The organism is Mesorhizobium sp. B2-6-4, assembly GCF_006441495.1.
Taxonomy (GTDB): Bacteria; Pseudomonadota; Alphaproteobacteria; order Rhizobiales; family Rhizobiaceae; genus Mesorhizobium.
This window is the reverse complement of record NZ_VFUE01000013.1, coordinates 1-105749: the sequence shown is the minus strand read 5'-3', so window position 1 is coordinate 105749 and position 105749 is coordinate 1. Positions and strand designations below refer to the sequence as shown.

General features: G+C 62.8%; 134 protein-coding genes, 1 tRNA gene, 1 other RNA gene and 1 pseudogene (1 of these 137 running past the window's edge). 58 read left to right on the top strand and 79 right to left on the bottom strand.

From position 1 onward, the window contains the following. The 3 genes from FJ426_RS19375 to FJ426_RS19365 all read left to right on the top strand — a co-directional run. Positions 1-2238, top strand: partial view of an FAD-dependent oxidoreductase gene (locus tag FJ426_RS19375; protein WP_140559535.1) — the 3' portion only. It extends 174 nt beyond the left edge of the window; 2238 of the gene's 2412 nt are visible here — the last part of the coding sequence; its start codon lies beyond the left edge, outside the window; the stop codon is at positions 2236-2238. A gap of 12 nt (positions 2239-2250) precedes the next feature. Continuing rightward, positions 2251-3804, top strand: coding sequence for a trimethylamine methyltransferase family protein (locus tag FJ426_RS19370; RefSeq protein ID WP_140516561.1), 1554 nt, complete (start codon positions 2251-2253; stop codon positions 3802-3804). A gap of 123 nt (positions 3805-3927) precedes the next feature. After that, positions 3928-4242 (top strand): hypothetical protein, encoded by a 315-nt coding sequence (locus FJ426_RS19365; protein ID WP_140495272.1) that lies wholly within the window; start codon positions 3928-3930, stop codon positions 4240-4242. 185 nt (positions 4243-4427) lie between these two features. On the opposite strand, the gene FJ426_RS19360 is transcribed toward FJ426_RS19365, so the two are convergent. Further along, positions 4428-7112 carry a UvrD-helicase domain-containing protein gene (locus FJ426_RS19360; protein WP_140559536.1) on the bottom strand — a complete coding sequence of 895 codons (2685 nt, stop codon included), beginning with the start codon at positions 7110-7112 and terminating at the stop codon, positions 4428-4430. Positions 7113-7294: 182 nt separating this feature from the next. Between FJ426_RS19360 and FJ426_RS19355 the strand changes: the two genes are divergently transcribed. Further along, positions 7295-9610: a glucose/quinate/shikimate family membrane-bound PQQ-dependent dehydrogenase gene (locus FJ426_RS19355; protein WP_140559537.1), complete on the top strand. Its 2316-nt coding sequence runs from the start codon at positions 7295-7297 to the stop codon at positions 9608-9610. Positions 9611-9639: 29 nt separating this feature from the next. Here FJ426_RS19355 and FJ426_RS19350 read toward each other — a convergent pair whose 3' ends face one another. Together FJ426_RS19350 and FJ426_RS31445 are read right to left on the bottom strand one after the other, a co-directional pair. After that, on the bottom strand, positions 9640-10074 hold the full coding sequence (locus FJ426_RS19350; protein ID WP_140559538.1) for a hypothetical protein: 435 nt from the start codon (positions 10072-10074) through the stop codon (positions 9640-9642). A gap of 9 nt (positions 10075-10083) precedes the next feature. Further along, positions 10084-10233, bottom strand: coding sequence for a hypothetical protein (locus FJ426_RS31445; protein WP_181172725.1), 150 nt, complete (start codon positions 10231-10233; stop codon positions 10084-10086). A gap of 243 nt (positions 10234-10476) precedes the next feature. On the opposite strand from FJ426_RS31445, the gene FJ426_RS19345 reads away from it, so the two are divergent. Next, positions 10477-11373, top strand: coding sequence for a dienelactone hydrolase family protein (locus FJ426_RS19345; RefSeq protein ID WP_140559539.1), 897 nt, complete (start codon positions 10477-10479; stop codon positions 11371-11373). A gap of 8 nt (positions 11374-11381) precedes the next feature. On the opposite strand, the gene FJ426_RS19340 is transcribed toward FJ426_RS19345, so the two are convergent. After that, complete coding sequence (locus tag FJ426_RS19340) at positions 11382-12284, bottom strand: EamA family transporter (protein ID WP_140559540.1); 903 nt, start codon at positions 12282-12284, stop codon at positions 11382-11384. 89 nt (positions 12285-12373) lie between these two features. On the opposite strand from FJ426_RS19340, the gene FJ426_RS19335 reads away from it, so the two are divergent. Next, positions 12374-12853 (top strand): Lrp/AsnC family transcriptional regulator, encoded by a 480-nt coding sequence (locus FJ426_RS19335; protein WP_140559541.1) that lies wholly within the window; start codon positions 12374-12376, stop codon positions 12851-12853. A gap of 51 nt (positions 12854-12904) precedes the next feature. Here FJ426_RS19335 and FJ426_RS19330 read toward each other — a convergent pair whose 3' ends face one another. Both FJ426_RS19330 and FJ426_RS19325 read right to left on the bottom strand, forming a co-directional pair. Next, positions 12905-13102, bottom strand: a complete 198-nt coding sequence (locus FJ426_RS19330; RefSeq protein ID WP_140495286.1) for a hypothetical protein — start codon at positions 13100-13102, stop codon at positions 12905-12907. A 147-nt stretch (positions 13103-13249) separates the two neighbouring features. Beyond that, on the bottom strand, positions 13250-13735 hold the full coding sequence (locus FJ426_RS19325) for a thioesterase family protein (protein WP_140559542.1): 486 nt from the start codon (positions 13733-13735) through the stop codon (positions 13250-13252). Between the two features lie 215 nt (positions 13736-13950). Here FJ426_RS19325 and FJ426_RS19320 point away from each other — a divergent pair, with 215 nt between their 5' ends. Together FJ426_RS19320 and FJ426_RS19315 are read left to right on the top strand one after the other, a co-directional pair. Continuing rightward, on the top strand, positions 13951-15378 hold the full coding sequence (locus FJ426_RS19320; RefSeq protein ID WP_140559543.1) for an FAD-linked oxidase C-terminal domain-containing protein: 1428 nt from the start codon (positions 13951-13953) through the stop codon (positions 15376-15378). Between the two features lie 87 nt (positions 15379-15465). Further along, positions 15466-15987 (top strand): hypothetical protein, encoded by a 522-nt coding sequence (locus FJ426_RS19315; protein WP_140559544.1) that lies wholly within the window; start codon positions 15466-15468, stop codon positions 15985-15987. A gap of 68 nt (positions 15988-16055) precedes the next feature. Here FJ426_RS19315 and FJ426_RS19310 read toward each other — a convergent pair whose 3' ends face one another. After that, complete coding sequence (locus tag FJ426_RS19310; protein ID WP_140557568.1) at positions 16056-17039, bottom strand: Dyp-type peroxidase; 984 nt, start codon at positions 17037-17039, stop codon at positions 16056-16058. A 224-nt stretch (positions 17040-17263) separates the two neighbouring features. On the opposite strand from FJ426_RS19310, the gene FJ426_RS19305 reads away from it, so the two are divergent. Beyond that, entirely contained in the window at positions 17264-21133 is a 3870-nt protein-coding gene (locus FJ426_RS19305) for an AsmA family protein (protein WP_140559545.1), read from the top strand. Positions 21134-21208: 75 nt separating this feature from the next. Here FJ426_RS19305 and FJ426_RS19300 read toward each other — a convergent pair whose 3' ends face one another. From FJ426_RS19300 to FJ426_RS19285, 4 genes are all read right to left on the bottom strand, one after another. Beyond that, positions 21209-22096: a sigma-70 family RNA polymerase sigma factor gene (locus FJ426_RS19300; RefSeq protein ID WP_140557572.1), complete on the bottom strand. Its 888-nt coding sequence runs from the start codon at positions 22094-22096 to the stop codon at positions 21209-21211. Positions 22097-22129: 33 nt separating this feature from the next. Beyond that, positions 22130-22435, bottom strand: coding sequence for a hypothetical protein (locus FJ426_RS19295; protein WP_140495300.1), 306 nt, complete (start codon positions 22433-22435; stop codon positions 22130-22132). 267 nt (positions 22436-22702) lie between these two features. After that, positions 22703-22948, bottom strand: a complete 246-nt coding sequence (locus FJ426_RS19290) for a DUF982 domain-containing protein (RefSeq protein ID WP_140495302.1) — start codon at positions 22946-22948, stop codon at positions 22703-22705. Positions 22949-22962: 14 nt separating this feature from the next. Continuing rightward, entirely contained in the window at positions 22963-23433 is a 471-nt protein-coding gene (locus FJ426_RS19285) for a MarR family winged helix-turn-helix transcriptional regulator (RefSeq protein WP_140516535.1), read from the bottom strand. Positions 23434-23581: 148 nt separating this feature from the next. On the opposite strand from FJ426_RS19285, the gene FJ426_RS19280 reads away from it, so the two are divergent. Beyond that, positions 23582-25375, top strand: coding sequence for a chloride channel protein (locus tag FJ426_RS19280; RefSeq protein ID WP_140557573.1), 1794 nt, complete (start codon positions 23582-23584; stop codon positions 25373-25375). Between the two features lie 12 nt (positions 25376-25387). On the opposite strand, the gene FJ426_RS19275 is transcribed toward FJ426_RS19280, so the two are convergent. The 4 genes from FJ426_RS19275 to FJ426_RS19260 form a co-directional block, all read right to left on the bottom strand. Then, positions 25388-25609: a ribbon-helix-helix domain-containing protein gene (locus tag FJ426_RS19275; RefSeq protein ID WP_140495308.1), complete on the bottom strand. Its 222-nt coding sequence runs from the start codon at positions 25607-25609 to the stop codon at positions 25388-25390. A 7-nt stretch (positions 25610-25616) separates the two neighbouring features. Continuing rightward, entirely contained in the window at positions 25617-25814 is a 198-nt protein-coding gene (locus FJ426_RS19270) for a DUF4169 family protein (protein ID WP_140495310.1), read from the bottom strand. 18 nt (positions 25815-25832) lie between these two features. Next, positions 25833-26366, bottom strand: coding sequence for an SspB family protein (locus FJ426_RS19265; RefSeq protein ID WP_140495312.1), 534 nt, complete (start codon positions 26364-26366; stop codon positions 25833-25835). 145 nt (positions 26367-26511) lie between these two features. Beyond that, complete coding sequence (locus FJ426_RS19260) at positions 26512-27201, bottom strand: TetR/AcrR family transcriptional regulator (RefSeq protein ID WP_140521179.1); 690 nt, start codon at positions 27199-27201, stop codon at positions 26512-26514. A gap of 186 nt (positions 27202-27387) precedes the next feature. On the opposite strand from FJ426_RS19260, the gene FJ426_RS19255 reads away from it, so the two are divergent. Next, a complete protein-coding gene (locus tag FJ426_RS19255; protein ID WP_140516527.1) occupies positions 27388-28593 on the top strand; it encodes a multidrug effflux MFS transporter in 1206 nt (401 codons plus the stop codon). A 46-nt stretch (positions 28594-28639) separates the two neighbouring features. Here FJ426_RS19255 and FJ426_RS19250 read toward each other — a convergent pair whose 3' ends face one another. Continuing rightward, a complete protein-coding gene (locus FJ426_RS19250) occupies positions 28640-29191 on the bottom strand; it encodes an AAA family ATPase (RefSeq protein ID WP_140495318.1) in 552 nt (183 codons plus the stop codon). A 117-nt stretch (positions 29192-29308) separates the two neighbouring features. Beyond that, positions 29309-29669: a transfer-messenger RNA gene (gene ssrA / locus FJ426_RS19245) on the bottom strand. Positions 29670-29837: 168 nt separating this feature from the next. Here ssrA and FJ426_RS19240 point away from each other — a divergent pair. The 6 genes from FJ426_RS19240 (at position 29838) to FJ426_RS19215 (ending at position 35034) form a co-directional block, all read left to right on the top strand. Then, entirely contained in the window at positions 29838-30149 is a 312-nt protein-coding gene (locus FJ426_RS19240) for a DUF2853 family protein (RefSeq protein ID WP_140559546.1), read from the top strand. 303 nt (positions 30150-30452) lie between these two features. Then, entirely contained in the window at positions 30453-31247 is a 795-nt protein-coding gene (locus FJ426_RS19235) for a thymidylate synthase (RefSeq protein ID WP_140557590.1), read from the top strand. Positions 31248-31976: 729 nt separating this feature from the next. Beyond that, positions 31977-32771: a molybdate ABC transporter substrate-binding protein gene (modA, locus tag FJ426_RS19230; protein WP_140559667.1), complete on the top strand. Its 795-nt coding sequence runs from the start codon at positions 31977-31979 to the stop codon at positions 32769-32771. A 15-nt stretch (positions 32772-32786) separates the two neighbouring features. Continuing rightward, positions 32787-33491, top strand: coding sequence for a molybdate ABC transporter permease subunit (modB, locus tag FJ426_RS19225; RefSeq protein WP_140495324.1), 705 nt, complete (start codon positions 32787-32789; stop codon positions 33489-33491). Then, complete coding sequence (gene modC, locus FJ426_RS19220) at positions 33488-34600, top strand: molybdenum ABC transporter ATP-binding protein (protein ID WP_140559547.1); 1113 nt, start codon at positions 33488-33490, stop codon at positions 34598-34600. Before modB ends, modC begins: the two co-directional genes overlap by 4 nt. 92 nt (positions 34601-34692) lie before the next feature. Then, a complete protein-coding gene (locus FJ426_RS19215; protein ID WP_140559548.1) occupies positions 34693-35034 on the top strand; it encodes a winged helix-turn-helix domain-containing protein in 342 nt (113 codons plus the stop codon). Between the two features lie 135 nt (positions 35035-35169). Here the strand turns inward: FJ426_RS19215 and cobF are convergent, their stop codons facing one another. Next, positions 35170-35934, bottom strand: coding sequence for a precorrin-6A synthase (deacetylating) (gene cobF / locus FJ426_RS19210; RefSeq protein ID WP_140559549.1), 765 nt, complete (start codon positions 35932-35934; stop codon positions 35170-35172). Positions 35935-36058: 124 nt separating this feature from the next. Here cobF and FJ426_RS19205 point away from each other — a divergent pair, with 124 nt between their 5' ends. The 9 genes from FJ426_RS19205 (at position 36059) to FJ426_RS19170 (ending at position 42426) form a co-directional block, all read left to right on the top strand. After that, entirely contained in the window at positions 36059-37069 is a 1011-nt protein-coding gene (locus FJ426_RS19205; RefSeq protein ID WP_140559550.1) for a DUF4424 domain-containing protein, read from the top strand. Then, positions 37069-37587: a dihydrofolate reductase gene (locus FJ426_RS19200; protein WP_140559551.1), complete on the top strand. Its 519-nt coding sequence runs from the start codon at positions 37069-37071 to the stop codon at positions 37585-37587. Before FJ426_RS19205 ends, FJ426_RS19200 begins: the two co-directional genes overlap by 1 nt. A gap of 166 nt (positions 37588-37753) precedes the next feature. Next, positions 37754-38875: an FtsH protease activity modulator HflK gene (gene hflK, locus FJ426_RS19195; protein WP_140495337.1), complete on the top strand. Its 1122-nt coding sequence runs from the start codon at positions 37754-37756 to the stop codon at positions 38873-38875. Continuing rightward, positions 38875-39843 carry a protease modulator HflC gene (locus tag FJ426_RS19190; RefSeq protein WP_140521174.1) on the top strand — a complete coding sequence of 323 codons (969 nt, stop codon included), beginning with the start codon at positions 38875-38877 and terminating at the stop codon, positions 39841-39843. The genes hflK and FJ426_RS19190 overlap by 1 nt, the downstream gene beginning before the upstream one ends. Positions 39844-39849: 6 nt before the next feature. Further along, positions 39850-40038, top strand: coding sequence for a DUF2065 domain-containing protein (locus FJ426_RS19185; protein ID WP_140825498.1), 189 nt, complete (start codon positions 39850-39852; stop codon positions 40036-40038). A gap of 137 nt (positions 40039-40175) precedes the next feature. Next, a complete protein-coding gene (locus FJ426_RS19180) occupies positions 40176-41690 on the top strand; it encodes a DegQ family serine endoprotease (RefSeq protein WP_140664672.1) in 1515 nt (504 codons plus the stop codon). Between the two features lie 54 nt (positions 41691-41744). After that, entirely contained in the window at positions 41745-42014 is a 270-nt protein-coding gene (locus FJ426_RS32060; protein WP_281405496.1) for a PIN domain-containing protein, read from the top strand. After that, positions 41948-42169: a PIN domain-containing protein gene (locus FJ426_RS32055; protein ID WP_281405495.1), complete on the top strand. Its 222-nt coding sequence runs from the start codon at positions 41948-41950 to the stop codon at positions 42167-42169. The genes FJ426_RS32060 and FJ426_RS32055 overlap by 67 nt, the downstream gene beginning before the upstream one ends. After that, positions 42166-42426 (top strand): toxin-antitoxin system HicB family antitoxin, encoded by a 261-nt coding sequence (locus FJ426_RS19170; protein ID WP_140495345.1) that lies wholly within the window; start codon positions 42166-42168, stop codon positions 42424-42426. The genes FJ426_RS32055 and FJ426_RS19170 overlap by 4 nt, the downstream gene beginning before the upstream one ends. Here the strand turns inward: FJ426_RS19170 and FJ426_RS19165 are convergent, their stop codons facing one another. Both FJ426_RS19165 and serB read right to left on the bottom strand, forming a co-directional pair. Continuing rightward, the gene (locus FJ426_RS19165; protein ID WP_140825497.1) at positions 42427-42990 is read right to left on the bottom strand and encodes a GNAT family N-acetyltransferase; all 564 of its coding nucleotides are present in this window, start codon (positions 42988-42990) and stop codon (positions 42427-42429) included. After that, entirely contained in the window at positions 42987-43874 is an 888-nt protein-coding gene (gene serB, locus FJ426_RS19160; RefSeq protein ID WP_140825496.1) for a phosphoserine phosphatase SerB, read from the bottom strand. The genes FJ426_RS19165 and serB overlap by 4 nt, the downstream gene beginning before the upstream one ends. Here serB and miaA point away from each other — a divergent pair. Together miaA and FJ426_RS19150 are read left to right on the top strand one after the other, a co-directional pair. Continuing rightward, positions 43864-44829, top strand: coding sequence for a tRNA (adenosine(37)-N6)-dimethylallyltransferase MiaA (miaA, locus tag FJ426_RS19155; RefSeq protein ID WP_140825510.1), 966 nt, complete (start codon positions 43864-43866; stop codon positions 44827-44829). The two genes, serB and miaA, sit on opposite strands and share 11 nt — an antisense overlap. 106 nt (positions 44830-44935) lie before the next feature. Continuing rightward, positions 44936-45727 (top strand): GGDEF domain-containing protein, encoded by a 792-nt coding sequence (locus FJ426_RS19150; RefSeq protein ID WP_140495351.1) that lies wholly within the window; start codon positions 44936-44938, stop codon positions 45725-45727. 217 nt (positions 45728-45944) lie between these two features. On the opposite strand, the gene FJ426_RS19145 is transcribed toward FJ426_RS19150, so the two are convergent. Continuing rightward, positions 45945-47777, bottom strand: a complete 1833-nt coding sequence (locus FJ426_RS19145; protein WP_140553686.1) for an ATP-binding protein — start codon at positions 47775-47777, stop codon at positions 45945-45947. Positions 47778-47931: 154 nt separating this feature from the next. Between FJ426_RS19145 and FJ426_RS19140 the strand changes: the two genes are divergently transcribed. Genes FJ426_RS19140 through FJ426_RS19130 form a run of 3 tightly spaced genes read left to right on the top strand, consistent with a single transcriptional unit; the run spans position 47932 to position 49379 of the window. Then, positions 47932-48495, top strand: coding sequence for an XRE family transcriptional regulator (locus FJ426_RS19140; RefSeq protein ID WP_140564207.1), 564 nt, complete (start codon positions 47932-47934; stop codon positions 48493-48495). 4 nt (positions 48496-48499) lie between these two features. Continuing rightward, a complete protein-coding gene (locus FJ426_RS19135; protein ID WP_140516495.1) occupies positions 48500-48808 on the top strand; it encodes a hypothetical protein in 309 nt (102 codons plus the stop codon). 49 nt (positions 48809-48857) lie between these two features. After that, positions 48858-49379: a GNAT family N-acetyltransferase gene (locus tag FJ426_RS19130; RefSeq protein ID WP_140825495.1), complete on the top strand. Its 522-nt coding sequence runs from the start codon at positions 48858-48860 to the stop codon at positions 49377-49379. 3 nt (positions 49380-49382) lie between these two features. On the opposite strand, the gene FJ426_RS19125 is transcribed toward FJ426_RS19130, so the two are convergent. Beyond that, on the bottom strand, positions 49383-50270 hold the full coding sequence (locus FJ426_RS19125; protein WP_140825494.1) for a LysR family transcriptional regulator: 888 nt from the start codon (positions 50268-50270) through the stop codon (positions 49383-49385). A 118-nt stretch (positions 50271-50388) separates the two neighbouring features. Here FJ426_RS19125 and FJ426_RS19120 point away from each other — a divergent pair, with 118 nt between their 5' ends. After that, positions 50389-51540, top strand: a complete 1152-nt coding sequence (locus FJ426_RS19120; protein ID WP_140825493.1) for a gamma-butyrobetaine dioxygenase — start codon at positions 50389-50391, stop codon at positions 51538-51540. After that, a complete protein-coding gene (locus FJ426_RS19115; RefSeq protein ID WP_140825492.1) occupies positions 51537-52127 on the top strand; it encodes an HD domain-containing protein in 591 nt (196 codons plus the stop codon). Before FJ426_RS19120 ends, FJ426_RS19115 begins: the two co-directional genes overlap by 4 nt. Before the next feature lie 73 nt (positions 52128-52200). Here the strand turns inward: FJ426_RS19115 and FJ426_RS19110 are convergent, their stop codons facing one another. Further along, entirely contained in the window at positions 52201-54003 is a 1803-nt protein-coding gene (locus FJ426_RS19110; RefSeq protein WP_140495364.1) for an NAD(P)/FAD-dependent oxidoreductase, read from the bottom strand. Positions 54004-54448: 445 nt separating this feature from the next. Between FJ426_RS19110 and FJ426_RS19105 the strand changes: the two genes are divergently transcribed. From FJ426_RS19105 to FJ426_RS19065, 9 genes are all read left to right on the top strand, one after another. After that, positions 54449-56230, top strand: a complete 1782-nt coding sequence (locus tag FJ426_RS19105; protein WP_140516486.1) for an acetolactate synthase 3 large subunit — start codon at positions 54449-54451, stop codon at positions 56228-56230. Positions 56231-56312: 82 nt separating this feature from the next. After that, the gene (gene ilvN / locus FJ426_RS19100; protein ID WP_023676680.1) at positions 56313-56885 is read left to right on the top strand and encodes an acetolactate synthase small subunit; all 573 of its coding nucleotides are present in this window, start codon (positions 56313-56315) and stop codon (positions 56883-56885) included. Positions 56886-56994: 109 nt separating this feature from the next. Then, positions 56995-57591: a LysE family translocator gene (locus FJ426_RS19095; RefSeq protein WP_140516483.1), complete on the top strand. Its 597-nt coding sequence runs from the start codon at positions 56995-56997 to the stop codon at positions 57589-57591. Positions 57592-57806: 215 nt separating this feature from the next. After that, positions 57807-59093: an efflux RND transporter periplasmic adaptor subunit gene (locus FJ426_RS19090; RefSeq protein WP_140521169.1), complete on the top strand. Its 1287-nt coding sequence runs from the start codon at positions 57807-57809 to the stop codon at positions 59091-59093. Then, complete coding sequence (locus tag FJ426_RS19085; protein WP_140559563.1) at positions 59090-62251, top strand: efflux RND transporter permease subunit; 3162 nt, start codon at positions 59090-59092, stop codon at positions 62249-62251. The genes FJ426_RS19090 and FJ426_RS19085 overlap by 4 nt, the downstream gene beginning before the upstream one ends. A 73-nt stretch (positions 62252-62324) precedes the next feature. Then, positions 62325-62948, top strand: coding sequence for a nitrile hydratase subunit alpha (nthA, locus tag FJ426_RS19080; protein WP_140559564.1), 624 nt, complete (start codon positions 62325-62327; stop codon positions 62946-62948). Continuing rightward, positions 62945-63604, top strand: a complete 660-nt coding sequence (gene nthB / locus FJ426_RS19075) for a nitrile hydratase subunit beta (protein ID WP_140559565.1) — start codon at positions 62945-62947, stop codon at positions 63602-63604. The genes nthA and nthB overlap by 4 nt, the downstream gene beginning before the upstream one ends. Next, positions 63591-63953 carry a nitrile hydratase accessory protein gene (locus tag FJ426_RS19070; protein ID WP_181167329.1) on the top strand — a complete coding sequence of 121 codons (363 nt, stop codon included), beginning with the start codon at positions 63591-63593 and terminating at the stop codon, positions 63951-63953. Before nthB ends, FJ426_RS19070 begins: the two co-directional genes overlap by 14 nt. Before the next feature lie 139 nt (positions 63954-64092). After that, positions 64093-65220: an ATP-dependent RecD-like DNA helicase gene (locus FJ426_RS19065; protein ID WP_140516474.1), complete on the top strand. Its 1128-nt coding sequence runs from the start codon at positions 64093-64095 to the stop codon at positions 65218-65220. Here the strand turns inward: FJ426_RS19065 and FJ426_RS19060 are convergent. After that, the gene (locus FJ426_RS19060) at positions 65213-65614 is read right to left on the bottom strand and encodes an STAS/SEC14 domain-containing protein (RefSeq protein ID WP_140521265.1); all 402 of its coding nucleotides are present in this window, start codon (positions 65612-65614) and stop codon (positions 65213-65215) included. The genes FJ426_RS19065 and FJ426_RS19060 overlap by 8 nt on opposite strands. Positions 65615-65726: 112 nt before the next feature. Here FJ426_RS19060 and FJ426_RS19055 point away from each other — a divergent pair, with 112 nt between their 5' ends. From FJ426_RS19055 to FJ426_RS19045, 3 genes are all read left to right on the top strand, one after another. Next, positions 65727-66467: a pyridoxine 5'-phosphate synthase gene (locus FJ426_RS19055; protein WP_140825491.1), complete on the top strand. Its 741-nt coding sequence runs from the start codon at positions 65727-65729 to the stop codon at positions 66465-66467. Positions 66468-66570: 103 nt separating this feature from the next. Further along, on the top strand, positions 66571-68490 hold the full coding sequence (locus tag FJ426_RS19050) for a potassium transporter Kup (protein WP_140495382.1): 1920 nt from the start codon (positions 66571-66573) through the stop codon (positions 68488-68490). A gap of 40 nt (positions 68491-68530) precedes the next feature. Continuing rightward, positions 68531-69571, top strand: coding sequence for an aldehyde reductase (locus FJ426_RS19045; RefSeq protein ID WP_140559566.1), 1041 nt, complete (start codon positions 68531-68533; stop codon positions 69569-69571). 38 nt (positions 69572-69609) lie between these two features. Here the strand turns inward: FJ426_RS19045 and FJ426_RS19040 are convergent, their stop codons facing one another. Continuing rightward, positions 69610-70503, bottom strand: a complete 894-nt coding sequence (locus FJ426_RS19040; RefSeq protein WP_140559567.1) for an SDR family oxidoreductase — start codon at positions 70501-70503, stop codon at positions 69610-69612. Positions 70504-70637: 134 nt separating this feature from the next. Here FJ426_RS19040 and FJ426_RS19035 point away from each other — a divergent pair, with 134 nt between their 5' ends. Beyond that, positions 70638-71048 (top strand): helix-turn-helix domain-containing protein, encoded by a 411-nt coding sequence (locus FJ426_RS19035; RefSeq protein ID WP_140495388.1) that lies wholly within the window; start codon positions 70638-70640, stop codon positions 71046-71048. 79 nt (positions 71049-71127) lie between these two features. On the opposite strand, the gene FJ426_RS19030 is transcribed toward FJ426_RS19035, so the two are convergent. After that, positions 71128-71865, bottom strand: coding sequence for a glutathione S-transferase family protein (locus FJ426_RS19030; RefSeq protein WP_140559568.1), 738 nt, complete (start codon positions 71863-71865; stop codon positions 71128-71130). A 100-nt stretch (positions 71866-71965) separates the two neighbouring features. Here FJ426_RS19030 and FJ426_RS19025 point away from each other — a divergent pair, with 100 nt between their 5' ends. The 3 genes from FJ426_RS19025 to ilvC all read left to right on the top strand — a co-directional run bounded on the left by FJ426_RS19025 (position 71966) and on the right by ilvC (position 74273). After that, positions 71966-72424: a MarR family winged helix-turn-helix transcriptional regulator gene (locus FJ426_RS19025; RefSeq protein WP_140516702.1), complete on the top strand. Its 459-nt coding sequence runs from the start codon at positions 71966-71968 to the stop codon at positions 72422-72424. Positions 72425-72574: 150 nt separating this feature from the next. Further along, positions 72575-73228 carry a TetR/AcrR family transcriptional regulator gene (locus FJ426_RS19020; RefSeq protein WP_140516455.1) on the top strand — a complete coding sequence of 218 codons (654 nt, stop codon included), beginning with the start codon at positions 72575-72577 and terminating at the stop codon, positions 73226-73228. Between the two features lie 25 nt (positions 73229-73253). After that, the gene (gene ilvC, locus FJ426_RS19015) at positions 73254-74273 is read left to right on the top strand and encodes a ketol-acid reductoisomerase (protein WP_140495398.1); all 1020 of its coding nucleotides are present in this window, start codon (positions 73254-73256) and stop codon (positions 74271-74273) included. Between the two features lie 69 nt (positions 74274-74342). Here the strand turns inward: ilvC and FJ426_RS19010 are convergent, their stop codons facing one another. Next, on the bottom strand, positions 74343-74912 hold the full coding sequence (locus FJ426_RS19010) for a BA14K family protein (RefSeq protein ID WP_140825490.1): 570 nt from the start codon (positions 74910-74912) through the stop codon (positions 74343-74345). Positions 74913-75100: 188 nt separating this feature from the next. Here FJ426_RS19010 and FJ426_RS19005 point away from each other — a divergent pair, with 188 nt between their 5' ends. From FJ426_RS19005 to FJ426_RS18995, 3 genes and pseudogenes are all read left to right on the top strand, one after another. Beyond that, complete coding sequence (locus FJ426_RS19005; RefSeq protein WP_140559569.1) at positions 75101-76213, top strand: endonuclease/exonuclease/phosphatase family protein; 1113 nt, start codon at positions 75101-75103, stop codon at positions 76211-76213. 3 nt (positions 76214-76216) lie between these two features. Next, positions 76217-76933 (top strand): hypothetical protein, encoded by a 717-nt coding sequence (locus FJ426_RS19000; protein WP_140495404.1) that lies wholly within the window; start codon positions 76217-76219, stop codon positions 76931-76933. An 85-nt stretch (positions 76934-77018) separates the two neighbouring features. Further along, positions 77019-77267: pseudogene (locus FJ426_RS18995) on the top strand (PIN domain-containing protein); the annotation flags it as partial. A gap of 24 nt (positions 77268-77291) precedes the next feature. Here the strand turns inward: FJ426_RS18995 and FJ426_RS18990 are convergent. The 3 genes from FJ426_RS18990 to FJ426_RS18980 are packed head-to-tail and all read right to left on the bottom strand — an operon-like array spanning position 77292 to position 80516. Then, positions 77292-78509: an ABC transporter permease gene (locus FJ426_RS18990; protein WP_140521160.1), complete on the bottom strand. Its 1218-nt coding sequence runs from the start codon at positions 78507-78509 to the stop codon at positions 77292-77294. 2 nt (positions 78510-78511) lie between these two features. Then, on the bottom strand, positions 78512-79219 hold the full coding sequence (locus tag FJ426_RS18985; RefSeq protein WP_140516445.1) for an ABC transporter ATP-binding protein: 708 nt from the start codon (positions 79217-79219) through the stop codon (positions 78512-78514). A 4-nt stretch (positions 79220-79223) separates the two neighbouring features. After that, positions 79224-80516, bottom strand: coding sequence for an efflux RND transporter periplasmic adaptor subunit (locus FJ426_RS18980; RefSeq protein WP_140495412.1), 1293 nt, complete (start codon positions 80514-80516; stop codon positions 79224-79226). 130 nt (positions 80517-80646) lie between these two features. Between FJ426_RS18980 and FJ426_RS18975 the strand changes: the two genes are divergently transcribed. Then, positions 80647-81579 carry a PhzF family phenazine biosynthesis protein gene (locus FJ426_RS18975; RefSeq protein WP_140495414.1) on the top strand — a complete coding sequence of 311 codons (933 nt, stop codon included), beginning with the start codon at positions 80647-80649 and terminating at the stop codon, positions 81577-81579. A gap of 107 nt (positions 81580-81686) precedes the next feature. Next, positions 81687-81762: transfer RNA gene (locus FJ426_RS18970), tRNA-Lys, on the top strand. A 62-nt stretch (positions 81763-81824) separates the two neighbouring features. Here the strand turns inward: FJ426_RS18970 and FJ426_RS18965 are convergent. The 8 genes from FJ426_RS18965 to FJ426_RS18925 all read right to left on the bottom strand — a co-directional run bounded on the left by FJ426_RS18965 (position 81825) and on the right by FJ426_RS18925 (position 88102). Next, a complete protein-coding gene (locus FJ426_RS18965) occupies positions 81825-82850 on the bottom strand; it encodes a site-specific integrase (protein WP_140579971.1) in 1026 nt (341 codons plus the stop codon). Positions 82851-83337: 487 nt separating this feature from the next. Next, a complete protein-coding gene (locus FJ426_RS18955; RefSeq protein WP_181176976.1) occupies positions 83338-84033 on the bottom strand; it encodes a hypothetical protein in 696 nt (231 codons plus the stop codon). Between the two features lie 121 nt (positions 84034-84154). Beyond that, on the bottom strand, positions 84155-85006 hold the full coding sequence (locus tag FJ426_RS18950; protein WP_140579968.1) for a hypothetical protein: 852 nt from the start codon (positions 85004-85006) through the stop codon (positions 84155-84157). 6 nt (positions 85007-85012) lie between these two features. Beyond that, the gene (locus tag FJ426_RS18945; protein ID WP_140579967.1) at positions 85013-87001 is read right to left on the bottom strand and encodes a hypothetical protein; all 1989 of its coding nucleotides are present in this window, start codon (positions 86999-87001) and stop codon (positions 85013-85015) included. Between the two features lie 74 nt (positions 87002-87075). Further along, entirely contained in the window at positions 87076-87267 is a 192-nt protein-coding gene (locus FJ426_RS18940) for a hypothetical protein (RefSeq protein WP_140579966.1), read from the bottom strand. Next, positions 87248-87553, bottom strand: coding sequence for a hypothetical protein (locus tag FJ426_RS18935; protein WP_140579965.1), 306 nt, complete (start codon positions 87551-87553; stop codon positions 87248-87250). The genes FJ426_RS18940 and FJ426_RS18935 overlap by 20 nt, the downstream gene beginning before the upstream one ends. Further along, positions 87550-87930 carry a hypothetical protein gene (locus FJ426_RS18930; RefSeq protein ID WP_140579964.1) on the bottom strand — a complete coding sequence of 127 codons (381 nt, stop codon included), beginning with the start codon at positions 87928-87930 and terminating at the stop codon, positions 87550-87552. The genes FJ426_RS18935 and FJ426_RS18930 overlap by 4 nt, the downstream gene beginning before the upstream one ends. Beyond that, positions 87914-88102, bottom strand: a complete 189-nt coding sequence (locus FJ426_RS18925; protein WP_140579963.1) for a hypothetical protein — start codon at positions 88100-88102, stop codon at positions 87914-87916. Before FJ426_RS18925 ends, FJ426_RS18930 begins: the two co-directional genes overlap by 17 nt. A 49-nt stretch (positions 88103-88151) precedes the next feature. Here FJ426_RS18925 and FJ426_RS18920 point away from each other — a divergent pair, with 49 nt between their 5' ends. Continuing rightward, positions 88152-88340, top strand: coding sequence for a hypothetical protein (locus tag FJ426_RS18920; RefSeq protein ID WP_140579962.1), 189 nt, complete (start codon positions 88152-88154; stop codon positions 88338-88340). Here FJ426_RS18920 and FJ426_RS18915 read toward each other — a convergent pair. From FJ426_RS18915 to FJ426_RS18880, 8 genes are read right to left on the bottom strand one after another with little or no spacing between them, the layout of a single operon-like run. Further along, the gene (locus tag FJ426_RS18915) at positions 88303-88671 is read right to left on the bottom strand and encodes a hypothetical protein (RefSeq protein WP_140579961.1); all 369 of its coding nucleotides are present in this window, start codon (positions 88669-88671) and stop codon (positions 88303-88305) included. The two genes, FJ426_RS18920 and FJ426_RS18915, sit on opposite strands and share 38 nt — an antisense overlap. Next, the gene (locus tag FJ426_RS18910) at positions 88668-88886 is read right to left on the bottom strand and encodes a hypothetical protein (protein ID WP_140579960.1); all 219 of its coding nucleotides are present in this window, start codon (positions 88884-88886) and stop codon (positions 88668-88670) included. Before FJ426_RS18910 ends, FJ426_RS18915 begins: the two co-directional genes overlap by 4 nt. Beyond that, positions 88883-89374 carry a hypothetical protein gene (locus FJ426_RS18905; protein WP_140825489.1) on the bottom strand — a complete coding sequence of 164 codons (492 nt, stop codon included), beginning with the start codon at positions 89372-89374 and terminating at the stop codon, positions 88883-88885. Before FJ426_RS18905 ends, FJ426_RS18910 begins: the two co-directional genes overlap by 4 nt. Next, entirely contained in the window at positions 89359-89583 is a 225-nt protein-coding gene (locus tag FJ426_RS18900; protein WP_140579958.1) for a hypothetical protein, read from the bottom strand. The genes FJ426_RS18905 and FJ426_RS18900 overlap by 16 nt, the downstream gene beginning before the upstream one ends. After that, entirely contained in the window at positions 89580-90236 is a 657-nt protein-coding gene (locus FJ426_RS18895; protein WP_140579957.1) for a hypothetical protein, read from the bottom strand. Before FJ426_RS18895 ends, FJ426_RS18900 begins: the two co-directional genes overlap by 4 nt. Beyond that, positions 90233-91630, bottom strand: coding sequence for an RtcB family protein (locus FJ426_RS18890; RefSeq protein WP_140579956.1), 1398 nt, complete (start codon positions 91628-91630; stop codon positions 90233-90235). The genes FJ426_RS18895 and FJ426_RS18890 overlap by 4 nt, the downstream gene beginning before the upstream one ends. Before the next feature lie 42 nt (positions 91631-91672). After that, positions 91673-91957, bottom strand: coding sequence for a hypothetical protein (locus FJ426_RS18885; protein ID WP_140579955.1), 285 nt, complete (start codon positions 91955-91957; stop codon positions 91673-91675). Then, positions 91954-92352: a hypothetical protein gene (locus FJ426_RS18880; protein WP_140579954.1), complete on the bottom strand. Its 399-nt coding sequence runs from the start codon at positions 92350-92352 to the stop codon at positions 91954-91956. The genes FJ426_RS18885 and FJ426_RS18880 overlap by 4 nt, the downstream gene beginning before the upstream one ends. A gap of 141 nt (positions 92353-92493) precedes the next feature. On the opposite strand from FJ426_RS18880, the gene FJ426_RS31440 reads away from it, so the two are divergent. After that, positions 92494-92640: a YlcI/YnfO family protein gene (locus FJ426_RS31440; RefSeq protein WP_281405497.1), complete on the top strand. Its 147-nt coding sequence runs from the start codon at positions 92494-92496 to the stop codon at positions 92638-92640. Here the strand turns inward: FJ426_RS31440 and FJ426_RS18875 are convergent. From FJ426_RS18875 to FJ426_RS18840, 8 genes are read right to left on the bottom strand one after another with little or no spacing between them, the layout of a single operon-like run. Continuing rightward, positions 92637-92897: a hypothetical protein gene (locus FJ426_RS18875; protein ID WP_140579953.1), complete on the bottom strand. Its 261-nt coding sequence runs from the start codon at positions 92895-92897 to the stop codon at positions 92637-92639. The genes FJ426_RS31440 and FJ426_RS18875 overlap by 4 nt on opposite strands. Next, complete coding sequence (locus FJ426_RS18870) at positions 92879-93301, bottom strand: hypothetical protein (protein WP_140579952.1); 423 nt, start codon at positions 93299-93301, stop codon at positions 92879-92881. Before FJ426_RS18870 ends, FJ426_RS18875 begins: the two co-directional genes overlap by 19 nt. After that, entirely contained in the window at positions 93298-93582 is a 285-nt protein-coding gene (locus tag FJ426_RS18865; protein ID WP_140579951.1) for a hypothetical protein, read from the bottom strand. Before FJ426_RS18865 ends, FJ426_RS18870 begins: the two co-directional genes overlap by 4 nt. Beyond that, a complete protein-coding gene (locus FJ426_RS18860) occupies positions 93579-93887 on the bottom strand; it encodes a hypothetical protein (protein ID WP_140579950.1) in 309 nt (102 codons plus the stop codon). The genes FJ426_RS18865 and FJ426_RS18860 overlap by 4 nt, the downstream gene beginning before the upstream one ends. Continuing rightward, entirely contained in the window at positions 93866-94072 is a 207-nt protein-coding gene (locus FJ426_RS18855) for a hypothetical protein (RefSeq protein ID WP_140579949.1), read from the bottom strand. Before FJ426_RS18855 ends, FJ426_RS18860 begins: the two co-directional genes overlap by 22 nt. Continuing rightward, positions 94069-94350, bottom strand: a complete 282-nt coding sequence (locus tag FJ426_RS18850; protein ID WP_140579948.1) for a hypothetical protein — start codon at positions 94348-94350, stop codon at positions 94069-94071. Before FJ426_RS18850 ends, FJ426_RS18855 begins: the two co-directional genes overlap by 4 nt. Continuing rightward, entirely contained in the window at positions 94347-94541 is a 195-nt protein-coding gene (locus tag FJ426_RS18845) for a hypothetical protein (protein ID WP_140579947.1), read from the bottom strand. Before FJ426_RS18845 ends, FJ426_RS18850 begins: the two co-directional genes overlap by 4 nt. 21 nt (positions 94542-94562) lie before the next feature. Further along, the gene (locus FJ426_RS18840; RefSeq protein ID WP_140579946.1) at positions 94563-94745 is read right to left on the bottom strand and encodes a hypothetical protein; all 183 of its coding nucleotides are present in this window, start codon (positions 94743-94745) and stop codon (positions 94563-94565) included. 77 nt (positions 94746-94822) lie between these two features. On the opposite strand from FJ426_RS18840, the gene FJ426_RS18835 reads away from it, so the two are divergent. Beyond that, positions 94823-95695, top strand: coding sequence for an RNA ligase family protein (locus FJ426_RS18835; protein ID WP_246675575.1), 873 nt, complete (start codon positions 94823-94825; stop codon positions 95693-95695). Here the strand turns inward: FJ426_RS18835 and FJ426_RS18830 are convergent. From FJ426_RS18830 to FJ426_RS18815, 5 genes are read right to left on the bottom strand one after another with little or no spacing between them, the layout of a single operon-like run. Further along, positions 95662-95871 (bottom strand): hypothetical protein, encoded by a 210-nt coding sequence (locus FJ426_RS18830; protein WP_140579945.1) that lies wholly within the window; start codon positions 95869-95871, stop codon positions 95662-95664. The genes FJ426_RS18835 and FJ426_RS18830 overlap by 34 nt on opposite strands. Then, positions 95868-96014 carry a hypothetical protein gene (locus tag FJ426_RS31435; protein WP_181176975.1) on the bottom strand — a complete coding sequence of 49 codons (147 nt, stop codon included), beginning with the start codon at positions 96012-96014 and terminating at the stop codon, positions 95868-95870. Before FJ426_RS31435 ends, FJ426_RS18830 begins: the two co-directional genes overlap by 4 nt. Beyond that, positions 96011-96226: a hypothetical protein gene (locus FJ426_RS18825; protein ID WP_140579944.1), complete on the bottom strand. Its 216-nt coding sequence runs from the start codon at positions 96224-96226 to the stop codon at positions 96011-96013. The genes FJ426_RS31435 and FJ426_RS18825 overlap by 4 nt, the downstream gene beginning before the upstream one ends. Continuing rightward, a complete protein-coding gene (locus FJ426_RS18820) occupies positions 96223-96570 on the bottom strand; it encodes a hypothetical protein (protein ID WP_140579943.1) in 348 nt (115 codons plus the stop codon). The genes FJ426_RS18825 and FJ426_RS18820 overlap by 4 nt, the downstream gene beginning before the upstream one ends. Then, positions 96567-96800 (bottom strand): hypothetical protein, encoded by a 234-nt coding sequence (locus FJ426_RS18815; protein ID WP_140579942.1) that lies wholly within the window; start codon positions 96798-96800, stop codon positions 96567-96569. Before FJ426_RS18815 ends, FJ426_RS18820 begins: the two co-directional genes overlap by 4 nt. Before the next feature lie 37 nt (positions 96801-96837). Here FJ426_RS18815 and FJ426_RS18810 point away from each other — a divergent pair, with 37 nt between their 5' ends. After that, positions 96838-97050 carry a hypothetical protein gene (locus FJ426_RS18810; RefSeq protein ID WP_140579941.1) on the top strand — a complete coding sequence of 71 codons (213 nt, stop codon included), beginning with the start codon at positions 96838-96840 and terminating at the stop codon, positions 97048-97050. Here FJ426_RS18810 and FJ426_RS18805 read toward each other — a convergent pair. From FJ426_RS18805 to FJ426_RS18725, 20 genes are all read right to left on the bottom strand, one after another. Beyond that, positions 97028-98590: a PEP-utilizing enzyme gene (locus FJ426_RS18805; protein ID WP_210242336.1), complete on the bottom strand. Its 1563-nt coding sequence runs from the start codon at positions 98588-98590 to the stop codon at positions 97028-97030. The two genes, FJ426_RS18810 and FJ426_RS18805, sit on opposite strands and share 23 nt — an antisense overlap. 5 nt (positions 98591-98595) lie before the next feature. Continuing rightward, a complete protein-coding gene (locus FJ426_RS18800; RefSeq protein WP_210241461.1) occupies positions 98596-98922 on the bottom strand; it encodes a hypothetical protein in 327 nt (108 codons plus the stop codon). Beyond that, complete coding sequence (locus FJ426_RS18795) at positions 98907-99236, bottom strand: hypothetical protein (RefSeq protein ID WP_140579939.1); 330 nt, start codon at positions 99234-99236, stop codon at positions 98907-98909. The genes FJ426_RS18800 and FJ426_RS18795 overlap by 16 nt, the downstream gene beginning before the upstream one ends. 2 nt (positions 99237-99238) lie before the next feature. After that, on the bottom strand, positions 99239-99409 hold the full coding sequence (locus FJ426_RS31430) for a hypothetical protein (protein WP_181176974.1): 171 nt from the start codon (positions 99407-99409) through the stop codon (positions 99239-99241). Beyond that, positions 99406-99678, bottom strand: coding sequence for a hypothetical protein (locus tag FJ426_RS18790; protein ID WP_140579938.1), 273 nt, complete (start codon positions 99676-99678; stop codon positions 99406-99408). Before FJ426_RS18790 ends, FJ426_RS31430 begins: the two co-directional genes overlap by 4 nt. Before the next feature lie 136 nt (positions 99679-99814). Beyond that, complete coding sequence (locus tag FJ426_RS18785) at positions 99815-100051, bottom strand: hypothetical protein (protein WP_140579937.1); 237 nt, start codon at positions 100049-100051, stop codon at positions 99815-99817. Continuing rightward, positions 100048-100263: a hypothetical protein gene (locus FJ426_RS18780; RefSeq protein ID WP_140579936.1), complete on the bottom strand. Its 216-nt coding sequence runs from the start codon at positions 100261-100263 to the stop codon at positions 100048-100050. The genes FJ426_RS18785 and FJ426_RS18780 overlap by 4 nt, the downstream gene beginning before the upstream one ends. Then, positions 100260-100535, bottom strand: coding sequence for a hypothetical protein (locus FJ426_RS18775; RefSeq protein WP_140579935.1), 276 nt, complete (start codon positions 100533-100535; stop codon positions 100260-100262). Before FJ426_RS18775 ends, FJ426_RS18780 begins: the two co-directional genes overlap by 4 nt. After that, the gene (locus FJ426_RS31425; protein WP_181176973.1) at positions 100528-100698 is read right to left on the bottom strand and encodes a hypothetical protein; all 171 of its coding nucleotides are present in this window, start codon (positions 100696-100698) and stop codon (positions 100528-100530) included. The genes FJ426_RS18775 and FJ426_RS31425 overlap by 8 nt, the downstream gene beginning before the upstream one ends. After that, a complete protein-coding gene (locus FJ426_RS18770; RefSeq protein ID WP_140579934.1) occupies positions 100695-101051 on the bottom strand; it encodes a hypothetical protein in 357 nt (118 codons plus the stop codon). Before FJ426_RS18770 ends, FJ426_RS31425 begins: the two co-directional genes overlap by 4 nt. Then, complete coding sequence (locus tag FJ426_RS18765; RefSeq protein ID WP_140579933.1) at positions 101048-101590, bottom strand: hypothetical protein; 543 nt, start codon at positions 101588-101590, stop codon at positions 101048-101050. Before FJ426_RS18765 ends, FJ426_RS18770 begins: the two co-directional genes overlap by 4 nt. A 1-nt stretch (position 101591) precedes the next feature. Then, positions 101592-102086, bottom strand: a complete 495-nt coding sequence (locus FJ426_RS18760) for a hypothetical protein (RefSeq protein WP_140579932.1) — start codon at positions 102084-102086, stop codon at positions 101592-101594. 502 nt (positions 102087-102588) lie between these two features. Next, positions 102589-102903: a DUF1419 domain-containing protein gene (locus tag FJ426_RS18755; RefSeq protein WP_181176972.1), complete on the bottom strand. Its 315-nt coding sequence runs from the start codon at positions 102901-102903 to the stop codon at positions 102589-102591. Continuing rightward, positions 102887-103099 (bottom strand): hypothetical protein, encoded by a 213-nt coding sequence (locus FJ426_RS18750; RefSeq protein WP_140579930.1) that lies wholly within the window; start codon positions 103097-103099, stop codon positions 102887-102889. The genes FJ426_RS18755 and FJ426_RS18750 overlap by 17 nt, the downstream gene beginning before the upstream one ends. Next, positions 103096-103509, bottom strand: a complete 414-nt coding sequence (locus FJ426_RS18745) for a hypothetical protein (RefSeq protein WP_140579929.1) — start codon at positions 103507-103509, stop codon at positions 103096-103098. Before FJ426_RS18745 ends, FJ426_RS18750 begins: the two co-directional genes overlap by 4 nt. Next, the gene (locus tag FJ426_RS18740) at positions 103509-103697 is read right to left on the bottom strand and encodes a hypothetical protein (protein WP_140579928.1); all 189 of its coding nucleotides are present in this window, start codon (positions 103695-103697) and stop codon (positions 103509-103511) included. Before FJ426_RS18740 ends, FJ426_RS18745 begins: the two co-directional genes overlap by 1 nt. Before the next feature lie 164 nt (positions 103698-103861). After that, positions 103862-104296, bottom strand: a complete 435-nt coding sequence (locus FJ426_RS18735) for a hypothetical protein (protein ID WP_140579927.1) — start codon at positions 104294-104296, stop codon at positions 103862-103864. 228 nt (positions 104297-104524) lie between these two features. Further along, positions 104525-104677 carry a hypothetical protein gene (locus FJ426_RS31420; protein WP_181176971.1) on the bottom strand — a complete coding sequence of 51 codons (153 nt, stop codon included), beginning with the start codon at positions 104675-104677 and terminating at the stop codon, positions 104525-104527. Positions 104678-105006: 329 nt separating this feature from the next. Continuing rightward, on the bottom strand, positions 105007-105216 hold the full coding sequence (locus tag FJ426_RS18730) for a hypothetical protein (protein ID WP_140579926.1): 210 nt from the start codon (positions 105214-105216) through the stop codon (positions 105007-105009). Next, complete coding sequence (locus tag FJ426_RS18725; protein ID WP_140579925.1) at positions 105213-105644, bottom strand: hypothetical protein; 432 nt, start codon at positions 105642-105644, stop codon at positions 105213-105215. The genes FJ426_RS18730 and FJ426_RS18725 overlap by 4 nt, the downstream gene beginning before the upstream one ends. Positions 105645-105749: the final 105 nt, after the last annotated feature.

Here is a 105749-nt window from a genome sequence, read left to right as displayed (position 1 = left end):
AATGTCGCCGCGCTGCAGGATTACACCATCAACCTTTACCGCGAGATCGAGGCCGAATCCGGCCAGGACGTCGGCCTGCACATGACCGGCGGCGTCAACATCGCCAGCGATCCGGCGCGCTGGGAGTGGCTGAAATCGGCCTGGGCGGTATTCCAGTCGGTCGGCATCGAGACCGCCCGGCTGGTGACGCCTGACGAGATCAAGGCGATCTGCCCGATCGTCGACGTCACCGGCGTGCTTGGCGGCCTCTACGATTCCAACGAGGGCCATCTCGACCCTTACGGCACGACGCATGCGTATGTCGGTGCCGCCAAGAAGCGCGGCGCCGACGTGATCCTGCGCAACCGCGTGGTCGAGCTGAAGGCGCGCGCCGACGGCCATTGGGACGTGGTCACAGAGCAACGCACCATCACCGCCGAGCATGTCGTGAATGCCGGCGGGTTGTGGGCCAAGCAACTCGGCCGCATGGCTGGGGTTGAACTGCCGGTGACGCCGATGGAGCACCATTATTTCGTCACCGAGGACATTCCGGAAGTCGCTGCCCTCGACAAGGAGATCGGCCTGGCCGTCGATCTCGACGGCTTTTCCTATCTGCGGCAGGAGCGCAAGGGCGTGCTGCTCGGCGTCTACGAGCAGAACCCGAAGCACTGGAACATGGACGGCGCGCCGTGGGATTACGGCATCGAGCTCATCCCCGAAGACATCGACCGCATCGGCCCGGAACTTGCCAAGGCGCATGAGCGCTTCCCTTGCCTGGCGACGGCAGGCATCCGCAAATGGGTCAACGGCGCCTTCACCTTCACCCCGGACGGCAATCCGATCGTCGGGCCGGTCCGCGGCCTGAAGAATTACTGGGTCGCCTGCGGCGTCATGGCCGGCTTCAGCCAGGGCGGCGGCGTCGGCAAGTCGCTGGCCGAGTGGATGATTTACGGCGAGCCGCAGGCCGACATTTTCGGCATGGACATCGCCCGCTACGGCGCCTTCGCCGCAAACCGGGAATATCTCAGGCAGACGACGCGACAGTTTTATTCTCGTCGTTTCGTCATGACCTTTCCCAACGAACGGCTGCCTGCGGGCCGGCCGCTGAAACGCCCCGGCGCCTATGACGGCATGAGTGCGGCGGGCTGCGAATGGACGGCCTCCTGGGGGCTGGAAATCCCCGCCTATTTCGCGCCGATGGGATTCCGCGAGGAGACGACGCTCAGGCGTTCCAACGCCTTCGACATCGTCGGTGACGAGGCGCTGCAAGTCCGGCGCGCCGCCGGCCTCATCGATATCTCGGCCTATGCGCGCTACGCGATCACGGGACCGGGCGCGGAGGCCTGGCTCGACAGGCTGCTGGCCTGCAGGCTGCCGAAGGCGGGACAGGCGAGGCTGGCGCCGATGCTCGGGCCGGACGGGCGGCTGAAGGGCGATCTCACCGTCTTCAACTGGGGCAATGGCGACTACTGGCTGATGGGCTCCTACTATCTGCGCGAATTCCACATGCGCTGGTTCGAAGCGCATATGGCTGAAGGCGTTTGCGTCACCGATATTTCAGATGCGATGTCGGGCTTTCTGGTCACCGGCCCCAATGCCAGAAAGATCGTCGAGCGCACGACGCACCAGGACATCTCCCCCAAAGCATTGCCATTCATGGCATGCGGCGAATTCGACATTGGCATGGTGCGGGCAAGGATGGCTCGCCTCTCCATCGCCGGCGAACTCGGCTTCGAGATCAACTGCCCGGCCACCATGCATGCCACATTGCGCGAAACGCTGCTTGCCGCCGGCGAGGATCTCGGCCTCGCCGAGATTGGCTATTACGCACTCAACGCGCTTCGGCTGGAAAAGAGCTTCGGCATCTGGTCGCGTGAATTCACGCAAGGCTACACGCCCGGCCAGACAGGGCTCGACCGCTTCATTGCTTTCGACAAGGGCGATTTCATTGGCCGCGAGGCGGCGCTGAAGGAACGCAAGGCCGGTGTTGCACGACGGATCGTGACGCTGGAAGTCGATGCCATCGACGCGGACGCCAGCGGCTTCGAGCCGGTCTGGCACGGCGCTCGGCGCGTCGGCTTCGTCACCTCCGGCGGCTTTGGCTACACGATCGGCAAGCGCGTCGCGCTAGCGTTGGTGGATGGCGATTTTGCCGAGGAAGGAACGGCGCTTTGCGTGCACATTGTCGGCACTGAGCGGCCGGCGCGTGTCATTCCGGCTTCGCCCTACGATCCCTTGGGCAAGGCGATGCGGCAATGAGGAGGTTTCCGGATGATCGATGACGCGGCACGCGAAGGCAGGCGCGAGCGCCGGCGAGGACGCATCGGCGACGCCGGCAGCGAGAGCAGCCGCCGGCCCAATTACCGCTCTCTGAAGAACCCATTCCTGCCGCAGCCAATCTTTTCGGACGACCACGTCGCCTCGATCCACGACACGGCGCTGCGCGTGCTGGAAGAGCTGGGCATCAAGGTTCTGCTGCCGCAGGCGCGCGACCTGCTCGCTCGCGCCGGCGCCCTGATCGACCCCGAAACCGACATGGTGCGGATCGGCCGCGACATGGTGGCGGCTGCACTGGCCTCGGCGCCAAAATCGATCCAGACCCATGCCGGTGACCGCTCCCGCGATCTGACGCTGGAACTCGGGTCGATGACCTTCCTGGCAGGGTGCGGCGCGCCGAACGTCACTGACCTCGAACGCGGCCGCCGACCAGGCACACTGGCGGCCTTCGAGGAGTTCATCAAGCTGGTGCAGCATTTCGACGTGCTGCACATGCTGGGACCTTGCGTCGAGCCGCAGGACATCGACAACCGTTTTCGCCACTACGCCGTCAACCGGGCGCAACTGACCCTGTCGGACAAGCTTCCTTTCATCTTCGCGCGCGGCACCCCGCAGGTCGACGATAGTTTCGACATGATCAGGTTGGCGCGCGGGCTGTCCGAGGACGAGTTCCGCTCGGGCGCCCATTGCTACACCGTCATCAACACCAATTCGCCGCGCCAGCTCGACATCCCGATGGCGCAAGGCATCATCGACTTCGCCAGGGCGGGCCAGGTCCTGATCATCACGCCCTTCTGCCTGGCGGGTGCGATGGCCCCGATCACGGTGGCCGGCGCGCTGACGCTGCAGCATGCCGAGGCGCTGGCCGGGTTGACGCTGGCGCAGATCGTGCGGCCGGGCGCTCCTGTCGTCTACGGCTCCTTCTCCTCCAATGTCGACATGAAATCGGGCGCGCCGGCCTTCGGCACGCCGGAGCATATCAAGGCGACGCTCGGAGCCGGCCAACTGGCGCGCTTCACCGGCCTGCCGTGGCGTTCGGGCGGCGGCAGCGCGGCCAACATCTCCGATGCGCAGGCGGCGCATGAGACGCAGTTTGCGCTGTGGGGCTCGGTGCTGGCAGGCGCCACCGTGTGCATCCATGCCGCCGGCTGGCTGGAGGGGGGGCTGAGCGTTTCCTTCGAAAAGCTGGTCACCGACATCGAGGCGTTGCAGACGGTGGCTGAACTGTGCGCCGCCACGCCCGGCGACGACGATGCCATCGGCTTCGAGGCGATCGCCGAAGTGCAGCCCGGCGGCCATTTCTTCTCGGCAGGTCACACCATGGCGCGCTACCGCACCGCCTTCTACGAGCCGCTGGTGGCCGACTGGTCGAATTTCGGCAACTGGACGCAGGCCGGTTCCAAGACCGCAACCGAACGCGCCACCGGTATCTGGAAGCGCATCCTCGCCGATTTCGAGCCGCCGGCGACGGCTATTGCCACATCAGCTGTGCTCGATGATTTCATCGCGCGCCGCACCGAACAGGGCGGGGCGGCGCCGGTATCGTGAGATAGCTTATTCCTCTCATCGTCCTGAATTGTGGGTGCGATCCGGAACCCGCTGCACCTCTCATGCATTCATGGGACGGCCGGTGCCTGCTCGCATTGCGAGCCATTGAGGGAGGACGACCACATGGGTTTCGACCAGTATCACGAACCGCCCGAAGAATTGTCGCAGGAGGTGCGAACCTTCGCCCGCATGATCACCTCGCTGATCGAGGAAGCGGAAGCGATCTCCTGGTACGAACAGCGCATGTCGGTGGAGAAGGACCCGCAGGCCCGCGCCATCATGAAGAACGCGCAAGGCGAGGAGTTCAAGCATTTCGGCATGGATCTCGAATTCCTGCTGCGTCAGAAGCAGGACTGGCGCGCGGAACTGAAGGAAATCCTGTTTACGACGGGAGATATCGTCAAGGCTGGCGAGGCGGGAGAGAAGAAGGTGGACTGAGCGGTCCGGCCCGGGTGACTACCGAAAGTTCCGTTCACTTCGGACGTCCACGCTATTGGAATTCATTCCAATCAATTTTAGCTGTGAAATCGCAAACATAATTAGGGTCAAAATCTACTTCGATTTTCACAAGAAAACCTCAGGATTTTTGACCAGCTCCTTACGCGAGTGAGTGTCCATTTTTCTCACACAGCCGCGACAAACCCGTCGAGCACGCGTTTCTGGCCGGCCTTGTCGAAGTCGATGGTCAGCTTGTTGCCTTCGATGGCCGCGATGTTGCCGTTGCCGAATTTCTGGTGGAAGACGCGGTCGCCGACGTTGAAGGGGGACGGCGTGTCGGCGACGGATTTGGCGACCAACTCGCCATCGATGGTGCGGCCCTTGATGCTCGTGCGGCCGGCGCCGTAGCCGCTGTCGGTCTCGCCATAGCCGATGCGCTCGATCTGGTGGCCGGAGCGCGAGCCCCAGTTGCGATCGGTCGCCTCGGTGCGGTTCTGCTGCGCCCGCTGCCAGCCCGGCGTGGCGTAGCTGTTGGCGAAGGCGCCGGATTTTTCGGCGCCGACATTGTCGAAGCGCGAGGCGCCATAGGGGTTCTGGCGGCCGCCCCGGCCGGAAGCGAACGAGCCGCCGCCATAGGAATTGCCGTAGCCGCCATAGGAGTTGCCGCTTTCGGCGACTTCGACATGGGTTTCAGGCAGTTCATCGAGGAAGCGGGAGGGAATCGTCGATTGCCACAGGCCGTGGATGCGGCGGTTGGAGACGAACCAGATGTGCAGGTTCTTCTTGGCACGGGTGACGCCGACATAGGCCAGCCGGCGCTCTTCCTCCAGGCCGGAACGGCCGCCTTCGTCCAGCGCGCGCTGGTGCGGGAACAGGCCTTCCTCCCAGCCCGGGAGAAAAACGGTCTCGAACTCGAGGCCTTTGGCCGAATGCAGCGTCATGATGTTGACGGCGTCGAGTTCGGCGTTCTGCTCGGCATCCATGACCAGAGCGACATGTTCGAGGAAGGAGCGCAGCGATTCATACTCCTCCATGGAGCGGATCAGCTCCTTGAGGTTTTCCAGCCGGCCGGGCGCCTCGACCGAACGGTCGTTCTTCCACATGTCGGTGTAGCCGCTCTCTTCCAGGATGGTCTCGGCGAGCTCAGTATGCGGCGTGGTTTCCAGCGCCTTCTGCCAGCGTTCGAAATTGGCGGCGACCTCGCGCAATGCGGCGCGCGGCTTGGGCTTCAATTCATCGCTCTCGGCGAGCTTGGCAGCGGCTTCCAGCATCGGTACACGCAGCGCGCGGGCCGTGTCGTGGATCTGACGGATGGTGGTTTCGCCGAGGCCGCGCTTGGGCACATTGACGATGCGCTCGAAGGCGAGATCGTCGGCGCCTTGCGCGACGACGCGGAAGAAGGCAAGCGCGTCGCGGATCTCCATGCGCTCATAGAAGCGCGGGCCGCCAATGACGCGGTAGTTGAGACCGAGCGTGACGAAGCGGTCCTCGAACTCGCGCATCTGGAAGGACGCCCGCACCAGGATCGCCATGTCGTTGAGATTGTGCTTCTGGCGCTGATAAGCCTCGATGGTCTCGCCGACAGCGCGCGCTTCCTCCTCGGAATCCCAGGCTGCGTGGACGTTGACCTTGCCATCCTCGGGATCGTCGCGATCGGTGAACAGCGTCTTGCCGAAGCGGCCTTCATTGTGGGCGATGAGGTGCGAAGCGGCGCCGAGGATATGCGCGGTGGAACGATAATTGCGCTCCAGCCGGATGATGGTGGCGCCGGGAAAATCCTTGTCGAAGCGCAGGATGTTGTCGACCTCCGCGCCGCGCCAGCCATAGATCGACTGGTCGTCGTCGCCGACGCAGCAGATGTTTACTTTGTTTTCGCTCACGGGTTGTTCCGCGCCTGCCGGCGCGGGCCCGACCCCTCTTTTCTGCGCGCCTTCGGCGTCGCGGGAGGGGCCTCGCGAAGGCTCGGACGCCCGGTCGGGCTTGCGGCCTTCGGCCGAATGCAAATCCGTAGACGTCGCGCTACGCCCGCTATTTGGCCGCTGTGCCAGGAGCCGCAGCCACATGTATTGCGCGGTGTTGGTGTCCTGGTACTCGTCGACCAGGATGTATCTGAACCGCTTGTGATACTCCTTCAGCACGTCCGGATTGGCGCGGAAGATGCGGATAGGGTGGCAGAGCAGATCGCCGAAATCGCAGGCGTTCAGCGTCTGCAGGCGCTCCTGATAGGCCTTGTAGAGCTCGCGGCCCTTGCCGTTGGCGAAACTGCGCGCATCGCCCTCGGCGATATCGGCCGGGCCTTGCCCCTTGTTCTTCCAGCCGTCGATCATCTGCGCGAACTGCTTGGCCGGCCAGCGCTTGTCGTCAAGGCCCTCGGCCTGGATCAATTGCTTGATCAGCCGCACGACGTCGTCGGTGTCGAGGATGGTGAAGTCGGATTTCAGCCCGGCAAGCTCGGCGTGCCTGCGCAAGAGCTTGACGCCGATCGAGTGGAAGGTGCCGAGCCAGGGCATGCCCTCGACATTGCCTTCGCCGATCAGGATGCCTATGCGCTGCTTCATCTCGCGCGCGGCCTTGTTGGTGAAGGTCACGGCCAGGATCTGCGAGGGAAAGGCTTTTCCGGTCGCCAGGATGTGGGCGATGCGGGTGGTCAAGACGCGCGTCTTGCCGGTGCCGGCGCCGGCCAGCACCAGAACGGGACCTTCGGTGGTTTCCACCGCCAGCCGCTGCTCGGGGTTCAACCCTTTGAGATAGTCGGGCGCGTTGTTGTGGCCGCTGCGGGCAGCCATGGCGCGCGCGGCGATGCCCGACGGGGCGGTGGGCCGCGCATCGGGTTCATCGAAAAAGGGCATGTCTTCGGAAAAGCCGGACATCGCCCCCGAATGTAGTGATTCGGTGGAGAAAGACCAGAACTGTCTACGTTTTGTTCCACTCCTGATTGTTTCCGGCCTGCTTGACAGGCAGGGCGGGTGAGGGAAAGCTGCGTAAAGGGCAGGGAGGGGATCCTGTTGCCCACGGCCGCCTCGAGGCGCGCAACAGTCGAAGGAGTATCATCTTGGCTGTCACCATCACCTCCCTCATCCTCTTCCTCATCGGCCTCGCGCTTGGCGCCGGCGGCATCTGGTTGGCTTCACTGGGAGGCAGCTGGTACTACATCATATCAGGCATCGCCTTCCTCATCGCAGCATGGCTGCTCTACCGGCGCAGATCCACCGCGCTCTGGCTCTACGCCGCGATCGTGCTGGGCACGCTTGCCTGGGCGGTCTGGGAAATCGGCTTCGACTGGTGGGAACTCGGGCCGCGCGGCGGCATCATCGTGCTCGTCGCGTTGTGGCTGCTGACGCCGTGGGCGAGGCGGGGCCTTGTTGGTCCCGATATCCGCGCGCCGCTCATTCTCGCCGTTTTGGCGTCGCTGGCGGTCGCCGGCTATTCAATGACGACCGATCCCAAGGATATTGCCGGCAATCTCGACACCGACAAGGTGACCCCGGCGGCCGATCTCGGCGGCGACATACCTGCCGGCGAATGGCACTTCTACGGCCGTACGCCCTATGGCCAGCGCTATTCGCCACTCGACCAGATCACGCCGGAGAACGTCGCCAACCTGCAGCCGGCCTGGACTTATCGCACCGGCGACGTGAAAGGTCCCGACGATGTCGGCGAGACCACCTATCAGGTGACGCCGCTGAAGATCGCCGATACGCTCTACATCTGCACGCCGCACAATTTCGCCATCGCCATCGACGCCGCCACGGGCAAGGAGAAGTGGCGCTACGATCCCCAGGTCAAGCTCGACAAGGACCGCCAGCACCAGACCTGCCGCGGCGTCTCCTACTACGCCGACGCCAAGATCGGTGCCGGGCAGCCTTGCGCCGCGCGTGTCTACCTGCCGACTTCGGACGCGCGGCTGATCGCGCTCGACGCCGCCAACGGTCAGGTCTGTCCGTCCTTTGCCGAAGGCGGCACGCTGAACCTTCTGACCGGCATGCCTTATCCCAAGTCCGGCTATTACTATTCGACCTCGGCGCCGCTGATATCGGGCGGCAAGATCATCGTCGGCGGCGCGGTCAACGACAATTATTCCACGCAGGAGCCGTCCGGCGTCATCCGCGCCTTCGATGCCTCCACGGGCGCGCTGATCTGGAACTGGGATTCCGGCAATCCCGACCAGACCACGCCGCTGGCGGCAGGCCAGACCTACACCGCCAATTCGCCCAACATGTGGTCGACGCCGAGTGCCGACGAAAAGCTCGGCCTGCTCTACATACCGCTCGGCAACCAGACGCCGGACCAGCTCGGCGCCGGCCGCAGCGCCAACGTCGAGAAATTCTCCTCCTCGATCACCGCGCTCGACCTCAATACGGGGCAATTGAAATGGGTGCGCCAGACCGTGCACCATGACCTGTGGGACATGGACGTGCCGGCGCAGCCGAGCCTTGTCGACATCACCAAGGCCGACGGCACGGTCGTGCCGGCGCTGGTGGGGCCGACCAAGCAGGGCGACCTCTACGTGCTCGACCGGCGCACCGGCGAGCCGGTCATCCCGGTCAAGGAAGTGCCGGCGCCCGGCGGCGCCATCGAAGGCGACCACACATCGCCCACGCAGCCGGTGTCGGACCTTTCCTTCAATCCGCCGCCGCTGACCGATGCCGACATGTGGGGCATCACCATGTTCGACCAGCTGGCGTGCCGGATCGCGTTGCACAGGCTGCGCTATGAGGGCCGCTACACGCCGCCATCGCTGCAGGGCACGCTGGTCTATCCCGGCAATTTCGGCGTCTTCAACTGGGGCGGCGTGGCGGTCGATCCGGTCCGGCAGGTGCTGTTCGGCATGCCGACCTATCTCGCCTTCACCTCCAGGCTTGTGCCCCGCGCGGACGTGCCGCCACCAGGCGACGCCAAGGGCAGCGAGCAGGGGCTGAACCGAAATGACGGCGCTCCTTATGCGGTGGTGATGGGACCGTTCCTGTCGCCGCTCGGCATTCCGTGCCAGGCGCCGCCATGGGGCTATGTCGCCGGAGCCGACCTCAGGACCGGACAGATCGTCTACAAACACAGGAACGGCACCGTCTACGACATGACGCCGCTGCCTTTGCCGCTGAAGGTCGGCGTGCCCGGCATTGGCGGGCCGATGATCACCGCCGGCGGGGTGGCTTTCCTCGGCGCCGCGGTCGACGACTACCTGCGCGCCTACGACCTGACCTCAGGCAGGCAGCTCTGGCAGGCGCGCCTGCCAGCCGGCGGGCAATCGACGCCGATGACCTATACGGTGGCTGACGGGCGCCAGTTCGTGGTCATCGTCGCCGGCGGCCATGGCTCGGTCGGCACCAAGCCCGGCGATTACATGATGGCGTATGCGCTGCCGAAGTAGGAACGGGTGCGGTCTCGCAGGATCGCGCCCTAACTGATTCCGAGATGGCTCTTCAGGCTGGGTACCGAGCCGAGCACTTCATTGGTGAGATCAGGCCCGGCGGCGGCTTCGGCCTGTTGGATCAGCGTGGCGCCGGCCTGCCTGATCTGCGCCATGTCGAGGCCGGAAGCCTTGAGCGCGGCGACGCCGTTGATCAGTGCGCCGGCCTTTTCGCCGAGAACACCGCCCAGCGCGCCTTGCAGCGACGACAGCAGGCCACCACCGCCGGCCGCGCCGGCGGCCATGACGTCGTATTGGCGGGCGAGATCGTCGGCGCCGGGAATCTTGGCGAAGAAACCCGAAACGTTGGTGCCTTCCGCCTCGTGCTCCAGCACCGAGAAGATGGTGCCGACGACTTTCTCGGTCGTTGCCTGGTCGAGGCCTGCCTTTCGCGAGACGGTGTTGACGATATCCTGGACGTTCATGGTCTCACCTCAAATTTGGGATTTCGGGTCCGGGCGGCGGTCCCGGCCGATGCGAAGCTCGATCATCGACCGCCTGCCTGCGTTCACAAGCCGGAAGCGTAATGCCTGAGCGGCAGCCAGGGCAAGGACGAACGCGCTGGTGAGGATAGGCATGATCATCGGCGGGTGTCCTTCTGGTCGGGACGGGATGGGACGGGCATCGGTAGCACGCAGCTTCCCTTACCATTGTGGCAGTGCCGCCAGGATTTATCGGCGATGACCAAAAAGTGATGGGGCGGGCGCCGGCGTTGCCGGCTTCACTGGCTGCGGCCGATGCTTGCCGCTGCGCTCATCCAGGCTGGACCGGGCCAGCCGCGCCCCTATCTAGCTCCGGTGTTGAAGCCTGAAGCCGAGGAATGCGCCATGACCAAAGCAGCCGCCAGACCAGCAAAGCTTGGGATCACCCAGGCGATGATCGACGCCTATGACGAATACACGCATCTGACACTCGATCGCCGCCGCTTCATGGAGCAACTGACCCGGCTTGCGGGATCCGGGGCGGCGGCCGCGGCGATCGCGCCGATGCTGGCTGCCAACTCCGCCCAGGCGGCCATCGTCGCCGAGAACGATCCCCGCGTGAAAGGCCAGGAAATCGCCTATCCTGGCGCCGGCGGCGAGATGAAGGGCTATCTTGTCAAGCCGGCGGACCAGGCGGGCAAGCTCGGCACCGTCATCGTCATCCACGAAAACAGGGGGCTCAACCCGCATATACGCGACGTCGCCCGGCGCGTGGCGCTGGAGGGGTTCGTGGCGCTCGCGCCGGATTTCCTGTCGCCGCTCGGCGGCACGCCCGCCGACGAGGACAAGGCGCGCGACATGTTCACCAAGCTGGATCCGGCGCAGACCGTCGCCAATGGCGTCGCGACGGTGGCTTTCCTCAAGGCCGACAAGGACGGCAACGGCAAGGTCGGTGTCGTCGGTTTCTGCTGGGGCGGCGGCACGGCCAACATGCTCGCCGTGAACGCGCCTGATCTGGCGGCAAGTGTCGCCTATTACGGCATGCAGCCGAAGGCCGCGGACGTTTCCAAGATAAAGGCGGCGCTGCTGCTGCACTATGCCGGATTGGACGAACGGACCAATGCCGGCATCGACGCCTTCAAGAAGGAACTCGATGCCGCGCATGTCGAATACACGGTCTATGTCTATGAAGGCGCCAATCACGCCTTCAACAATGACACTTCGGCAGCGCGCTATGACAAGAAGGCGGCTGATCTCGCCTGGGGCCGGACCGTCGCCTTCCTGAAGGAGAAACTGGCTTAGCGGAGGATCTACTGCGTGCTCGCAGGCCTATGCAAGGCGACGCCGGCCACCACCAGCGCAATACCGATGCAGTCGCTGATGCCGGGGATCTGGCGCAGCACGAGAATGCCGATCAGCGTCGCGGTGACTGGCAGCAGCGACAGCATCAGCGCGAAGCTCGACCGCGGCAGCCGCGCCATGGCGAGCTGGTCGCAGATATAGGGGATGACCGAGGAGCAGATGCCGACGCCGATGGCCGCCAGCAGCAGCGGCGCGGAGAAAAAGGCGGGCAACGCGTCGGTGAGGCCGATCGGCAGCACGACCAGGAAGGCCACGGCCATCGCGGCGCCGAGCCCGGCAATGCCGCCGCCGGCGCCTGAAGCGGCGACGCGGTGGCCAAGCACGATATAGCCCACAAACAGCGCGCCGTTGAGGAAGGCCCAGAACAGGCCGATAGGATCGCTGGACCATTTGACGTCGATCAGCAGCAAGGTGCCGGCCACGGCGACGGCAAGGGCAGCGAGATTGCGCGCGCTTCGGAGACCGACCAGCGCGACGCCGATGGTGCCGACGAATTCGATCGCGGCCACCAGCGAAATCGGCAGGCGGTCGAGCGCCAGATAGAAGGAGCAGTTCATCACTGCCAGACAGGCGCCGAAGGCGAGCAGCAGCAGCCGTGTCGACCGATTGGCCTGGGCGAAGGTTCGCCACGGACGCGTCAGCGGCGCGAAGATCAACGCGGCGGTGGCGATGCGCAGCCAGGCCATGCCAAGCACGCCGATCTGCGCAAACAAAAGCACGGCGAAGGCAGGGCCGAGATAGTGGAACACGGCGCTGACGCAGAACCAGACATGCGGCGGCAGCGATGTCGCCAGGCTGGTAAAGGCTGCACCGGCGGTGCGCGTGGTTTGGACTTGCGTCTGATCGTTCATCGGATCAGTATCGCAGGTATTTTTCCCATCTAATATGGGTGATGATTGTTCAATGACCTCGATCGCTTTCCAGATGCAAGGAATTTTTGATGAAACACCTTCGAAACCAAAATATCGATCTCGATGCGGTCGATCTGAAGATCCTGCGCCTGCTGGAAAAAGATGCGCGCGCCAGCACGGCCGAACTGGCGCGCGCCGTCGGCCTGTCGGCGCCGAGCGTATCCGAGCGCATCAAGCAGCTTCAGGAGAGCGGCGTCATCGAAGCCTATTGCGTGCGGATCAATCCGGCGGCGCTTGGCCTGAACCTGTCGGCATGGCTGCGCATCAGGCCGGTGCCGGGGCAGCTCGCCGTCGTGGCCGAGATCATCCGCGACCTGCCCGAGATCGCGCAATGCGACCGGGTAACCGGCGAGGACTGTTTCATCGCGCTGGCGCATGTCGGCTCAATGGCCGAACTCGAACGGGTGATCGACCGCATCATTCCCTACGCGATGACCAACACGGCGATCATCCAGTCATCGCCGGTGGCGGCGCGCTCGCCGCTGGCGGCGATCAGGCGGCAGGGTTGAGGTCAAACCCCTGGAATGTCGTCAATGGAAGTGGCCGCTCTACCCGCAGCGTCAGGCGTGGCCGCGCTTCATGCGGGCCTGCTTAAGGATGACGCGCCAGCGGATCATGTCGAAGGGGATCGGCTCATTGTTGTTGGCGATGTGGAAGATCTCGTTGTTGACGTTCTTCAGCGAGCGCCAGAAATCATAGTCGGTAATGCGCGGATCGGCGGCGAGCCTGTCCACCTCGACTTTGATATCGGTTTTCATGCACGTCCCCCGAATCGGCTATGCCCCGCCGCCCGTGTCGCTACTTCGATGCGGATCGTTTTCGAACGGCCCGCTGAGTCGCGCAACGGTCCAATCGGCTTGTTCCCGTTAAAACCTCGGTAAGGTTAACGCGGGCCCCGGGCGGGTTCAAGCCGTCTTGCGTTTGATGCCGATCGAGCGGCCTGCGCGTTCGGGCATCGGCAAGGCTGCGTGAGCGGCGCGCATCGCTTCGATCTTGGCCAGCACGTCGGCGGGGATGGGGGCTACCTTGGGCCCGGACATGTCGACATGCAGTGCAAGCTGCTCGGACGTGGCGGCGAGCCAGCCGTCGGCATGGCGGATTTCCTGGTAGAACCGCAGCCGCTTCTCGTCATGGTCGATGAGTTGGAAGGAAACTGTGACCTTGTGGTCGAGATGCAGTTCCTGCACGTAGCAGACATGGACTTCGGCGGTGTAGATGGTGAGGCGGCGGTTCTTGACATAGTCCAGCCCCATGCCCATCGCCTCAAAGGCTTCATCCGAACAGCGGTCGAACAGGACGTTGTAGTAGGCCATGTTGAGATGGCCGTTATAATCGATCCAGTCCTTCTCGATAGCCATTGGCTGAGAAACAAAAGGGGCGGGGATCGGCATGGCAATTTCCTTGTTCTGGTGCTGGACAGAGCGTGGTTGTAAGAGCGGTTCATCGTTTCACGGAAACGTCGGACCGCCTCTTTGATACAATTCCCCAGGGAAAGCGCTAGGCGCTTTTCCGGGGAAAACCGCTTCACACTTTTCCTGGAATTGCGTTAGGCATCATCCATAAATGCATGACAAGCATGGACACTGGTCCATTCGCGGAGGAATTCATGGCCCTGAGCGACCTCAATCCGATCGAGCGCAACGAAGAAGGCATCGCCGCCGTGCTCGGCATCCTCAAGCAGCGGTTTGGCGAGCGCTTTCAGACCGGCCAGGCGGTTCGCTCCCAGCATGCGCATACGACAACCTACATCCCGACGCAGGCGCCGGACGGCGTCGTCTTCCCGGAAACGACCGCCGAGGTACAGGAGATCGTGCGCGCCTGCGCCGCGCACCGCGTGCCGGTGATCGCCTTCGGCGTCGGCTCCTCGCTCGAAGGCCACACCAACGCGCCGGGCGGCGGCATCTCGGTCGACACTTCCCGGATGAACCGGATCCTCTCGGTCAATCCGCAGGATCTCGACTGCACGGTCGAGCCCGGGGTGACTCGCGAGGATCTCAACCGGCATCTGCGCGACACCGGCCTGTTTTTTCCAATCGATCCCGGCGCCAATGCCTCGCTGGGCGGCATGGCGGCGACACGGGCCTCAGGCACCAACGCGGTGCGCTACGGTACGATGCGCGAGAACGTGCTATCGCTGACGGCCGTCATGGCCGATGGCGAGGCGGTGACCACTGGCAAGCGGGCAAAAAAGAGCTCGGCCGGCTATGACCTGACACGGCTGCTGGTCGGCTCGGAAGGCACGCTCGGCATCATCACCTCGCTGACCTTGAGGCTGCAAGGGATTCCGCAGGCGATTTCCGGTGGTGTCTGCCCGTTTCCGAGCGTCGAAGCGGCTTGCAACGCCGTCATCGCGACGATCCAGATGGGCATTCCGGTGGCGCGCATCGAACTGGTCAACGCGCTGCAGATGCGGGCGATGAAGACATATTCCAAGCTCGACTATCCCGAAAGCCCGTGCCTGTTCGTCGAATTCCATGGCAGTGATGCCGGCGTTGCCGAGCAGGCCGAGACCTTCGGCATGATCGCCGAGGAGAATGGCGGCGGACCGTTCCTGTGGACCAGTGTCGCCGAGGAGCGCACCAAACTTTGGAAGGCCAGACATGACGCCTATTGGTCGTCGCTGACGCTGCGGCCAGGCGCCAAGGGCCTGTCGACCGACGTCTGCGTTCCGATCTCGCGTTTTGCCGAATGCGTCACCGAAACCGAGGCCGATATCGCCGAAATGGGGCTTGTCGCGCCGATCGTCGGCCATGCCGGCGACGGCAATTTCCACGTCCTGGTGCTGATGGACGTGAACGACCCGAAGGAAATCGCGCTGTCGGAAAAGTTCGTGGCGCGGCTCAACATGCGGGCCATCGCCATGGAGGGCACCTGCACCGGCGAGCACGGCATCGGCCAGGGCAAGATCGGCTTCCTGCGCCATGAGCTCGGCCACGGCGTCGACATCATGCGCACGATCAAGCAGGCGCTCGATCCGCTCGATATCATGAACCCGGGCAAGATCCTGCCGGCTGCCGAGCAGGCACCGTCATAGGCTCGTCTTGACCCCACCTCCAATCGGGCCGAGACTCCGCGTGCTGAAGGCCCAGAAGATGGGCGACCCAAGCGGAGAAGTGGTGTCATGGCGATTTCACGCAAGGAAGAAGCGCGCGCGCTGAGTGCCGACGAACACGAGCTGGTGGAGAAATCGCACCATCCGGCGGTCCAGGACCTTTCTGACGCCGATCTGTCCGGCCTCGTCAAACGCCTGCGGGAGCGGCGCGACAAGGCGCAGACCGAGGCGCATCGACGCCGGCGCGAAATCCGGGGCAAGGGCACACCGAAAGGGGCTGTGGCTTCAAAGGCCGACGGCGGCTCGCAGGTGAAGCTTGCGGTGCTGGCGATGGCCATGCGGCGGCTGAATGGCGAGGCCGAACGGCGCCGCCAGTTGACGGCGCGCGTCTCATTGGTCGACAGCGCGCGCAAGGCGCTGGCCCTGAAGCAGAAAGCGCCGACGGATGGTCCAGCGTTCAACGCGCGCACTGCGCACAAGGGCATGCGAGCGGTGGCAAACCAGAGGACGCCGAATCTGGTTCGGCCGGCCGAGCTCGGCCGACAACGCAAGGCGGCCAAGGTGGCGCAGGCAAAGCGCGACGCGCGTTGAATTCGCACAGATGACGCCGATGATCGCGTGCTGATCTCCGCAGCGCGCCGCTTTGCTGTGTGCGTCGTTTACCGAGTGGCCAACTTCCCTGGCGCTGCTTCGGCAAGTACCTGCAGCATCGGCCGTGTCGGCGCGAAGAATGTCGTGCCGGTGTGAGGGGTGGAGAAATCAAGCAGCCGGTCGTAAGCGCCGGGCGGGTCGCCGATATACATGCGCTGCAGCATCTTCTCGATCACCCAGAGATACCTCGAATAGCCGATGAAGTAGGTGCCGAATTCCCGTTGCCCCGGCCGGCCGAAGGGCATGTTGTCGCGCAATATGTCATGTTCGTTACCGTCGGCATCCTCGATGGTGGCGAGCGACTTGTGCGATTTGCGCGGCGCGCCGTCATCATCGATTTCGATGTTGTCGATCTTGGTTCGGCCGATGATCGCCTCCTGCACGGGCGTGGGGATTCGCGCCCACGCCTGGAGATCGTGCAGGTATTTTTGAACGACGACATAGCTGCCGCCGGCAAAATCGGGATCTTCGTCGCCAACGAGCGCCGAGGCGGGCAGATCGAGGCCGGTGGGGTTGGCTGTGCCGTCGACGAAACCGAGCAGGTCGCGGGCATCGAAATAACGGAAGCCCGAGACTTCGTCGACGACGGTCACGCCGGGACCAAGCCTGTCCAGCAGGATACGCTCGAACTCGAAGCACATGTCGGGCCGCTCGGAGCGGATATGGAAGAGAAGGTCGCCCGGCGTAGTGGGCGCGGCGTGAACCGCTCCCGTTATCGGCGCGAACCGCTTCAACTCCGCCGGCCGCCGGCCGGGGCTGAGCCGATCCCAGAGGTCGTGGCCGATCCCGGCAATGCACGACAGGCGGCCGCCGAGGTCGCGGAACCCGACAGTCTTGACCAGGTCGTCAAGGTCGCCGAGCACGGAACAAACCCTTGCGAGAACCGGCTGTTCATCGGCTATGGTGACGACAAGGAAAATCGCTGATTGCGAAAGCGGCGCGTCGACGCTCTGCGCATCGATCGGCACACGGTCCCAGTTCTTCCCCGACATCCCCAATTCTCCGCTTTTCCAGGATTGTTTCAGACGATCCCGGATCGGAAAACGCCGCGACCGGAACAGGGCGAGGACGCCCAAAGCAAGGTATCGCGATCAAGAGCGACCGCGCAACATCGAACGCCGTCCATGGTTGTCGCCGACGACGATCGAATTGCCTCTTTATCGACACGCGGATGCAGGTAGAGTGCGGCTGATTTCAACCAAACCGTTCGGAACTGATGCTCGCACGCCTGTTCGTGATCTTTGGTGGCCTGTTCGTGCTGGTGCTGTGCGCGGCGCTGGTGGGGCCGTATTTTGTCGACTGGTCCGGCTATCGGGCGCAGTTCGAGCGCGAAGCGAGCGCCATTCTCGGCCGCAAGGTGACCGTGCAGGGCGACGCCACGGCGCGCTTGTTGCCGTTTCCGTCGGTAACCTTCTCCAATGTCGCCGTTGCCGGCGGCCCCGCCGGCCAGCCGGCGATGACCGTCGAGACGTTTTCGATGGATGCGGAACTGGCGCCGTTCCTGCGTGGCGAGGTGCTGATTTTCGACATGCGGCTGGTGCGGCCGAAAGCGACGATCGACATCGCCGCCAATGGTACCGTCGACTGGGCGATGCGGCCGTCCTCGCCCTTCAACCTCAACCAGATCTCGATCGAGAAGCTGACGGTGACGGAAGGGCAGATCGAGCTGCGTCATGCCGCCGGCGGACGCAGCCACACCATGTCCGAGATCAATTCGACCATTTCGGCCAAATCGCTGGCGGGCCCGTGGCGCATGGATGGCACGTTGAGGTTCGACGGCCTGCGCACGACGGTTGCCGCCACTACCGGCAAGGCCGAAGCCAACGGCCAGATGCGGTTTCGGCTCAAGGCCGATCCCGACGCCTATCCGCTGGTCATCGAAACCGACGGCAATGCCGGCATCGTCAACGGAGCCGCCATCTACTCCGGACAGTTCAAGATTTCCGGCGCCGACAAGAACTCAGCCCAGTTGCGGGGCACCGATGGCGAGACGGTGAAGGTCGGTACCGGCAAGTCCGATCCCGGCTTTCGGGTTAACGGCAAATTCGCGCTCGATCACCAGAAGCTCGGCATCGATGAATTCCGCTTCGAGACCGGACCGCTCGACAATCCCTATACCGCCGACGGCAAGGCCTCGATCGATCTCGGCCAGAAGCCGAGCTTCGCCATCGAGGCCAATGGCGCGCAGGTGCAGTTCGACGAGGCCGTGGGTGCGGCAGGCGCCGGCCTGACACTGGATCAGCGCATTGCCGGACTGGAACAGGCTTTGCTCGACCTGCCCAAGCCGACCATTCCCGGAACGGTCGAGGTCAGGTTGCCGGCCGTGGTGGCCGGTGACACCACGGTTCGCGACGTTCATCTTTCCGCCGAGCCGGTCGATGGCGGCTGGTCGGTGAAATCGCTCGCCGCGACACTGCCCGGCCGCGCCACGCTGGAGGCCGACGGCCTGCTCAGCGTCGAGAACCATTTCGGCTTCACCGGTTCGCTGCTGCTGGCGGTGGCGCAGCCTTCCGGCTTCGCTGCCTGGTTGTCCAAGGACGTCGACGAGGCGATCCGGCGTCTGCCCGCCGCCGGCTTCCGGGCTAAAGTCGATCTCTCCGAAAAGCGCCAGGCCTTCAGCGATCTCGAACTGGTCCTGGGCAAAGCGATGTTTTCCGGCCGCATCGATTCCAGCCAGCCCGACGACGCCAGGCCCTCGGTGCTGATGCGGCTGGAAGGCGGCGATCTCGATGTCGACGGGCTAGCGGCCTTCGCTTCGATCTTCATCAGTGACAAGGGCGCCAACCGATTTGCCGACCGCGACCTCGATTTCCAGATCAAGGCGGGACCGGTCAGTGCCGGAGGCTTGACCGCCGACACGGTCGACACCGCGCTCAGGCTGCGCGACGGGCTGCTTGAGATCGACCGGCTGTCGGTGGGCGGGCTGGCTGGCGCGTCGATCAGCGCCACAGGCCGGATCAAGGATTTCCCAGCGAGCCCGACCGGCAAGCTTGACGCCTCCGTGGTCGCCGTCGACCTGAAGCCGCTGATAGACGTGGCGGCGCAGCACTATGCCGACAATGCCGTGCTCAAGGGACTGGCAAGCCGCGCCGCTGCTTATCCCGACCTGTTCCAGGACTCGCGCGTCGATCTTGTGGTGAGTGCTGCCGACAATGGCGACGGCACAACAGGGCTTGCTGTGAGCGGGCAAGGCAAGGCCGGCGGATCGTCCTTTTCCGCCTCGCTGTCGGGGAAGGGAGCGGTCGACAAGCTTCTTGAAGCGCCTGTGGCGCTGACCTTCAATGCCAGGAACCCCGACGCCACAGCGCTGCTGGCACTTTACGGCTTGCCGGCACTGCCGCTCGGCATGCTCGGCGAGGCAAGCACCGACATCCAGGCCAAGGGCACGCTGGGCGGCGGCCTGGCGACGAGCTTCAGCCTTGCCGGCAACGACTTCAACGCCGGTTTCGACGGCACCGTAGCCGACACGCCCCAAGGTCCGGTCGCGAAGGGCAAGGTCAGCCTCGATGCGGCCGACATCGAGCCCTGGCTGATGACATCGGGCATAGGCCTGCCGGGCATGGGGACAGGCACGTCGACGTCGCTCACCGCGCAGGCCGATTACGGCAACGGCCTACTGGTGCTCTCCGGCCTCAACGCCGCCATCAACGAAGCTGCGGTGTCGGGTGACGTGAACATCGACGTCAAGGAGGGGATTGACGGCAAGGATGGCGTGCCGCATCTGGCCGGCTCGCTGGCGCTCGACGAACTTGATCTCGACCCGATGGCGGTGGCGCTGTTCGGCGATTCCGCGTTCACGGACAAGAGCGGAGACAATAAAGGCGGTGTGTGGCCGTCGGCCCCGTTCAGCCAGAAATCCAGCCTTCCATTCACGGCCGATCTCGACTTGACCACGGCTTCCCTTGCCGCAGGGCCATTCGCGACCGCCTATGACGCGGCCTTGTCGCTGAAGCTCGACCAGGAAGGCATCCGCGTGTCCGATCTCAAGGCGAAATTCCTTGGCGGTGCGCTGACCGGCCTGTTCGAATTGAAAAACAATGACGGCACTGGGCTTTTCACCGGCCAGATGAAGCTCGCGGACGCCGATCTGCCAGCCGTGCTGCCGGATGCCGGCATCGGCGGCAAGGGGGATGTCTCCGCGGCGTTTTCGACAAGCGGCAAATCGGTCGACGCGATGATCGCCGCTCTGTCGGGTTCGGGCACGGCGGCGCTGAAGGGCGTCACGGTCGCCGGCGTCAATCCCAATGCGTTCAGCACCTTCCTCGCCAAGGCCGACGCGATCGGCCGCGATATCGATGCAGCCAAGACCGCCGGCTTCGCGCCCGCTATCGCGGCAGATGGCAGTTTCGCGGCAAAGGATACCGACATCGCCTTCACCATTGCAGGTGGCACGCTGCGAGCGCCGCCGATCAGCCTCGAAAATCCTTCGGCGACCTTGTCCGCCGACATCACGGCGGACCTCAATGCCGATACGGTCTCCGCCAAGGGCGCGGTCACCTACCGGCCCGGCGACGAAGCGCTCGTCGGTTCCGAACCGGCGATGAATTTCAGCGTCGAGGGGCCGTTCGGCGCCGTCAAACGGCAGTTCGACAGCGAACCGCTGGCGCAGTTCCTGACGCAGCGCGCGCTGGAGAAGGAGCAGCAGCGGGTCGAGGCGATGCAGGCCGCGTTGCTGGAGAAGCAGCGGCTGCGGCGCGAGGTGCGCTATTACGCTGCGTTGCAGGACCAGCGCGACAAGGCGGCCGAGGAGCTGCGACAGCAGGAGGAGGCGGCGCGGCTGAAGGCCGAGGCCGACGCCAAGGCGAAAGCCGAGGCGGAAGCTCAGGCGCAGGCCGAAGCAGAGGCCAGGGCCAAGGCGGATGCCGAGGCAAAAGTCAAAGCCGAGGCGGATGCCAAGGCAAAGGCCGAGGAGGCGATGCGGACCTCCTCGCAGGAGAAGGCAAGGCTGGAAGCAGAGCGCAAGGGCGCCGAGCAGACGCCGAACCCGGAACCGGCGGCACCGCCGGTGGCCAATGACAATCCGCCTCCGGCCAAACCGCAGTTCAATCCGTCTACGATCGACAATTTGCTGAAGTCTTTGCAGTAGGGCAGTAGGGCAGTAGGGCAGTAGGGCAGTAGGCAGTAGGCAGTAGGCAGTAGGCAGGGGATTTCCCTCGATCGTTCAAATAACGAGCAGTTCGGCGCTGTCGGCGACGTAGCGGGCGTGACGAAAATCGCGGATGGCGGCAAGCTTGCCCTCCTGCCAGACAAGCAGGATGAAATAGGCTGGTCGCGCAGCCGGATCGTTGCCGTCGTGAACGAGGACCACCGGCCTGTCCTCGACGAATCCCGGCACGAAACGCCAATCGCGGAGGCGGGAATAGTTGTGGAAATAGGTGGCCACTTCCTTGGGTCCGGTAAACCGCGTCCTGGCCACCAGCTCCAGGCGAACTTCATCGGCGAGCATGTCGCGCACGGCGTCGAAATCACGGGCGTTGAAGCGATCGATATAGGCTTCGAGCAACAGGCGTTCGGAGACGCCCAACCTGGGAACCGGCCGATCCTCGGGCTCGGCGGCGAGCTGGCGCAAGCGGCCGCGGCCACGATGCAGCGCCGCCTTGACGGCCGGGACGCTGGTGTCCAGCGCGGCGCTGATCTCTTGCAGCGAATAACCCAGAACGTCCATCATGATGACGCTGCTGCGCTGCGCGACGGGCAGGCGCATGAAGGTGTGCAGGCCGGCGGCAGCGGCCTGACGGTCGAAGGTGGCGTTGGCCGGGTCGACGATCATGTCCGGATCCTCATCGGAAAAGGCCTTTTCGCGGGCTCGCCGGCGCAGAAAATCGAGTGCCGTGTTGTGCGCGATGCGGAACAGCCAGCCCTCCGGATTTGCGATCTGGCCGGCGTTCGGCAAAGCCTCGAACGCCTTGGCCAGCGCTTCCTGCAACACGTCCTCGCCGTCGAAGACGGAACCCGTCATGCGCGCGCAATAGCGGTGCAGCTTTGGGCGCAAGTCCCCAAGCAGGCGTTCGATGAGCGCGCGGTGCTCGCCAGGAATGAGGATGTTCATACGCCCGCCGTTCTCCACATCGCTTGACCGCGCCTAGTGGTCCAGCATCCGGTAACTGCCCACTACCGTCATCGCCTCGCGATGCGGAGGCTCGATGCAGCGATCCCTGATGCCGTTCTGAAAAGTCGCGAATGCCGCTAGCCCCGGAAGGGTGCCGGCCTGCTCCTCGGTTGCCGCCTCGACCAGATGGAAGAAGGTACCGTCGCCGGACCGCCATGTCATGTAGCGAAACCCTTCGGGCGATTTATCCCGCAATTCCTGGAACACGGCCTTGACCAGCCGCTCGTTCTCGTCGACCAGCTCCGGTTTGGTCCTGTAACGTATCAAATGGTGTTTCATCTTGTCTGTTCCTTTGCCGGCCCTGCACCTTGCAGGTCGCTCATGTCCGAGACGAAGCGGCGGAGCCAAAGGATTCGGGGTTTCCGGAATTTTTTTATGCGGCCCCTTATGTCCCATCTTCCCGATGGTAGCCGGGCTTCGCAAAAGTTGAATGGACGACGGCGCGTTGCTGACGGCTGTCGCGATCTCATCGTGCGCTCACCGTCGATCGAGGACGGTATGTCGGGCCTGTGGTTGGGCCAACAACGCCCAGGCCATGCGCGGCAGTTATTCGACCAGAATGCGCGCTTCCCTCGCGGCTTCGACAAAAGCATCCCTGGCGGTATCGGCCGATACGCCGCCGTTCATGGCCTGTCGGCACGCCCGCAGCGCAGCCTTATGCTTGATGCTTCCCGCATCGCGCCAGTGATTGGTAAGAAGGTCGAGAGCTTGTTCGGCATTGGACAGATTTCGAACGTCGCCAGTAACGCCTGTGGAAACCGGGACTGCCTTGGAAAACCAGATGTTGTACATGGCATAGCCTCCATTCAGCTAGGTTGCGAAACTTGTCTCTGGAGCGTGTCGCGGTCCTTTCGGGCGAGCACGCTCCTCAGCATGGGTTCGATGCGCGAAAGCTCGTCGAGATGCACGGCCGACAAGTCGGCGAGGCAGGCATCGGCCCGCTCGGTCAGTTGCAGCAGCACCTTGCGCTGGTCGTCCTTGTCCTGATCCCTGACGATCAGCCCGGCCTCGCACAGGCGGTTGACCAGTTCGACGGCGCTATGATGACGGATGCGCAAGCGTTCGGCGAGGTCGCCGATGGCTACCGGGCCTCCGCCCGGAAAACCCTTGATGGCGAGCAGTGCCTGATGCTGGCGCGATGTCAGACCGGCGTCTTCGGCCTGTAGCTGGCTGAATTCCAGGAAGCGGCGGATCAGATAGCGGAACTCCGACAGCCGCTGGTAGTCGGCCTGGCTGATGGCGGGGCGGGGTTTTTGCGGATGCGACATATCAGACATGTGTTGTCATTCCAGCCAAAGCTCAAACGATTTCGGGCCAAGTCCGCTTGAATATTTATATCGTATTACGATACATAGCCGCCGGCAAAGCCGTTTTGACGGTTTGCCGATCCTCCAACAGCGACACGCCACGGAAAGCAGGCAGGCAATGAAGACCGAACAGGGCAGTCCCGGACATCTGCGCGATTTCACCACCGACGCCAGGGTGTTGCTGATCGCTGGCATCGCGGTGGTGGTGGCGACGGCCGCGCTGTTTGCCGGCATCATCCTGCTGAAATTGATCCGGCTCGCCACCAACGTCGCCTATTTCGGTCAATTCACGCTCGCCGATCTGAGGCTGGAGGACACGCCGCTTGGCTATGCCGCCGTCGCCGTGCCGGTGATCGGCGCACTCATTATCGGCCTGATGGCGCGCTACGGCAGCGAGAAAATCCGTGGCCACGGCATTCCAGAAGCGATCGAAGCGATCCTGCTCGGGCGCTCGCGGCTGGACGCCAAGGTCGCAGTGCTGAAGCCGCTGTCGTCGGCGATCTCGATCGGCTCCGGTGGACCGTTCGGCGCCGAGGGCCCAATCATCATGACCGGCGGCGCCATCGGCTCGCTGATCGCGCAGATGCTGCCGGTCAGCGACAATGAGCGCAAGACGCTGCTGGTGGCGGGCGCTGCCGCGGGCATGACCACCGTGTTCGGAACGCCGATCGCCGCCATCATGCTGGCGGTGGAACTGCTTCTGTTCGAGTGGACGCCGCGCAGCTTCATTCCGGTGGCGGTGGCTGCCATCGTGGCGGAGGTCGAGCGCACCATGCTGCACATGCCGGGACCGATCTTTCCGTTTCAGGGCGGCATGGCGATTTCCTTTGCCGGTCTTGGCGGCTGGGTCCTGATCGGCGTTGCCGCCGGCCTCCTGTCTGCCTTGCTGACGCAGATGGTCTATGCCTGCGAGGACGGTTTCCAGAAGCTGCCGATCCACTGGATGTGGTGGCCGATGCTCGGCGGCCTCGTCGTCGGCATTGGCGGCTTGATCGAGCCGCAGGCGCTCGGCGTCGGCTACGACAACATATCCAGCATGCTGGACGGCCGTACGATCGCGACGGCGGCACTCCTGTTGTTGGTGGTGAAAGCCGTCATCTGGTCCGTGGCGTTGGGCTCGGGAACGTCGGGCGGCGTGCTGGCGCCACTGCTGATCATGGGCGGCGCGATGGGCGCGGTGCTCGCCGGCTTCCTGCCGGCGGCCGATCCCGGCTTCTGGGCGCTGCTGGCGATGGCGGCGACCATGGGTGGCACGATGCGCGCGCCGCTGACGGCGACCTTCTTCGCGGTCGAATTGACCGGCAACACGCATGTGCTGGTGCCGCTGATCGCGGCCTGCGCCGCCGCCCATGCGGTGACGGTGCTTTTGATGAAACGTTCCATCCTGACCGAGAAGATCGCCAGGCGAGGGCATCATCTGGTGCGCGAATACCGGGTCGATCCGTTCGCGCTGACCAGGGTGCATGAAGTGATGACCACGCAGGTCCAGAGCGTGCCGGCGACGATGACGCTGCATGGCGCAGCGGCATTCCTGACCGCGCCGGAGACGCGTCATCCGAGCTTCCCGGTCATTGACGGCAACAGGCAGGTGCTCGGCCTCATCGATCCACCGGCGATTCTGCGCTGGCGGCGTGCCGGCAAGCACCGGACGACGACGCTCGGCGACTTGCTGGCCGGCAGCAAGGTGACGCTTGCCTATCCCGATGAATATCTGGAAGGCCTGTCGGACAAGCTCCTGACGGCCAACGTGTCGCATCTGCCGGTCGTGGCACGCGACGACGGAACGCTGGTCGGTTACGTCGGCTGGAAGGACCTGATGCGCGTCAGATCCAGGAAGCAGGCGGAAGAGCGCGATCGCACGGCCCTCCTGGGGTTCGGCACCCGCCGCGGGAAACAGGAAGGCACTGCCTGACGGAGCCAGGCGTCAGGCGCGGCCGCGCTTCGCCCAGGCCAGTACATGGATCCGGAGCGCCGAGGACAGATTGGTGTCACGCGGCCGGTTTTCGTCGACTTCCGCGACCAGCGCGGCAAGGGTCAGATTGCGCGCGGCGGCGATGGCGACAAGGTCGTCAAAAAACGGCTTTTCGAGCGAATAGCTGGTGCGGTGGCCACGGATCGTCACCGAGCGTTTTTCGACCGGGCTCACCTGGAGCTCATTTGGGGTCCGGATCGGGCGACGGTTGACGCCGATGGCCCGCGACGAAGAACTCGGCCTTTTCGGCAACCAGGCGGTCGCGTTCCTTCTCTGCCCCGGAGCGGCCGTACAGGGCGCGGTTCTGGCTGGCAGTGCGTTCCTTCTCCAGCCTTGCCTTCTGCTTGCGAGCCTGGCGCAGATTGACGATGTCGGCCATGACGCGCGACCCGAAGGCTTATTTCTTGCGGAAGGCGTCGAGCGAGACGACTTCGGCGCCCTTGGCGGCATCGGCATCGGCCGCCTTCTTCTCGGGTTCGGCGGCCTTCTTCTCAGCCTTCGGCTTTTTCTCGGAGACGATGGCGAGCGGTTCGGACGCCGGCTGGGAAGCTGGCTCGTCATCTGACTGGCCTTCGGTCTTGACGTCGAATTCGAGTTCGAAGTTAACCGACGGATCGTAGAAGCCGCGCACCGCCGAGAACGGGATTTCGAGTTTTTCCGGCACGTCCGAGAAGGAGAGCCCGACCTCGAAACCGGTCTCGGTGACCTTCAGGTCCCAATACTGGAACTGGATGACGATGGTCATCTGCTCCGGATAGCGCTCGCGCAGCCGCGAAGACACGCGCACGCCCGGCGCGCCGGTCAGGAAGGTGATGAAGAAATGATGGTTGCCGGGGAGGCCGGTGCGCGCGACCTCGGCCAGGACCTTGCGCATGACGCCGCGCAACGCCTCCTGGGCCAGAATGTCATAGCGGATGTGGTCGTCGGCCATGTGGCGGTCGGGTTCCGTTGAATCGTCCGCATAGCTGTAATCAAGCTTGAGCGCGGCGTAAACCGCATATAGACCGCCGCCGCGAGGAAGCGAGGACGATTGCCGAGATTTGATCGCGGAAGCCGGCTTGCGTCACCCGCAAATGTCACGCGTTGGCAAGCGCGGCGTGTTTCTTGACGCCGGTCGGGGAGGGGCGCTTGCCGAAAGCGCGCAGGAAGGTGCGCACGCCATTTGTCGCCGATTGCACGACCTCGTCCTCGGCCGGGGTGCCGCCGAGCATGAAGGTCGTCTGCAATTCAGCATTGACGAGGCCGAGGAACTGCCGCGCCGCGACGTCGGGGTCGTCGATCGCGAGGTAACCGCCATAGGCAAGGCGGGCGAAGCGGGCGGCGATTGCCGGCCATGTCCTGCCAGGACCCTGTTCGCGCCATTCGGCGAACAGTTCGGGGTAGCGCTCGCCTTCGGTCTGGATCAGCTTGCGCAGGAATTTTCCGTCGCGGTTGCAGATGCAGTTCTGGTTCAGGCGCACGGCAAAGCCGATCAGATCCGCTTCCAGATCCCTCGGCTGGTCCGGGAACGTGGCGATGGTGGCGAAGATGCCGGCATTGCAGCGCTCGGTGAGATCGCGGACTACGGCGATGAAGAGCTTTTCCTTGTCGCCATGGTGGTTGTAGACGGTCTGGCGCGAGACACCCGCCTCGGCGGCGATCAGGTCGATATTGGCGCCGGCAAAGCCCTCGCGGCAGAACACGGAAGCGGCTGCGTCGACCACCGAGATGCGCTTGGCCTCGTGGCTGCGTGGCGGGAAACTGTCAGGAGAAACACCCGGTCTCATGAAAATCTATATAGAGGTGATTGACGATTTAGACAAGACTGTCTAAATTTGTGGACACGCTATAAGGGGTTCACCTCTGGACAGGCGAACAATTCGCTCTCGGAGAGTCGGAATCCCACGGGATCGAACGTCCTGGGGTCAGACGTCGCCTTGCGGCGGCAACCAGATTCGAAAGAAGCCAACATCATGAGTCCCAAATTCCTCCGCATCGCGGTCGTGCTCGGCCTGTTGTCCGCCATCGGGCCCTTCGCCATCGATATGTATCTGCCCGCATTGCCCTCGATCGGCGCGGATCTCAACGCCGGCACCGCAGCCGTGCAGATGAGCCTTTTGATCTTCTTCCTGTCGATGGGCTTCGGCCAGATCGTCGTCGGGCCGATCTCCGATATGGTCGGACGCAAGCTGCCGCTCTATGGCGGTCTTGCGCTGTTCATGGTCGGCGGCGTCGGTTCGGCATTGGCGCCGACCATCGAATGGCTGATCGCCTTCCGTTTCCTGCAGGGCCTTGGCGCCAGCGCCGGCATGGCCATTCCGCGCGCGATCGTGCGCGACCTGCACACTGGCAACGAAGCCGCCAAGCTGATGTCGTTGCTGATGCTGGTGTTCTCGGTATCGCCGATCCTGGCGCCGCTGACCGGCAGCCAGATCATCGAGAGTTTCGGCTGGCGCGCCGTGTTCTGGACCGTCACGGCCGCAGCGGTGCTGGCAACCATCCTGCTCGCGACCTCGCTCAAGGAGACGCGGCCGGCTGAAGAACGCGCCGGTTCTTCCTTTGGCACCGCCCTTTCAGGCTACCGTTTCCTGATGGGGGACCGCAATTTCCTCGGCCTGGTGGCGATCGCGGGCTTCGGCATTGCGAGCTTCTTCGTCTATCTGTCGAGCTCGTCCTTCATCCTGATCGACCATTACGGCCTGTCGCCTTCGGTCTATAGCGTGTTCTTCTCGATCAATGCCGTCGCCTTCATCGGCATGTCGCAGCTCACCGGCCTGCTTTCCGAGCGTTTCGGGCTCAAGCGGGTGGTGTGGGTGGCGGTGACCGGCTACGCCACGACGATGGTGGCACTGTTCGCTGTCATGGCTTCCGGTGTGGACCGGCTGGATGTGATGGCGGCGCTGCTGTTCGTCGGCTATGGCTTTCTCGGCCTGGTCATTCCGACCACCTCGGTATTGGCCATGGAGGAGCATGGCGAGATCGCGGGCACGGCTTCGGCGCTGATGGGCACGCTGCACTTCGCCATCGGTGCGCTCGCCATGGGTGTCGCGGGCATTTTTTTCGACGGCACGCCGTTGCCGATGGTCGCCGGCATCACGCTCTGCGCGGTGATCTCCTTCACCCTGGCCAAGATCACGCTCGGCCGTTCGCGCGAGGCTGTCGAAGCGCCGGCGGAGTAGGCGATCGCCAATAAATTGAAAGAGGTCGGGCCGATCCCGGCCTTTTTCATGCCAATCCCGTTTCGTCCAGCATGAAGCGCAGCCGTGTCTCGACAGGCGCCAGGGGCAGCCGTACCAGTTCATAACCGAGTTCGGCATAGACGCCGACCAGCGCGTGACAGGTACGCTCGGCTTCGTCGAGCGTTTGCTTGCGTTCTTCATCCTGCGTGAAGATTTCGGGCCAGGGCGGGGCAACGAAGACACGAGGGTTGTAGCGGCAACGCTTCGCTGCGATGCCGACGTGATCGGGCACCGCCAGGCCGCAGAGGCGGAGATAGCCCAGCGTGTCGGGCACGCCACGATCGAAGAAGACCGGTCCTTCCTGTTCGATCGCAGCTTGGTAGGAGCGCATCTCCCAGGACAGCATCAATTCGACGAACAACGTGCGATCGCTCCACGGCAAGGCGGGACCGCCAATGGCGGACTGGTCGCGAATGATGCCGCGTCCGGCCTCGACCGAGGTGGCGAACCCTGCACGGCGCAAGGCTTCGATCAGTGCGGTCTTGCCGGAGCCCGGACCGCCGGTCAGCACGAAGAATCGGTCGGAATTGTTTTGCATTTTTTTACCCATGACGAAGGAGGCACGCGGCTCCACTGCGTCGTCTCCCATGGGCCGAACGAAGTCTGGCCGGCGCGAGCGTGCCGTTGCGCGTGATGCAGATGAAAAAGGGGGAGAAGTGGAGGTTTCTGTTGCCAGGTACCTCCGAACCCCGCCTAGAAGTGCGAACCCCTAGGGCTTGATTTGAAGCTATCGCACTGCATTAAGCAGCGAGACGTGCTTCCGCATAGTTGTCGTTGGCAACTATAAGTTTAGCCCGATGACGGTGGTACAATGCCGGGCAAAAGTACGATCTTTACACCTTCGTCGATCCTATTTCGCCCCCAGCAAAAGCCGCTCCGTCTTCCAGAGCGGTTTTTGGTGGAGGCGCCGGGTACCGCCCCCGGGTCCGAACGGCTTATTTCATCGCCAGTTTATCGCCATAGTCGGTCAAGCCGACGAAGCGAATATAGGGGTCCGTCGCCAGAAATGAAAGACCGCAATGGTGCTTTGTCCCTGTGTCAAAATGCAACGCGGAAGGGTTGACTTGGGAACGGTCTCAACCGAAGCTTTGCCGCGGTGAGGAGTTACCGACCGAGCGCACGAGTTGCGGAGCGCGCCACAGCCCTCATCGATCGGATCCGTGGCGCCGACGAGGGGAATTTTGATGGCCGACTATCTTGCAGACGTGAAGAAATACGACGCCACGGCGAGTGCCGAAATTGTCGAGAAGATCGTCAAGCATCTGGGCATCGCGCTCAGGAACCGCGATTCCTCGCTGGTGTCCTGTACCGATCCCAAAGAACTCGAGCGCGTCCGGGAAAACTGGGTCGGCAAGAAGCTCGGCGTCGCCGATGCGGCGAAGGCAGATGCTGCGATCGAGAAGACCTGCAAGGCGATGGCCGCAGACAACACCAAGAATCGAGTGACTTTTTACTACCTCGTTGCCAAGGACCTGGGAAAGCTCGGTTCGCTCTGAGAATTCCGTGCTCGCGCGGCTGCTGAAGCGCGCCGCTGGTTTGTAACGGGCACGGCTTGTGCTGCCCCTCATCTGGCTGCCGCCATCTTCTCCCCGTATAGAGACGGGGAGAGGAATGCTGTCACCGATGGTTTCGCCAATTGACGGCGTTGCAAGACGGACACCGAGGCTGCGGCCAGTTTGCTTGGATGTCGGCGCAGACGCCGAAACAGTGATGAGGCAAGCGTCGCCTGCGCCGTTTTGATGTGTTCGGCCGCCTGTCTAGCAGCTATAATGCTCGCACAATCGAATCGAGCCGAACCGATGCGCCAGTATCTCGACCTTCTGCAGCACGTGCTGGATCATGGCGCCGACCGCGGCGACCGCACGGGCACGGGCACGCGCTCCGTGTTCGGCTACCAGATGCGCTTCGATCTGGCGCGCGGCTTTCCCGTCACCACCACCAAGAAGCTGCACCTGAAATCGATCATTCATGAGCTTTTGTGGTTCCTGGCCGGCGAAACCAATATCAAATATCTGACCGACCATGGCGTTTCCATCTGGGACGAATGGGCTGACGAGAATGGCGACCTTGGCCCCGTCTATGGCAAGCAGTGGCGTTCCTGGCCGGACGGCCATGGCGGGTCGATCGATCAGATAACCAATCTTGTGAAAGAGATACGCCGCAATCCTCAATCGCGGCGGCTGATCGTTTCGGCCTGGAATCCGGCCGAGGTGGAGGCGATGGCGTTACCGCCATGCCATTGCCTGTTCCAGTTCTACGTCTCGGAAGGCCGGCTTTCCTGCCAGCTTTACCAGCGTTCCGGCGACATCTTCCTCGGCGTTCCGTTCAACATCGCCTCCTACGCCCTGCTGACGCTGATGGTGGCGCAGGTGACCGGCCTGAAGCCCGGTGATTTCGTCCATACGCTCGGCGACGCACATCTTTATTCGAACCATTTCGAGCAGGCGCGCGAGCAGCTGCGGCGCACGCCAAGAACGCTGCCGACCATGTGGATCAACCCTGAAGTGAAGGATCTCTTCGCCTTCCGCTTCGAGGATTTCCGGCTGGAAAACTATGTCGCCGACGCGACGATCAAGGCGCCGATTGCGGTCTGAACCGCCGGCGCAACCTTGCCGACCTGATGTCTCGAGGCCGTGGCGATGGTGGTGCCTCGCCGGTACGTCGTTTTGATATCTTTTCGACAAGATCGGTCGACCTTACCCTCAGGCCAGGAGATTTCCGGGGAGGCGTCCATGCGACTGTCAGCAGCGGTATTTGCGCTCGTCTTTGTCTTCGCTTTCAATGCCCACGCATTTGCCGAGTGCGGGTGTGAATGCATCAACAACAGCATGAAGCCGTTCTGCGACGATCCAGCTGCGAAGCTGCCAAACTGTCCCCGCGCGACTTGCAAGCCCGCTGACGCAGAGGGGAATGACCTTCCCGCAAGCGCCATATCAAGCGAGACGCGGTATGTCTGCAAAGTGCGGATGGTGAAGACGCCGGAAGGCTCGTTTCGACACACACTTATCTGCATTTAGACATTGTCTCGCCTCTCCCAATAGATCACGGCGGCGACAGCTATGTCGCCCAAAAGTGACCGCAGTTTTGGGGGAACGACGCGCTTTAGAAGATTTCAGCCTTGGTTCCGTCGAGGGCAACGGGCGCCGATTTTCTTGTGACGTCTTCGTCTGCCTTTCGCTGTATCCGTGCTGGTCTATCGAGGTCGCGATGACGCCGCGCATTCAATGGCGACGCTGGGCGAAAAACCTTTCCTTGTTATATTCATCCGGATATATCGGATGGCAGGCTTCGAGCAGGCCGGATGCCAACTCAGGGAGAGCTTCATGACGCGCAACGGTTTTGCAGTGGCGGCGGTCGCCATTGGTGGCTTCGCGGCGGCGTGGACGGCAGCAGTGCCGGCGGCGCGCGCGCAAGACGAGGTCGTGGTGTTTGCGGCCGCCAGCCTCAAGGACGCGCTCGACGCGGTCAACAAGGCCTGCGCGGCTGATGTCGGCGAAGCGGCGACCATCTCCTACGCGGCGAGTTCGGCGCTCGCCAAGCAGATCGAAAGCGGCGCGCCGGCGGACGTCTTCATCTCGGCCGATCTCGACTGGATGAAGTATCTTTCCGACAGGAAGCTGACCAAGCCCGATACCGAAGTGAAGCTGCTCGGCAACCAGATCGTGCTGGTGGCGCCGAAGGATTCGGGCGTTGAAGCCAAGATCGAAAAGGGTTTTGATCTGGCCAGACTGGTCGGCGACGGCAAGCTCGCCATGGGCGACCTCAAGGCTGTGCCGGCTGGCAAATACGGCAAGGCCGCGCTTGAATCGCTCGGCGTCTGGTCCTCGGTCGAGGGCAAGGTGGCGCAGGCCGAGAATGTGCGTGCGGCGCTCAAGCTGGTCTCGACGGGCGAAGCGACTCTCGGCATCGTCTACGCCACGGACGCGCATGCCGAAAAGGGCGTCAAGGTGGTTGGTGTTTTCCCCGAGGATTCACATCCGCCGATCATCTATCCGGTTGCCCAAACGGCTGATTCGAAGGACAAGGACACGCCTGCCTTCCTGAAGTGCCTGCGGACGGCAAAGGCATCGGATCTATTCAAGGAGCAGGGTTTCACGGTCCTTGCGCCCGTCAACTAGGATAGCCACCTGCGCATGAACTGGCTGCTGGACCTCACTCCCGACGAATGGAATGCGGTCCGGCTGTCCATCAAGGTGGCGACAGTGGCGATGATCGCCAGCCTGCCGCCGGGCATAGCGATAGCGCTGCTCCTGGCGCGCGGCCGCTTCTGGGGCAAGACGCTGCTCAACGGGCTGGTGCATCTGCCGCTGATCCTGCCGCCCGTGGTGACCGGCTATCTCCTGCTTCTGACCTTCGGCAAGCGCGGGCCGGCCGGCGCATTCCTGGCCGAGCATTTCGGCATCGTCTTTTCCTTTCGCTGGACGGGTGCGGCTCTTGCCTGCGGCGTCATGGGTTTTCCGCTGATGGTGCGGGCGATCCGATTGTCGATCGAGGCCGTCGACCGCAAGATGGAGGCGGCGGCCGGAACGCTCGGCGCCAGCCCGCCATGGGTGTTCGGCACCATCACCTTGCCGCTGATCTTGCCTGGGCTGATCGCCGGCGCCATCCTCTCCTTCGCCAAGGCGATGGGCGAGTTCGGAGCGACGATCACCTTCGTCTCCAACATCCCGAACGAGACGCAGACGCTGCCGTCGGCAATCTACACGTTCACCCAGGTGCCGGGCGGCGATGCCGGCGCGCTTCGGCTGACGCTGATCTCGATCGTCATCTCGATGGCCGCCCTGGTGGCCTCGGAAGTGCTGGCGCGGCGCGTCGGCCGGCGGATGGACATCGAATGACGGTCCTTGTCGACATCCGCCATCGGCTCGGCGATTTCCCGCTCGACATCCGCTTCGAGAGCGCCGGGCGGCTGACGGCGCTGTTCGGGCCCTCTGGCTCGGGCAAGACGACGCTGATCAATATGATTGCCGGGTTGATCCGGCCCGATCAGGGACGCATCGAGATCGATGGGCGTGTGCTGGTCGACACCGCCAAGGGCATTTTCGTGCCGAAGCACAGGCGCCGGATCGGCATGGTGTTCCAGGACGCGCGTCTGTTTCCGCATATGAGCGTGGCGAGCAATTTGCGCTATGGCCGCTGGTTCACGCCGGCGGCGGAGCGTTATGCCGAGATCGACGCCGTCGTCGAATTGCTCGGCATCGAGCCGCTGCTGGCGCGGCGGCCGGCAAAGCTCTCGGGCGGCGAGAGGCAGCGCGTCGCGATCGGCCGGGCGCTGCTCGCCAGCCCCCGGCTGTTGCTGATGGACGAGCCGCTGGCCTCGCTCGACGAGGCGCGCAAGGCCGAAATCCTGCCCTATGTCGAGCGCCTGCGCGACGAGACGAAGATCCCGATCGTCTATGTCAGCCATTCGATCGCCGAGGTGGCGCGGTTGGCGAGCGACGTGGTGATGCTGGCGCGAGGCAAGCTTGCCGCCAGCGGCCCGACCACGGCTGTCATGCAAAGGCTGGACCTTCTGCCGGCGGAGGAGCGCGGCGAGGGCGGCGCGGTGCTGGACACCAGCGTACTGCTGCATGACGAGGTTTTCGGCATGACGGTGCTTGGCTCGAACGCCGGCGAGATACGCGTGCCCAAGCTGGCGGCGACGGTGGGCGCACCGGTGCGCATACGCATTCGCGCGCGCGACGTCATGATCGCCACCGAACAGCCGTCGGGTCTCAGCGCGCTCAACATCCTGGCCGGCACGATCGTCGCGATCAGACCGGGCGAGGGGCCGACGGTCGAGATCGGTATCGACTGCAACGGCGCGACCGTGCTGGCACGGGTCACCGAACAGTCGCGGCAGGTTCTGAAGCTGCGGCTCGGCGGACAGGTCTTCGCCGTGATCAAGACGGTGAGTTTCGACCAGGCAAACACCGGGGGCGGGCTCCCCGCGGAGGCGGATGGCTGAGACGGCGAGTGGGTCTTTGCGCTATATCTATTTGGAATAGCGATGCCGCCAAAGACGCTCTAACATGGCAGGCGTGATCGCGGAGGAAGAAAATGCCGTCGCTGAGCTTGCGGATAAATCTCGACCCCGACGGGCGCATCGGGCCGGGCAAGATCGAATTGCTGGAGCAGATCGCCGCCTTCGGTTCGATCTCGGCCGCCGCGCGCGGCATGGAGATGTCCTACAAGCATGCGTGGGACTTGGTCGAGGACATGAACCGGGTGTTCGGCAAGCCGCTGGTGGCCGCGCAGACCGGCGGCCGCAAGGGCGGCGGCGCACAATTGACGGCGGTGGGCCTGGCCGTGGTCAGCCGTTTCCGCGCCATCGAACGCGCGGCGGCTTCGGCGGCCGCGACGCATATGGAGGCGTTGCAGGCGGAGATTGAGGAGGAGTAGGGCAGTAGGGCAGTAGGGCAGTAGGGCAGTAGGGCAGTAGGGCAGTAGGGCAGACCAACTCGGGCGCGTCGAATTTTTCGTGTGCTTTCTTGTGTTCCGGCTCCTGATGTCTCGTTCACTTACTGCCTTACTGCCCTACTCCCCTACCTTCCTCAGCACGTACGTATCCATGATCCAGCCCTTTTCTCTGCGGGCCTGCTCGCGGATTTTCTCGATTTCGGCGCCGACGTCGCGAAGGCGGCCGGAGACGATGATTTCGTCCGGCGTGCCGAGATAGGCGCCCCATTGGATGAAAAGATCCTGGTCGGCGAGCGTGTTGAAGGCGCATTTGCCGTCAAGCATGACGACGGCGCTGCCGGCATTTTGCGGCATACCTTCTTCCGTCAACCGGCGGCCGGTGGTGATCAGGATGGAATCGCCGATGCGGTTCAGCGCTGTCGCGTGGCTGGCGGCGAGCGCCTGGATGGCGGTGATGCCGGGAATAACCTCCAGTTCGAAGGCGACGTTGCCCCTGAGGCGTACGCGCTCCAGGATGCGCAGCGCGCTGTCGTAGAGCGAGGGGTCGCCCCAGATCAGGAAGGCGCCGCAACCATCCTCGGCGATCTCTTCGCGGATCAGGTCTTCATAGATGGCGGCGATTGCCTCGTGCCAGTCATCGACAGTCGAGCGATAGGAAGGCGCCGGTTCGGCCCGCACGGGCACGTCGAATTCCACGCGGCGTGAATTCGGGTTGGTGACGAAGCGGTCGCAGATGTGACGGCGCAGTTCGGCAAGATCGTTCTTCTTCGCACCCTTGTCGGGGATGAACAGCACGTCGGCCCGATTGAGGCCGTCTATGGCCTGCACGGTCATATGGTCGGGATTGCCGGCGCCGATGCCGATGACGAGAAGCTTGCGCATGAAGCGAACTCCTGCCCGATCGCAACCCTTTAGTCCAGACTGGCGTGGCGCGGATGCGGAAGGGCTTTGAAACGCCACGTTGAAACCGCTAGGGTCATCGCGACATTCTCGCCGAGGGGCTTTCATGTTGCGATATGTTCTGACGGCGGTGCTGGCCTTGTCGGCCGCACCCGCGTTCGCCAATGATTCCGTTGCCGAACTCGGCACCGGCGGCCTGGTGCTGTCGCGCAGCGATGCCGTGGCGATGCAGAGCGAGGACCTCTTCATCTCGCCGGAAAAGGTGACCGTGGATTACGTCTTCCACAACAACACCGATAAGGACGTCGACGCGATCGTCGCCTTCCCAATGCCCGACATCTCCGGCGATCCCGAGGAGATGCCGGCGATCCCCGAAAACCAGAGCGACAATTTCCTTGGCTTCGAGGTGACGATCGACGGCGTGGCGGCAAAGCCTGAGCTCGAGCAGAAGGCGTTCGCGCTCGGCATCGACATCGGTGCCGACCTGAAGGCGCAGAACGTGCCTTTCAACCCATTCGGTGAAGCGGCAAAGGCGGCGCTCGCGAAGCTGCCGCAAACGGTGGCCGACGATTGGGTCACCCGCGGCATCATCATCGAGGACACTGTCGATGACAGCGCTGGCGCGAAGCCCAATTATGCACCGTTCTGGCAATTGCGCTCGACCTATTGGTGGCGCTCGACCTTTCCGGCCAACAAGGACGTCCACGTTTCCCACCGCTACAAACCGAGCGTCGGCGGCACCTCGTCGGTCAGCTTCTTCTACGACGGCAAGTTCCAGGGACAGTACGCCGCCTACAAGTCCCGCTACTGCATGGACGACACCTTCGAGAACGCAGTGCGCAAGGCTGCCAAGAACGACCCCGACGGCTATCCAAAATATTACGAGAGCCGCATCGCCTACATCCTGACCACGGGCGGCAACTGGGCGGCCGGCAGCATCGGCAAGTTCAAGCTGACCGTCGACAAGGGCAATCCCAAAGCCCTGGTCTCGTTCTGCGGCGACAATGTCAGGAAGGTCGGGCCGACGAGTTTCGAGATGACGGCTGAGGACTTCTATCCAGAGCGCGACATCGACATCCTTATCCTCGATCCATCCGACAATGGGAACGGCAACTGATGCACGTGGCAATCTATGTCGCCATCGCCGAGAACGGCGTCATCGGGCGGGACGGGGGGCTGCCCTGGCGGCTTTCCACCGATCTCAAGCGCTTCAAGGCAGACACGATGGGCAAGCCTATCATCATGGGCCGCAAAACCTATGAAGGCATCGGCCGGCCGCTGCCGGGCAGGCTGAACATCGTTGTCACCCGTGACAAGGCTTGGCGCGCCGACGGGGTGGAGGTGGCGCATACGCTCGAGAACGCGATCCAGCTGGCTGATGTGCGTGGGCGCTGCATGAGCGGGGTGAACGAGGTCTGCGTCATCGGCGGCGGCGAAATCTATGCGCAGGCGCTACCGCTAGCCGACCGGCTGCATGTCACCCATGTGCTGGCCGCTGTCGACGGCGACGCGCATTTCCCGCCGATCGATCCGAAACGCTGGCGCGAAGTCAGTTCGCAGGAGATCCCGGTCGGCGAAAAGGACAGCCACGCGACGCGCTATACGGTTTACGAGCGACGCCGCGAGAGCCATTGAAAGAAAAAAGGCGTTTAAAGACGACAAAGGGTCGCGACCGGCCCAAAACCGATGATGCCGGCAGAGCATCGCGTTGAAAGCATGCCGTGGCGTCCCTATAGAAGAACAAGACTGGATTTGCGCCGAAATTCCGGCGCTTGAGGGAATTCCAAGCGAAAGGACATTCATGCCCTGGAACGACAAAGGTGGCGGTGGCGGCGGCCCATGGGGCGGCGGCGGCAACAATCAGGGACCCTGGGGGCAGGGACCGAAGGGGCCAAGCGGCCCGCAAGGCTCGCCTCCCGACCTCGAGGACATCATCCGCCGTGGCCAGGACAGGCTGCGGCGCGCGCTGCCCGGCGGTGGCGGCGCCAGTCCGGCCATATTCGGCCTGATCGGCGCGGCGCTGGTCGTGCTATGGGCGTTCCAGGCAGTCTACACCGTGCAGCCCGATGAGGTCGCGGTCGAGCTGCGCTTCGGCAAGCCGAAGGCCGAGCTGTCGCAGCCCGGCCTGCATTTCCACTGGTGGCCGCTCGAAACCGTCGAAACGGCCAAGATTTCCGAGCAGCTCGTCGACATTGGCGGTGGCGCGTCCAGCGGCAACACGTCGGGGCTGATGCTTTCGGGCGACCAGAACATCGTCAACGTGCAGTTCTCGGTCGCCTATCAGGTCTCCGATCCCCGCGCCTATCTGTTCGACGTCTCCGACCCGGACGGCATGCTGCGGCAGGTCGCCGAGAGCGCGATGCGCGAGGCCGTCGGCCGCAGGCCGGCGCAGGACATCTTCCGTGACGACCGCCAGGGCATAGCGGCTTCGGTGCGCGAGATCATCCAGACCACGCTCGACGGCTACAAAGCCGGGCTTCAGGTCAACGCCATCTCGATCGAGGACGCCGCACCGCCACGTGAGGTCGCCGATGCCTTCGACGAGGTGCAGCGCGCCGAGCAGGACGAGGATAAGTTCGTCGAGCAGGCCAACCAGTACTCCAACCAGAAGCTCGGCCAGGCACGCGGCGAGGCCGCACAGGTCCGCGAAGACGCGGCCGCCTACAAGAACCGGGTGGTGCAGGAGGCCGAAGGTGAGGCCCAGCGCTTCATCTCCGTCTATGACGAATATGCCAAGGCGCCCGACGTGACGCGCAAGCGGCTTTACCTGGAAACGATGGAGAAGGTGCTGAAGGACTCCGGCAAGGTGATCGTCGAGCAAGGCAACGGGCAGGGGGTCGTCCCCTATCTGCCGCTGCCGGCATTGCAGCAGAAAGCGCCGGCTCCGGCCCCGCTTGGCGCGACGACGGGAGGTAACCAGTGATGGCCAACCGTCTCCCCGTCATCGTCGTCATCGCGGCGGTCATCCTGTTCCTGCTCTATTCGTCAGTCTTCGTGGTCAATGCGCGCCAGCAGGCGCTGGTGCTGAGGTTCGGCGAGATCGTCGACGTCAAGACCGAGCCCGGCATCTACTTCAAGGCGCCGTTCTCGTTCTTCGACGCCGACACCGTGCAGTTGATCGAGAATCGGGTGCTGCGCTTCGACCTCGACAACATCCGCGTCCAGGTCTCGGGCGGCAAGTTCTATGAGGTCGATGCCTTCATCGCCTACCGCATCTCGGATCCGCGTGTCTTCCGTGCCGCGGTATCCGGCCAGATCGAGCTCGCCGAAGCGCGGCTGAGGACGCGTCTCGACGCTGCCTTGCGCCGCGTCTACGGTCTGCGCGACTTCGAGGCCGCCCTTTCGGAGGAGCGCGCTGTGATGATGCGCGAAGTGCGCGATCAGCTACGGCCCGACGCCACCTCGCTCGGCCTGCAGATCGAGGATGTCCGCATCCGCCGCACCGACCTCACCGCCGAAGTCTCGCAGCAGACCTTCGATCGCATGAAGGCGGAACGTCTGGCTGAGGCCGAAAGGCTGAGGGCGCGCGGCAACGAGGCGGCGCAGCGCATCAAGGCCCGCGCCGACCGTGAGGTGGTCGAGATCATCGCGGAAGCGCAGAAGGAGTCCGAAATCCTGCGCGGCGAGGGCGAGGCGCAGCGCAGCGCCACCTTTGCCGAGGCTTATCAGCGCGATCCGGCGTTCTTCGATTTCTACCGGTCGATGAACGCCTATGGCACGGCGCTGGACAACACCGGCACGACAATGGTGCTGTCGCCGAATTCGGAGTTCTTCCGTTTCTTCCGCGACCCTGACGGAAAGGAGGCGCCGGCAAGGCCGGCGGCTCCGCAACCGGCACCTCCTGCCGCACCGGCGACCGCACCCGCAACTTCGCCCGGCACCGGCCAGTAGCGGCCGGTGCAGGATTTCTTGGCGGCAATAGGCCTGGTCCTCGTCATTGAGGGCTTGGTCTATGGCGGCTTTCCCGGTTTCGCCAGGAAACTGGCGGGCGAGGTGCTGTCATTGCCGGAGAATGCATTGCGGATTGCCGGGCTGGTGGCGATTGCCGCCGGCGTCGGTATCGTCTGGCTGATCCGCGGCGGCTAGGGGGTGTGCAAAAACGCGGGATTTACACTCTGCCAATAGCCATAGCCGCAAACGTGCCCTATTTCTTGCCATCATGGCGCGACACGGCGTTTCCGTCGAAGCGCTTTTCTCTTTCAGAAGTGCCGGGAGGCTTCTCGATGACATCCAACACCCTTTTGCGCGCGGCTCGACGCACGTTCGTCGCTGGCGCGGCAGCGCTTCTTCTGGGCACCGTGGCCGTTCCGGCCTTCGTGACGCCGACAATGGCCGCCGACGGGCCTGCTTCGGTGGCCGACCTGGCGCAAGGCCTGCTCGGCGCGGTGGTCAACATCTCGACGTCGCAGACGGTGAAGGGCACGGAAGGTCCGGGCGCGGTGCCGATGCCGCAGCTTCCCGAAGGCTCACCGTTCCAGGATTTCTTCGACGATTTCTTCAAGAACCGCGGCGGCGACAAGGACAATGGCTCGCAGAAAGTGCAGTCGCTCGGCTCCGGTTTCGTCATCGACGCCGAGCAGGGCATCGTCGTCACCAACAACCATGTCATCGCCGATGCCGACGATATCGAGGTCAATTTCTCCGATGGAGTCACGCTGAAGGCGACGCTGGTCGGCACCGACACCAAGACCGATGTCGCGGTGCTCAAGGTCGATCCGAAGGGCCACAAGCTGACGGCGGTGAAGTTCGGCGATTCCACCAAGATGCGCGTCGGCGACTGGGTGATGGCGATCGGCAATCCGTTCGGCCTCGGCGGCACGGTCACGGTCGGCATCGTCTCGGCGCGTAACCGCGACATCAATTCAGGCCCCTATGACGATTTCATCCAGACCGATGCCGCGATCAACCGCGGCAATTCGGGCGGGCCGCTGTTCAACAGCGCCGGCGAGGTCATCGGCATCAACACGGCGATCATTTCGCCGTCCGGCGGCTCGATCGGCATCGGCTTCTCCATCCCCTCGCAGCTCGCATCGGGCGTTGTCGAGCAACTGCGCCAATATGGCGAAACGCGGCGCGGCTGGCTTGGCGTGCGCATCCAGCCGGTGACCGACGACATTGCCGAGAGCCTCGGCATGGCGACCGCCAAGGGTGCGCTGGTCGCCGGCGTCATCAAGGGTGGACCGGTCGACAACGGCACCATCCAGGCCGGCGACGTGATCATCAAGTTCGACGGCAAGGACATCCACGAAATGCGCGACCTGCCGCGTGTGGTCGCGGAGAGCCCGGTCGGCAAGGCGGTCGACGTGCTGATCGTGCGCAAGGGTGTCGAGCAGACGGTGAAGGTAACACTTGGCCGGCTCGAGGACAGCGAGAAGCTCGCCAGCGGCGAAAACGGCAACACCGACCAGGACAAGGGCGACAAGGCGCCGGCGGTTTCGACGGCCTCGGTGCTTGGCATGACCGTCGGCGAATTGAACGACGAGACGCGCAAGAAGTTCAGCATCGCCGCCGATGTTTCGGGCGTCGTCATCACCGATGTCGCCAAGGATTCGGCCGCGGCTGAACGCGGCATCCAGCCGGGCGAGGTGATCACCGAAATTGCACAGGAATCGGTTGCCACGCCCAAGGATGTGATGGACCGGATCGGAGCGCTGAAGGAGCAGGGACGCAAGAACGCGCTGCTGATGCTGGCGTCCAAGACCGGTGAGCTGAGGTTTGTGACGATCCGGATGGACTGAGATCGCTAACGATAGTCATATTGTAACATCCCATGGGATGTACTATTTTGACTTGTGAGGCGGATCGTACTGGACACAAACGTTTTGACGGCAGGTTTGCGAAGCAGGAATGGCGCGTCTTTCGCCATCCTGCAGCTGATTGCGGATCGGCAAATTCGCCCATTAGTGACGACAGCGCTGTTTCTTGAATATGAAACCGTGCTGGCCAGACCCGAGCAGGTGGCGGCTCACGGGTTGTCCGCGCCGGATCTGGGCGTTTGCTGGCCGGCTTTGCATTGCTGGCTGAGCCGGTCGAGCTGCACTTTCTCTGGCGGCCGCAATTGAACGATCCGAAGGATGAGATGGTGCTTGAAGCAGCGATCAACGGCCGGGCCGATGCGTTGGTGACTCACAATCGCCGGGACTTCCTAGCTGCGGCAGGCCGTTTTGATGTACTGCTTGTGAGCCCGGCCGAGTTCTTGGAAGGACTTCGTACATGAGCAAAGCGACTTATCCGCTGAAACTGCCACAGTCGGTTAAGGAAGCAGCCGCGCGCCTTGCGAAGGCCGATGGCGTGTCGCTCAATCAATGGATTGCGTCGGCTGTGGCGCAAAAGGTCGGGGCAATGGAAGCGGCAGCTGACTTCCTGCGTCGTCGTGCCGGCGACGCGTCACCGGGCGATTTCGCGAAAATGCTGGGGCGGGTCGCAGACAGATCGCCACAGTCCGGCGACGAATTTCCACCTGACAGGCATTGATCAGCGACGATTCTTCCGCCAATCCGCGCTCGTCAGCCTGTAGAACACATGCCTCTTCAGCTCCGGGTGGCTGTCGGGAATGCCGGGGTGGTCGAAGTTGGCCGAGGGATCGGCGGTCATGCCGAGGCGCTTCATGACGGCAGTGGAGCGGCGGTTGTTCTCGACCGCGAAGGAGACGATCTCGCCAAGACCGAGTTTTTCGAAGCCGTAGGCCAGCCATGCCTCGGCAGCTTCCGTGACATAACCCTTGCCCCAGAATTCGGGCGCCAGCCGCCAGCCGACCTCAACGGTGCCGGCGGGAAGGAACGGCAGATGGTCGGTCCCGGTGATACCGACAAAGCCGATGCATTGACCTGATGCAGCGACCTCGGCGGCGGCAAAGCCATAGCCGTCCCGATCGATGATGGCCCGCAGCTCGTCCATCTTGGCGTTTGCTGCGGCACGGTCGCGACGGAAGGGGAAGAACTCCATCACGCGTTCGTCGGAATTGATGCGATGGAACAACTCGCGGTCACAATCCTCCCAGTTGCGCAGGATCAGGCGCTCGGTGCGCATTGGTTTCATTGGACGAACTCTTCCTGCCTGTAGCCTTGCAGATAGAGCAATGCGGTCAGGTCGCCATGGTCGATGCGAACCTTTGCCTGCGCGGCCACCATCGGTTTGGCATGCAGCGCAACACCGGTGCCGGCAAGGCGGATCATGTCGAGATCGTTGGCCCCGTCGCCGACAGCAATGGCATCGGCCGGGGTGAGGCCGAGACGCGCAGTGATCTCGATCAGCGCCTCGGCCTTGGCGGCGCGGCCTAGGATCGGCTCGCCGACCAACCCGGCAAACAGGCCATCCTGTTCGAGCAGGCGGTTGGCGCGATTTTCATGGAAGCCGAGCATGGCGGCGATGCGTGAGGTGAAGACCTCGAAGCCGCCCGAGACTAGTGCGGTCCAGGCGCCGTTGGCCCGCATCGTCTGCACCAGCGCGCGGCCGCCGGAGGCCAATGTCAACCGGTTGGCAACGATCAGATCGACCACGGCCGCATCGAGCCCCTTGAGCAACGCCACGCGCTCGCGCAGGGCGGGCTCGAAGGCGACCTCGCCATTCATCGATCGTGCGGTGATCGCCGCGACGTGCTCCTTGACGCCGATCTCGTCGGCCAACTCGTCGATGCATTCCTGGTCGATCATGGTCGAATCCATGTCGGCGATGAGGATCTTCTTGCGGCGCGTTGCCGACTGCTGGACGATCACGTCGATCGGCTCGGCGGCCAGCGCCGCGCGCAGATTGGCGGTCGCCTCGTCGGCTTGTGCATTCGCCGGCAGTGCGAGATCGCAGGCAATGTCTTCGGCCATCCAGCGAACAGTGCTTGCGCCCACCGACCGTGAGGCCATATTCGCAAGCGATGGTGACAAGGCACGATCGGCGGGATGGGAAACAAGCGTGGCGATAAGCGGCATCGATAATTCCGGTGCGGATGCGGGCGAAGGCCGCGTGAAGAATGCGATCCTGATAGCCGGGCCGACCGCCAGCGGCAAGTCGGCGCTGGCGCTCGACCTGGCCGAACGTATAGGCGGCGTGATCGTCAACACCGATTCCATGCAAGCCTATTCGGTTCTCGACGTGTTGACTGCCCGGCCGGAGGCGGCGGACCTCGCTCGGGCACCGCATTATCTCTATGGGCATGTCCATCCCGGCACCGCCTACTCGACCGGGGCGTGGCTGCGCGACGTGACGAGGCTGATCGAAGACGGCGCGCTCTCGCGGCGACCGATCTTCGTCGGCGGCACCGGCCTTTACTTTCGCGCCTTGGCCGAGGGCATTTCGGAAATGCCCGACATTCCGCGGCAGGTACGCGACCGTTGGCGCTACGAGTTGAAGGAGCAAGGCGCCGTCAAACTGCATGGCATCCTGCTGCGCGAGGATTCCAGGGCAGCCATGCAGTTGAAGCCCACGGACAGCCAGCGCATCGTGCGGGCGCTCGAAGTGCTCGACGCATCCGGCCGCTCGATCCTGGACTGGCAGGCCGCGCGGGGCCGGCCGCTCATCGACAGACAGACGGCCCGCTTCTTTGTCATCGAGCCGGAGCGGGCCGCGCTGGTCGGACGCATCGAAAGGCGTTTCGACCAGATGCTGGCCAAGGGCGCACTGGACGAAGTCAGGCAACTCGCATCGCTTCGTCTCGATCCGCAATTGCCGGCGATGAAGGCGATCGGCGTTCGCGAACTGCAAGCGGCGATGGCCGGACAATCGGGTTTTCCCGAGGCGATTGAGCGCGCCAAGATCGCAACCAGGCAATATGCCAAGCGGCAGACGACCTGGTTTCGGCACCAGCTAGGACCGGAATGGCAAAGATTGCATCCTGGTGACGATATCGAAACCACGATCCAAACGCTTGTTGCTAATGCAACCTAGAAAGCCTTTCCTTCACGGAAAGGTTCTCGTTATGGTTGTCCAAATTAACCCTCCGTAAGGCCCGCCATGCCATAAGGTCGATGGGCATTTTTCCATCGGGGAGCAGATGCGTTTCCACAAGGCGGAATCGGCGTTTTTCGTCTTTATCTTCGTGATCCTGGCCGCCGGCCTGGTGACGCTGCATGCCTATGGATTGCTGCAATCCTTTGCCACCGAACTGCACACGGCCTCCGGCCTGGACAAGGTTATCTACCTCAACAAGCTGCTTTTCGCGACGGGCGTGCTGCTCGCGACCGCGCTGTTCTTCGGCATCTTCTTCATATACCCGCTGATCCGCAGGCAGGCGACGGAGGAAGGCAAGCTGCGCGCCATGACCGTGTCGCTGAGCGCCCGCTCCGAGACGTTCGAACATGCGGCGCTGACAGACAGCCTGACCGGCATGCAGAACCGGCGCTATTTCGACGACGCGCTGAAGGAATACCTCGAAGAGTTCAAGCGCATCGAGAAACCCGTCGGGCTGATGATCCTGGACCTCGATCATTTCAAGCAGGTCAACGATACACACGGCCACGACGTCGGCGACGAGGTGCTCAAGGCCGTCGCCAGCTGTCTCAAGGACATGACGCGCTACCATGACGTGGTGGCGCGATTGGGCGGCGAGGAATTCGCCGTGGTCACGCCCAACATGGAGGCGGAATTGTTGTCGAAATTCGCCGAGCGTATCCGCAAGGCGATCGCCAACATGTCGGTTCTCTCCGGCAATGTCCGGCTCAAGATCACCACCAGCGTCGGCCTTGCCGTTTGGGACCGCAAGGAGACGGCGGAAGAATTCTATCGCCGAGCCGACCGCCAGCTCTACGAGGCCAAGAGGCAAGGCCGCAACCGCGTCTGCGCCTGAAATCCCGAAGAAGAATTCATGAGGCCGGTTGCCTGACGCGGCTTTTTCGACTTCCGGTGCTCACGGACTGAATGTCCGCTCCGCTCCGGCTTCTCGAAAACCACGCCATTCAATCCGGCCTGATGAATTCCCTTTCGGGATTTGACCAAGCTGGTTCGATGAAGCCTTTGGAAGCTTGTGTGCGGCTTCCCGGCCGGTCGTCAGAGAGCTTGCAGGCTCAATCGTTCTGAGGGCGCATGCCGAAGGTGGCGGGCTTGAGGCCGTAGCGCATATCGAAATCATCATCCGATTGCACGCGTGCGGCCGGCGGCTTGCGGTAGTCGGGATCGCCAGCCTGGCGGCCAGAATCGACCACTTCGGCAAAGGCCATCGCCTGCTGCTGCGGCTTTGGAACGTTGCGAAGCCGTTCCACTATCGTCACCAGATCGACATCGTCGCCGGTTTTCGACGACATGGCTTGTTCGCGCTTCGCCGTGCCGGGGATCAGTTCAGCCGGCAGTCTCTCGAACTTCAGCCGCATCGTCGTGGCCACGCCTTCGCCGAAGGCGATGGCTTCGCGCTGGCCCATGGACGACAGGAAAGCAAGCGTGGAGGCGGACGAGTCGGCGATGGCCGAACGGATGATCGCCTGGTCTTGCTCATTGGCGAGCCGCATGGCGAAAAAAGTCGAGCATTGCGACAGGATGGTCGGGTCAAGTTCGCCCGGGCGTTGGGTGACGACGCCGAGATAGCAGCCATACTTGCGGCCTTCCTTGGCAATGCGCGACAGCGCGTGCCTTGTCGGCGCGAAGCCGAGGCGCGCATCGGCCGGCATGTAGCGATGCGCTTCTTCGCACAGCAATAGGAGCTGCAGCTTGCCCTCGCTCCACAGCGCAAGGTCGAACGCCAGGCGCGCCAGCACCGAACAGACGGAATTGACCACTTCGGACGGCATGCCGGCCATTTCGAAACAGGTCACAGGGCGGCCGTTATGCGGCACGCGGAAGATGTTGCCGATCGTCTCGTGGATGGTGTCCTCGATCAGGCGCGAGTTGAACATGAAACGGTAGCGCGGATCGGCTGCCGCCGATTCGATGCGAGTCTTCAGCGATTTGAGCGTCGGGCGCTCGTTCTTGCTTTCAAGCATGCCCATGCGCTCGTCAATCTGCTTGAGCAGATCGGCAATGCGGTAGGGCACTGGCGTATCCGCGGTTAGCGCATCGCTGCCGCGCCTGAGATAGGCGCCGGAATTGGGGTTGCGATAGAGGTTTTTGGCGAGCGGAATGAGGTCGCGCAGCGCATCGATCTCGTCGGGCACGGTCTCGCGGCCGCGAAACAGAACCTCGGCGAATTCCTCGAGCCGGAACATCCAGAACGGAAGGTCGAGCGTCTTGGAATCGACCTTGACGCAATATTCGGGCAGCGACGCGGCGAATTCATTGTGCGGATCGAGGATCAGGATGCGCAGATCCGGCCGCGCCGCGATCGATTTGCGCAGCAGCAGCGAGACGGCGGTGGACTTGCCGACACCGGTGGTGCCGACAATGGCAAAGTGGCGCGCCAGCGTGTCGTCGATGGCGATGTTGGCGGCGATCGCCTCGTCCTGCGACAGCGAGCCGATGGTGATCGAATGACGCCCGGCCAGATCGTAGACGGCCTGCAGGTCACGGCTGCGGATGCGGTGCGCGATGGCGCCGATATGGGGATAGGTGGTGATGCCGCGGTCGAAGATCGGCTTGGAGCCGGGTTCGGCGCCGTCGCGCACTTCGCCGATCAGCTCGATGCTGACCTCGATGGCGTTCTGGCCTTCGCTGTTCCAGGCGCGATCCGACTTGCCGATCGCATAGACCAGGCCGACGGTGCGCGTGGTGCCGAGATTGACCGAGATCATCTTGCCGACCGTCCACAGGCCGGTCACCGCGCCGTCGACGTCGTCCGCAAAGGCGCTGATGGTGGCGCGCGCACCGTCGCATTGCACGACATTGCCCAGGATGCGCCTGTCGTTCTGTTCGGCGTTGCGGCGCTCCTGCGATGTCGGTTCTCCGACCGAGGCTTCGCGTTCGACATACATGGACAGGCCAATCCCCATTTTCCCTCACGTCGAAGCCTACAGGAACGGGGTTAAGGTCGAGTGTGGCCGGATGGTGTAGGGACGATTAAGAAGCCGGCGAAAATTGTCGCGACAAGGCTCTTTTCCAGCTATCGGTTTTCGCTATAATAGACGAATGGATGATATGACGAACGACATTACCTCGACAATCGGCAGACGGATACACGCCGAGAGGACGATACGGGACTGGTCCCTGGCCGAGCTCGCCGAGCGCTCCGGCGTCTCCAAAGCCATGCTGAGCACGATCGAGCGCGGCATGACCAGCCCGACGGCAGCGCTCCTGGTGCGGATCGCCGCCGCCTTCGGCATGACGCTGTCGACCCTTATCGCACGCGCGGAATTGCAGGGCGGCGGCTTGCTGCGGGCGAGCGACCAGCCCGTCTGGCGCGATCCCGACACCGGCTATGTCAGGCGGCATCTTTCGCCGGCCGGCGACATGCCGCTCGAACTGATCAGGGTTCATCTGCCGGCGGGCGCCAAGGTCAGCCTGCCCGCGGCATCCTACGCCTTCATCAAACAGCAGATATGGCTGATCTCCGGACGGCTGGAATTCATCGAAGGCGATCTGGTGCACAGGCTCGAGCCCGGCGACTGTCTGGCGCTCGGCGCGCCGTCGGACTGCACCTTCCATGCGCTCGAGGCGGGCGCCGACTATCTCGTCGCGCTGGTCAGGGCCTGACATCATGCCGAGACGTCCAAAGCGCTCCCACAATGGGGGACCGCCGCTCGACGACTACAAGGGGCCGCCATGGGGCAAGGGCGATCCTTATATTTTCCTGGCCTGGCAGGCCGCGCATGCCAAGGCGTGGAAAGCACCGAGCCGCGACGTCATGCTGATGCGCGTGGACAAGGCGGAACGGCTGGGACTTACCTATGAGGAATACACGCTCGAACTCCTCGAACGCGGACGCCACCTTCAGGAAGAGGACACCGAACGCATCGCCGCGATCAAGGCGGCGCGCAAGGGAAAGCGATTCAGCGCTTTCGATTGACGCCAGTTCGACCGTATCGATCCTTCCATCTCAGCCAGGCAGAACGAGCATGCATTCCATCGAGATCAGAATGTTGACGCAGGACGCGCGGACACAGGCGTTGCTTGGCGATCTTCTGGTCGAAACGGTTGCCGCGGGCGGGTCGGTGAGCTTCATGCATCCGCTGGCGCCGGAAACCGCCCGCAGGTTCTGGGACACGTCGCTGACGGCGGCCGCAAGAGGCGAGCGGGTGATGCTTGGCGCGTGGGAGGCAGACAGGCTGGTCGGCACGGTCACGCTGCTGCTCGACTGTCCGCCCAACCAGCCGCACCGGGCCGAGATCGCCAAGCTGATGACGCGCCTCGATCGTCGAGGCAAAGGCGTGGCGACCCGCCTGATGCAAGCGGCCGAGGCCCTTGCGGTGGAGAGGGGCCGCACGCTTCTGGTTCTGGATACGGCGACCGAAGAGGGGGCGTCCGGGCTCTATGAGAGGCTGGGCTTCACGCTGACCGGGGAAATACCGGACTATGCATTGAAGCCCCATGGCGGGCTGACCGGCACGCTCATCTACTGGAAGCGCATCGGCCGGTGAACGTCATGTCGGAGATGGCTCGCCGAGGCGCGACAGCAGCCATTGGCGGAAATCCTGCTCGGCACCGGTCAGTCGCGCGATCGGTGCCTTGGTCAGAAAATGCCCCGATGTGCTCGGGAGCTCGAAATCGGAAAGCCTGGCCAGGGCCTTGCTTTCGAGTGCCTCGTCAATCAGCGGCCGCGAGCCCAGAAGCACGCCCGCGCCGGCTCGCGCAGCCTCCATCGCAGCCACGAAGCTGTCGAAGCGATGCGAGCGCCTGGGGCGACCGGCCAATCCCGCCGCGGCGAACCATTCCGCCCACATCTCGCGCGCACCGGCGACCAGGAGCAGCGGCAGGGATGTCCAGTCGGCATCACTGGCCAAGGCCGGGGCGGCCACCGGCACAAGCCGCTCGGCGGTCAGCCTGTCGGCCAGGCGTCCGGGAAAGGATCCGTTGCCGAAACGGATGTCCAGCGCTGAGCCCGGCAGGTCATAGTCGGTCGGGCGATGGATCGTCACCAGGTCGACATGGATGCGCGGCAGCGCCTTGGCAAGGTCGGGCAGCTTCGGAACGAGCACCAGCAAAGCGAAAGAGATCGGCGCCCGCAAGGTGACGGTCTCGACGGCGCGGGGCTCGAACAGTTCCGCCGTGCTGCTGCCGATGGTGGCGAAGGCTGATTGGATGTGGGGCAAGTAGGCGGCGCCCTCCGGCAACAGTGCGACGCCCCGCGCCAGCCGTGAGAACAGACGCGTCTTCAGCCGATCCTCGAGGAGCCGGACATGCTGACTGACGGCCGCCTGGGTCAGGCCGAGTTCGGCGGCCGCCGCCGTAAAATTCGAAAGCCGCGCCGCTGCCTCGAAGCTGCGCAGCCAGTCGAGTGGGGGCAAGGTGGGGATGGTTCTCGCAGGCATTACGATTTTGCAGCCATTGACCGAAAAATGATAATTTCAATTATACCTTTCGCTCGATCAACATGCAATCGAGGCCCCGCTGAGCGGACTGCGGGGCGCAATGGACAGGAACATCTCCATGTTGACCGATGCGCTGATAGGCGACGCAGGAAGAATGATCGAACTGGGCTGGAAGGACGGGACGCGCTGCCGGTTCCATGCCATGTGGCTTCGCGACAACGCACTCGACGACAAGACACGCAGCGCCGGCAACGGTCAGCGACTGATCACCATCCTCGATATTCCAGCCGAGACGCGGATCGGTGCTGCTTCGATCAAGGGCGATGCCGTGGAGATCAGCTTCGTGCCCGAGAAGAAGACGGTCAGCTTTCCCGAGGCGTGGCTTCGAGCCAATGCCTATGATCGCGCCGAGGCCCGTCAGTCCGGATGGACGGCCGACGCGGTGCAGCGCTGGACCAAGGCGACGATGCAGAATTCGGTGCCGCGCGCCGGCTATCCGGCGGCAGGCCGCAGCCGCGGTGTACTGCGGGAATGGCTCTCGGCGGTGAGGACATATGGTTTTGCAGTGATGGACGGACTGCCGGCCGAATCCGGCGCTCTGTGCAAGGTCTCCGACCTGTTCGGCTACATCAGGGAGACCAATTACGGGCGCTGGTTCGAAGTGCGCGCCGAGGTCAATCCGAACAATCTGGCCTACACCAATCTCGGCCTCCAGGCGCACACCGACAATCCTTATCGCGACCCGGTGCCGACGCTGCAGATCCTGTCCTGTATCGAGAACACGGTGGAGGGTGGTGAGTCCAGCGTGGTCGACGGGTTCGCCGTGGCGGCCGCCTTGCAGGCCGAGAATCCCGAAGGCTTCCGACTCCTGAGTTCGCATCCTGCCCGTTTCGAATATGCCGGATCGTCCGGCGTGCGGCTGCAGGCGAAGCGGCCTATGATCGAACTCGGGCCGGACGGCGAACTGATCTGCATCCGCTTCAACAACCGCTCGCTGGCGCCGACCATCGACGTGCCTTTCGCCGAGATGGATGCCTACTACGCCGCCTATCGCCGCTTTGCGGAGTTGATCGGGGATCCGGCTTTCGAAGTAACGTTCAAGCTTGAGCCGGGGCAGGCCTTCATCGTCGACAACACCCGCGTCATGCATGCGCGCAAGGCGTTTTCGGGAACCGGCAAACGCTGGCTGCAGGGCTGTTATGCCGACAAGGACGGCCTGCTGTCGACGTTGGCGGCGATCGAGCACGGTTTCAAGGAGGCGGCGGAATGAACGCACATGATCTGAACGCCGGCAACATCGTCGAATTCATCGCCGATATCTTCGAGCGCCGGGGAGCCGAATCCTATCTCGGCGAGCCGGTGACGATGTCCGAGCATATGCTGCAGGGCGCCTGGCTCGCAGAGCAGGATGGTGCGCCGGAAGAACTGGTGGCAGCAGCCCTGCTGCACGATATCGGCCACTACACCAGCGAGTTCGGTACCTATTCGCCCGATGACGTCGGGGACAAGCACCATGACGAGGCCGGCGGCGAGGTGCTGGCGCCGTTCTTCCCGCCGGTCATCGTCGAATGCGTCAGGCTGCATGTCTCGGCCAAGCGCTATCTCTGCGCCACCGACCCGACCTATTTCGACAAGCTGTCGCCGGCTTCGGTTCATACGCTGTCGTTGCAGGGCGGGCCGATGAGCCCGGACGAGGTGGCCGGGTTCCGCAAGAACCCGTTTCACGAAGAGGCGGTGCGCGTCCGCATCTGGGACGAGGGCGGCAAGGTCGCCGACATGAGGACGCGCACGTTTCGCGACTATGTGCCGTTGCTAGAACGCGTGGTGGCGCGGTTCGCGGCCGACCAGGCGGCGTAGCCGATCGCACCGATCAGGAAAGGGAGGCGCGGTCCAAAACCGCGCCTCCCTCGGTTTTTCACCACGATCTGGCTTATCCCTTGTGGTGAACCTGCTGCAGCCCATAGACGGGCGTCGCAATGCCTTCCTGCCTGGCCTTCAACTGCAGCGACAGGAACTGCGAATAATGGCGCGACTGGTGCAGGTTACCGCCATGGAACCAGAGCGCCTCCTGCTGCGTCGGCTTCCACATGTTGCGCTGCTCACCTTCCCATGGGCCGGGATCCTTGGTGGTGTTCGAGCCGAGCCCCCAGCATTTGCCGACCTTGTCGGCAACCTCCTTTGAGATCAGCTCCGCCGCCCAGCCATTCATCGAGCCGTAGCCGGTGGCGTAGACGATGACGTCCGCCGGCAGTTCGGTGCCATCGCTGAGCAGGACGGAATGTTCTTTGATCTCGGCCACATCGACGCCGCTCTTGAGCTTGATGGCGCCATCGATGATCAGCTGCGAAGCGCCGATATCGATGTAGTAGCCGGAGCCACGCCTGAGATATTTCATGAACAGGCCGGAGCCGTCGTCGCCCCAGTCGAGCATGAACCCCGCCTTTTCCAGGCCCTTGTAGAACGCCGCGTCGCGCTCCTTCATCTTCTCATAAAGCGGAATCTGGAACTCGTGCAGGATCTTGTAGGGCAGGGAGGCGAAGATGAGGTCGGCCTTGGCGGTGGTCATACCGTTCTGCACCGCCTGCTCCGAGTAGAGCGCGCCAAGCCCGATATCCATCAGCGTGTCGGATCTGACGATGTGGGTGGTCGATCGCTGCACCATGGTGACGTCGACGCCGGCTTCCCACAGTGCTGCGCAAATGTCGTGCGCGGAATTGTTCGAGCCGATGACGACAACCTTCTTGCCGGCATATTGGTCGGGGCCGGGGTGCTTGGAGGAGTGGTGCTGATCGCCCTTGAAATTCTCCATGCCCTTGAACTTCGGCAGATTGGGACGGCCGGACATGCCGGTGGCCAACACCAGCTGCTTCGGCTTCAGCGTGATGTCCTTGCCGTCGCGGTGGACGACAACTGTCCATTCCTTCTTCTCCTCGTCGTAGGAAGCGCTCTTGGCCTCGGTTGAGGACCAGTAATTCAGCTCCATCACCTTGGTGTACATTTCCAGCCAGTCGCCGATCTTGTCCTTGGGCGAGAAAACCGGCCAGTTCCGGGGAAAATCGATGTAGGGCAAATGGTCATACCAGACCGGGTCGTGCAGGCAGAGCGACTTGTAGCGCTTGCGCCAACTGTCGCCGGCACGTTCATTCTTCTCGATGATGATCGTCGGCACGCCGAGCTGGCGGAGCCGCGCGCCAAGCGCGATGCCGCCCTGGCCGCCGCCGATGATGACCGTATAGGGCTGCGTCTTGAAGCCAAGCTCGGCCGCTTCCTTTTCGCGCTCTTCCTTCCAGGTCGGGCGGTTCTTGCCGGAGCCGTGCTTGGCGCCCATCGGCCGGGCGAAGCCGGCCGGCTCTTCATGCCCTTTCAGCTCGACCATCGTGGTCAGCAGCGTCCAGATCTTGCCGTCCTTCAACCTGATATGGCCGAAGCCGCGCGCCACATCCGTCTCGAAGCTGATCCAGCCGTCGATCACCCCGTTCGCCTCGGTCGCGTCCTCGCCCCTGGCGATGGCGAAATGTGATGGCTTCGTCTTCGACAGCTGGCTTTCCAGCATGTCACGCACCTGATCGCGGCCTTCCATGGTCTTGATATTCCAGGTGAAGGTGACGAGGTCGCGCCAATAACAATCTTCCTGGAAGCATTCGACCGCCTTGTCGACGTCGCCGGCGGCAAGGGCCGCGCCAAATCGTTCGAGAAGGTCGGAAAGCTTCCTGTTCGGGGCCTTGTCGAGCATCAGTTTCCTCCGCGTTTTTGTTGATCGGCCTCGTTGCGAGCTGCCTTTGCCGAGCTTGGGGTCCGGCCTCGGGCAGTATCGCGGCAAACCATGGGCCGCGTCACGTCGCCAAATAGTTCGCTTTGTTTTCAAGGGTTTGACCAGCGACCCGACGTCGAGCCGGGTCTAAATGACGGCGTGCGCGTGCTTCGTGCCATGCACCGGGCAAGCCGGCATGAAAGCGGAATCGACCCCATTGACGAACGGCTGCTTTCACCCTTATGGTTCGCCACCATGAAAAAGGCACTCATTCTCGTAGGAAGGCGCGTGGGCAAGGCGGTGTAACCGCCGGGCGAAAACCTCCCATGCGCAACACACAGGCTCCCTCGGGGGCCTTTTTTATTGCCTTAAACACGACTAAACGACCAGCAAATCGCCAGATGGCGGACAGTACGGGACCAAACCGATGAGCAACGGACAGAGCGAGCGGCGCGAAATGACTGGCGCCGAAATGGTGGTGCAGGCGCTGAAGGACAATGGCGTCAAGCATGTCTTCGGTTATCCGGGCGGCGCGGTTCTCCCGATCTATGACGAGATATTCCAGCAGGACGACGTCGAGCACATCCTGGTGAGGCACGAGCAGGGCGCCGGCCACGCGGCCGAGGGCTATGCGCGCTCGACCGGCAGGGCAGGCGTCATGCTGGTGACATCGGGTCCGGGCGCGACCAACGCGGTGACGCCTTTGCAGGACGCGCTGATGGATTCGATCCCGCTGGTGTGCCTGACCGGGCAGGTGCCGACCTCGCTGATCGGTTCGGACGCTTTCCAGGAGTGCGACACGGTCGGCATCACGCGCCCCTGCACCAAGCACAATTGGCTGGTCAAGGACGTCAACGAGCTTGCCGCAACCATTCATGAGGCCTTCCATGTCGCCACCACCGGCCGTCCCGGTCCTGTCGTGGTCGACATCCCGAAGGACGTGCAGTTCGCCAAGGGTTTTTACGTTTCTCCGCAAACCGCGCCACGCACCAGCTATCAGCCGAAGGTGCAGGGTGATCTGGAGAAGATCAAGGCGGCGGTCGAGCTTTTGGCCGGTGCCAGGAAACCGATCATCTACAGCGGCGGCGGCGTCATCAACTCCGGTCCGGAAGCGAGCCATCTGCTGCGCGAACTGGTCGACCTCACCGGTTTCCCGATCACCTCGACGCTGATGGGGCTCGGCGCCTATCCGGCATCTGGCAAGAACTGGCTCGGCATGCTCGGTATGCACGGCACCTACGAAGCCAACATGGCCATGCATGACTGCGACGTGATGGTCTGCATCGGTGCGCGCTTCGACGACCGCATCACCGGCCGGCTCAACGCGTTCTCGCCGAACTCGAAGAAGATCCATATCGACATCGATCCGTCCTCGATCAACAAGAACGTCCACACCGACGTGCCCATTATCGGCGATGTCGGCCGGGTTCTGGAGGATCTCGTGCGGCTGTGGCGGGCAACCGCCAAGGCCGACAAGAAGGCGCTCTATCCCTGGTGGGAGCAGATCGCCAAATGGCGCGCGCGCGATTCGCTCGCGTACAAGATGAACAACGACGTGATCATGCCGCAATATGCCATCCAGCGGCTCTATGCCCTGACCAAGGACATGGACACCTACATCACGACGGAGGTCGGCCAGCACCAGATGTGGGCGGCCCAGCACTACCATTTCGAGAAGCCGAACCGCTGGATGACGTCCGGGGGGCTCGGCACGATGGGTTACGGCCTGCCGGCGGCACTGGGCGTGCAGATCGCGCATCCGAACGCGCTGGTCGTCGATATCGCCGGCGACGCTTCGGTGCAGATGACGATGCAAGAGATGAGTGCCGCGGTGCAGTTCGACGCGCCGATCAAAATCTTCATTCTCAACAACCAGTATATGGGCATGGTGCGGCAATGGCAGCAGCTGCTGCACGGCAACCGGCTGTCGCATTCCTACACCGAAGCCATGCCTGATTTCGTCAAGCTGGCCGAAGCCTATGGCGGCCACGGTATTCGCTGCGACAAGCCGGACGAGCTGGACGATGCCATCAAGGAGATGATCTCGGTCAGAAAGCCGGTGCTGTTCGACTGCCGCGTGGCGACGCTCGCCAACTGCTTCCCGATGATCCCGTCGGGCAAGGCGCACAATGAGATGCTCTTGCCGGACGAGGCGACGGACGAAGCGGTGGCCAACGCCATCGACGCCAAGGGCAGGGAACTGGTTTAGCAGCGGACAGAGGCAGGGCTGTCGCGAGAAGCCGTGCGTAAACAGAGATTAGATCCAAGAGTTTGAAGTCGAGATTCACATCATGAACGCACAGCTACAACCGACCGGCTCCGCCTATTTCATCGCCAAGGAAACGGAAAAGCCCGAGAACCACACGCTTTCAGTGCTGGTCGACAACGAGCCGGGCGTGCTTGCCCGGGTCATCGGCCTGTTTTCCGGGCGCGGCTACAACATCGAGAGCCTGACGGTCTCGGAAACCGAGCATGAGAAACATCTTTCGCGCATCACCATCGTGACGCGCGGCACGCCGCATGTGCTGGAGCAGATCAAGCACCAGCTCGAGCGCATCGTGCCGGTCCACCGCGTCGTCGACCTCACCGTGCGCTCGCAGGAGTTCGGCCAGGAGCGGCCGCTGGAGCGGGAACTGGCGCTGGTCAAGGTCGCCGGCACCGGCGAAGCCCGCGTCGAGGCGCTGCGGCTGGCTGACGCCTTCCGCGCCAGCGTCATCGACGCCAACACCGAGCATTTCATCTTCGAGATCACCGGCAAGGGCTCCAAGCTCGACCAGTTCATCGCCATCATGAAGCCACTCGGCCTGGTCGAAATCTGCCGCACCGGCGTGGCGGCGATGAACCGTGGCCCGCAGGGGATGTAGCACCGGTAAGTTTCTCCACAGCGTGACGACGGGATCGGCCACCGGCCGAGGGTGGCATTTGTGCGGTCGTTGGAAGAGACAATAATACTGGCTTATCTGGGAGGATATCATGTCGCTCGACGCATTCCTCGCCTTGCTTGTCTACGCCTTCGTGACCTCGATCACGCCCGGGCCTAACAATCTGATGCTGCTCGCCTCAGGTGTGAATTTCGGCCTGGTGAGGAGCGTGCCGCATATGTTCGGCATCAGCATCGGGTTTCTTGTCTTGCTGCTGGCGGTCGGCCTTGGTCTTGGCGCCGTGCTGACGGCGTTCCCGGCGCTGCACACCGCGCTCAAGATCGCCGGCGCCGCCTATCTGCTCTACCTTGCCTGGAAAATCGCCATGTCACGCTCGCTCAGCGGCAAAGGCGAGACGAAGGCGCGGCCGATGCGTTTCATCGAGGCGGCGGCGTTCCAGTGGGTCAATGCCAAGGCCTGGGTGATGGCGATCACCGCCATGGCCGTCTACTCCAATCCGGAGCATCCGTTCCTGTCGGTGGCGCTGATCTCGGTGGCCTTCACCATCGTCAACCTGCCGAGCGTTTCAGTGTGGGCGGGATTCGGCACGGCGCTGCGCGGTTTCCTGTCCGATCCAGTGCGGCTGAAATGGTTCAACATCGCCATGGGCGTGTTGCTGGCCGCGACGCTTTGGCCGATGCTGCGGTGAGTTGTCCAGGTTCGCGATCCGCCTTTTGCACGCGATCATGGTGGCCAGCCCATCCATTGTGCAGTGCACATTAAATCTTCGTAATGCCGTGTTTTGGCCCTTTTCCGCCAAAGCCCTGTCCTATCTATTCAGCGAAATCGCGGCAGGGCGTCGTGATTTGAGCTAGAATACGACCACCTGGCTATGGCGTGTCGGACGGAGAGGGTCTTTTGTCGATGCGTGGAAAAGTCATTCTTTCATTGCTTGCGGTCGCCTGCGCAGGCGCGGCCTGGCTCTATCTGTCTCCCGATGCGCTGAGCAGGGCCCGGCAGATCATCGGTGTAAATCAGGTCGCGTCGGACAAGCCGGCGCCGGATAGCCAGGATCCGCAGGCAGGGGGCAAGCAGGCGGCTGGCGGCACTGGCGCCCGTTCGGCCTCGATCATCTCGGCCACGGCAACGACGGCCGATTTCCCGGTCCGGCGCTACGCCATCGGCTTCGTCTCCTCTCCCGCCGTGGTCAGCATCAACGCGCGCGTGTCCAGCCAGATCGTGTCGATCGACGTCAAGGACGGGCAGATGGTGAAAACCGGCGATCTCCTGTTTTCGCTGGATGACCGTGCCTTGAAGGCGCAGCTCGCCAAGGATCAGGCGACGCTCGCCAAGGATCAGGCGCTGCTTGCCAGTTCGAATTCCGATCTTCAGCGCGCCAAGGATCTTGTCGCCAAGCAGGCCGGTACGCAGCAGACCTACGACCAGGCCGTTGCCGCGCAGAAGGCGGCGGCAGCGACTGTCGATGCCGACAAGGCGACAATCGATGCAGACAATGTCCAGCTTGGCTTTGCCAGGATCACCGCGCCGATTTCCGGCAGGCTTGGCGCGGTCAACGTTGCCGTGGGCGATCTCGTGACCACGAGCAATGGCAGCAGCAGCACTTCGACCCCGCTCGTCACCATCACCCAGATGGATCCGCTGCAGGTGAACTTCAACCTGCCCGAAAGCAACCTTGCGCTGCTGCACAAGGCACTGGCAAAGCCACAGCAAGGGGCAGTGACCCTGACCCAGGACGGCGACCCGACACCCATTGGCAAGGGCACGCTCGATTTCGTCGATTCCAGCGTCGATACCGCTTCCGGCACCATCGCAACGCGAGCCAGCATACCCAACGCCGATCTGTCGCTGTGGCCGGGCCAATATGTGAATGTCGTGCTCGACGCGGGCATCATGCCGCAGATGACGTCCGTCCCCACGGTCGCGGTGCAGCCCAGCCAGAAGGGGCCGTTCGTCTATGTGGTCAAGCCTGACAACACAGTCGAAATGCGGCCGGTGCAAGTGGCGCTGACCGTGGGTCAGAGCGCCGCCATCAGCGATGGCCTGAAAAGCGGCGAGAAGGTTGTTATCGAAGGCCAGACGCGACTGAAGAACGGGGCTGCCGTGCACGAAGGCAAGGCATCCGCCGGATCCGGCGACCAGGCAGCACCCAAGATCGCGCAAGCGGACAAGGCCGGCGAGGCGGCCCAATGATCTCCGAGTTCTGCATTCGCAGGCCTGTCGCCACCCTCCTGATGTCGTTCGCCCTCGTTCTGGGCGGGCTGTTCGCCTACAAGTTCCTCCCGGTGGCCGCGCTGCCCAGTGCCGAATTCCCTGTCGTCAACGTCTCGGCTCAGCTACCCGGAGCCTCGCCGGAAACGATGGCAACGTCGGTGGCGACGCCGCTGATCAAGCAATTCGCCACCATTGCCGGAATCGATTCGATCTCGACCACCAACTCGCTCGGCCAGACCTCGATCGCCATCCAGTTCGTGCTCAACCGCGACATCGATGCCGCGGCCGCGGACGTGCAGGCAGCGATCGCGCGCACGCAAAGATCGCTGCCGCCGCAGATGACCTCGCCGCCGAGCTATCGCAAGGTCAATCCGGCCGACGCGCCGATCCTTTTGATGTCGCTGGTCAGCGATACGGTTCCGCTGACCGATCTCGATGCTTTCGCCGAAAACGTCATCTCGCCGTCGCTGTCGACCATCGACGGCGTGGCGCAGGTCTCCATCTTCGGCCAGCAGAAATATGCAGTCCGCATCCAGATCGACCCGACCGCGCTTGCCGCGCGCGGCATTTCGATCGACCAGCTGCAGGCGGCGATCGCATCCGCCAACTCCAACACCCCGCTGGGCGTTCTGAAGAACAACAAACAGCAGTTGACGATCACGGCCAATACGCAGCTGACCGACGCCGCCGGATTCTCCAACCTCATCATCGCCACCAAGAACGGTCATCCGGTGCGGCTGGGCGAGGTGACACGCGTCGTCGATTCGGTGCAGACCACGACGACTGCAAGCTGGTATGACGGCACGCGCGCGATCATCATGGCGGTGCAGCGCCAGCCCGACGCCAACACTGTCGATGTCGTCGACAAGGTCAAGGCGATGCTGCCGTCCTTCCAGGACCAGATGCCGGCCGCCGCCCAGATCAAGCTGCTCAACGACCGTTCGACCTCGATCCGCCAGGCCGTGGACGACGTGCAGTTCACGCTGCTGTTGACCATCGCGCTGGTGGTCATGGTGATCTTCGTGTTCCTGCGCCGCGTTACGGCGACCATCATCCCGGCCGTGGCGGTGCCGATCTCGTTGATCGCCACGCTCGGCGCGATGTTCCTGTTCGGCTTTTCCATCGACAACATTTCGCTGATGGGCCTGACGCTCGCGGTCGGCCTCGTCGTCGACGACGCTATCGTGATGCTGGAAAACATCTTCCGTCACATGGAGGAGGACGGATTGTCGGCTTTCGATGCGTCGCTGAAGGGCGCGCGCGAAATCGGCTTCACCATCATCTCGATTTCGATCTCGCTGGTGGCCGTGTTCATCCCGGTGCTTCTGATGGGCGGCGTCATCGGGCGCATCTTCAACGAGTTCGCCGTCGTGGTGACGGTCGCCATCCTGGCGTCGATGTTCGTGTCGCTGACGCTGACGCCGATGCTGTGCTCGCGGCTGCTGTCGGTGACCAAGGCCGACCGCGAGGCGCATGGCGATGGCCACAGGCGCGATTTCATCACCCGCGGCTACGACCGGATCCTGAGCTTCTGTCTGCGGCACACTTTCCTGGTGTTCCTGGTCTTCATAGGCACCGCGGCGGCGTCGGTGTGGCTGATCGAGGTCTCGCCGAAGGGCTTTTTCCCGCAGGAGGATATCGGCCAGATATCGGTGACGACCATTGCGCGCCAGGACATCTCGTTCGACGCCATGGCAAAGCTGCAGGGGCAGGTGGCCAGCGTGTTCTCGCATTCGCCCTATGTCGACCATGTTGCGTGGTCGGCGGGCAGCGGCAACAATGCGCTCAACCAGGGGCAGCTTTTCGTCCAGCTCAAGGGCAAGGACCAGCGGCCCAATATCGAGAAGGTGCTTGCGGATCTGCGCAAGCAATTGGCCGGCGTCGCGGGCATCGAGACCTACATGCAGCCTGTGCAGAATCTGAGGCTGGGTTCGCGCTCGTCTGCCAGCGCCTACCAGCTCGTGGTTCAAGGCCTCGACACCGGCCAGACAGACATCTGGGCGCAGAAACTGAATGATGCGATGGCGGCCGATCATGCGACTTTCACCGACGTTACCAGCGATTTGCAGAACAATGCGCTGCAGGCGACGCTGGTGGTGGATCGCGACAAGGCGGCCCAGCTCGGCATCGACACCGACACACTGCGCTCGGCGCTTTATGGCGGGTTCGGCACCGACCAGGTTTCGACGATCTTCGGCTCCGCCGACAGCTACGAAGTCATCACCGAGCTCGATCCCACGATCGAGTGGTCGCCGGAGCGGATGCTGGCCATCCAGATGAGGACGGCGAGCGGCTCCCTGGTTCCGCTTGGCGCCTTCGCCCGGGTCGATCGCACGGCGGGCGCCTTGACGGTCAACCAGCTCGGCCAGCTTCCGGCCGTGACGATCTCCTATAATCTGCCGCAAGGCGTGGCGCTCGGCGACAGCGTGAGCCGCATCGACGCGCTCAAGGAGCAGATCGGCATGCCGGAGACGATCTCGACCAGCTTTGCCGGCACAGCCAAGACCTTCCAGGATTCGCTCGCCAACCAGGGCCTGCTGATCGGCGGCGCGATCCTGACCATCTATATCGTGCTTGGCATTCTCTATGAGAGCTTCATCCATCCGCTCACGATCCTCACAGGCTTGCCATCGGCTGTGCTGGGAGCGGTTGTCGCCTTGCGCTTCGCCGGCATGGACCTGTCCGTCATCGCGGTGATCGGCATCCTGATGCTGATCGGCATCGTCAAGAAGAACGGCATCATGATGGTCGACGTCGCGCTCGAATTGCGACGAGAAGGAATGTCGGCCACCGAGTCCATCCACAAGGCCTGCCTGATGCGGTTCCGGCCGATCATGATGACGACGCTGGCCGCCTTGATGGGCACGTTCCCGATCGCGCTCGGCACGGGCGCCAGCGCGGAGCTGCGCCAGCCGCTGGGCGTCGCCGTTGTCGGCGGTCTGCTCGCCTCGCAGGCGCTGACGCTGTTCGTCACACCGGTAATCTATGTCTACATGGAAAATTTCTCGGGCTGGCTGGTCGGGCTGATGCCGAAGCGCAAGCCCGAATTGCATCTGGTCGAAGCGGGGGATCAGCCTTCGCTGTTCGACGATGATGACGAAATCCGAGGCGAGCCGCAAAAGACGGCCGCGGAGTAGTGTATCCGCGTCGCGCCCACTGGCCCAAGTCGTCATGCTTGCGGCCGGCGGATCCCAGCCGTAGTTTATGACCATGTCCCACGATCATGACCACGACAACGAACTCGATCCGTTTGCCGCCCGCGTGCGCGCGCTGGAAACCATTCTCACCCGCAAGGGATTGATCGATCCGGCCGCGATCGATGTCATCGTCGATACCTACGAGACTAAGATCGGTCCCCGCAACGGCGCGAGGGTGGTGGCCAAGGCCTGGAGCGATCCCGCTTTTGCCGACTGGCTGAAGCGCGATGCTACGGCGGCGATCGGATCGCTGGGCTATACCGGCCGGCAAGGCGAGCACATGCAGGCGGTGTTCAACACCGAAGAGACTCACAATCTCGTCGTCTGCACGCTGTGCTCCTGCTATCCGTGGTCGGTGCTCGGCCTGCCGCCGGTCTGGTACAAGGCGCCGCCCTATCGCTCGCGCGCGGTCATCGATCCGCGCGGCGTGCTTGAGGAATTCGGGCTGACGCTGCCGGCCTCGACAAAGATACGCGTCTGGGATTCGACCGCGGAGTTACGCTATCTCGTCGTCCCGATGCGGCCTCAAGGAACCGAAGGCTGGAGTGAGGAGCGCTTGTCCGAATTGGTAAGCCGCGATGCGATGATCGGCACTGTGCTAGCCCAAAAACCGGAAAAAACGGGGGATCCGGCATGAACGGCCCGCAGGATGTCGGCGGACAGATGGGATTCGGGCCGGTGGCGCCGGAACGGGACGAGCCGTATTTCCATACCGACTGGGAGCGGCGGGCGCTCGGCGTGACGCTCACCGCCGGCGCCATGGGCGCCTGGAATATCGATGAGAGCCGGCATGCGCGGGAATCGCTGCATCCGGCCGACTATTATGCCTCCAGCTACTACCAGATCTGGATCAAGGCGCTGGAAACCCTGCTCAAGCGCCATGGTTTCGTCAGCGAGCGTGATCTCAAGGCAGGCGAGGCGATCGATGCGGCGGCGACGCCCAAAAGAGTGCTGAAGACCGATGACGTTCCGGCCGTGCTGGCCAAGGGCGCTCCGTGCAACCGGCCGGTCGAAACGGCGCCGCGGTTCAGGGCCGGCGACCGCGTGCGGACCAGGAATTTCAATCCGACCGGCCACACCAGGCTGCCGCGCTACGCGCGTGGCAAGCATGGGAGGATCGAAGCGGTGCGCGACGGCTTTGTATTCCCGGACACCAACGCGCATGGGCAGGGCGAGAACCCGCAATGGGTCTATACGGTGGTTTTCGACGGAGCCGAGATCTGGGGCGACGGGGCCGATCCGACGCTGACCGTGTCCATCGATGCCTGGGAGAACTATCTTGAACCGGCCTGAGGCGAACGGGCCTGCCGGTCTGCCCGCCGGCCTCGATGCGCCCGTCTTCGCCGAGCCCTGGCAGGCCGAAGCCTTCGCGATGACGGTGGCGCTGCACGACAAGGGCCTGTTTTCGTGGAGCGAGTGGGCGCAGGCACTGTCGGCCGAAGTGAAGAAACCCGGCGCCGGGGCTGACGGCCATGACTATTACGAACATTGGTTGGCGGCGCTGGAAGCGCTGCTGGCGTCGAAAGGATTGGCCGCCAAGCCCGATGTCGATGCAATGGCACGGGCCTGGGAGCGCGCCGCGCATGCCACGCCGCACGGCAAGCCGATCCTGCTGGAGAACGATCCGCACGCCGTCGGGTGATCGCGCGGACATGGCGCCCGTTCCCTTTACGTTCCCGTCCTCGCCTGATAGGCTGAAGCGCAGGGAGTTCGCCACCAGGCCGCGTCGATGGCGGTGGCGCTATCTTGTCTTTCTCTCGCGAATCCGGTCACACGATCAGATGGAATTTTCACCCCAACAGGACGAGGCGCTGCAGGCGGTCGCGCGCTGGCTCAAGGCCGGCAAGCCGCAATTGTTCCGGCTGTTCGGCTATGCCGGCACCGGCAAGACGACGCTGGCGCGCTATTTCGCCGAACATGTCGACGGCCAGGTGCAGTTCGCCGCCTTCACCGGCAAGGCGGCGCAGGTGCTGCGCTCCAAGGGCGCGGTCAATGCCCGCACCATCCATTCGCTGATCTACAGGCCCAAGGGGGAGGAATCGGTCGAAGACGAGGTGACTGGCAAGACGTCGATGTCGCCGACTTTTTCGCTCAACCGGCAGAGCCCGATCTCGCGTGCGAAACTGGTCATCATCGACGAATGCTCGATGGTCGACGAGCAGCTTGGCCGTGACCTCTTGAGCTTTGGCACGCCGATCCTGGTGCTGGGCGATCCCGGCCAGTTGCCGCCGATCTCGGGCGGTGGCTTCTTCACCGACCACGAGCCGGATTTCCTGCTCACCGAAATCCACCGGCAGGCGCGCGACAATCCGATCCTGCGGCTGGCGCTCGACGTGCGCGAGGGGCGCGAATTCATGCGCGGCGACTACGGCACGGCGCAGGTGATCGGCAAGGAAGACGTCAACCAGGACCTAGTGCTGAGGGCGGACCAGGTGCTGGTCGGCACCAACCGCACGCGCCGCCGCTACAACCAGCGCCTGCGCGAGCTCAAGGGGTTCAATGCCGACTATCCGCAGGCCGGCGACAAGCTGGTGTGCCTGCGCAACGACCCGGCCAAGGGCCTGCTCAACGGTTCGCTGTGGAAGGTGATGACCTCGTCGCGCGAGACGGTGAAACCTGGCATCAACCTCCTGGTGTCGCCCGAAGAGGATGATCCGGACCGCGGTGTCGCCAAGATCAAGCTGCTCAAGGCGGCGTTCGAGGATCCCGACGCCGATATCCCGTGGCAGCAGAAGAAGCGGTTCGATGATTTCGACTATGGCTATGCGCTGACCGTGCACAAGGCGCAGGGGTCGCAGTGGAACGAGATCGTGCTGTTCGACGAGAGCTGGGCGTTCAAGGAAACGCGCCAGCGCTGGCTTTACACCGCGATCACCCGGGCGGCCGAACGGCTGACGATCGTCAGGTAGCGGAGCCCAGTTGTCTGGCGCCGAGCCATTGCCAGGCATCGGCCTCGTCTTTGAAATGCCTGAGTTCGACCGGCGGCGGGGTAGGGAGGAAGTCTCGCGCCTGCGCCGTCCAGTCCGGCTCGCCGATCGCGGCACAACGACCGATATGTTCTGCGGCCTGGACCGCGCCCTGTCGCAGCGTCTCGTCCGATATGTCGCTCCAGTCGACGCCGTCATGATCGATCACGCGCACCAGCACATCGATTCGCGGGTGAAGCGCGTAAGCCGCTTCGAGCAGGCCGAACAGGTTTTCCGCGTCGGCCGCCGAGACATGGCCGACGATATCGATGGCGAAGAGATCCTCACGGTCCGTATCGATGCGCCGGATTGCCGGCACGGCTTCGAGGAAATTCAAGGGATCGTATCCTTTCACAAACGTCATCCGATCTTCTGGAACACCGGAAACCCCCTATCTGTTCCCGTCAAAGGCGGTATAGATGCGCCGAAATCGAGCAGGATCCGAAGCCATGCCCGCAAAGCTTTCCGTCAATCTCAACGCCATCGCCATGCTGCGCAACCGGCGCGACCTGCCGTGGCCTGATGTGATCAGGCTTGGCCGCATCGCGCTTGCGGCGGGAGCACATGGGCTGACGGTGCATCCTCGCCCGGACGAGCGCCATACCCGCCGTTCAGACCTGCCTGAGATCAGGGCCTTGATCGACGATGAGTTCCCGCGGGCCGAATTCAACATCGAGGGCCATCCGACCGAGGATTTCCTGGCGCTTGTGGAAAAGCACCAGCCGGAACAGGTGACCCTGGTGCCCGACGATCCCTCCCAGGCAACCTCGGACCATGGCTGGAACTTCATCGTCGATGCAGCGTTCCTGACACCGATCGTGAGACGCCTGAAGAAGGGCGGTTTCCGGGTCTCGTTGTTCTCCGATGCGGATCCTGCCGGCATAAACGCCGCGCGCGATACCGGTGCCGACCGCATCGAGCTTTACACGGGACCTTATGGCAGTTGCCATGCCGATTCCGCCAAGGCGGCCAAGGAGCTGGAAAGACTGGGAAAAACCGCCGATGCGGCCTTTGTCGCGGGCCTCGAGGTCAATGCCGGGCACGATCTGACCGTGAGCAACCTGCCGGCCTTGGCGCGACGCGTTCCGGCATTGGCCGAAGTGTCGATCGGACATGGGTTGACAGCCGACGCGTTGGAGTATGGCATGGCCGGCACGGTGGGCCGCTTTCTCAGGGCTTGCGGGTGGTAATGGTGGCAGCCTCGCGTGCAAAGCATGGCAGCCATAACGCGACGGTACTTGATATTGCATCGCAGCAAGCGTAGAGCACCGCCCGCTTATCGGAGTGTCGTTCATGGCCCTTGCCAACACTGGTAGTGAGGCAGAAACCGTCGAACAATCGAGCCATCCTGAAATCGAGCAGCACAGCACCAAGGTGTTGATGCTCGGCGCGCTCGGCGTTGTTTACGGCGATATCGGCACCAGCCCGATCTACGCGTTCCGCGAGGCGCTGGTGGCGTCGTCGGGCGGCGAAGTGGCCGACCGTGGCGACATTCTTGGCGTTCTCTCGCTGATCATCTGGTCACTGACGATCATCGTCACCATCAAATACATCATGTTCGTGCTGCGCGCCAACAACCGCGGCGAAGGCGGCGTGCTATCGTTGATGGCATTGGCGCGCGGCAGTTTCCCGAAGCGCTCGGCGATCATCCTGGGCATCGGTATCGTCGGCGCCTCGCTGTTTTTCGGCGACGCCGTCATAACCCCGGCAATTTCGGTGCTGTCGGCGGTCGAGGGCATGAACGTCGTCACGCCGACCTTCCAGCCCTATGTCGTGCCGCTGACACTGGTCATCTTGGCGGTACTGTTTTCGGTGCAGCGCTTCGGCACCGGCGGCGTAGCGCTGATCTTCGGCCCGATCACCGCGGTCTGGTTCCTGGCCATCGGCCTGTCCGGTCTCAACCATATCATCGCCGATCCGGAAATCCTGTGGGCGATCAGCCCGCACTATATCGTCGCCTTCCTGATCAATTCGCCCGATGTCGCCTTCGTCACCATCGGCGCCATCTTCCTTGCGGTCACCGGCGCCGAAGCGCTCTATGCCGATCTCGGCCATTTCGGCCGCAAGCCGATCGTGCTCGCCTGGCTGGCGATCGTGTTCCCTTGCCTGCTGCTCAACTATGCCGGCCAGGGCGCCTTCGTGCTGGCCAAGAACGGCGTGGTCGGGCATCCCTTCTTCGAAATGAACGAAGGCTGGACGCTGATCCCGATGGTGGTGCTGGCGACCGCCGCGACGGTCATCGCCAGCCAGGCGGTGATTTCAGGCGCATTCTCGCTGACCAGGCAGGCGGTGCAGCTCAACATGCTGCCACGGCTGGAAATCCTGCACACGTCGGAAAAACAGTCCGGCCAGATCTACATGCCGCGCGTCAACCTGTTGCTGGCGCTGGTGGTGATGATGCTGGTGGTGGGCTTCGGCGAATCCAGCAGGCTGGCTTCGGCATACGGCATCTCGGTGACCGGCAACATGCTGGTGACCACGGTGCTGCTGTTTGTCGTCATGACCCGCATCTGGAAATGGCGGCTGTGGGTGGCTGTCGCGATGACGGCGTTGTTCGGTTTCATCGATGTCGGCTTCTTTGCTTCCAACATCGTCAAGGTGTTCGAAGGCGGCTGGGCCTCGCTGGCGGTGGCCTTCACCATCGTTCTGGCGATGTGGACCTGGGTGCGCGGCAGCCGTTATCTCTTCGACAAGACCCGCCGCAACGAGATCCCGCTCGATTTCCTGGCCGGCAATCTGTTGAAGAAGAAGCCGCAGCTGGTATCCGGCACCGCGGTGTTCCTGACCAGCGATCCGCTCAGCGCGCCGACCGCGCTGATGCACAGCCTGAAGCACTACAAGGTCCTGCACGAGCAGAATGTGATCCTCTCGGTGGTAACCGCGCCGCAGCCGGTGGTGCCTGACAGCGACCGGGTCAAGATGGAGACGGTCAACGAGCTGTTCATGCGGGTGACGCTGACCTTCGGCTATATGGAGCAGCCCAACATCCCGCGCGCGCTGGCGATCTGCCGCAAGCAAGGCTGGAAGTTCGACATCATGACGACGTCCTTCTTCCTGTCCCGGCGCTCGCTGAAAGCCTCGCCCAATTCCGGCATGCCGGTGTGGCAGGACCGGCTGTTCATCGGGCTGGCGCGCACGGCGGCCGACGCCACCGAATATTTCCAGATACCGACCGGCCGTGTGGTAGAGATCGGCACGCAGGTGGCGATCTGACTGTCTCGATCGCCTTGGGCTGACGCTTCGGGGGGCGGGCATGAGCGGCGAATTGGTGCTTGTCACCGGCGGATCTGGCTTTCTCGGCGCCCACTGTATCCTTGAACTGCTGAAGGCGGACTACCGCGTGCGCACGACTGTGCGCTCGGCCAGGCGGCAAGCCGATGTCCTGGCCATGCTCAAGGCAGGTGGCGTCGAGCCGGATGACAGGCTCTCCTTTGCAATCGCCGATCTCATGAGCGATGCCGGCTGGCCGCTAGCCGCTGCGGGCTGCGACTATGTCCTGCACGTCGCCTCGCCGTTCCCGCCCGGAGTGCCCAAGCATGATGACGAGCTGATCATTCCGGCCCGTGAAGGCGCGTTGCGGGTGCTGCGGGCGGCACGAGATGCCGGCGTCAGACGCGTCGTGCTGACGTCCTCCTTCGCGGCTGTCGGCTACGGCAAGATGCCGCCCGACGGCCGTCCGTTCACCGAGGAGAGCTGGACCGATCCGATGGGAAGGGTCAGCGCCTATGTGAAGTCGAAGACGCTCGCCGAGCGCGCGGCCTGGGATTTTATCGCCGCCGAGGGGGGCGGGTTGGAGCTTGCTGCCGTCAACCCCGTCGGCATCTTCGGGCCTGTGCTTGGCCCGGACCATTCGACCTCCACCGAATTTGTCCAACGCATGATGAATGGCGCCATGCCGGGCCTGCCGCGTCTGTCCTTCGGCGTCGTCGATGCACGCGACGTGGCGGACCTGCATGTCCGCGCCATGACCGATCCAGCTGCCAACGGCGAGCGCTTCCTGGCGGTCGCCGGCGATTTCATGACCGTGCGGGAAATCGCGCAAACCTTGAGAAAGCGGCTCGGCAACGCGGCGAAGCGCGTTTCGACCAGAGAGCTTCCCGATTGGCTGGTGCGCATGGTGGGACTGTTCAATCCGGAAGTCGCGCAGCTCGTGCCTGAGTTGGGCAAGGTCAAGAATGCCACCAATGCCAAGGCGGTGCGCATGCTCGGCTGGAAGCCACGTTCGCGCGAAGACGCGCTGGCTGCGACCGGAGAGAGCCTTATTCGGCACGGCCTGATCAAAACATCGAAGTAGGGCGGAGAGTCGAGAACAGACTTCCCGCCGCGTGGATTTCAACCTGCCAGGGCAGCCTTGTTCGCCTCGAGGAATTGTCTCAACGTCCTTGGCGTCCTGCCGGAAAGCATCTCGATCGCGTCCGTCACCATGGCGATGCGGCCGGCCCGCGTGTTGACGTCGAAGGAAACGATGACGCCGGCAAAATCCTCGGGAACGCCTGATGCCTTTACCCCTTCGGTCAGGACATCATCCGAAACCTGCACGACATCGAGCGGCTTGCCGGTGACTTCGCTGACGAGGGCGGCGATCTCTGCCGTCGTGTACGCTTGCGGGCCAGTCAGCGTGTAGGTTTTGTTGTCGGTCGTGCCAGAAGCGAGACCGGCGGCGATCGCCGCTGCCATGTCTTCGCGTGCGCCATGGGCGATGCGGCCTTCGCCGGCGGACGTGTACCAGTGCCCCGAGGCGATCGCGTGCGGCAGCGCCATGAACAGGTTCTCCTGGTACCAGCCGTTGCGGAAGATCGTGTAGGGGATGCCGCTCGCCTTGATTGCCTGCTCGGTGCTGTAGTGGTCACCGGCAAACAGGACCGGCGACACCGGTTCCGGGTTGGGCATCGAGGTGTAGAGCAGGTGCAAAACGCCGGCGTTTTTGGCCGCCGCGACTGCATTCTCGTGCTGCTTCAGGCGCTTGCCGCTTTTGAGATCGAGATCGCCGGTCGAAATGATCAGCGCCTTGTCGGCACCCTTGAACGCGGTTTCCAGCGAAGCGGAGTCGTTGAAGTCTGCGGCCCTGACAACGAGGCCGCGCACCGCCAAATCTGCCAGGCTTTCGGGATTGCGCGTGGTGGCGATGATCTTTGCAGGCGGAGTTTTATGCGCGTCCAGGAGATAGCGGATGACGCCGCGGCCAAGCTGGCCGGAGGCGCCGGTGACGAGAAGGGTTTCGGTCATCGGAGATCCTGATTTGTGCCGAAGCGGCGGGTGCTCTAGTGGTCTCAGAAAGAGACCAGCACTAAAATAGGAATTGACCTGCCACCGTAAAGGAGGCAGTTTTTCGGGAGGTAGGCACATCCAGGGAACCAGCGATGGACGGCAAGGTCACCAATCTGAAATCGAAGCTGGAGACCTACAAAGCGATGAGCGGGGGCGGTAATTTTGCCGACTGTCCGGTTCGCAATGTCATCCAGGGCGTCAGCGGCAAATGGAGATCGCTGCTGGTGATGGCGCTGGCTGAAAGGCCGTATCGCTTCGGTGAGTTGCGGCGGCTGGTGCCCGACATTTCGCAGCGCATGCTGACCCAGACACTGCATGATTTGCAGCGCGACGGCTATGTGCATCGTGAAGTGTTCCCGACCAAACCACCGAGCGTTGAATACAGCCTGACCGATCTCGGGCGCTCGATGTTCGGCGCCTTTCATCAACTGATCCTATGGGCCGAACTCAACCATGATGCGGTGCGCGAAGCGCGTGCGGATTTTGATGCCGCCCAGGCATAAGCCGCGGGGTGGCGCCGCGACGCCGCGCATTCGCCGCAGTTCCTCGCCTCAATGGTGGCCGGCACGGTGGTCCATCCGTTCAGGCGAACTGGGCTGGCGGAAGCGCGCTGGCCGGATCGTTCTTGCGAATGACCGTCGAAAGATACGATCCCTTCGCCCGCAGGAAGGCATGCAGGCGCAGTGGATAGTCCTGCGCCACGGCATGCTTGACGGACGGGCGTCCACTCAATGCCTGGCGCCAGGCCTGGACGAGCGGTTTGCCGTCCAGAATGCCGAAATCGCCGATCCGGTCGAAGGTATCGATGTAGCGGAAGACAGGGCCGTAGACTGCGTCGACGAGCGAAAAGCGCCCGCCTTCGAACCATGGTCCAGTCCGGCCGGCTTCGCCCGCCAATTCGGTCTCCACACGATCGAACATTTCCGACAGCGTCCGAGACTCGGCAAGGAATCCTGCCTCGGTCGACGCCGAATAGAACCGGCCGACGGCGTTGAGGATGGCTGAGCCATACTCGATCCAGGCACGATGCCGGGCACGGGCATAGGGGTCGGCCGGGTGGAGGGGATTGGCCTCAGTTTCTTCGAGGAATTCGAGGATGACGGCGGATTCGAAGATCACCGTTTCATCGTTCCCCCGCTGCACGCGCAGCAGCGGCACCTTGCCGAGCGGCGAGACCGCCTTGAACCAGTCAGGCTTGTTGGCGAGGTCGATGTCGACGCGCTCGAACGGCACGCCTTTCTCGGCCAGCGAGATCGCCGCACGCTGGACATAGGGGCAAAGGGGATGGCTGACGAGAATGAGGGTGTTGGCATGCTTCATCGGATTTGCCTCTCAATATCGATGCATTCGCATCTATCTAGATGCAAATGCATTGGTCGTCAAGCTTGATGCAATTGCATCTATCTCTTATGATGCCGTCATGATCGAGACAGCCATGCCATCGCCGGAGGCCATCAAGACCTGGGCACGCCTGATGCGGGTATCACGCCAGCTGGTGGAACGTGCCGAAGACGCGCTGAAGGAAGGCGGCCTGCCGCCGCTTGCCTGGTATGACGTGCTGCACGAACTCGCTGAGGCGGGCGAGGGCGGCTTGCGGCCGTTCCAGCTGATCGAACGAACCCTGTTCGCGCAGTATAATATTTCGCGGCTGCTGGCCCGACTTGAAGCCGATGGGTTTGTCGAGAAGCTGCCGGTGGCTGATGACGGCCGCGGCCAAACCGTCCGCATCACGGCCAAGGGACGAGAGACGCGCCGCCGTATGTGGGCCGTCTATGGCAGGTCGATCGCGGAGCTGGTTGGCGACAAGCTTTCGCCGCAAGAACTGAACACGGTATCGGCCTTGCTCGGGCGGTTGCGCGATCCGCCAGCCGGCGACTGAACATACGCGTTGCGCGGCTGCGGGGACACGGGAAAGACATTTCGTCATTTTGGCCTTGCGCCGATCTTCGGATTGCGCAATATGCCGAACCGTAACGTACGGTACTGAGCTCGGGCGATCTACGGCTCTACCATCAAACGGGAACAGAGCGTGTTGCAGGCAAATGCCGATATCGACAACGGCGAAGCGCTGACGGAGCGTCAGAAGGCGGTCCTGGATGCAGCGCTCCGCCTGCTGGTCGAAGAGGGCGACAATCTGACCATGACCGCAGTGGCGCGGCGGGCGAGCTGCTCCAAGGAAACGCTCTACAAATGGTTCGGCGACCGCGACGGACTGCTGACGGCGACGGTGCAATGGCAGGCCTCGAAGGTGCGGGTGACGGCGGTCGACGGCAGGGGGCTCGACCTTGCGTCGTTGGCCGCGAGCCTGGAGCGATTTGCTTCCGACTGGCTGAAGGTCATTTCCAGCGACACTTCGATCGCACTCAACCGGGTGGCGGTCGGCCATGCCGGTTCGGGCAAGGATGATCTTGGCGCGGTGGTGCTGGAGAACGGGCGCTTTGCCCTCGCCAAGCGCCTGAAGCCGGTGCTGGAGGCCGGCCGCCAGGCCGGGCTGCTCGATTTCTCGGACGCCGAGACGGCGTTCCGTACGTTTTTCGGGCTGGTCGCCCGCGACGTGCAGATCCGTCTCTTGCTTGGCGACCGGCTGGAATTGACTGAGGCGGCGATCGGCGGTGATGCCGTCCGCGCGACGCAGCAGTTTCTCGCTCTTTTCGGAGCAAAAACCGGGCCGCAAGGCCTCTGATCTTCAAACGGGAAGGAAGACAAAAATGCGCGTCTATTACGATCGTGATGCCGATCTCAACCTGATCAAGGGCAAGAAGGTCGCCATCATCGGCTATGGCAGCCAGGGCCGGGCGCATGCGCTCAACCTCAAGGATTCCGGCGCCAAGGAGATCGCCATCGGCCTCAAGGCCGGATCGGCGACCGCCAAGAAGGTCGAGGCCGACGGGCTCAAGGTGATGAGCGTGGCCGACGCCGCCAAATGGGCCGACCTGATGATGATGGCGACGCCCGACGAATTGCAGGCCGACATCTACAAAAACGAGATCGCGCCGAACATCCGCGACGGCGCGGCAATCGCCTTCGCGCATGGCCTCAACGTGCATTTCGGCCTGATCGAGCCGAAGTCGACGGTCGACGTCGTCATGATCGCGCCGAAGGGGCCCGGCCATACGGTGCGCGGCGAATACCAGAAGGGCGGCGGCGTGCCGTGCCTGGTCGCCGTCAACCAGGATGCTTCGGGCAACGCACTCGACCTCGCGCTCTCCTACGCCTGCGGCGTCGGCGGCGGCCGTTCGGGTATCATCGAGACCAATTTCCGCGAGGAATGCGAGACCGATCTGTTCGGCGAGCAGGTCGTGCTGTGCGGCGGCCTGGTGGAGTTGATCCGCGCCGGGTTCGAGACGCTGGTGGAAGCCGGCTATGCGCCCGAAATGGCCTATTTCGAGTGCCTGCACGAGGTCAAGCTGATCGTCGACCTGATCTATGAAGGCGGCATCGCCAACATGAATTACTCGATCTCGAACACCGCCGAATGGGGCGAATATGTCTCGGGGCCGCGCATCATCACCGCAGAGACAAAGGCCGAGATGAAGCGGGTGCTGAAGGATATCCAGACCGGCAAGTTCACCTCGGAGTGGATGCAGGAATACCGTGCCGGCCTGTCGCGTTTCAAGGGCATCCGCCGCAACAACGACAGCCATCAGATCGAGGAAGTCGGCGCCAAGCTGCGCGCGATGATGCCGTGGATCTCCAAGAACAAGCTGGTCGACAAGGCGAAGAACTGAGCGATCCACGCTCCAAAAGAAACGGCGCCGCGCGGCGCCGTTTTTTATTGCAGGATTGTGCGGCCTGGCTCAGCGATAGGGCGAGTAGCACTGCTGGCGTGGGCCGTTATAGGGCTGGAAGGTGTTGTCGTAAGCGCGATACGAGCGGTATCTGTTGTAGCACCACCGGACATGGGCGCTCGACAGCCGGCCGGCGCGATAGTAGCGGCGCGGCGGTGCATCGTAGTAATTGTAGTTGTTGTACATGCTGCCGAGGCCGAGCCCCAAGCCAAGCCCCAGGATCGCGGCGCCGGCGCTGTCATCATAGTAGCGGCCGCGATAATGGTGGCGGCGCCAACGCCAATCATCGCCGCCGTTCCAGTGACGACCGCTCCAGTGACGGCCGCCCCAATCGCCGCGGTTCCAATTGCCGTGGTTCCACCCGCCCGACCGGCGCCATCTCCAGTCGTTGTTGAAGCTCCGGTTGTTGCCGCCGGCCCAGCTGTCACGCACAGGCGTGACCGTCGGCGCCGCGGTGCTGGCTGGGATCGACAGCTCCGGCTGAAAGATTGGTCCGGCAGCGGATGGTGCCGTGATGCCGGAGAAGATACCGAGCGCTATCAGCCCGGATTTGACTGTGGAAGAAAAGAGCGCGTTCATTGCACTTCTCCAAGAGAACAGGCCCCACGCCGACCCTGGGATGGGCCCACTGTGGGTCTTTGCGTCTGAACGGCGGATGAACGGAAAGGTTCCCTCAACCATGGCGCGAGGCGCGCCAGGATCAATCGATTCCAGCTGGTGGTTGCCCGGCCTTGTTTTCTGCCGCGCTTGCGGGCAAAGGTCATGATATGTCGCTGCGTCTTGCAACCTTCAATGTCGAGAACCTGATGAACAGGTTCGATTTCTCCGGATACCGCAACCAGCTCAACGAGGACCGGACGCTGGCTCTCTTCGATATCCAGAGCGAGGCCGAGTACAAGATGCTGGAGCAGGCCCGCGCCATCGCGCAGTCGGACGACATGCGGCAGCTGACGGCGCTGGCCATAGCGGCCACGCGCGCGGATATCATCTGCATGCAGGAGGTCGACAATATCGAAGCCCTCAAGGCGTTCGAATATGGCTATCTTTTCAAGATGGTGGGGCAGGGCTACCGCCACAAGTACACCGCTGCCGGCAATGATTCGCGCGGCATCGACGTCGCCGTGATGATGCGCAGCGAGACCGCGCAGGGCCAGCCCATCGAATTCGTGCGCATGACCAGCCACGCCTATGTGACCTATGAACAGTTCGGGCTGCACACGCCGGAGCTGGCGGCGCTCGGCAACCAGCCCAATGAACGTATCTTCCGGCGCGACTGCCTGGAAGTGGACATTACCGTGGGCGGCTCGCCGCTGACGCTCTATCTCGTGCACTTCAAGTCGATGGGCTCGCCCCGCAACGGGCTCGACGGGCGTGAAGCGACGATGCCGATCCGCATCGCGGAGGCGCAGGCGGTGCGCCGGATCATCGAGGAGCGCTTCGGGGCGGATCATGCAGCCGACAAGCGCTGGGCGATCTGCGGCGACATGAACGATTACCGCCAGCGCGTGAAGATCGCCGGCGACGAATTCGACGGCTATCGTTTCGAGGTGGTCGACGAGAACCTGTCCTGCATCAACGTGCTGACGGCCGGCGGTTTTTGCGAAAACGTGGTCGAGAGGCGGCCGGAAATGAACCGCTGGACCTTCTACCACACGCGTGGGCCGCAAGAGCGGCATTTGTGCCAGCTCGATTATATCCTGCTGTCCAAGGGATTGGCGGCTAAGAACGCCACCGCCGTCCCGGACATCATCCGCAACGGCCAGCCCTGGCGCACGATCTTTCCTGCCGGCCAGGAAGTGGAGCGCTTTCCGCGCGCCGGCTGGGACCGGCCGAAGGCATCGGACCATTGTCCGGTGGCGATCACGCTGGACATGGCCTGAACCGTGAGCTTCGACCTGCCGCGCAATGTCATTTTGCCGGTCGACGCCGTCGATGTCAGGCTCGACCCCGGCCCGCATCCTTTCGCGCTGGACAATGCCGAGGCGATCGCCGCGAACTGGCAGCACGAGATCGCGGCCAACCCCGCGCTGTTCGACGGTCCCGTGGTGCTGCTCTCGCGACTTGCCTGGCGCGACAATCGCCTCGTCGGCCGGTGCCACGCGGTCAACTACTCCACCTTCATGCTCTGGCGGAAGCGGCGCGAGAATTCGGGCGCCGAGCACGCCTATGCCCATGCCATGCTCGTGGCCGGCGACAATGCGCTGGTGGCGATTCGCATGGCCGCCCACACCGTTACTGCCGGCCGCGTCTATTTCGCCGCCGGTTCCTTCGAACCGGCCGATTTTCGCGATGGCCTCGTCGATGTCGATTTCAATATGATCCGCGAGGTGCGGGAAGAAACCGGCCTCGACATTTCAGGCGCCGCACGCGGCCTGCATTACCATGCCCTGTCGACGGAAAGCGGCACGGTGATCTTCCGCCGATACCGGGTTCCCGAGCCCGCCGAGGAGATCGCGCGGCGCATCTCGGCCTTCGTCGCAACCGAGGCCGAACCGGAGATCGTCGGTCCGGTCATCATCCGCCACGCCGCCGACCTGCCGCACGGGCTGATGCCGCACATGAAGCCGCTGATCGAGTGGCATTTTGCGAACGCGGACTAAACCTTACCTTCCGTGCTGATCGCCAATGCCGGCATACGAAGGTCTGAGTGGCTGCCTGCAACCCCAAACATCGGGTGCGTGCGCGGACAATCGTCTCGATCAGGATGTGTTGCCACTGTTTGCAGGCCGCATTCTGCCTTTCGACCTCGACGCGTCGCGCGCCTATGCCGACCTCATGGTAAAGGCGAGAGCCTCAGGCAAGGCGATCGGCAATGCGGATGCCTACATCGCGGCCACGGCCGCAGCAAACGGTCTTACGGTCGCCACCCGCGACACCGGCCCATTCGCGGCCGCCGGATTGAATACGATCAATCCCTGGGAAACAGCGTCGTAGCCGCGCCTTTGCTTTCCAATCGCCTTATTCATGCCGCAGCGCGTCGATCGGGTCGAGCCTGGCGCCGCGCAGCGCCGGGAAGAAGCCGAAGACCATGCCGATCAGCGCGGAAAAGCCGACGGCGAGCAGGATGACTGCCGGGCTCGGCGCAAAGGGAATGGCCAGCGTCGCCGAGGCGAGACCGGCCAGCGAGAGCCCGATCAGGATGCCGATGATGCCGCCGAGCAGCGACAGCACCGTCGCCTCGACCAGGAACTGGATGAGGATGTGCTTTTCATGCGCGCCGATGGCGAGCCTGATGCCGATCTCGCGGGTGCGCTCGGTGACCGACACCAGCATGATGTTCATGATGCCGATGCCGCCGACCAGCAGGCTGACGCCGGCGACCGCGCCCAGCATGCCGGTCATGGTGGTGGTGGCGCTGGCCATGGCATCGGCGATCTGGGTCATGTCGCGGATCGCGAAATCGCTTTCGCGGTCGGGCGTGAGGCGTCTGGCGTCGCGCAGAATATCCTCGACGCGCGGCTGCAGCTCGCTGGTCGGGGTGCGGTCGTCGGCGGCGACGTAGATGTTGTCGATGTTGCGGTTGCCCGCAATGCGCCGCTGATAGGCATGCAGCGGCATCAACACGACATTGTCCTGGTCCTGGCCGAAGCCGGTATAGCCCTTCGGCTCGAGCAGGCCGATGATCTTGCAGGAGGTGCGGTTGACGCGGATGATTTCGCCCTCCGGGTCGCCGGCACCGAAGAACTGCTGGCGCACCGTCTCACCGATCAGGCATACGCCGGTGCCCGAGCGGGTCTCGGACTCACTGAACGAACGGCCTGAGACCAGTTTCCAGTCGCGAGCATCGAGATAGGCACTGTCGGTGCCGGTGACGCCGGAGGTCAGGCTCTCGGTACCGAAGATGACGCGGACCTGCTTCTGCGAGGCCGGCGAAATGGCGCGTGCGCCTGTCAGATGGGCAATGAGCGCGGCAAGATCCTTTTCGGTGAGCGGACGGACGACCTGGTCGAGCCCGCCCGGGCCGCCGGGACCGGCCGGGCGGCCGGAGCGCACAACCAGAAGATTGCTGCCGAGCTTGGCGATGTCGTCCTTGACCTTGGCGGTGGTGCCGGCGCCAATGGTGAGCATGGCGATGACCGCGGCGACGCCGATGACGATGCCGAGCAAGGTCAGGAACGAGCGCAGCATGTTGCGGCGGATCGAGCGCAAGGAGAGGCGGACGGTTTCCCAGAGCATTGTCAGGCCACCTCGACGGTCATGGTGTCGGAGGCGACATGGCCGTCGAGGAAGCGCACCGTGCGCTCGGCATATTCGGCGACGTCGGCCTCGTGGGTTACCATGGTGATGGTCAGGCCAAGCTCCTTGTTCAGTTGCGTCAGCAACTCCATGATCTCGTGCGTGCGGGCAGTGTCGAGATTGCCGGTCGGTTCGTCGGCGACGAGCAGCGTCGGCCTCGTGACAATGGCGCGCGCGATCGCCACGCGCTGTTGCTGGCCGCCGGAAAGCTCGGCCGGAGTGTGATGCTCGCGACCGACAAGGCCGACTTGCGCCAGCGCCTGCATGGCAAGATCGCGGCGCTCGCGGCTGGCCACGCCGCGATAGATCAGCGGCAGTTCGACATTTTCCGCCGCCGTGGTGCGCGCCAGCAGATTATAGCCCTGGAAGACGAAGCCGACATAGAGGTTGCGCAGCATGGCGCGGCGGTTGCGGTCGAGCCGGCCGGCATCGACGCCCATGAAGGAATAGGTGCCGGCGGTCGGCGTGTCGAGGCAGCCGATGATGTTCATCGCCGTCGATTTGCCGGAGCCGGACGGGCCCATGATGGCGACGAATTCGCCGCGCCGGATCGCCAGGTCGACGCCGGCCAGCGCGTGCACCTTGGCTTCGCCATGGCCGTAGCTCTTCCAGACCTTGTCGAAGGTGATGAGGGGGGCGCCCATCGCCACGAAGTCAGCTCCGCTGCTGCGAGGCCGTGATGACCTGCGCCCCCTCTGACAGGCCCGAGGTGATCTCGGTCAGCTCGCCGTCGGTCGAGCCGATCCTGACGTTGACCGGATGCGGACGGCCTTTCTCCAGCACGTAGAGCATGCGTGAGCCGTCGGTCGGCGGCGCTGCCGCCTGGCGCTGGCGATTGCCGCCGGGACGTCCCATGCGGCCGGTGAACAGGTCGCTCAGGCTCCAGCCGCGGGCGGCCTGCTGCGCAGGACGATAGCGGAAGGCGGAGGAGGGGACGGTCAGCACGTCCTTGGCCTGCCGGGTGACGACCGAAACAGTGGCCGTCATGCCGGGGCGCAGCAACAGCTCGTTGTTGTCGACCTCGAGCCGCGCATTGTAGGTGACGACGCCGTCGGTGGTGACCGAGGCGTAGGAGATGTCGCGGATCTCGGCGTCGAACGGCCGCTCCGGGAAGGCATCCACGGTGAAGCGGGCATGCTGGCCCGGCTTCACCGCGCCAATATCGGCTTCGTCGACCGCCGCCACCAGTTCCATGTTCCTGAGATCGGCGGCGATGATGAACAGCACCGGCGCCTGCAAGGAGGAGGCGACCGTCTGGCCGGGGTCGACAGAGCGCGTCAGCACGATGCCGTCGATCGGCGCATAGATGGTGCTGTTGGCAAGGTCGGTCTGCTGCGATTTCAGGTCGGCGTTGGCGATGGCGAGATTGGCCTCGGCGCTATCGAGCGCTGCCTTCGAACGGTCGCGGGTCGCGGTCGCCGCTTCGAGCGACTGGTCGGTGGCCATGCCGCGCTTGGTGAGGGCGGCGGCGCGCACGAGCGCGCTTTCATTCTCGGCCAGCGTCACGGTGGCGTCCGCGACATTGGCGGCGGCCGCCTTGGCGGATGCCTCGGCGCGTTCGATCTGCACCTGCAGCTTGGCGGTGTCGAGCGCGGCCAGCACATCGCCCTTCTTGACCTGCTGGTTCTCGTTGACCGAGACTGAACGGATGATGCCCGAGAGCTGGCTGGAAATGTCGACCTGGGTGAGGGGCTGCAAGGTGCCGGTCGCCGAAACCTCGACAGTGAGGTCGGCCTTGGCGGCGGGCGCCGTCGTATAGTCGATCTTGACCGGCGAGCCGGCATACCACTGGTAGCCGGCAAAAGCCGCGACAAGGACGATCAGCGCCAGCAGCGCATAGAGCCAGCCGCGGCGGCGATTCTTGCGCCGCCCCGTCTGGTCGAGCCCGAGCGCGGTCTCGATGGCGGAATCCGATTCCGTCTTTGGCAGATTGACAATCTGGTCCACGCCGGACCCCCTGAAGCGCAATAAGTCCCTATGAGTGCACAGATCAGTGCTAATGGTTCGAATATCAAATTAAATTTCGCTCATGTTGGGATTGAGGCAGAAATTCGGATCAAAGCGGAAGGTTTCCTCCATGAGACGCGATTACTTGCTTTACGATGTGTTTACGACCGATCGGCTGGCCGGCAACCCGCTGGCGGTGGTGTTGGACAGCGGCGGACTGGACACGGCTGCGATGCAGGCCATCGCACGAGAGTTCAACCTGTCGGAATCGGTGTTCGTGCTGCCGCCGGACAATCCCAAGCACCGCGCCCGTATCCGCATCTTCACGCCCGATTATGAAATGCCTTTCGCCGGCCACCCGACCGTGGGCTCGGCGATCGCGCTGGCCGAACTGGCCGATATCGCGCTCGCTGAAATGGCCGACAATGACGGCGCTGCGAGCATTTTCGTGCTGGAGGAAAACATCGGCCCGGTGCGCTGTGCCGTCAGCAAGCACGATGGCGCCACCTTCGCCGAATTCGACCTGGCGAAGCTGCCGGAGCCGCTGAAGCTCGAAGCCGACCCGGTGGCGATCGGCGCCGCCCTTGGCCTGGCGCCGCACGAGATCGGTTTCGAGAATCACCGCGTCGCGTTCTGGTCAGCCGGCGTGCCCTATGTGACCATACCGGTGGCCAATCTGGAGGCGGCCGGCCGGATCCGGCTCGACAACCAGGCCTGGTCGGAACTGGCGCCCCGCAAGAGCGAATGGGCCTTTGCCAGTCCCTATGTCTATTGCCGAGAGACGGTGAACCACGAGAGCGCCTTCCATGTGCGCATGATCGTGCCCGGCACGCCTTCCTACGAGGACCCGGCGACCGGCTCGGCGGCGGCGGCTTTCGCCGGCGCCGTCATGCATTTCGACGCTCCGACGGATGGCGTTTCGCAGCTGTGGATCGAACAGGGGCTGGAGATGGGGCGGCCCTCGCGTATCCGCCTGGAACTAAGTGTACAGGGCGGAAAACTGGTCTCGGCGCGCATCGGTGGCAACGCGGTCAAGGTGGCGGAAGGCAAGCTGTTCGTCTGACCATCTGCGTCACTTCGGCGATTTGTCGGGAAATGATTCCGGCAGGGCTGGACAGGACCGGCATCGGCGGCTATATGCCCGCCAACGCCGGTTTTTGCCGGCCGAGTGGGTGCGTAGCTCAGTTGGTAGAGCAGCTGACTCTTAATCAGCGGGTCACAGGTTCAATCCCTGTCGCACCCACCACTAAGTCCTTGAAAAACCGCTGTATTTCCAATCACCTAAAATAAATCAGCAGGCACTGTGTTTCAAAGTGTGTCGGCCTCCATCTGGTCGATCGCCCGCTTCAGAGACTTCAGGCTGTTGTGGGAATAGCGACGGGTCATTGAGTCCGTCTTATGCCCCATCAGGTCCTGGGTCGTCTTGTCTGCCACGCCGGACTGAAGCAGCCAGCTGGCAAACGTATGGCGTAGATCATGAATGTGAAGCTTCGGCATGCCCGCCCGCTTGCGGATGCCCAACCACCTCTTCGCAAAGCTGTACTGTGGTTTACCCTCCTCTTCTCCAATGAACACGTATCCCTTCCGCTGGTCCTTCGGTGTGTGTGCGAGTGTGTCGCGCACCTCCTGACGGAGCGGTATTCGCCTGGGGCTGCTGTTTTTCACCCGCTCGCCGTCCAGTTGTATGGCAGTCAGCTTGGGGTTTATCTCGCTCCACTCAAGCTTCATGATTTCCTGGTGCCTCATACCGGTCCAGACGGCCAGTGTGATGAACAGGCGCTGTTCGTGGTTGTTGCAGGCCGCCAGCAGCTTGTCGTAATGGTGACGCTGCAGATAGACCTCCCGCCTCGTGGCGTCGGGAATGTCGCCCTTGTCAACCTCCTTGACGGCGTTGTAGGTGACACCGCAGTCCAGTCTCCTTTTCGCAAACGTGAGCAGCAGGCTCAGGAAGGCGAGGTCGCGCCGAAGCTGGACCGTCTTGCCAGTCTTCAGCTTCTCCTTGATATAGGTCTTCACCTTCGCTTCATCTAGTACGCGCAGAGCGACATCGCCCAGCACCTCGACGACGTTGGTCAAACTTGTCGTGTAGTGGCGCTTGGTGTTCTTCGAATACGGCCGGCGCCGGGGGTGCGCAAAGAGCAGCTCCGTCGCCTTGATGATGCGGATGTCGGTGTCGAGAAGAAGAGCGTCGTTCAGCTCTTGTTCAAGACGGTCTGCCTCCGACTGAGCAGCCTTTGGACATTTAAGCCCAGTTGATTTTCGGACGGTGTCGCCCCCGACGCGGAGGCGCGCTTGGTAGATTGCTGATCCTTCTCTAAGGTAAATGTCGGCCATTCCTGGACCTTCCTCTGTTTGTGAGAAACATCCATGTTGTTCAGCCAATGGTCGACTTCTGTCAAGCGGAAGCGGAACTGTCTGCCGATCCTCGCCGCCCCTGGTATCATGCCGCGAGCGGCCCAGTAGCGAATGGTCCTATCAGACACGGCTAGCCTATCCGCCAGCCGCTTTGTTGAAACCCAAAGCACGATACCGCCGCCCAACCCTGAATGTTTATAGATGGTGGCTTCTGTACCGTATTGGGACAGCATTTCAAGAGAAAATTCACGAACGGTAACAAAAATTAACAAATTATTGATGCGACCTATTAAACCTCGCTAATATGCGAACCACGTCGGGGTGGACGGGCTCCCCCAGCTTCTCTAATAACTTGACGCCGTCCTTTATGACTTTAAAGGACGGCGTCAAAGCAAACATATCTTCATCATCATAATGAAGATCGAGCTCGGTAGCGAGCTCAAGTAGGAGATTAGAAATCGTCTCCTTATCCGCGTTTGTCAGGTTCTCGTTCTCCGGCATGTCCAGCAATTTCGTCCACCCGTTTCTTTTTCGTGCCGTGGGCGGGGAAGCCTACTATCACTCCCTTTCTGTCTCCATCAGCACATACGCCACACTGTGTACAACTTACATCCGTATAAGTCGCAGGGCAGACAGCGATTTTCCTACCTTTTGGAGTGTAGTTCGCTAGTCGTTTGACCCTGCGTCTGTAATCACTCAGACTTTCGTCCTTTTTCCTTCCGTATTCCGAATGCAACACGACCGCTACTGGGAGTTCCAGATCGGCTAGCTCGTCGGCCTTGTCTATACTGTCGGCCGACATGTTGATGTTTAAGCCTTCTGCCGCCGCTTCCCTGATAATTGCGAGATTTTCAAGGCTCGGTGGCTTGTGTGTAAAGATTATGGCGCGCTTCCCCTTGCTTGCTTTAGCTATCTTTAAAATACCTTCACGGTCAATATTGTCGCGCTCCCCTGGCAAGTCCCCAGCCTGACCATATCGCCAGATTGCGCCGCGATTAAGCTTGCGGATCGGCTTCAGAGCCTCGTCCAAATCGGAGCCTCGCGCGCCGGAGGTAACCTGGTCCCAGTGCAGCTTCAACGGCCCGGTCATGGCATAGCAGCCGCCCTGCTTTAACGGGCAACTGTCTGGACAGGTTTCACGCGAACTGGTCATCACCGGCATCGGCCCGGTCTTCACGTTCCGAGAGATCGGGGTCGTGTGGTAGTGCATCTTTTCCTCGCAAAAGAAAAAGGGCGCCCCGAGGGACGCCCTTTTGTTCACGCTGGTTGGTGGTTGGTGTTGGCTAGTTCAGCAGCCGCTTAGTCCAGGCCTTCAGGCGGCCGAAGATGCCAGGGCTGCTGGGTTCGATGTTGCTCCAATCGGGCAGACCGTCGTCGTCCTCCTCGTCATCGTAGAAGGTCGAGTAGACCGGCTCCGGGAAAGCATGCTTGGCTTTCTCTTCTGGCACCTCATCGACGATGGTGTAGCGACAGGCTCTGCCCTTGGCCTGGTCGTCGGGCGGGAAGGCCACAACGTCGGCGGGGCTGATCTTGAGGATCAGCACATGTCCTGCGTGCCCCGCATAGAGGGGTAGGTAGTCCCAGGAGCAGAAATGCAGGCCCGCCGAGCAGGTGCGGAACCGATCGAGATCGCACTGGTTCCTGGGAAGGAAGATTGTCGATCCAACGGTGTTCAAGGTCCTCCCGTCGTGGAACGACAGATAGTCCTTGTTCACTTTCTTGTAGGCCAGGAAGAAGCCGTCCGGGGTGATCGGCATGTTGCCATGCTCGAGCCATTCGAACAGGTGTTCGCGGATCTCGTGGTCCGGGTTGAGCTGCAGCCGCTTCAGGAAGTTGATCCACGGCGTGGCCGGCTGTTGCCTCTTCAGGAGATCGATGATCCGCATGGTGAGGTGGTTATGGAGCGCCTTGCCGTCGTAGGTCAGGCCGTCGTAGCCGACCCGAACCAGGGCGTCCTCATAGAGAAGGTACTTGCGGAGCGCCGCGGCCATATCGAAGTCCTCTTCGCCGACTTCGCCACCCTCCACGAGCCGCTGTTTGATCAGCTCGAAGTTTGGGTGGCTGCTGTCGATGCACTTGAGATCTCCGCCGACGAAGGCGGAGATCGTATTCCCGGAAACGACGTGCGGGACCATGGTGGATTACCTCGCGATGAGTTTGAGATAGTGGGTCAGGTGCTCGTCATTGTTGGCGAGCACGTTGAGCAGCGGGTAGCCGGCCACCAGCTTGGCGAACCTCGCGTGGAAGTCTGTCGTGACGCTCGGCAGGCTCTTGCCGGTCACCTCGACCCACAACTGGGAGAGCAACAGGTCCTCATAGGTGTTCGAGGACATGTTGATGGCCTTCTGGAGAAGGTCTCGCAGTCGCTTCGGCAGCTGATCCAGCTTGCGGCCCAGAATGTTGACCAGGCGGTCGTTTCGGAAGCTGGTCACGTCGCTCTTGACGGCGTGAGCCTTGGCGTTGAAGCCGGCGACGGTGTCCTTGAGGAGCTGGTCGAGGTGGATCCAGCCAGGGCGGTCCTTCGGCAGGTTGCGCTGGTTCTTCATCAGGACGATGACAGACTGGTCATGCTTGATGGCGTCGATGTTCCGGAGCCTCCTGATGTAGCGGTCCTGCACCTGTTCCATATCGAGGATCTGGCCGAAGACCTCATAATTGGCGCCCTCGGAGTAGACATAGACGGCCTTCTCCGGCTCCTGGATGATGCTCCGGTAGCGATCGAAGGTGCGGATGTCCTGCTTGCTCAGACCGACCCGGGGGCGGCTGGTGCGGACGAGCTTGAGGCGCTCGATGGTGCGGAGGTCGACGACCGCCTCGACACCGTAATACTCGGTGACCTTGGCCAACGTGTCGGCCTTCACCCACAGGATGTCGGCTTCCTCGTTCTGGTCGCGGAACATCCGCATCCGGTCCTTGGAGAAGCGGCAGTCCGGCGCCTCCCAAACGACCGTGTATCCCTTCAGTTCTTGCGGGGTGAGCGACGGCGCCGTCTGGTAGTAGCGAGAACGACCAGTAGGCTGACGTGGCGGCGAGAACCGGAGGTCGTCCCAATTGAGCAGCACGGCAGCTCGCCCAGCGCCGAGATAGGAGAAGCTGGTGCGGAGTTCGGCCTTGCCACGCCACTTCGGCTGCTTGAGCATGGTCTTGCCGAGACGAGTGGCCAGCTCGCCGTAGACGATGCAGGCGTCCAGGAAAGTGTCCGGCGCGTCGAGGGTGGCCTGGAGCTCGTTGCGGATGTCCTGGCGCACCTGCTGCCAGATGAGGCGCAGGTTGTCCTTGGTGGGCTCGTCGTAGCCGAGTTGCTCTCGCGAGGTCGACACACTGGCCGTGCCGATCGGCACGTCGATGATGATCGGGATCCGGAGCTCGTTGTCGTCGTCGACATGGACCAACTGGGTTATGTCGAGGGGGTAGAGCACACACCCCTGACGGATGCGGGGGCTCGATACATGGTTGGACTTGACGATGCGATAGTTGCTGCCCTCCATCAGCGTGGTGACGCCGGACGGCGTCCACTGATCATTGAGCACAGTCGGCATCGGGTCGAAGCCGATCATCACCTTCTCTATCGCGGTGCGGAACCGCTCGATGTCGAGCTGCTGCACCGGGAACTTGATCATGACGCCGGTGCGCTCCTGGCTCTCATCCTCGGCCGCCAGGCTCACGGTCGGCATGCCGCTGCCGTCCAGGAAGCAGACATACTCGCGCTTCGTCGTGCCGTCGAAGCAGGTGATGGTGTACTGCTTGGTGTAGGCGAAGGCCGACTTCATGCCGAGGCCGAGCATTCCGACCTGGGTGTTGCTGTCGCGCTTGTCCGAGCCAAACAGCGTGGTGGCGCGCTGCGTCACCTCTTCGTGGGTCATGCCCGGGCCGAAGTCACGGACCATGAAGTACGGGCTGAGGGTCGAGGGCGCCATGAGGAGGAACGGCTGGTCAGCCTTTCCCGCGGCGATGTGGGCGTCGTAGGCGTTGGTCGCATATTCGCGCACCGGCGCCAGGATCTTGTCCGAATAGATGCCGTCGATCACGGCGTGGAAGGCGATCGCGTTCATCTCGAAGCCAAAGGTGCGGGCTTCGGTGACGCCGGCGGCGTGGAAGTCTTCGGCGCGGGCGGTGTTGAGCAGTTTCATGGTCTTGTCCTTGTGCATGGCTTCGCCGTGGCGCTCAGGGCGCGGGTGGAAGCGATTGAGAAGGGAGGGGTGGTTTAGGCTGCGAGGGGCTGGATACGGGCCTGGAGCTCGGCGGCGTCATAGGAATTGTGGCGCCCGAGGATGCGCCCGGATGGGCTCGTCACCCACCATTGATCCCAGCCGTGTTCGAAGGGGAGCTTCATGTTGGCGACGTCCGCTCGGGTGAGTACGTCGCCGGTCAGAGGCTCATAGACCTGTATCTGCAAGGAGTTTCTCCATTTTCTGGCGTTGCCCAGGCAACATCTCGGCGACGGGCTGGCCCTTGACGAGCAGCAGGTACCGAAAATTGGCCTGGAAAATTTCGATTGGTTTGCTGTTGGCTTCGAGCGCGGCCACCCCATCGGTCGTGATGGTTTCGCGGCCGATGAACCATTCCTCGGTCGTCCAGCCCCGGCGCTTCATCGCCTTTATTGCAGCGTACTCACCCCCGGCGGGGTAGAGCCTGTTGGTGAGCAGTCCCCGGACGAGGAGCTCTTTCTGCTTGGGTGTCATAGGATCCAGACCTCGTTGTCCTTCATGAACGCGATGTCGGCATGCCAGACGGCGCCACCTCCCGGGCCCTGAAAGTATGGGGCCCTGAACGGGTTGTATCGCACTCGTTGTGCTCCTGTTGGAATGGTCAAAGTCTCCAGTACTAGAGGAAGACCAGAGATTGTTGCGTGAACCTCCTTCTTTCCGGTGCGGATTACCCGCTGGCGAGTGACCTCGTTGACCTTGAAGCGGGGCGCCGCCAAAACGAAGGGGCCGCGATTGTAGAACACGCGACCCCTGGGGGATTGGTCGAAGCCTTCAAGCTCACAGGCGAATTTCGGCCGGATGCTGAAACAGCGCTTGTGGCTGTTCCAGTAGACCTCACTGAGGTGTGACATTCTCTACCTCCCGGTGACTGACCACGAGGCCGTAGTTCTCCAGCTCCTCGAATTTCTCGGCCTGGACAAACGCCTCACCGGCCGCTTCATTCGGATCTTCGTCGGACTCGACGTCGATGGTGAAGGTGTGTATGACCGTCTCGACAATCGTGACGTCGTATTTCTTAGACATGGAGGTTCCTATGCCAAAACAGTATCCAGTGGACCTGACGGACAAAAGCATGGACGAGCTCGAAGCCATCCACGAGGCCGTGATGCAGGCCAAGCAGGCTAAGGCGATCGAGCATCAGAATGATCTGATCCGCCAATATCAGGAGCTGAAGGGTAAGATGGTGAGGGCCGGCGTGGTCAAAGAAGACCAGCTGCCGAACTTCAAGATCCGGGGTTGGTCTCGGTCGAAGCCGAACTGATCCACCGGATCTCCTTGCCTTGTTGCTTCGCATGCTCCTTAGCCAGGAACATGGGCACGAAGTCAGGCACCTCGATATAGTTTCGTTCGACCACCTCGGGTTCCACGACATGTGGCTCCAAGATAGCACCGGCGGGCGGGGTTTCTTCCGGCGCGTCGGGCGCCGGCTCCTTCTTTAGGCCCATGAGGGCGTTCAAGAACGCGGCCAGCTCCTCTCGGGAGTCGATCCTGATGGTGGCGAGCGCGGCCGGTTTGAGGCCGAGCTGACGCCGGTGGGCGTCAGCGTCGTTCTTCATCGGGAACCAGGCGCGGTCGACGTTGTAGACAATCATCGCACCAGCTCCAGGGCGTTGCCGACCTCCATCAGGTCAATTACCGCTCGGTCGATCCGACTGCTGGCCGTTTCGGCGTCCTCGACGTCCTCCAATTCGCGGAGGATGAAGAGGAAGAGTGTGTCGCCCACCTTATCCGCCTGGGTTAGGTCTTGGACGTGGCTATGTTCTCCATTGGAGAAAGTCGCAGCCGCGGCCTTTTGGAATTTGTTCATTTCACCAGCTCCTTTGCTGCGCGGACCATTGTCATGAAGGCGCCGTATTCGTCGCAGAGCCGGTCGTCGCTGAAGTCCGAGACCATCTCGTCGGCGTCCTCGTAGGTGACGCCGTCCCAGTTCTCACCGGCGGCCTTCTTCTCCTCGAACTCCTCCTCCGGCGTCGTGAGGCGGGCCATCTGCTGGACGAATTCCTCGAACCGCTCGTAGCGGTTCAGCGGCTTCTCGCCGCGGTCGTCGCTGTCGACGAGGATGCCGGTCTTCGTGATCCTCACGTTGACCGGCTCGTCATGGTCGGGATCGTAGGCATGGACGACCAGTTGGCCGTCGTTGATCTCGACCCAGAGCTTGCGTTTGGTGCCGTCTGGGCATTTCGCCTCGACGTCGATCCGGGATGTCTCCGACTTGATGTTGACGACCCATTTGCGGGGGTCTGCGTCTTCACCTTCGGCGACCTTCCAGTCTTGCATGTTCAGCCGGGTGTGCATGTTCCTGCCTCAATGAGGGTGGTGTTGTCGTCCAAGGTGATGGCATCGATCGTGACCTTGTCTATCAGGTCGACCATCTTGCTTTGCACGACCAGCTCGTAGACGTGCTCAGCGATCATCGCTGAAGTTATCGGGCCGGCGTAGACGCCGACCGTGATGAAGCAGCTCATGTCCACCTTGAGGCGGACATTGATGTCGTCGGCGGTCATCTGATCTTCTCCAGATCGTACTTCTCGGCGTAGCGCCTGATCTGCTCGGCCGGGTCGGTATTGATGTCGAACCATACCTGGAGAAATTCGTCCTTCTCCACGCCAGCGTCTTCGATCGTGATGCCGTAGAAGGCCTTCAGGTGCCAATCGCAGCTCCGGAAGTATTCCTCTTTGGCGCTCTGACTGATCAGGAGCTCCCTTCGGGCCATGACCGGGTCGCGGAAAGCTTCACCCGGCGTGAGACAGCTGACGATCGCGGGGACGATCTCCCAGTCATAGGCGCCAGAAGCCCTGTACCATTCGGGCAGCAGGTCGTAGACCTGGAGCACCCACTTGCCGATGTCGATGCTGTGGTGCCGAAGCTCGAGCGAGCCGACGTCTTCCCGGTATTTCATCCATTCAGGACTGGCCGGCTGGTCTCCAACGACGGTGATCTCGCATAGGTGCTCCCAGACGCAGAGCGCAGCCTCCACTTCAAGATGGCTGTAGGCGAGGGGGACCTCGACCGACATGTCCTGGCGGTAAACGTGGGCGCCGGCCTTGAGCAGTTCCTCGGCCTCCTTCTTGGCGTCGGCCTCGGTGGCGACAAGGGCTCGGGCAATTCCCGGCACGGTGTCGTGCTCGCCCTCGATATAGAAGAGGTCGATCTTCATTTGGTTTTCCTTTGCCAGTGCATTTCGCCGGCCATGATGCAGCCGTAGGGATCGACGAAGTCGACCACCTTCGCCAAGCCGTGCTTGTTGATCTGCTGCTGAACCTGTTCGGCGTTCTTGTATGCCTCGGGCAGTTCGGACAGGTCGGGGATGCCGAGATAGAAACGGGCATCGACCTTCCGGCGAAGCATCGTCATGATAGCGGCACCGTCTCGGTCTCCAATCACGTCGCGGAGGTAGGCAGTCCGGCTCATGTTCCGGCCGGCGCCATGTGGTGAGAAGCCAAGCGCCTCGACTTTGTCGGCGTGCCGCGTGACCAAAATCGGCTCCGCCATGTTGAGAGGAATGAGGGTCCGGCCGTCGTCGTCAGCCGAGAAGCCGGCGAATGACGGGGTGGCACCCTTGGCGTGGTAGTAGAGGCCGTCGTCGCGCCGGAACACGAAATTATGCTCGTTCCAGAACCGATCGACCACGGAGTTGCCAATGCGTTGCTGGATGCGGTCGTGGAGGACGAAGTGGTTCAGCTTTGTCCACTCGCGCACCAGCTGGAGCGCCTTCCAGTAATCCTGGCCGGCCTCGCTGTCGGCGTCGATCCAAGCGGCCTGTGGGTCGGTCCTGGGCGACACGATCGCGGTGTGCTTCTTGGCCGCGGCCAAGCCTCGCTTGTAGACGAGCGCACCGAGTCCGCGGGAGCCGTGATGGGTCACGATGGCGGGCTGACCGGTCGAGCGCAGCGCGCCGACGAACAGAAAGTGGTTCCCGTCGCCCTGGGTGCCGAGATTGGTCTCGGCGATGTCGCCGTGTTTTGACTGGCGGTCTTGCGTGAAGCGGTTACCATCCATGCGGTCGATAAGATCGACCAGACCAATGGAAGCACCCATGGACGTGTGAAGCGCCCTACGGCCACCCGGGCCAAAATGAGTGACCTCCTGGGCAACGTCCAGGATCTTCTTCAGATCCTCCATGCGCTTGAAGACGGTGATCGCCATCGAGCAGCAGACGTCGGCCGAGTGGAAACCGGGATGGATGGCATTCATGGTGGCCACCACGCCGCCGACCGGGATGATGCCGGCAGGGCAGGCGTCGGGCATGACGACGGCCTTCTCGACGGTCGGCACTCGCATCAGCTTGTCCATGGCCTCGACGACCAGGTTGAGGTTGGTGTGCTCGATCTCGTCCTCCGGCTCGAGGAAAACGTTGAACGGCAGTGAGTTGGTGCGGAGTGGGATCTCGGGGGGTAGTTGGGGTTCGCTCTTGCGGATCTCGGCGAGGATCTCCATCCCCGACCGGCCGAGGCTATGGAGGATGTTGGCGTTGCGGATCGCTTCGCCGAACCACTTGCCTCTACCTTTGGGGTCGATGCCCCAGTCGATCAGCGTCTTGCCAGTGATCATGATGTGCAGTTTCTCCGGTGTTGGATGTGGCGCTCGGCGCCGTTAGGGACGATCTTCAGGCGCATCAGGCACATCCTCCTCGGCAAGATCAGGCGTGGTATCGGGGCTCCACAAGCTGTCGATCGTCATCGCCGGCGATAGGCTGACTTCGGGGAGGTCCTCGTCGTCAAAACGGCGGCCGGTGATGGGGATACCAGCGCACAGGTCTTCACTCAGCTCGATGCCGTTGCCGACCATGTCCATGGCCGCGGCCAGGGCCTGCTCCTCGTCCACGGCCTTGATGTAGGCCGTGGCGGCGATCTTCAGCTCGATCGAATACAGGTTCATTTCTCGGGTTCCGATCTGGTGAGCAACAGAGTGACTGCGCGGGTCAGGTACTCGCATTCGGCCACCTTGAGCTTCTTGCCGGTGGTGCGCTCCATCAGGGACTCGATCGTGTTGACGATCTCGATCCGGCGGAGCTCACGGTCGTGGAACCACGGCTTGATGTTCTTCCGCGGCCTGGCGCTATCGGGGATCAGTTGGCTTTCCAGCCACTCCTTGCCATCTTCGTCAATGAAGACAGTCTGGTCGGCTCGGGTGACGGTTTCCTGGCCGTCGTAATTGTGCTCCGTCCCACTGCCATCGAAATCCCAGGTGCCGTCGTTTTCAAAGACGACACCACACGTGCCGGGTGTGTTTTCCAGGGTGGCGACGATGGCTGTTCCGTCAGGCGCTTTCATGGGATCACCTCGTTCTGTTTACTGGTTGAAGCTATAAGCGATATCGGTTATATGTCAATAAACGCTATCGAATAGGAGAGCGAATTGACTCAAATACCGATATCGGATAGTCGCAGGCGAATGGGACGCCCGCCATTGAATGTGAAGCCAATACTTGTCCGACTGCCCAAGGGCATGGCGGAGAAGATTGATCAAATTGCAGGCGGAAAAAATCGGCGGGCGGCGTTTATCCGTGAGGCCGTGGAGCGCGAGATCGAGCGACGTGAACGCCAGTCGGACAAGGACTAGCTCACTTTTATGGTGTCTGCCTCCGCGAAGATGGCAGCGTATTCCTCGGCTTCCTTGGCCTGCAGCTCGAACTGCTCTGCCAAGCGACGGGCGCCTTCACCGTGAGGGATCATGTCGATCGTCGTGCCGGTGTTGGCCTTCGGCTTGTAATCGATCAGCTTGCAGAACTCCTTCGCGTGGTTTTTGAAGCGTTCCGCCGCAACGGCGCAGATGTTGGCCAGGGTGTTGGGGTTGATGTTCACAGCGCGATCGACCAATCGGCTTCTCCCGTTTTCGCGAGGTGGCGCAGAACCTTGGCGGCCTGCCGGGGCGTGATCTTGTCCCAGTCGACGTCAGCATTGACGTGAGGGCCTACGTTCATTGGCTCGAACAGTTGTTTGCTGGTGCGGTAGTCGAGGTCGAGAAGATCGGCGGCGAAATCCTCGTAACGACTGGGGACGTCTTTGGTGCTGCGAGCGGTTTTCCGGATCTGACCCTTCTCGCCCACCACAAGGCATGCCCAACCGGCGATACATGCCGTGCTGTTGCACTGGAAGCCAACGTTGGTGCTCTCGTCGGGGTCGGTGGGACCGGTATAACTGCCCATGTTGAAGCCGCGATTGTGCTTGCTCGGGATGTTTTCGAGGAAGCCGGCCAGATTGTTGATGGCGTCGACGTTCATGGTAGCCACTTCTCCAGTTTCGTTTTCAGATTGTCGCGGAGGATCCGCCAGAGCGGGATGTCGAGCACCACCTCGTCGGCCGAGTAGGTGTCCAGATCGCCGCTGAATTTCGGGATGTAGTCCCAGGGGTCTTCCAGGAACTGCTCGTAGGTGAGGAGGTCGCTGTTGCAGGCGATCACATCATCGTAGAGGTAGCGATAGAGCTCGTCCTCGGTGGCGAAGGCCATGGACTGGGTGCCGTTGCGATCGTCGATCGCCAGGGTCTGAACAACGATTTTCATGCGGCGAGACCCTGCACCAACAGCCCCATGGCTATGTTGTCGGTGTGGTCTGAGATCACGTCTTCGTCGTTGCCGTGGATGAGCTGCAGCCAGCCGATCCTCTGGCCGATACCACCGCGGAAGATGATCTGGGTCTCGTCGGTGGCAGCGATCTCGGTGGTGATCGCCTCGTAGTCACTGGACTGCTGGAGAGCCCACTCCTCGCCGTCGTAGACCGACACTGTCCAGCCCAGGCCCAGGGCCTTCTTGATCAGATTGCCGACGATCGTGGCCTCGATCGGCCTCATGTGGTTAGGGAACGCCATCTCAATCTCCAAATGGATGCCCACCAGCGGCGCCGGCGGGGTTTTCTGAACTCAAGTTTGTGGGTTTCCATCAGCTGCTGGATCTTGGCGTCGGCCGTGCGGACCTCGTTCTCGGTGAAGCCACGCGCGGTGGTCACGTCGGACAGCTTCAGGATCTTCAGCATCGCCTTGTGGCGCTGGTTCACGCCGGGGGCCACATCCGGTCGAGGAAGCGGTCCCAGGCCTCCTTGGTGTAGGCCATTTGGCTCGCCTCGAAGTGGGCGCCGGTCTCGACCGACACGAAGGTGCCGCGTTCGGTCGGATGCACCGTGACGATGTGGAAGTTGTCCTGGCCACCTTGGTCGGCCACCATCTGCCACCGCTTGGCGCGCTCGGCGTTGTTCTTGGTGTAGGGGTCAAGGTGGACCGGGCAGCATTTCTTGAAGCCGTAGACGGCGAGGCAGAAGTAGCGCGCGGTGGTCATAGTCCGTAGACCTCCTTCATGAGGGTGAGGTAGCGTTGAGGGTGGTGGTGAATGTTGAAGCGCTCGGCGATCGCCGGCCCATCGCAGTCGTAGAGACGGGCTACGACGCTCGTCTCGCCCTTCTCACAGGGTTGGTCATGGCAAAGCACCCAGTGCTGGTAGCGCTGGCTCCAAATGGCGCGGAGCTTCATGGCTCCTCCGTGATGTCGGGGTTAGGAGTCGTATTCTAAAGGTTCATGGTCTGGCTCTTCGTGCCAGAACACCTGCCGCAGATCGCGCATATCGACCTTCTGCCCGCAGATTTTGCAGGTGTAGAAGTTGTCCTCTTCACGCACCGGGTCGCCACCATGCCGATGGCCTGGTTTTGGTTTGCCGAGGTCGGAGAGCTTCGTCATTATCTTTTAAATTCAAAGCGGCTAAATTGTTCCGGAACAGAATTGGACCTCGTGACTTATCGCGGGGTGGGTGGGGTATGCGTCTGAAGTTCATCAAGCCATTGGAACCAGAGTTGGTGCTCGAGCCGCCGGTCAGCGACGACTGGATCCACGAGATCAAATATGACGGGTTTCGCACCCAGCTGATCCTTGACTGGGCAGGCGCCCGGGCCTTCACCAAGAACGGGCACGACTGGTCGAAGCGCTATTGGCCGATCGTCGCCGCGGCCGAGAAGTTGCCGGCCAAGGCCTTCATCCTAGACGGCGAGATGATCGCGCCGGAGCCTGATGGGCGGCCGAACTTCCGCCAGATGCACTCACGTATGGCCTGGAATGCCGAGCTGCTCGCCTTCGTGGCCTTTGACATCCTGCACCTGAACGGTGAGGACCTTCGCAAGCGGCCAGTGATTGAGCGCAAGGCGATCCTGTGGGATCTGGTCAAGCCGGCCGAGGGCATCATTCAGTACAGCCAGCACGTCGAGGGCGGCGGCGCTGAGTTTTACGCCGCAGCCGAGAAGATGGACCTTGAGGGCATCGTCTCGAAGCGCCGGAACAGCCCTTATCGCAGCGGCCCGTCCGACATCTGGGTCAAGACGAAGTGCTGGGAGGTCGGCGAATTCGAGCTGCTCGGCCTCAAGCGGGAACCCGGCAAGCAGACGGTCGGGATCATGGCACGCGAGGGCAAATATGTCGGTCGCGCCACCATCGCGGTCACAAAGCAGATGCGCGAGCGCCTCATGGAACGAGTTCGTAGCGGGAGACCGCCAGTGGGGGTGCCAAAGGCGGCGGTCGAGCCCGAGGTCGAGTGGCTTGCGTCCAGGGTAAAGGCAAAGGTGCGAACGTTGCGAGGCGAGCCGAAGCTGCGCCACGCGACGGTTCAGGCCGTGTTGGACGACCAGCCCGGGCCGTAGCAGGTCCTGCATTCGAGCACGGTGAAATCGTGCCCGTGGTCCGCTGCATAGGCCAGCATCTTGATCTGGCCTCGGGCCGCATTGATGACCCGCAGTAGGGGCGTCATCTTCGGCTTGCTGTCGAGCTGGTCGATCTGGGTGAGTAGCTTGCAGCGCTGGCAGGGAACCCATGTCATTTCGCGGCCCTCTTCGCAGCCCGGGCCAGCTCCTTGGCGCCGCCGCCGGCTGAGTAGTCCTTCTTCCCGCGCTTGAGCAGGTTCTTGCCGATGTTCTTGTCGGTCACCGGCTTGCAGCGCTGGTATTGGTGACGGATGCTCATGGTTTGTACTCCGGGTGATAGAGGTAGAGGATGCCGGTGGTCTCGAAGCCTCGGGCGGAGACACGGTTCCAGTTGGAAAGCAGGCGCAGGAAGCCGAGCTCGCCGGGGGTGCCGATCTGGCGCCAGACATCGGCATCCTCGATCTGGCAGGCTTCGGTGTGGGCGAGCCGAGAGGCCTTGAAGGTCCAGCGGGTGTAGTGATGGACGGTCATGACCTGTCCCTCCCGACGCAAAGGCCATGATCGAGGCATGGCCAACCGTAATTGGTCATAATGCCCTGCACACCGATCATCCCGCCTTTGGGGCCGGTGAACTCGACGCAATAGTAGCGCTCCGATGGGCGGAGATTGCCGTCCATCGTGTAGACCTCGCAGTCCCAGGATGAGATTTCGAAGCCGCTCTCCACCAGCTCGCGCAGGGCGTAGCGATAGAGCCTGGTCACGAGGCCGGGGCTGATCTGCTCGTCGGTGTCGTGCAGGCTGTAAGGCAGCTTTTGACCAACCATGTCGAAACGAGCTTCGCCGCGGACCATGACATTGGTGCGGAGTTCGGTCACAGCCTCATCTCCCTCACCAGCTCCTGGTTCTTGCGGTGGCACCAGACGGCGAACTTCTTACCGGAGTCGACCGCCGCCCTGGGCCAGTCGTTGGCGCGAGCGGCGACCAACTGCTCGATGTCGGCGTCGGGCGTGCCGACATGCTGCCGGCCGATCAGCCAGCGGATCTGTTGGAGCGGGATCTTGGGGTGGATTTTGTGCCGCTTGCCGTCGAGAGTGAAGGATTTCACCTTGTTCTCCATCCGTTCAGGGTGTAGGAATAAATTCATGGCACGGCGCATCGATCCACCCACAATCGAAGAGTTCGCATTCCACGTTGAGCTGTGGAGCGGCGACGATCTGCGGGTGGATGAGACGTTGGCGGTGGCGAAGAATATTCGCGTGGCGCGGGCGGCCTACGAGGAGGCCGTGCGCGGGCAGGAGGGCCGCGTCGTGAAGCTACGACACGGCGCTAGGGTCATTCTGCCTGGCGACGGCTGAACTCCCAGATCGACTTCATGTCGCCCTCGTGGAGAGTGACCTTGCCTTCGGAGGCGTCGATCGTGACTGAAGCGTCGGCGGGGTAGATCTTGAGAGCGTCGGGAACGCGGACGATGATCGCGTCCTTTTCCCGGGCAACGGTGATCAGGTGTGCCATTTCACCACCACGCTCCACGATCACGCCCTTGGCCTGGAGAGCGAGGTCCAGATATTTGGCCGATGCGCTCTTCAGCACGACGATCGCATCGTCCGGTAGGGAGTCGCCCACCTTCGGATGGACCACCGTGCCCCAGGCCGAGCCCTTGCCGCTGAGCACCGCACATTCGAAGCCCATCTTCTCCTGCTGGACCTCGCCGCGGAGCTTGAAGACAGCGTCGTTGAACATGCGGTCCCGCATCATGGCATCCGGCTCGAGGCCGGCGCCAATCAGGAAGTCGGTGTGGTATGGATCATCACCCATCATCTTGACGCCTTGGGGCGACACGATCTGCCAGGGCGGGGCCAGGTGGGCGCCGTCCGTGCGCCATAGGCACCAGTTCTCGAACGGCGCTCTCGGAAAGCGGATCGTCTTTCCATTAAACTCCATTTCGATCCAGCTGAGTCCGGCCTGCTCGATGATCGCCTCCCGCCAGTCGGGAATGCTTCGATCAAGCGTCTTCTGGAGCTTCATGACGTTATCGAGTGCATCGAGCCGCTGCTGGAAGGGACTGTCCCTGTTCAGCATGATGCTCTGGTAGTGCTCGTATTCCTCCAGCTCCATGCCGCGCTGCTTGGCGTCGATCACTTTGTTGCGGAACCGGCCGATCGTGTTGAAGTCGGTCTGGCTGTTCTCGTTGATCGTCATGTGGGTCTGGGCGTCGGGCGCCGGGTCGGTGACCTTCTCGCATTCGTACCGCACCTTGAAATATTCACGCGGATACAGGTCGCAGTAGCCGCGCCGCTCCAGATTGCGGTCGGCGTTGATGAAGGCATCCAGCGCCTTCTGCGGGTCGTGGTGTGCCGACATGAGAGTCATCGGGAACCCTCTGATCTCCTTAAAGAGGATCGACACCGTGCCGTCCTTTGCGGTCGCGATGTCCGGGTCATTCGATTTGAACCGCAGGCTCTTCACCACGTCGCGGTCGGGGTCGTCGGCGTAATACAGGTTGCGCCCGGACATTTCCTGGCCGATCGGCTGCATCAGACTGGATGTCTTCACGCTGTCGCTGTCGGGGGTGATCCGAGCGGCGTGCTTCATGTCGTCAGGTCCCCACGACGTGACAATGGCGTAGGGGCGCAGATGCCGGCCGGCCGACGTGACCCAGACACCGGCGAAGTGGTATTCGAGCTTGGCCTTCCACTCAGTGTCGTTGTCCTCGATCAGGTCAAGATCGTTGATGCCTTCGAGCTTGCTGTCACCTCGCAGGATTGAGAGCACCTGGTCCGCGCTGATCCCGTGCAGGCCCTCATAGAGGATGCGGTAGCCGTGATCGAAGCGGCCCTCGATCACGCGGGTTCGGGAGATTTCCGTTATGTGGTCGCCGTGGACCTGGAAGCACAAGGCGTTCATGCTGCCTCCCTGATGATCGCCGTCTCGCTCATCTTGAAATACATGACGGCGAGCTGGCGGTAGTGTTGGTTGGTGATGTCGGCGATCCGCTCCATTTCTTCGGCGGTCGCGATGAGCTGCACCGGGATCACGCGGTCCTGGTAGAGCGTGTCGGTGGCGGGATCGACCCACTGGCCCTTGCCCGGGGACAGGATCGTGAGGCCGCCGGTGATCGCCCTGATGCGCTTGTCCCACTCACGGTGGTGGCGGGTGCGGACGGGCTTGCCGTTGTTGTAGTTGCACGGCACGAGGATCTGCCAGAGGCATTTCAGAGCATCGGCCATTGGAACTCCTCGTTCAGTTCGCGCCCGTCAGGGCTGTTCTCGCTGATGATGGCCTCGAACTCCGGCGCGCTGTGTTCCTTGAGGAAGTTCAGTGCCTGTTGGTGGAGCAGCGAGCCGGTCATCGCCTTGGTGTAAACGTGGGTCCAGGCCTTCAGGTCGCAGAGGAAGCCGGTGAATATCTGGGCTTGGTCACAGGCCTGCAGCTGGAAGGGGCGGTCGCCGTTCTCATTGAGCTGGGAGCCGCTCGCTTCGAAGATGTCCCAGCCCTCTGCTTGGGCATCGGTCTGCTGACCGGGGTTCCATTCGGTGGTCACGACTACTCCTGATATTTGAGAAACGTGCTGCGCTGCCCGGTCAGCGGGCAGTCGAATTGCCGCCAGAGTTCCTGGCTCCCGTCGTAGGGCTTGCCTTTCCAGAAGGAGCAGTTGTCGACCGTTTGACAGCCGGTGAGCAGCGTCAGGGTGAGGAGCAGGGCGGTCAGCCTCATAGCCGGATGCTCCTGATCTCGGCGTCCGGGTCACGGCGCGGGGCCTCGCGGGTGTAGGTGTAGATGCCGTGGTCGTAGGCAAGCATCACCGCGAGGGCGAGATCCTGGGGCGTGTTGTTGTGGCGCTGGTAGGGGAACTCTCCCGACACCATGCGTGAGAAGTCGTTGAAGCGCACGACGCCGGCGTTGGCATCGAAGACGGCGCGGATGACCTGGCCGTCCTTGGTGTAGAGGCGGCCGGTGTTGAAGGTGAGGTCGTTGACGTTCACGATGGTCTCCAATGATGGCGTAGGTGCCAACCATCCACGCCCCGATCCAGGTGCCAGATCGAGCCAACATGCGTTGCCGTTAAGTGGATGGTTGGTGGACCCGCAGGAGGAGAGCGATGCACCTGAAACTTGTGGGTCAGGGGAGCCGGTCGGCTATCCTGTTGAGGTGGTTCGCGAGATCACGAACCACGTTGCGGTCCACCGGCAGAACCACTCGGCCGCGGCCAATCGTGCCCTTGCTCGTCCAGTTCTCCAGGACGAGACAGGAGTTGGTGATCTCGAGCACGTTGAGCGCCGCGGCCTGAAAGAAGCCATTCCTGCCGTGGGCATAGATTGGCTCCAGGAGCTGGGGGAAGTCGATCTTGCGGTTCATGACGTCTCCAGTTTCGAGACCGTGATCTGGAACTCCTGACTGACCCCATCATCGTGACCATGGATGTCGTCGATGTATCCGTGGATCACGATAGGGATACGCAGCTTCTCGGGGCACTCGCCGAGACGCGGGCGGTTCGAGAAATGACGGGCGAGCCGGTGGCGGCCGGCCTTGACGTCGAGGATGGCGAAGTTAGAGGTGATGGTGGTCATGCTGCGTTCCTTGTGACGTCGAGCATGTAGTCGAGGTGCTCGGGCGGAAGCAGCTCGGCGTTGAGCTGCTTGAAGCGGTTGCCGTCGACTTCCTGCGACCGAAAGATCAGGAACCGGGCGAACTGGCTTGGCCGGCAGATGATCGTCTGCTCGGTGCGGACAGCGTTGTAGGCCTGGGTGCAGGTCAGGCCGAAGGCCTTCTGCGCTGCCCTGGCGTTGGCGGCGTGGTTCTTGTCGACGTCGCTGAGGGTGAAGCGAACTCGGTCATTCACTGGGTGTCTCCTTGACATAGACGGACGGCGCAGGCACCGCGAACGGGCCTGGGCCGATGACGATGGCGACCCCACCGAAGCCGATCTTGGTGAACCGGTGGCGCGGGTCGTCGTGGTGGAGGGGAGGGCCGACGTCGTGGACGGAGTTCCGCCAGTTCTTCATGACGGGATCACCAGGCCGAGGTCGAGGGCGATGTCCTCGAAAGCAGCCTTCATTTCGGCCGGGTACTCGTTGTTGTCATGGGCCTGCTGAAGGAGCTGGAACTCGTCCGACGTCATGTCCATCAGCAGATCGCGCTGGTGAAAGTTGACCAGTGTGAAGCAGCCGCTGCTGGTGTCGAATGCATCCATGTCGACGGTGTAGTCCTCGTCGGCGATGAGGTGGCCGATCGCACACTTCCGGCCGTTGGGTCGGTCGCGGTACAGGCACATGGTGTGCTCCTCGTCGTATGACCGCTCCCAGCCCTGGGCGGCCAGGCCGCGGTAGATGGTGTCGAATTGGGTCTGGGTGATCATGCGTAGAACTCCGTTTGGTAACGCGGCCGGATGCAGATTGGGTCGATGACGATGGGAGTGGCGCCGTTCCAGAGGACGTTGCCAGCGTGAATGTCCGAGATGAACCGATGGTCGATCAGCTGTTCCATCGCCTTGCGGAAGCGGCCGACCGGCTTGGTGCCGCTGATGGAGCCGGTGATGGCCTTGTGTGTGGTGCTGATCTGCTCGGCCGTTTTCTTGGCGCCCCGCACCTTCCGGTAGCGCTTCATGATGCACCAGAAGAGCTGTTTGACGGGGTCGATCACGAGCCCGTAGACCTTGGGGAAGAACTTGGAATGGATCTCGCCCTCAAGCAGTTGCTGGGCGAAGTGCGGGAAGCCATCGGTGAGACCGCAGCGCTTGCTGTAGAGCTTGCCGACCTTGATGACGACTTCGGGGGCGTCGGGATGGACGAACGCCTTGGAGAAGGCTCCGCGGCCGATCTGACGGTATCCCTTTTGGCGCAGTGCGGCTTCGCTGAAGCAGGCGTTGCGGCGGGCGTGATTGATCTGGGCTCTCATGTTAGCACCATGGGTCCGTGCAGACGATTTCGTTGGTGGAGGGCCGGACCATGAAGTTGTTCTCATGGTAGTCGGCGAGATGGTCCGTGAACTTGCGGCGGACGCGCTCCGTACGGCGCAGGAAGCATGCCAGCGAGTGGGTCGGAACGTCCTCGGGATAAGGATGCCGGCTGAGGCTTTCCTCGTAGTAGCGATCGGGTGAGAGAGGCGCGAGGCGCTCGATCTCGGCGTAGAAGAAGTTCTCGTAGAGCTCGATCGCGTGGATACGGGGCGCGTGGGGCGAGCGGGTCTTGGTGCAGGACTTGGCGTAGTCCAGCCAGCCGTCGCTGAGGTCGTGGCCGACCTTCAAGACGGAGTCGGGGCAATCGGGGTGAGCCCAGATCGACGCATATTCTCCGCAGCTGATTTTGGCCCAACCGCTGAATTCGAGCTGGCTACAGACGTCGTGGTATTTGGTGTTGGGATCAGATGCCGTGGTGATGGTGGTCCTGCTCATGGTCGCTCTCCGTGGGCAAAGAAAAAGGCCCTCGCTGGTGGCGAGGGCCTTGAGGTGCTCCATTCTCGAAGGAGCGGCTCGGTCCACGCTCATGCGGTGGACGGGTCACAAGTTTAGGTCGTTGCAGACCCGCATTCAGCGAGGGGGTATTATGGCAAGCCGTTCGTCTCATGACCCGATCGAACTAAATCGATTTTGATCCCATGAGCTCTAGTTGAGTGCCAATTGAGAGATTTGGTTGAAGTCCGATGCGCCGTAGGTGCTCGGAAGGAGCGGTGGTTGATGGGGGCGCTATATTAGTCCGGCGGAGGTGGTGCGGTTACTTCTTCATGATGGCCTCCTGTGTTGGCTGATCGTCGACCACGCATTCGGGAACAACTCTCGGATCAGCTATGGTAGCGCGACCGTCACACCAGCCGCGGTTGTAGAGACGGTCAGCCCATGAGCTGTCCGGCGTTGGGAACGGCGGGCCCGGTTCGCCTGCCTTTGCGGCGGCGTAGCCTCATGCGAGCTCCAACGCGATGTGCGCCACCAGAGCGGTGGCCGGCGTGTCGCCCAGATCCGTGAACCCGCACCAGTAGTGGGCGCCGACCTTTAGATAGGTCGCGGCGATGTCGCCGGTCAGGCGCTCGCTGAGGCGGAAGCCACCGGCGCAGTAGCGAGGTGGCAGTAGGGCCTCGAAGAAGTGGTAGGCCTTCTCGTCGATCTGCCAGTAGCAGCCGAGCATGGACTCGGCGGGCTTTCCCAGGCGCTGGTAAAGATTGAGGTTCCGGTAATGCTGGTCGCTATCGCCCTGGGCGCTAGTCAGTTGCTGCATTTGGCTTGTCCCATGTGAGGTCGAAGACAGAGACGAAGTACTCAGACCCGATGCCACCATCAGCCCACTTCACGTAGACCCGATTGCGGCCGGTCTTGTCCCAGCCGGTGATGGTGGCTTTCTCGTCGCGGAATGAGGTGACCTCGTCGCCTATTTGGACGTGGCGGCCATCGGGGTGGAAAAGGTGGCGGTTCATGCGGCTTTGTCCTTCAGCCAGTGGTCGAACGTGGATTGGGCGGCCTCGTCGGTCATGCCCTCAACGCGGATGCCGGCCATGAGTGGCGCGATGCACCAATCGCAGTCTTCCTCGAGCACGAAGAACTCGAACTCCTGCATGTTGGCGAGTTGGGTCTGGGTGACCTTGAACGAGCGGCGGCGGTAGGGGTGTTGGATCGCCTTGCCGTAGTCCTGGGCCTGCTCGGGGGTGATGTGCTTGATGAAGCGAGCATACTCGTCATGGGCAAGGCAGCGGGCGTCGATCACGAAGCCGCCGTGGCCCGAACAGGAGAAGTAGAAGGCACCGGGCCTGTTGGTGCGGGCGGAATGGGTGCCGCCTGTGCCCCAGAGGGCTTCCGCGATCGAGCGGGCTTGGGAATGGGTCAGCATCATCGGTACTCCACGATGTCGAACTGCATGCCCGACAGGTTGGTGACGTAGTTCTTGCCCTGGTATCGGCCGACGACACGCCAGCCTTTGGTCAGGGAGCTGCGAGGGCCGGTGAAGTCGAGTGTGGTGCCTGGTCTGTGCGTCTTGCATCGTCTGGTCGCGACGATGCGATAGAGGGGCTGGGACATGTCACTTCACCAAGGACGGGTGAGTTGCGGTTTCGCGCTTCGAAAGGAAGCGGGTTGACTGGTTCCGTCGTCTCTTGCGACGGAAAGGGTTGGCCGCTTGCGCCATGACGTGCTTCTCCGTGGCGCTCAGGGCGCGTTGCTGTTGCTGTTGCTTTTGGTGGTTCTTAGGTGGAGGTGGCGCTGGCGCGGCGCAGGATCTCGGCCACGACTTCGGGCCGATACCACTTCGCAAGCTCTTCCTCGTCGACGTTTCCGTCCTCGACGATCATCTGGATTTCCTCGACCTCTTGGTCGGTGAAATCGGCCGTCGAGGTGTCGCGGGGATCGCGCCATGTCACCGGTGGGAGGTCGAGGTATTTGAAGTCGCGCTCTTTCACCACGCGCCAGTGGGTGGGCTCGATGCATCGCGGCTCAAGGCAGGTGGGACGGATTGAAATCCGTGGGAAATCCACCAAATTGAGCAGCACACGGGCCGGGTTTCCGTAGTGGCGCATGACAGGGCGACGACCACGCATTGGACCGTTCCAGATCAGGTGGTTGCCCTCAATGTGGGATTGCCGGAGTACTCGGTCTTTCAGAGGGGTTTTCGGTCTGGCCATGGGTGCTCACATAGTATCGCGGAATAAGGAGAACAGTGTGAGGGGCCAATTCCTAAGACCATTATTTTATATGTACTATAGTCAAATTTTCTTAGCCCCTTTGTGATTTTAGGTATCGTTCTGTACTCCTTATTATTTTCCCCGCGTTGGGGAATTGGGAGAGAAATAAAAGATCTTATAATAGGGAAAAAGCCACGCAATTAGAATAGCTTATTCCGGTTTCTTAAACTAATGTTTGATTTCGAGTGCCTCGAGCACCCTACCGGCCGGTCGGCGAAGCCTGGCCTCATCGAGATAGCGAATGGCCTCCAGCCGGTTCTTCTCGATCGCTTCGAGCCGCTGTTCGACCTTAGCCGGGGTCCAGTAAGGGTGTTGCATCATCTGATTTCTCCGCGAAACTGGTTGCAAAAGACAACTGGAAAACTCATGTGGACGCGTGACAGAAAAACTTGGTGGAGCGCTGATTTGGCCCCCGCCACCGCCTGCGCCACGTCCAGAGCCCGAACCGAGGCTGAATTCCACAACAATAAGTTGCAGACACAGCCCCAACCGCTCGGTTAGGATGTGGCGCAGGCGCTCTCTCTCGGGATGTGGTCGTCGTCCCTCCGTCCGCGTTGACCCGTCTCCCGCACCCGAAGTGCAGCCAAGCGCTCTCCCGAGCTTCCGGCGCGTCCCGCTCCCCCACACGACCGTGGAGCGGCCTAGAAATGTCACCTGATCTGGTAGCAGATGATCTCGCGCCACCCGGCTGGGATGGCGCCGTCCGCCGCGCGCCACGCGGCCACGCAGCTCGGGCCGGCCGAGATCTGCTTGCCGTCCACCTCCAGCGTGTAGAGGTGCTGCTGGCCGTCCTGTAGCTGTGGTGACATCCAGCCGACGAGCGCGGCCAGCCCGCTGGCGGCGAGTGTGATGCGGATCATGAGAGTTCTCCCTCGAAAATGACTTTGAGATCGGAGAGCTCGAACCCCTGCGATCGGGCGAGCTTCTCGGCTTCAACTTCAGCGTGAAGGGCACCGCCCTTCACCCGCGCCAGCACCTGGCCCTCTTGGCGATCCATGATCACGAAGACGGTCTCGACCCCACGCTGATCCTGCGGCGAGTACAGCCGGCGGGCATTGCGTCGGACGGGGGCCTGGTGCTGGCGCGACGGCCGAGCGGAGACACGCTCAAGCGCCTCACGCTCGGGTGCGGTGCAGGCGACCTTGGGAAGGCTGAAGCCATTCCAGACGCGATGCACCATGTCGGCAAGGGAATGAGACTGCGAAAAGCCGTCCTCGCGCACCAGCACGGTATGCGCCAGACGCTGGCCGCGACGGGGTTTTTGCGACAGGTCCGGAAGGACACGCATTCTCACTCTCCTTGCGATTTTTGGGCTGTAGCGGGTGCGCTAAATGAGCGTCCACGCGCACCCTATGCGCGGACGCAGGAGGGGGTGGGCCGCCCGTGGGGGCGG

Excerpts from the sequence above, each read along its gene's own strand:
- FJ426_RS19370 (WP_140516561.1), top strand. The coding sequence starts at position 2,251 with ATGATCGATGACGCGGCACGCGAAGGCAGGCGCGAGCGCCGGCGAGGA.
- FJ426_RS19365 (WP_140495272.1), top strand. The coding sequence starts at position 3,928 with ATGGGTTTCGACCAGTATCACGAACCGCCCGAAGAATTGTCGCAGGAG.
- FJ426_RS19360 (WP_140559536.1), bottom strand. The coding sequence starts at position 7,112 with ATGTCCGGCTTTTCCGAAGACATGCCCTTTTTCGATGAACCCGATGCG.
- FJ426_RS19350 (WP_140559538.1), bottom strand. The coding sequence starts at position 10,074 with ATGAACGTCCAGGATATCGTCAACACCGTCTCGCGAAAGGCAGGCCTC.
- FJ426_RS31445 (WP_181172725.1), bottom strand. The coding sequence starts at position 10,233 with ATGATCATGCCTATCCTCACCAGCGCGTTCGTCCTTGCCCTGGCTGCC.
- FJ426_RS19345 (WP_140559539.1), top strand. The coding sequence starts at position 10,477 with ATGACCAAAGCAGCCGCCAGACCAGCAAAGCTTGGGATCACCCAGGCG.
- FJ426_RS19340 (WP_140559540.1), bottom strand. The coding sequence starts at position 12,284 with ATGAACGATCAGACGCAAGTCCAAACCACGCGCACCGCCGGTGCAGCC.
- FJ426_RS19335 (WP_140559541.1), top strand. The coding sequence starts at position 12,374 with ATGAAACACCTTCGAAACCAAAATATCGATCTCGATGCGGTCGATCTG.
- FJ426_RS19330 (WP_140495286.1), bottom strand. The coding sequence starts at position 13,102 with ATGAAAACCGATATCAAAGTCGAGGTGGACAGGCTCGCCGCCGATCCG.
- FJ426_RS19325 (WP_140559542.1), bottom strand. The coding sequence starts at position 13,735 with ATGCCGATCCCCGCCCCTTTTGTTTCTCAGCCAATGGCTATCGAGAAG.
- FJ426_RS19320 (WP_140559543.1), top strand. The coding sequence starts at position 13,951 with ATGGCCCTGAGCGACCTCAATCCGATCGAGCGCAACGAAGAAGGCATC.
- FJ426_RS19315 (WP_140559544.1), top strand. The coding sequence starts at position 15,466 with ATGGCGATTTCACGCAAGGAAGAAGCGCGCGCGCTGAGTGCCGACGAA.
- FJ426_RS19310 (WP_140557568.1), bottom strand. The coding sequence starts at position 17,039 with ATGTCGGGGAAGAACTGGGACCGTGTGCCGATCGATGCGCAGAGCGTC.
- FJ426_RS19305 (WP_140559545.1), top strand. The coding sequence starts at position 17,264 with ATGCTCGCACGCCTGTTCGTGATCTTTGGTGGCCTGTTCGTGCTGGTG.
- FJ426_RS19300 (WP_140557572.1), bottom strand. The coding sequence starts at position 22,096 with ATGAACATCCTCATTCCTGGCGAGCACCGCGCGCTCATCGAACGCCTG.
- FJ426_RS19295 (WP_140495300.1), bottom strand. The coding sequence starts at position 22,435 with ATGAAACACCATTTGATACGTTACAGGACCAAACCGGAGCTGGTCGAC.
- FJ426_RS19290 (WP_140495302.1), bottom strand. The coding sequence starts at position 22,948 with ATGTACAACATCTGGTTTTCCAAGGCAGTCCCGGTTTCCACAGGCGTT.
- FJ426_RS19285 (WP_140516535.1), bottom strand. The coding sequence starts at position 23,433 with ATGTCTGATATGTCGCATCCGCAAAAACCCCGCCCCGCCATCAGCCAG.
- FJ426_RS19280 (WP_140557573.1), top strand. The coding sequence starts at position 23,582 with ATGAAGACCGAACAGGGCAGTCCCGGACATCTGCGCGATTTCACCACC.
- FJ426_RS19270 (WP_140495310.1), bottom strand. The coding sequence starts at position 25,814 with ATGGCCGACATCGTCAATCTGCGCCAGGCTCGCAAGCAGAAGGCAAGG.
- FJ426_RS19265 (WP_140495312.1), bottom strand. The coding sequence starts at position 26,366 with ATGGCCGACGACCACATCCGCTATGACATTCTGGCCCAGGAGGCGTTG.
- FJ426_RS19260 (WP_140521179.1), bottom strand. The coding sequence starts at position 27,201 with ATGAGACCGGGTGTTTCTCCTGACAGTTTCCCGCCACGCAGCCACGAG.
- FJ426_RS19255 (WP_140516527.1), top strand. The coding sequence starts at position 27,388 with ATGAGTCCCAAATTCCTCCGCATCGCGGTCGTGCTCGGCCTGTTGTCC.
- FJ426_RS19250 (WP_140495318.1), bottom strand. The coding sequence starts at position 29,191 with ATGCAAAACAATTCCGACCGATTCTTCGTGCTGACCGGCGGTCCGGGC.
- FJ426_RS19240 (WP_140559546.1), top strand. The coding sequence starts at position 29,838 with ATGGCCGACTATCTTGCAGACGTGAAGAAATACGACGCCACGGCGAGT.
- FJ426_RS19235 (WP_140557590.1), top strand. The coding sequence starts at position 30,453 with ATGCGCCAGTATCTCGACCTTCTGCAGCACGTGCTGGATCATGGCGCC.
- modA (WP_140559667.1), top strand. The coding sequence starts at position 31,977 with ATGACGCGCAACGGTTTTGCAGTGGCGGCGGTCGCCATTGGTGGCTTC.
- modB (WP_140495324.1), top strand. The coding sequence starts at position 32,787 with ATGAACTGGCTGCTGGACCTCACTCCCGACGAATGGAATGCGGTCCGG.
- modC (WP_140559547.1), top strand. The coding sequence starts at position 33,488 with ATGACGGTCCTTGTCGACATCCGCCATCGGCTCGGCGATTTCCCGCTC.
- FJ426_RS19215 (WP_140559548.1), top strand. The coding sequence starts at position 34,693 with ATGCCGTCGCTGAGCTTGCGGATAAATCTCGACCCCGACGGGCGCATC.
- cobF (WP_140559549.1), bottom strand. The coding sequence starts at position 35,934 with ATGCGCAAGCTTCTCGTCATCGGCATCGGCGCCGGCAATCCCGACCAT.
- FJ426_RS19205 (WP_140559550.1), top strand. The coding sequence starts at position 36,059 with ATGTTGCGATATGTTCTGACGGCGGTGCTGGCCTTGTCGGCCGCACCC.
- FJ426_RS19200 (WP_140559551.1), top strand. The coding sequence starts at position 37,069 with ATGCACGTGGCAATCTATGTCGCCATCGCCGAGAACGGCGTCATCGGG.
- hflK (WP_140495337.1), top strand. The coding sequence starts at position 37,754 with ATGCCCTGGAACGACAAAGGTGGCGGTGGCGGCGGCCCATGGGGCGGC.
- FJ426_RS19190 (WP_140521174.1), top strand. The coding sequence starts at position 38,875 with ATGGCCAACCGTCTCCCCGTCATCGTCGTCATCGCGGCGGTCATCCTG.
- FJ426_RS19180 (WP_140664672.1), top strand. The coding sequence starts at position 40,176 with ATGACATCCAACACCCTTTTGCGCGCGGCTCGACGCACGTTCGTCGCT.
- FJ426_RS19170 (WP_140495345.1), top strand. The coding sequence starts at position 42,166 with ATGAGCAAAGCGACTTATCCGCTGAAACTGCCACAGTCGGTTAAGGAA.
- FJ426_RS19165 (WP_140825497.1), bottom strand. The coding sequence starts at position 42,990 with ATGAAACCAATGCGCACCGAGCGCCTGATCCTGCGCAACTGGGAGGAT.
- serB (WP_140825496.1), bottom strand. The coding sequence starts at position 43,874 with ATGCCGCTTATCGCCACGCTTGTTTCCCATCCCGCCGATCGTGCCTTG.
- FJ426_RS19150 (WP_140495351.1), top strand. The coding sequence starts at position 44,936 with ATGCGTTTCCACAAGGCGGAATCGGCGTTTTTCGTCTTTATCTTCGTG.
- FJ426_RS19145 (WP_140553686.1), bottom strand. The coding sequence starts at position 47,777 with ATGTATGTCGAACGCGAAGCCTCGGTCGGAGAACCGACATCGCAGGAG.
- FJ426_RS19140 (WP_140564207.1), top strand. The coding sequence starts at position 47,932 with ATGGATGATATGACGAACGACATTACCTCGACAATCGGCAGACGGATA.
- FJ426_RS19135 (WP_140516495.1), top strand. The coding sequence starts at position 48,500 with ATGCCGAGACGTCCAAAGCGCTCCCACAATGGGGGACCGCCGCTCGAC.
- FJ426_RS19130 (WP_140825495.1), top strand. The coding sequence starts at position 48,858 with ATGCATTCCATCGAGATCAGAATGTTGACGCAGGACGCGCGGACACAG.
- FJ426_RS19125 (WP_140825494.1), bottom strand. The coding sequence starts at position 50,270 with ATGCCTGCGAGAACCATCCCCACCTTGCCCCCACTCGACTGGCTGCGC.
- FJ426_RS19120 (WP_140825493.1), top strand. The coding sequence starts at position 50,389 with ATGTTGACCGATGCGCTGATAGGCGACGCAGGAAGAATGATCGAACTG.
- FJ426_RS19115 (WP_140825492.1), top strand. The coding sequence starts at position 51,537 with ATGAACGCACATGATCTGAACGCCGGCAACATCGTCGAATTCATCGCC.
- FJ426_RS19110 (WP_140495364.1), bottom strand. The coding sequence starts at position 54,003 with ATGCTCGACAAGGCCCCGAACAGGAAGCTTTCCGACCTTCTCGAACGA.
- FJ426_RS19105 (WP_140516486.1), top strand. The coding sequence starts at position 54,449 with ATGAGCAACGGACAGAGCGAGCGGCGCGAAATGACTGGCGCCGAAATG.
- ilvN (WP_023676680.1), top strand. The coding sequence starts at position 56,313 with ATGAACGCACAGCTACAACCGACCGGCTCCGCCTATTTCATCGCCAAG.
- FJ426_RS19095 (WP_140516483.1), top strand. The coding sequence starts at position 56,995 with ATGTCGCTCGACGCATTCCTCGCCTTGCTTGTCTACGCCTTCGTGACC.
- FJ426_RS19090 (WP_140521169.1), top strand. The coding sequence starts at position 57,807 with ATGCGTGGAAAAGTCATTCTTTCATTGCTTGCGGTCGCCTGCGCAGGC.
- FJ426_RS19085 (WP_140559563.1), top strand. The coding sequence starts at position 59,090 with ATGATCTCCGAGTTCTGCATTCGCAGGCCTGTCGCCACCCTCCTGATG.
- nthA (WP_140559564.1), top strand. The coding sequence starts at position 62,325 with ATGTCCCACGATCATGACCACGACAACGAACTCGATCCGTTTGCCGCC.
- nthB (WP_140559565.1), top strand. The coding sequence starts at position 62,945 with ATGAACGGCCCGCAGGATGTCGGCGGACAGATGGGATTCGGGCCGGTG.
- FJ426_RS19065 (WP_140516474.1), top strand. The coding sequence starts at position 64,093 with ATGGAATTTTCACCCCAACAGGACGAGGCGCTGCAGGCGGTCGCGCGC.
- FJ426_RS19055 (WP_140825491.1), top strand. The coding sequence starts at position 65,727 with ATGCCCGCAAAGCTTTCCGTCAATCTCAACGCCATCGCCATGCTGCGC.
- FJ426_RS19050 (WP_140495382.1), top strand. The coding sequence starts at position 66,571 with ATGGCCCTTGCCAACACTGGTAGTGAGGCAGAAACCGTCGAACAATCG.
- FJ426_RS19045 (WP_140559566.1), top strand. The coding sequence starts at position 68,531 with ATGAGCGGCGAATTGGTGCTTGTCACCGGCGGATCTGGCTTTCTCGGC.
- FJ426_RS19040 (WP_140559567.1), bottom strand. The coding sequence starts at position 70,503 with ATGACCGAAACCCTTCTCGTCACCGGCGCCTCCGGCCAGCTTGGCCGC.
- FJ426_RS19035 (WP_140495388.1), top strand. The coding sequence starts at position 70,638 with ATGGACGGCAAGGTCACCAATCTGAAATCGAAGCTGGAGACCTACAAA.
- FJ426_RS19030 (WP_140559568.1), bottom strand. The coding sequence starts at position 71,865 with ATGAAGCATGCCAACACCCTCATTCTCGTCAGCCATCCCCTTTGCCCC.
- FJ426_RS19025 (WP_140516702.1), top strand. The coding sequence starts at position 71,966 with ATGATCGAGACAGCCATGCCATCGCCGGAGGCCATCAAGACCTGGGCA.
- ilvC (WP_140495398.1), top strand. The coding sequence starts at position 73,254 with ATGCGCGTCTATTACGATCGTGATGCCGATCTCAACCTGATCAAGGGC.
- FJ426_RS19010 (WP_140825490.1), bottom strand. The coding sequence starts at position 74,912 with ATGAACGCGCTCTTTTCTTCCACAGTCAAATCCGGGCTGATAGCGCTC.
- FJ426_RS19005 (WP_140559569.1), top strand. The coding sequence starts at position 75,101 with ATGTCGCTGCGTCTTGCAACCTTCAATGTCGAGAACCTGATGAACAGG.
- FJ426_RS18990 (WP_140521160.1), bottom strand. The coding sequence starts at position 78,509 with ATGCTCTGGGAAACCGTCCGCCTCTCCTTGCGCTCGATCCGCCGCAAC.
- FJ426_RS18975 (WP_140495414.1), top strand. The coding sequence starts at position 80,647 with ATGAGACGCGATTACTTGCTTTACGATGTGTTTACGACCGATCGGCTG.
- FJ426_RS18965 (WP_140579971.1), bottom strand. The coding sequence starts at position 82,850 with ATGGCCGACATTTACCTTAGAGAAGGATCAGCAATCTACCAAGCGCGC.
- FJ426_RS18955 (WP_181176976.1), bottom strand. The coding sequence starts at position 84,033 with ATGCCGGTGATGACCAGTTCGCGTGAAACCTGTCCAGACAGTTGCCCG.
- FJ426_RS18950 (WP_140579968.1), bottom strand. The coding sequence starts at position 85,006 with ATGGTCCCGCACGTCGTTTCCGGGAATACGATCTCCGCCTTCGTCGGC.
- FJ426_RS18945 (WP_140579967.1), bottom strand. The coding sequence starts at position 87,001 with ATGAAACTGCTCAACACCGCCCGCGCCGAAGACTTCCACGCCGCCGGC.
- FJ426_RS18935 (WP_140579965.1), bottom strand. The coding sequence starts at position 87,553 with ATGACACCCAAGCAGAAAGAGCTCCTCGTCCGGGGACTGCTCACCAAC.
- FJ426_RS18930 (WP_140579964.1), bottom strand. The coding sequence starts at position 87,930 with ATGTCACACCTCAGTGAGGTCTACTGGAACAGCCACAAGCGCTGTTTC.
- FJ426_RS18925 (WP_140579963.1), bottom strand. The coding sequence starts at position 88,102 with ATGTCTAAGAAATACGACGTCACGATTGTCGAGACGGTCATACACACC.
- FJ426_RS18920 (WP_140579962.1), top strand. The coding sequence starts at position 88,152 with ATGGACGAGCTCGAAGCCATCCACGAGGCCGTGATGCAGGCCAAGCAG.
- FJ426_RS18915 (WP_140579961.1), bottom strand. The coding sequence starts at position 88,671 with ATGATTGTCTACAACGTCGACCGCGCCTGGTTCCCGATGAAGAACGAC.
- FJ426_RS18910 (WP_140579960.1), bottom strand. The coding sequence starts at position 88,886 with ATGAACAAATTCCAAAAGGCCGCGGCTGCGACTTTCTCCAATGGAGAA.
- FJ426_RS18905 (WP_140825489.1), bottom strand. The coding sequence starts at position 89,374 with ATGCACACCCGGCTGAACATGCAAGACTGGAAGGTCGCCGAAGGTGAA.
- FJ426_RS18900 (WP_140579958.1), bottom strand. The coding sequence starts at position 89,583 with ATGACCGCCGACGACATCAATGTCCGCCTCAAGGTGGACATGAGCTGC.
- FJ426_RS18895 (WP_140579957.1), bottom strand. The coding sequence starts at position 90,236 with ATGAAGATCGACCTCTTCTATATCGAGGGCGAGCACGACACCGTGCCG.
- FJ426_RS18890 (WP_140579956.1), bottom strand. The coding sequence starts at position 91,630 with ATGATCACTGGCAAGACGCTGATCGACTGGGGCATCGACCCCAAAGGT.
- FJ426_RS18885 (WP_140579955.1), bottom strand. The coding sequence starts at position 91,957 with ATGAACCTGTATTCGATCGAGCTGAAGATCGCCGCCACGGCCTACATC.
- FJ426_RS18880 (WP_140579954.1), bottom strand. The coding sequence starts at position 92,352 with ATGAAAGCGCCTGACGGAACAGCCATCGTCGCCACCCTGGAAAACACA.
- FJ426_RS18870 (WP_140579952.1), bottom strand. The coding sequence starts at position 93,301 with ATGAACGTCGACGCCATCAACAATCTGGCCGGCTTCCTCGAAAACATC.
- FJ426_RS18865 (WP_140579951.1), bottom strand. The coding sequence starts at position 93,582 with ATGAAAATCGTTGTTCAGACCCTGGCGATCGACGATCGCAACGGCACC.
- FJ426_RS18860 (WP_140579950.1), bottom strand. The coding sequence starts at position 93,887 with ATGGCGTTCCCTAACCACATGAGGCCGATCGAGGCCACGATCGTCGGC.
- FJ426_RS18850 (WP_140579948.1), bottom strand. The coding sequence starts at position 94,350 with ATGACCACCGCGCGCTACTTCTGCCTCGCCGTCTACGGCTTCAAGAAA.
- FJ426_RS18845 (WP_140579947.1), bottom strand. The coding sequence starts at position 94,541 with ATGAAGCTCCGCGCCATTTGGAGCCAGCGCTACCAGCACTGGGTGCTT.
- FJ426_RS18840 (WP_140579946.1), bottom strand. The coding sequence starts at position 94,745 with ATGACGAAGCTCTCCGACCTCGGCAAACCAAAACCAGGCCATCGGCAT.
- FJ426_RS18835 (WP_246675575.1), top strand. The coding sequence starts at position 94,823 with ATGCGTCTGAAGTTCATCAAGCCATTGGAACCAGAGTTGGTGCTCGAG.
- FJ426_RS18830 (WP_140579945.1), bottom strand. The coding sequence starts at position 95,871 with ATGACATGGGTTCCCTGCCAGCGCTGCAAGCTACTCACCCAGATCGAC.
- FJ426_RS31435 (WP_181176975.1), bottom strand. The coding sequence starts at position 96,014 with ATGAGCATCCGTCACCAATACCAGCGCTGCAAGCCGGTGACCGACAAG.
- FJ426_RS18825 (WP_140579944.1), bottom strand. The coding sequence starts at position 96,226 with ATGACCGTCCATCACTACACCCGCTGGACCTTCAAGGCCTCTCGGCTC.
- FJ426_RS18810 (WP_140579941.1), top strand. The coding sequence starts at position 96,838 with ATGGCACGGCGCATCGATCCACCCACAATCGAAGAGTTCGCATTCCAC.
- FJ426_RS18800 (WP_210241461.1), bottom strand. The coding sequence starts at position 98,922 with ATGGCCGATGCTCTGAAATGCCTCTGGCAGATCCTCGTGCCGTGCAAC.
- FJ426_RS31430 (WP_181176974.1), bottom strand. The coding sequence starts at position 99,409 with ATGAGGCTGACCGCCCTGCTCCTCACCCTGACGCTGCTCACCGGCTGT.
- FJ426_RS18785 (WP_140579937.1), bottom strand. The coding sequence starts at position 100,051 with ATGAACCGCAAGATCGACTTCCCCCAGCTCCTGGAGCCAATCTATGCC.
- FJ426_RS18780 (WP_140579936.1), bottom strand. The coding sequence starts at position 100,263 with ATGACCACCATCACCTCTAACTTCGCCATCCTCGACGTCAAGGCCGGC.
- FJ426_RS31425 (WP_181176973.1), bottom strand. The coding sequence starts at position 100,698 with ATGAAGAACTGGCGGAACTCCGTCCACGACGTCGGCCCTCCCCTCCAC.
- FJ426_RS18770 (WP_140579934.1), bottom strand. The coding sequence starts at position 101,051 with ATGATCACCCAGACCCAATTCGACACCATCTACCGCGGCCTGGCCGCC.
- FJ426_RS18765 (WP_140579933.1), bottom strand. The coding sequence starts at position 101,590 with ATGAGAGCCCAGATCAATCACGCCCGCCGCAACGCCTGCTTCAGCGAA.
- FJ426_RS18760 (WP_140579932.1), bottom strand. The coding sequence starts at position 102,086 with ATGAGCAGGACCACCATCACCACGGCATCTGATCCCAACACCAAATAC.
- FJ426_RS18755 (WP_181176972.1), bottom strand. The coding sequence starts at position 102,903 with ATGCAGCAACTGACTAGCGCCCAGGGCGATAGCGACCAGCATTACCGG.
- FJ426_RS18750 (WP_140579930.1), bottom strand. The coding sequence starts at position 103,099 with ATGAACCGCCACCTTTTCCACCCCGATGGCCGCCACGTCCAAATAGGC.
- FJ426_RS18745 (WP_140579929.1), bottom strand. The coding sequence starts at position 103,509 with ATGCTGACCCATTCCCAAGCCCGCTCGATCGCGGAAGCCCTCTGGGGC.
- FJ426_RS18740 (WP_140579928.1), bottom strand. The coding sequence starts at position 103,697 with ATGTCCCAGCCCCTCTATCGCATCGTCGCGACCAGACGATGCAAGACG.
- FJ426_RS18735 (WP_140579927.1), bottom strand. The coding sequence starts at position 104,296 with ATGGCCAGACCGAAAACCCCTCTGAAAGACCGAGTACTCCGGCAATCC.
- FJ426_RS31420 (WP_181176971.1), bottom strand. The coding sequence starts at position 104,677 with ATGATGCAACACCCTTACTGGACCCCGGCTAAGGTCGAACAGCGGCTC.
- FJ426_RS18730 (WP_140579926.1), bottom strand. The coding sequence starts at position 105,216 with ATGATCCGCATCACACTCGCCGCCAGCGGGCTGGCCGCGCTCGTCGGC.
- FJ426_RS18725 (WP_140579925.1), bottom strand. The coding sequence starts at position 105,644 with ATGCGTGTCCTTCCGGACCTGTCGCAAAAACCCCGTCGCGGCCAGCGT.